Origin of the sequence: Brachybacterium sp. FME24 (genome assembly GCF_014897705.1) — a bacterium.
Classification (GTDB): Bacteria; Actinomycetota; Actinomycetes; order Actinomycetales; family Dermabacteraceae; genus Brachybacterium.
On the sequence record NZ_JABUXV010000009.1, the window covers coordinates 55,924 to 170,449 of the forward strand.

The following is a 114,526-nucleotide window of genomic DNA, read 5'->3' on the forward strand; positions in this document are numbered from 1 at the left end:
CCAGGGCGATCAGCAGGTGGCCGGTGTTCATGCGCGAGGACTGGTCCTGCCAGATGTCCACGGTGTTGACCGCGAAGGAGGCGCTGGTCAGGGCGGCTGAGAGGCCTTCGAGCAGGACAGCGATGCCGGAGCCCTTATGGCCGCCGAAGGGGAGCAGGGCACCGCCGTCGAGCACGGCGCCCGGGTCGGTGGTGGGGGTGCCGGCGGCATCCACCCCCCACCCGTCGGGAATCTCGGTGCCGTCGTTGCGGGCGGCGACGATCTTGCCGTAGGCACCGGCGGTGGTCGCGAGGTCCGCGACCAGCGGGCCTTCCCCGGCCGACGGGAGGCTGAGGGTCAGCGGGTTCGTGCCGAGCACCGGCTGGGAGCCGCCGAAGGGAGCGGCGACGGGCCCGGTGGTCGAGGAGAGGATCCCCGCGATGCCCTGCTGCGCCAGTTGGCTGGTCCAGAACTGACCCGCGCCGAAATGGCTCGATCCCTGGACGGCGACGGTCGCGATGCCATGGGTGCGGGCTGATTCGGTGGCGAGCTCGACGGCGCGCTGCATCGTGACCTGGCCGAAGGCGCAGCGACCATCGAGGACGGTGACCCCGCCGAACTTGCGCACGACAACCGGCTCAGAGGTCGGATCAATACCGCCAGCGGCGACGACCTCGAGATAGAGCGGGAGGCGGAGAAGTCCATGGGAGAAGATCCCGGCACGGTCGGCCGCGAGGAGTGAACGAGCAACCAGCTGGGCCGCATCGGTTCCCACTCCCCCGCGTGCGAGCAGGGAGGTGGCGAGGTCGTGCAGGGAGTCCACGCCGAAACGGGGTGACGTCATCGTCACGGTCCTTTCTATATGAAGTCCTCACAAAGTATAGAAGAGGAGGGATGAACACAAGGGGCGACCGGCGACGAAGGTCCGATGTCTAGGCGTTCCCCGCGTGTCAGGACCTCCGACCGGCGGCCTGCCGTCGGGTGGTCCAGAAGAGCCCCGTGGCGGCGAGGAGCATCAGCACGCCCATGGAGGCCAGTGCGAGGCGGTAGTCGTCCAGGCCCGCAGGACGGCCCGGCGCCAGCAGGTCGAGCATGATGCCGATCAGCAGCACGGCCAGGAGCGACGTCGAGTACCCGCCGATGTTCACCATGCCGGTGGCGGTGCCGATCGCCCGCTTGGGCACGCCGGTGCGGGCGAGGTCGAAGCCGACCGAGCAGGTCGCAGAGCCGACGGCGAGGGCGGTGATCAGCGGCAGCAGTTGCCAGGCGGTCAGTGGCCCCGGGACCAGCAGCGTGCCGATCCAGGCGAGGGAGAGGATCGTGCCCGCGATCCAGCCCAGCCGGGCCCGGTGCCGCGGGAAGCGGCCGGTGAACACGCCGATCAGGGGGCCGATGGCCACCATGATCACCACGTTCACGGTGAGCAGGGCGCCGATCTCGGTGGGGCCCAGTCCGTGGCCGTGCGTCATGTACGGCACGCCCCACATGAACAGGAACGAGTTCACGCTCAGCAGCGTCAGCGAGTGCAGGAAGAACCCGGACCACGCCGCGCGGGAGGTGAACACGTCTCGCAGCACCTGCAGCGGGTGCGTCGGCACCGGGGGAGCGGCATCGGGGTCGTCCGGCGGCTCGTCGCGCACGAAGGCGATCACCAGGACCACGCTGGCGATCAGCACCACGGCCAGCGATGACCACGCCGCGGTCCAGCCGACGCCCACCAGCAGCGCCAGGAACGGCACCGCTGCGACGGCCTGGCCGAACTGTCCGATCATGGTCGCGAGCTGCGTGAACACCGGCACCTGGCCGGTGGGGAACCAGGTGGCGATCAGGCGCACCACGCTGATCAGGGTGGCCGCGTCGCCGACCCCGGTGAGCAATCGCGCGGTCAGGGCTGTGGGGACGTCGGTCGCGAAGGCCAGGAGCACCTGGCCCGCCGCCATGGTCACCGCGCCGAGCACCATCATCCGGCGCGGGCCGATGCGGTCCAGCAGCAGACCGGCCGGGATCTGGGCCGCCGCGTAGGTGCCCAGCTGCACGACGCCGAACAGGCTCAGCACCGCCCCGTCGACTCCGAACCGCGCCGACGCCTCGACGCTGGCGACCCCGAAGGAGGCGCGCCCGGAGACGGCGCAGAGGTATGCGAAGACCCCGACCGCCCAGATCAGATGGGCGCGGGTCACGCGTGAGGGGGGAGCGGTCATGGGTTCGGGGTCACCGGGACGCCGGGAAGGGTTCGATGTCGTCCCCGCGGTCGACGCCGCGATCGAGGGCGCCGGTCTCCGGGGGCGCCGGCGAGGGGGCGTCGACGGCGGACCCGGTGGGCAGTGGCCTCCTGCGGTCGTCGAGGCCGTCCTGGTCGGGGTCGCTGAGGGTGCCGTTGCGCTTCAGGAACCAGGCGGCGATCAGCGGTGCGGTGATCGCGGAGACCAGCACAGCCGTGGCGACCTGCACGGTAGCCACGTCCACGTACTTCTCGAACCGTGGATCGGCCGAGGCGATGATGGCGGGGGTGACGATGGAGTTGCCGGCCGTGGTGCCGGCGACGAACCCGATGCCCGAGCGTCTGCCCCGGCGCAGCAGGAACCGATACGCGAGGTAGGCGGTGCCGCCGGTGAACGGGGTGACCAGCAGCCCTAGGACGATGCCGGTCAGGCCGCCGGTCAGGACCGCGCTGATGTCGATGCCGGTGCCCAGTCCGAAGGCGAAGAACGGGATCACGATGCTCGGGACCGGGCGCAGGATCTCGGTCCAGCGGTGGTCGATGTTGCCGATCACGATGCCCAGGACCAGGGGGATGATCGCGGCCGCGAACGCGTCCAGGGGGATCGAGCCGAGTCCGGCGGCGCCGATGAACAGCATGGTGAAGAAGGGGCCGTCGTTCACGGCGGAGGCGACGTAGGCGCCGCGGTCGGTCTTGGTGCCGTACTTGCCGGTGAAGGCCAGCCAGATTCCTCCGTTGGAGTTGTCGAAGGTGGCCAGCAGGGCCACGATCGATATCCCCAGGATGCCGTCCAGACCCACGAGGAAGCCGAGGCCGACCACGGCCAGGCCGGGGACGATGGTCTTGCCCAGCAGGAGTGCGCCGGTGGTGCCGGCCACGGGGCCGATGCTGCGCGGGGTGATCTGCATGCCGGTCGCGAAGATGACCAGGGCCATCAGCGGCATCGGGGTGGCGAACAGGGCGGTGGTGAAGCTGCCGAGCTCGAGGAAGGCGGGGGCGGTGGTGCCGACGACGGCGCCCAGGATCAGCGGGATCACCATGGTCCCGCCGGGGATCTTGTCCATGGCTCCGTAGAGCGGGGAGCGCAACGTGGAGAGGTCGGGGGAGGGGGTGGTTGTCACGGGGGTACTCCTTCTTGCCTCATTACGAGAAGGGGGAGGGGCGGTCGCCTCGCCGGGGCGAGCCCGTTCCGGGGGTCGGGCGGGAGCCGGGCCCAGAGGTGCCGGCTCCGAGGGAGTTTCAGGTGGCGGGCCGGGAAGACGGCCCGACGGACGCCTATAGGATCTATGGTCCATTCCTCGGCGTCAAGGCGCGACGGCCGACGTCTTGCCCCTCGAGAGCTCGCCCGGTGCTCGCTGCACGAGCGGGACGCACCCCAGGTGGAGGTGTGGCATCGAGGATGGCCTGATAGACGACCTCGACGCTCGGCGACGACGCCATGCGACGGTCTCGGGTGACCGCGACCTGCCGACCCTCCGCGAGCGTGCCCACCGGCACCACCACCATGTCGGTGGTGTCGGAGACGGCTGCGGCCAGCGCGTTCAGGACCCCGACGCCAAGCCCGGCCCGCGCCAGGTTGACCACCGTCTGGGGCTGCTCGGACTGCCATGACAACGGGATCTCGAGTCCCCAGGCCTGCAAGGCGCTGCCGGTGTCCGGATCAGCGGCGGCCCCGGGCTGGGCGACGGCGATCAGCGGGTGCTCGGCGAGGGCCGGTGGGGTGATCGCGCCGTGGGCGCCGTCGCAGGAGTCGAGGATCGGATGCCCGGGCGGCACGATCGCCACGAAGCGCTCGGTCCACAGGTGCACGCTCTGCAGATCGTCCGAGGGCGGGTCCGCAGCGAGCGAATGGATCGCGATGTGGAAGCGGCCCGACACGATCCCGGAGACCAGATCCGGGGTGGTGTGCTCGGTCAGCTCGATGCGCAGGAAGGGGTGGACGTCATGGACGGCGGCCATCACTCCTGGCAGGAAACCCGCGCTCACACTGGGGTGACAGCCGATCACCACGCGACCACGCGGGGTGCCGGAGTGCTTGTCGACGGCCTCGACTCCCCGCTCGAGCGCCGCGAGCACAGCGCGTGCGTGGGGGAGGAAGGCGGTACCGAGCTCCGTCGGCCTGATCGGGCGGTGACTGCGGTCGACGAGGAGGCCGCCGAGCGCGCGCTCGAGTGCTGCGACGTGCGTGCTGACGCGGGACTGTGCGCGGTGCAGGGCGCGCGCCGCGCCGGAGAAGCTTCCGTGGTCGATCACCGCCACGAAGGTCTCCAGCCAGTCCGTCTGCTCGACGCGGGGCATCGCGGCCTCCTCGGGTTGTCCAGGGATCCTGGCTGGTCACGATCGGATGTCGACGGGATCCGGGGGACCGGCATCCGTGCAGGTCACCCCATGAGTGTGACCTACCTTATCAATATCGCATATAGGATTTCCGGATCGCGGATCGCTCCCGAGACGTGCGCTGGTCCTGGCGTTGGTAGTTTTCGAGGCACTTCGACGCCGAGAGCTTCCTGATCTCGCCCCGAGCACACAGCTGTGCAGGTGGCCCCGCGTCGAGGTACCCCACCGTCCCAGACCCGCACGATGAAGTGGAGTCCGCCATGACGCGCACAACCCGAACCCGCAGCCTGCTGTCCGGAATCGCCGGCGCTGCAGCCCTCGCCCTCGTCGCCGCCGGATGCTCCGGTGGAGCCAGTGAAGGCGGCGCGGACGATACCGCCGTCCAGGGCTGCAACGACATCAACGCCGACTACCCGAGCGGCCCCATCGAGCTGGTCGTCCCCTGGGCCGCCGGCGGCGGCACCGACGGCGTGGCCCGCCTCATCGGTGAGCAGCTCTCCGGCCAGCTCGGCGGCAACGTCAACGTCGTCAACCGCACCGGCGGCTCCGGCGTCGTCGGCCACCAGGCCATGGTGGACGCGCAGCCCGACGGTCAGACCATCGGCCTGGTCACCGTGGAGATCGGCATGATGCACCACCAGGGACTGACGGACATCAGCGGCGAGGACCTCACCGCCATCTCGCAGATGAACGAGGACGGCGCCGGGATCACCGTCGCCGCCGACGCAGAATGGAGCACCGCCGAGGAGCTGCTGACCTACATCGAGGAGAACCCCGGCGAGGTGACCGCCTCCGGCACCGGCCAGGGCGGCATCTGGCACCTGGCCCTGCTGGGCATGCTCCTGGACAACGACCTGCCCGTCGACGCCGTGAACTTCGTGCCCTCCGAAGGTGCGGCCCCGGCCCTCCAGGAGCTCGTCGCGGGCGGCATCGACATGACCACCAACGCGCTCGGCGAGTCCAAGACCATGCTCGATTCCGACCGCGCCAAGGCACTCGGCGTCATGGGCACCGAGCGCGACCCGGCCTTCCCCGACGTCGAGACCCTCCAGGAGCAGCTCGGCTCGGACTACTCCATGTCCGTATGGCGCGGGATCGCCGGCCCGAAGGACATGGACGCCAGCGTCGTGGAGGAGCTCGAATGCCACCTCGGCCTGATCGCCGAATCCGAGGAGTTCAACACCTTCATGACGGACTCGGGCCTCGGCGTGAAGTACGCGGGCGCCGAGGACTTCCAGACCCTGATGCGTGAGGACGACGCACGCAAGGGCGAGGTCATGGAGGAAGCGGGACTCGCGAAGTGACCTCTTCCGGTACTGCGAGCGCGACGGGAGCGGTGCGCGGCAACCTCGTCATCGCGGCCGCCTCCGTCGTGGTCGGGGTGGTCGTGATCCCCTACGGCGCATCGATGCCGTACATCCGTGAGGGGATCCCGGGCCCCGGCCTGTTCCCGATGATGATCGGCGGCCTGCTGATCCTCTTCGGCATTCTGCTGGCCCTGACCAGCCTGCATGGCGCCCGCCGCGAACGCCGCCACCTCGCCGAGCTCGCCGCGGTCCACGCGGACGGCACGACGGGCCCTGAGCCCGGCATCGATGGTCCGACGGTGGCCGACGACCTTCCGGCCTCGGAGCCGCAGACGGCTGCGGCGCTGGCCTCCGACATCGGCTCCGACGGAATACGCCGATGGATCAACGGCGCCGTCCTCATGGGCGGGATCATCTTCTACGTGCTGTTCGCCGAGATCCTGGGCTTCCCGCTCACGATGGCCCTGCTGGTCTTCGCGATCGTGTGGTCCCTGCGCGCGAAATGGTGGGTCGCGCTTGCAACGGGTGTGTGCGCCTCGCTCGGTCTGTGGGCCATGTTCGAGCTGGCCCTGATGGTCCAGCTGCCCGACGGCATCCTGAAGGGGTTCTGACATGATCGAGAACTTCGGCAGTGCCCTGGTGCTGATCGCCGACCCCACGACGATCCTCGTGGTCGTCCTGGCCGGGGTGTTCGGCCTGGTCATCGGCTCTCTGCCGGGGATGACCGCCACCCTCGCGGTGGCGCTCCTGGTGCCGTTCACCTTTTTCCTGGACCCGGTGCCGGCGATCGCCGCCATCATCACCATGTCGGCGATGGCCATCTTCGCCGGGGACATCCCCAGCGCGCTGCTGCGCATCCCCGGTACCCCGTCCAGCGCGGCGTACACCGAGGATGCCTTCGCCCTGACGAGGAACGGTAAGGGGGCCCTCGGGCTCGGGGTCTCCCTGGTCTCCTCGGTGATCGGTGGCCTCTTCGGCTCCGTGATGCTGATCTTCGTCTCCCCGATCCTCGGGGAGTTCGCGCTGCGCTTCACCAGCTACGAGTACTTCTGGGTGGCCGTCCTCGGGCTCACCGCAGCGGTCATCGTGTCCAAGGGGGCGCAGCTCAAGGGTGGCATCGCCCTGATGGCGGGGCTGCTGGTCTCGACCGTCGGCCTCGACGTCACCCTGGGACATCCCCGCTTCACGTTCGGCGAGGAGCAGCTGTACCGGGGCGTGGATTTCATCGCGGCGATGATCGGCCTGTTCGGCCTCTCGGAGGTGCTGCGGGCCGTCACCTCGAAGAAGGGGCAGTCGCTGCCGATCCCGAAGGTCGACGGGGCCGGCGCGCTGCGCCCCACCTTCAGTGCGGTCTGGCGCAACAAGGGCCGGGTCGGATCCGGATCCCTCATCGGCGGCATCGTCGGCGCCCTGCCCGGTGCGGGCGCGGACATCGCGGCCTGGATCGCCTACGCGTTCACCCGTGCCACCAGTCGCATCCGTCCCGGGAAGGATTCTGCGGACGACCGACGGGTGGAGGCGATCTCCGGGGCCTCCAGCGCGAACAACGCGGGCGTCGCCTCGGCGTACGTCCCCACGCTCGCCTTCGGCATCCCCGGTGACACGATCACCGCGATCCTCGTCGGCGTGCTGCTGGTCAAGGGCATCACCCCGGGGCCGGACCTGTTCCTCTACCAGACGGACACCCTGTACGCGGTGTACATCATCTTCATCGTCGCGAACCTGCTGCTGCTGCCGCTGGGCTTCCTGCTGATCCGGGTCTCCGGATTCGTGCTGCGGATCCCACGGTCCGTGCTGATGGGGCTGATCGTGTCGATCTCGATCTGCGGCGCGTTCGCCATCAACAACGGGTACCTCGAGGTCGGCCTGATGGTCGTGTTCGGCATCCTCGGGTATCTCTTCGAGAAGGGCGGCATCCCGTTGGCCCCAGTCGTGCTGGGCATCGTGCTGGGCCCGATCATCGAGCGCACCTTCATGCAGTCGGTGATCAAGACGAACTGGAATCTCGCCGAGTTCTTCACCCGCCCGATCAGCGCCGTGCTGATCGTGATGGTGGTGCTGGCGATCGCCTCGGCTCCGCTGATGAGTTGGCTCGGCAAGCGGGCCGAGCGGGCCACGGCGCTGAAGGCCGCGCAGGACTCGGCCGGCAGGAGCTGACGACGACACGGACGCCGACGCGCCCGCCCGACCCCCACCTGAGCACCCCGCTTGAGCACCCCGCCCGGGCACCCCGCTTGAGTACCCCACAAGAGCACCCCGCTTGAGTACCCCGCTTGAGCACCCCGCCGCAATAGGCGGATAGGGGCCCCGATTCCGCCTACTACAGCGGGGTCGGGGCCCTTTGTCGTCCGCTCAGCGTCAACGGCTCAACGGCTCAACGGCTCAGCGGCTCAGCGGCTCAGCGGTTCGTCGCCTCGTCGCCTCGTCGCCTCGTCGGCTCGTCGGGTCGAGGGGTCGGCGATGGCGGGCGGGGTGGGTGCGAGTGCAGAGCTCAGGAGCGGGTGCGCAGGCTGGTCATGCCGCCGTCGATGGGCAGCAGCACCCCGGTGGTCGAGCGATTGCGCGGGGAGGCGAGGTAGCAGTGCGCCTCGGCGACCTCTTCGGGCTCCACCAGGCGACCGTGGGGCTGGCGGGCGTTGAGCGCGGCGCGCTCGGCCGCGGGATCATCGGCCTTCTCCAGCAGCCGGCCGATCCACGGGGTGTTGGCGGTGCCGGGGACGACCGCGTTGACGCGGATGCCCTCGGCGACCCAGTCCGCGGCCATGGCCAGGGTCATCGCCTGCACGGCGCCCTTGGATGCGGAGTACAGCACGCGCTCGGGCAGTCCCAGCATCGAGGCGATCGAGGCAGTGTTGACCACCGCGGCGCTGTTCGAGGCGCGCAGGTGGGGGAGGGCCGCCGTGGTCACGCGGGCCACGGAGGTCACGTTGACGTCCAGGACCCGCGCCCACTCGGCGTCGTCGTTGGCGTCGGCCTGTCCCTGGGCGCCGATCCCGGCGTTGTTGATCACGATGTCCAGGCCCCCGAGCTGCTCGGCGGCCTGATCGACCGCGGCCTTGACCGCCGCAGTATCGGTGACATCGACCTGGAACTGCAGGGCCCCCTCAGGGGCACCGGACGGATCGAGGTCCAGGGCCGCGGTGGCGGCGCCGCGGGCCTGCAGGGCGCGGATCGTGGCCGCGCCGATCCCGGCTCCGCCGCCGGTCACCAGGGCCTTCAGCCCGGCGAATTCTGGGTCTGTCACAGCGGTCATGGGGTGCTCCTCGTCGAGTGGTCGTGCGTGCAGGATAGGGGGATCGGGATCGGCGGAGACGGACTGCCCGAGGCCTCGGGAGCCGGCGGCACCGGGAGAGGAACCAACGGGCCTGCTCGGCCCTGCGTCGAGTGCATCGGTGCAGGTGAGCGCAGTGGCGCCGAGAGGTTGCCAATATCGGATAGAGGGTTCCCGGAACGCGGATCGCGCAGTGAGGGACCTGTGCCCGGCCCGCTGATAGCGTCCGAAGTACGTGATCCGGAACCACGGCTCCCGACCCCTTATGGACAATAACATCCGATGTCTGTGTCCCAGGGGCGCACCCCGTGAGGCACGATGCCGTGCCCGCGGCCGTGGAGTCCGGGGATCACCCCTGCCCCGACCCACCACGGAGGACCCACCGTGCGAGCACTCGTCCTGACCGACTTCCACCGTCTCGACGTCGTCGAGACGCAGCGCCCCGTGCCCGGCCCCGGGGAGGTGCTGCTGCGGCTGTGCGCCACCGGCATCTGCGGCTCCGACTTCCACGGCTTCACCGGGGACAACGGCCGCCGCGCACCGGGTCAGGTGATGGGCCACGAGTCCTCCGGAACCATCGCCGCCCTCGGCGAGGGAGTGGACGATGCGGCCCTCCCCATCGGGGCGCCCGCCACCTTCAACCCGGTGGTCGTCCCCCTCGATCAGCTCGAGGAGTACCGCGGTCGCGAGCAGCATGCACCCGGGAAGCACGTCATCGGCGTCGCCCAGCACATCCAGGCCTCCTTCGCCGACTACGTGGTGGTGCCCGCACGCAACGTGCTGCTGCTGGACCCCATGATGCCCCTGGAGCTCGGCGCCCTCGTCGAACCGCTCGCCGTCGCCGTCCACGCAGTTCGTCTGGGACGCCCCGCACCCGAGTCGAAGGTGCTGATCATCGGCGGCGGACCGATCGGCCAGAGCATCGTCATCGCCCTGAAGATGGCCGGCGTCGAGAACATCGCGCTGTCGGAGATGAACCCGCAGCGACGCGAGCTGGTGACCGCCCTGGGCGCGAAGGCGCTGGATCCGTCGGCCGGAACGACCGCGGACCTCGTCACCGAGACGCTGGGCGGCCCCGCCGATCTCACCCTCGACGCCGTCGGCCTCAGCCCCACCATGGCCGACGCGCTCAGCGCGACCGCGCTCGGCGGCCGCGTGGTGCTGGTCGGCATGGGATCCCCTCGCCTCGAGCTGCCGGCCTTCGCGATCAGCACCGAGGAGCGCACCGTCGTCGGCTCCTTCACCTACTCCGCCCAGGACTTCGCCGATGCCACCACCTGGATCGGCGCCCACGCCGCTGAGGCGGCCCCACTGGTCAGCTCGGAGGTGCCGCCGGAGAAGGCGCAGGAGGCCTTCGCCCTGCTCGCCGCCGGCCAGGGGCCCGCCGGGAAGATCCTCGTTCGCTTCGACCAGGAGGAGGTCAGCGCATGAGCGCCCATCAGCGCACCATCGCCCACGTCCGCGCCTACACCGTCACCGGCGGCGGCGCCGACTACCACGACCAGGGCGCCGACCACTGGATCGACGACCACATCGCCACCCCCATGTCCGGGTACCCCGAGTACGCGCAGTCCCGCCAATCCTTCGCGCTGAACGTGCTGGGCACGCTGATGGTCGAGATCGAGGCCGACGACGGCACCGTGGGCTTCGCCGTCTCCACCGGCGGCGAGCTCGGAGCCTGGATCGTCGAGAAGCACCTGGTCCGCTTCCTCGAGGGCGCGAAGGTCACGGACATCGAGCGGATCTGGGACCAGATGTACCGCTCCACCCTGTTCTACGGGCGTCGCGGCATCGTGCTGAACACCATCAGCGCCATCGACCTCGCCCTGTACGACCTGCTGGGACGTCTGCGCCAGGAACCGGTGTACTCCCTGCTCGGCGGCCCGGTGCGCGAGGAGCTCACGATGTACGCCACCGGCGCCCGACCCGACATCGCGCAGCAGCTCGGGTTCATCGGCGGCAAGATGCCGCTGCACCACGGCCCGGCCGACGGCGAGGAGGGCATGGAGAAGAACATCGCCCTGCTCGCGGACATGCGCGAGAGGGTCGGCGAGGACTTCTGGCTCATGTACGACTGCTGGATGTCGCTCGACGTCGACTACGCGACGCGACTCGCGCACCGCGCCCACGACTACGGCCTGCGCTGGCTCGAGGAGGCCTTGATCCCCGACGACTACTGGGGCTACCAGCAGCTGCGCACGAACGTCCCGAAGGGCATGCTGATCACCACCGGGGAGCACGAGGCGACCCGCTGGGGCTTCCGCCACCTGCTCGAGATGGGCGCGGCGGATATCATCCAGCCCGACGTGGGCTGGTGCGGCGGCATCACGGAGCTGCTGAAGATCTCCGCGCTCGCCGATGCCCACGGCGCGATGGTGGTGCCGCACGGTTCGTCGGTGTACTCCTACCACTTCGTCATCACCCGCACGAACAGCCCGTTCAGCGAATTCCTCATGATGCACCCGACCGCGGAGGAGATCGTGCCGATGTTCTCGCCGATGCTGATCGGGGAGCCGGTGCCCGAGAACGGGAAGATCCGGGTGCCGGACACCCCCGGCTTCGGCGTCGAGTTCAACCCCGAGATCCAGCGGCAGCGCCCGTACACCCACTGAGGGGTGCCGCTCGGCGTCGATCCACCGAGCGGGAAGACATCGGATGTATCGGCCTGCGGTCGGGACAGCAGGTGCCTCCCGCCGCCTGGCACAGTGGGGGCGGACAACGCCCCCCGGGACCTCACGGATGCCACCGACGTCCGCTCAGCACCATCCGCCCCTCGACGCGGTGGCCTCGGCCGCCGCACCCATCCCCGTGAAGGAGAAACCTATGGAACTGCGACGACTCGGCCCCCTGGGCCACGAAGTGCCCGCCCTGGTGCAGGACGGTGTGACCTACCGCCTCGACGACGTCACCGCCGACATCACCGGTGCCTTCCTGTCGGCCGACGGCATCGCGCGGGCCGCCGCCGCGCTGGAGGTCGGCGAGCTGCAGGTGTGGGAGGGGGCGGAATCCGAGCGCGTGGGTGCACCCATCGCCCGCCCCGAAGCCGTGATCTGCATCGGCCAGAACTACGCCGCGCACGCCGCAGAATCCGGCGCCGAGCCGCCCACCACCCCGATCGTGTTCTTCAAGCACCCCAACACCGTGGTGGGCCCGCACGACGAGGTCCCGATCCCGCCGCGCGCCACCAAGGTGGACTGGGAGGTCGAGCTCGGTGTGGTCATCGGGAAGCGCGCCTCCTACCTGAAGGACGAGCAGGAAGCGCTCGGCGTCATCGCCGGCTACGTGACCAGTCACGACGTCTCCGAGCGTGACTTCCAGATCGCCGAGTCCGGGGGCCAGTGGTCCAAGGGCAAGTGCGCCGAGAACTTCAACCCCGTGGGCCCGGCACTGGTGCCCGCCGCCGAGGTGGAGCAGCAGTCGTTGCGCCTGTGGTCCAGCGTGAACGGCGAGGCCCGTCAGGACTCCACCACCGCGGACATGATCTTCTCCGTCGCACAGCTGGTGCACCACCTCTCGCAGTACATGGTGCTCTCGCCCGGCGACCTCATCAATACCGGCACCCCGCAGGGCGTGGCTCTCTCCGGTCGCTTCCCGTACTTGGCTGACGGCGACGTCGTCGAGATCGGTATCGAGGGCCTCGGCGATCAGCGATCGGTCTTCGTCCAGCGCAGCTGAGACGCGCAGGCGCAGTACCGCCCCGACCAGCGTGACGGGCGGATTCCAGCGGTCCCCGCAGCACCCTGACTGTCAGGGAGTTGTGGGGACCGTTCTGCGGGCGCGTCAGGCAGGGGTCCGCGGTCGGGGAGGCCGAGGAGGAGTGGGGGCAGCGCACGTCATGGGCCGGGGCGCCCTCCGGGCGACCGTGGCAGATGGCAGTGGGGAGCTCCTCCGCTCCAGCCGGGTGATAACTGCCTCACATGCGAACCGGACGACGGTCCCGCGCGCTCGCACCGGTCAACCAGTTCCTACAGGATCGGCGATCGGCAGGCGACGACCGGGAAACCTCTGGTCTCCTCTCTGGAGCGATGCCATGATGGGCTGCGGGAGCCGATGGCACGTCCTGCACCCCAGGAGCGCGCGAGTGGCCTGCGAGTGTGCCTCGGTGCGTCGGCAGGGCGGCCCTCAGCACTAGTCAATATCCAATAGGATCTGTAGTCTCACCGCAGTGCCACGTCGTCGAGCAGGGAAGGAACCCGGCTCCGGCTCGTGGCGGCATCGGCGCCCTCCTTCGTGACGGCGCATCTCTCGGACGAAGGAGTACCCGCATGACCATCTCCACCGTGACCATCGTCGGCGCCGGCTACATGGGCGGCGGCATCGCCCAGGTCCTCGCCATCGCCGGCTTCGACGTGACCGTCGCCGACGTGAGCGTCGACAACGCGAACGCCTCCCTGGAGCGCCTCCAGAAGGAAGCCCGCGACTTCGAGGAGCAGGGCCTCTACGCCCCCGGCAGCGCCGACCTCGTCGCGAAGAACATCTCCGCAGGCAAGACCCTCGAGGACGCCGTCTCCGACGTCGACTTCATCGAGGAGGCCGTCTTCGAGCGGATCGACGTCAAGCGCGACGTGCTCGCCAAGATCTCCCAGCACGCCCGCCCCGACGCCATCATCGGCACGAACACCTCGACCATCCCGGTCAAGGAGCTCGAGAGCGCCGTGACGAACCCCGAGCGGTTCCTCACCGTGCACTTCTCCAACCCTGCTCCCTTCATCCCGGGCGTCGAGCTCGTGGCCGGCCAGGCCACCACCGACGAGGTCGTCGCCGCCGTGAAGGAACTGCTGGAGAAGTCCGGCAACCAGGGCGCCCAGGTCGCCGACACCCCTGGCATGGTGCTCAACCGCCTCCAGTACGCGCTGCTGAAGGAGGCGACCTCCGTCGTCGAGGAGGGCGTGGCCACCGCGGAGGACGTCGACACCATCGTGCGCACCACCTTCGGCTTCCGCCTGGGCTTCTTCGGCCCGTTCGCGATCGTCGATCAGGCCGGCCTGGACGTCTACGCCAGCAGCTTCGTGACCTTCGAGAATGCCTTCGGCGACCGCCTGGCCACCCCGAAGATCCTCGCCGACTCCGTCGCGGCGGATCGCAAGGGCGTCAAGAACGGCAAGGGACTGCTGGGCGACTACGACGAGGCCACCTCCGCCGAGCTGGTCGCCTATCGCAACAAGGCCTACGCGAAGATGTCTCAACTGCTCGCCGAGCTCGGCCCGGCCCCCAAGGCCACGCCGACGACCGACTGACCCGAACCGGAACGTCCCACCCACCCCCACCCTGTCGGGTTCGTCCCGTCGGCCGGGCACTGCTGCCCGGGGTCCGAGCTGAACGCTCGGGGCCCGCGCAGTCGCCCGGGTCCCGAGCGTTTCTGCGCGGGACGCCCGACCTGACGCGCTCCGGCACCACCCTCTGGAGTACTCCGTGGAAGAACTCGTTCTCGCGGAGCGGCCGGTCTGGCTGCTCCTGACGATCGCCGTGGTGGCGATCGCTCTCCTGCTCGTCCTCATCATCAAGACACGCCTGCATGCCTTCTTCTCGCTCCTGATCATCGCCGTGGCCACCGGCCTCGCGGCGGGCATCGGCGTCGGCGACGTCATCGACGTGGTCATAGACGGCTTCAGCAGCACCGTCGGCACCGTCGCCCTGCTGGTCGGCTTCGGCGCCGTCCTGGGCAGAATCATCGAGGTCACCGGCGGCGCCCAGGTGCTGGCCGACAAGATGCTCGACACCTTCGGGGAGAGTCGCGCACCGCTCGCCCTCGCCGTCGCCTCCCTGTTCTACGGTTTCCCGATCTTCCTGGACGCCGGCTTCATCGTGATGCTGCCGGTCATCTACACGGTCGCCCGTCGCCTCGGCGGCTCCTTCATGCTCTACGTGCTGCCCTCGCTCGCGTCGTTCATGATGATGCACGGGCTGCTCCCCCCGCACCCCGGACCCACCGCCGCGGCGACCGTGATGGGCGCCGACATCGGCCTCGTCATCCTCGTCGGCCTGCTCATCGGCCTTCCCACCTGGTACTTCGGTGGCTACCTGGTCGCGCGGGCCATCTCCAAGCGATACCCGAACACTCCCGTCCCGGCCCTGCTCGGCGAGCCGCGCAACGTCCCCGAAGAAGAGCGCCCCGCCTTCGGTGCGATCCTCCTCGTGCTGCTGCTTCCCCTGGTGCTGATCTTCTTCAACACGGCGTTCTCCACGCTCGAATCGCAGGGGACGGTCGGCACCGACAACGTGGCCTACCAGCTGTCCCGCCTCATCGGCGCGACCCCGGTGGCGCTCGCCCTGTCCGCCATGCTGGCGATGGTGCTGCTCTACGTGATCCCGCGCCGTCGACAGGGCCAGAAGGTCGGCGGGCTGCTCGAGGAGCTCGTCGACGACGCCCTCGCGCCTGTCTGCTCGATCATCCTGATCACCGGTGCGGGCGGTGCCTTCGGCGCCATCCTCACCGCGACCGGCATCGGCACCGAGGTCGCCGAGGGGCTCGACGCCCTCGGCCTGCCGCTCATCGTCGCCGCGTACATGGTCACCATGGCCATGCGTGTCGCCCAGGGTTCCGCGACCGTGGCGGCGACCACCGGCGCCTCGATCATGGCTCCGGCGATCCTCGCGGGCGACTTCGGAGCGATCGGCGTCTCCGCCATGGTCATCGCGATCGGCTGTGCCTCGATCGGCTGGTCGCACGTGAACGACTCCGGCTTCTGGCTGATCGGCAAGTTCTGTGGTTTCGACGCCGTGACCACCTTCAAGACCTGGTCGCTCGTGGGCACCTCCATCTCGCTGGTCGGTTTCGCGCTGTCGGCGGTGGTGTTCGTCATCTTCGCCTGAGGGCCGGGTGCGTGAGGGTCTGCTCCTCGCTCGCCGGGTGTGGGCGAGGATGCCTTGCGAGTAGGGGACTTATTCGTGGAACGGATGCCGTATACGGGTTCGTTCCACGAATAAGTCCCGTACTCCTCTCGCCAGCCCCTCGTGCACTGCCTCGGAGCCCTCCGCTCAGCCGTTCGCGGGTCTGACAAGCTCTGGTCAGCCCATTCCCTGCCCGTCTGGCACGCTCGCTCGCCCGCCCGCCCCGGAAAGGACCTCCACCATGGCCGACTCCCGCCGTCTGCTCGTCCTGGACGACGACCCCACCGGCTCGCAGTGCGTGGCACAGGTCGACGTCGCCTTCGACCTGGACCCTGCGATTCCGGCCGGCGTGCTCGCCGAGCCCGGGTCCACCTGCTTCGTGCTGACCAACACCCGGGCGCTGGACGAGGCCGAGGCGGTCGCCATGAACCGTCGCCTCCTCGCCGGAGTGCTCGCCGACCCGACGGCGCAGCAGGGCCTGCACGTCGTCTCCCGGTCGGACTCCACGCTGCGCGGCCACGTGATCGCCGAACCCCTCGCCATCGCCGACGAGCTCGGAGTCCACGGCGTCGACGTCGACGCGATCCTCTTCGCCCCGGCGATGCTCGAGGCGGGCCGGTACACGCAGGACGATGTGCATTACGCGGTCGTCGGCGGCGAGCCCCGGCGGGTTGAGGACACCGATTTCGCTCGCGACGCCACCTTCGGCTACTCGCACTCTGACCTGAGCGAATTCCTCCAGGAGCGCTCCGCGGGAGGGGTGCTCGCCGCGGACGTGCTCAGCATCGGCCTGGACGACATCCGCTCCGGGGGCGCTGCCCGCGTCCACGAGATCCTCTCCGGGGCCCGCGACCGCCGCTGGGTCGTCCTCAACGCCACCGAGTACTCCGACATGGAGGTCGTCGCCGAGGCCGTGGGCCGGCTCGAAGCCGACGGGCGCACCTTCATCACCCGCTGCGGCCCGTCCTTCGTGCGACCGCTCGCCGGGCAGAGCGGCGCCCACGTCGTCGACCCCACCTCGATCACCATCCCCGATGGGCACCTGGACCACGGGCTCGTGGTCGTCGGCTCGCACGTCGGCCTGACCACCACCCAGCTGCGCGCGGTCCAGCAGCGCGGAACCCTGGTGGAGGTCGAGCTCGACGTCCCCTCCCTGTTGGACGACCGACGCGAACAGCACCTCGACGAGGCCGCGAAGCGGGTGCGCGAAGCGCTGCAGGCCGCCGACTGCGTGCTCTACACCAGTCGCGACCTGGTGCGCACCGATGACCCGGCCGAGTCCCTCGCGATCGCCCGCAGCGTCTCGGACGCCGTGGTCGAGGTGGTTCGGCGGGTGCGCGCCGTCAAGCCCGCCTGGGTGGTCGCCAAGGGCGGCATCACCTCCCACGAGGTCGCCGCGAACGGCCTCGGCATCCGCCGGGCGCGCGTCGAGGGCCAGTTCTGGCCCGGCCAGGTCTCCCTGTTCTCCGCGCAGGAAGCGCCGGAGGAGGTCATGGGCATGCCCTACGTCGTCTTCCCCGGAAATGTGGGCGGCGAGCAGGCCCTCGCGGACGTCGTCGATCGCCTCACCGCCGCCGTCACCGCGCGCTGATCCCACCCCCCGCCGGCGTTCGGCCGGCCCTCTCGGAGGAGGACACCATGTCTCGCACCACCCCCACCATCGGCTGGATCGGCCTGGGTGCGATGGGCGCCCCGATGGTCCGGGCCGCAGCCTCCGCCGACTTCACCGTGCGGGCCTTCGACCTGAGCCCTGCCGCCCGGGAGGCCGTGGCCGATGCCGCCGCTCCCGTCACCTCCGCGGTCGATGCCGCGGCCGGAGCCGATGTCGTCGTGGTCATGGTCGCCACCCCCGCCCAGCTCGAGTCGGTGCTGTTCGGCGGCGGTGACGGGGGCGGCGGCATCGCCGCCGTGCTGACCGCGGAGACCACCGTGCTGATCATGTCGACCGTCGGCCCTGCCGCCCTCGAGGCGACCTGCGCCGCACTGGCCGACGTCACCACGCACGTGGTCGATGCCCCCGTCTCCGGGGGCGTGGCTCGCGCCGGCACCGGAGACCTGCTGATCATGGTGGGCGGCGCCGAGCAGGACGTCGCGGCGGTGCGCCCGCTGCTGGACGCACTCGCCGCGAACGCGCCGGTGGTGGGGGAGCGGCCAGGAGACGGCCAGCGCTTCAAGATCGTCAACCAGCTGCTGTGCGGCGTGCATATCGCCGCCGCCGGGGAGGCGCTCGCACTCGCCGGCTCCATGGGCCTGGATCTGGATCAGGTGCACGAGGTCCTGAACACCGGTGCGGCAGCCTCCTTCATGTTCGCCGACCGCGGCCGGCGCATGGTCGACGGCGACTTCGACGAGGTGCGCTCCGCGCTCAGCATCTTCGTGAAGGACATGGACCTGGTGGGTGAGGCCGCCCGCGAGGTGGGCCAGGAGGTGCCGCTGGCGACCTCCGCGCAGACGGTGTTCCAGCGTGGCAGCGCGCTCGGCCACGACCGACGCGACGACTCGATCGTCGTCGAGGTGCTGCGCGGGGAGCACTGACGGCGGCTCTGGCCAGTCTGCCGGCCGCGCTCCTCGTGCTGGTCAACCTCACCCAGCCGATGGAGAGCTCCGAGTGACGCCGCGGGTGTGACCGGCAGGGGAGGGTGCCCGATGGCCGTGCCAGAACGGTCGACGAGGCCGCCGATGCCGCTGATGCTGACCACGCGCCCGGGCCGGTGGTAGTTGCCGAATCGTGACGGGGCGGAGAGCCCTCGGGTGAGCGATGGTGCAATACTCTCTCACGATTGTCTTTGCACAACCGAAAGCACCCGTAATGACTCCCCGTGATGCTCTCCCGGTGGAGGCTGCCGCCTCCACGGAAGAGCGACCCTCCCGCGCACCGCTGTGGCGTGCCTTCCTGCGCCCGATGCCCCTCGCTGCCGGGATCGTGGTGGTGCTCAGCCTCCTCTCCGCGCTTCTCGCGCCGCAGCTCAGCGCGCTGTCCGGGAACGACCCGTTCACCTATCACCCGGATGCCCTCGGGCCGGACACCTCGCCCACGGGGTTCTTCGGAGGAGTCAGCACGGATCACTGGTTCGGGGTCGAGCCCGGCACCGGCCGCGATCTGTTCTCCCTGGTCATCTACGGGGCCAGGGTCTCGCTGCTGGTGGGTATCGCCTCGACCGTCCTGGCCACCATCATCGGGGTCGTGCTCGGCATCGTCGCCGGCGCCGTGGGCGGGATCGTCGAGAAGCTGGTGGACTTCGCCACCGACGTCACTCTCGGCTTCCCCTTCCTCATCTTCGCCATCGCCCTCAGCGCCCTGTTCCCGCTCGAGGCGCCCCGGGCCCTGCTGCTCACCGTGGTCATCGGGATGTTCGGCTGGCCCGGCATCGCCCGGGTGGTCGCCGCCGAGACTCGGGTGATCGTGCGTCAGCCGTACGTCGTCGCCTCCCGCGTGATGGGCGCGCGCTTCGGCCACGTCTTCCGTCACCAGGTGCTGCCGAACGTCGCCTCGACGGTGATCGTCTTCTCCTGCATCTCGCTGCCGAGCCGGATCAGCGCCGAGGCGACCCTGTCGTTCCTCGGCGTCGGTGTGCTGCCGCCCACGCCGTCCTGGGGTCGCTCCATCGGTGACGCGATCAGCTGGCTGCTCGTGGACCCGGCGTTCCTGCTGTTCCCCGCCGCGGCCCTGTTCCTGGTGACCTTCTCCTTCAACGTCCTCGGCGACACTCTGCGCGACGCGCTCGATCCCCGGGGAGCCCGCTGATGATCCCGTCCCTGCAGCGCCTCGCCCGCAGTCTCGGGGTGCTCCTCGTCGTCGTCGGCCTCACCTTCGCGATCTTCTACATCGCCCCGATCGACCCCGCCCTGCAGATGTGCGGTAAGCCCTGCTCCCCCGAGGACCTCGAGGCCGCCCGCGGCTTCATGGGCTTCGACAAGCCCTGGTGGGTGCAGCTGGGCACCTTCCTGGCTGCGATCGTCACCGGGCGCTCCTTCGGCTCGGCCGATGTCCTCGTCGAGTGCGCCGCCCCCTGCCTGGGCTACTCCTTCCAGCTGCACCAGAGCGTGACCGAGCTGCTCGCGGACCGTTTCCCGGTCTCCTTCTCGATCGCCATCGGTGCGGTGGCACTGCAGGCGGTGTTCGGCATCGCGGCCGGTGCGCTGGCCGCGCGCCGGCAGGGCGGGATGCTGGACCGGATCGTGACCGGGGTGTCGGTCGTCGCCGCCTCCGCACCCGCCTTCGTGGTGGGCCTGCTCGCGGTGGTGGTGTTCGCGCTGCGCCTGGACCTCCTGCCCAGCGGCGGGTACGAACCCTTCGCCGAGGGGCCGCTGGAGTGGGCGCGCCATCTCGTCCTGCCCTGGGCGACGCTCGCCTTCCTCAACGGCGCGATCTACGGCCGCCTCGTGCGGTCCTCGATGATCGAGCAGCTCGGCCTGGACTACGTGCGCACCTCCCGCGCCCTGGGCCTGTCCGAACGACGCATCGACGGCTACGCCCTGCGCAACCTGGCCCTGCCGCTGACCACTCTCATCGCCCTGGACATCGGGGCGCTGCTGGGCGGCACCGTGATCACCGAGCGGATCTTCGGCCAGCCCGGCCTCGGTGCCCTGCTGCTCGATGCCACCGCCACCGCGGACCTCCCGGTCATCGTCGGCACCACGCTGGTCGGCTCCCTGCTCATCGTGCTCGCGAACCTCGGCGCCGACCTCGCCCGCCCGCTGCTGGACCGGCGCCTCGCTCACGGCGGCCGCTCCCCGCGCCGCTCATCCGCCACCACCCCGCTCGATCAGACCCCTCAGGAGAATCCCTCATGACCTCGGCATCCTTCACGCGACGCGGGATCCTCGTCGCCACCCCGCTCGTGCTCGGCACCGGAATGCTCGCCGCGTGCTCGACCGACGGCTCAGGAGGCTCCTCCTCCGACGGCGGCGGGGAGAGCGGCGGCGCCCTGACCATCTTCTCGACCGGTGAGGAGATGAGCTTCGATCCCGCGACCAGCCAGAACCTCGCGATCACCACGCTGGGCCTGACCGCGCGGCGACTCACTGCCTGGAAGACCTCCGCCGGTGCGCCGACCGAGCTGATCCCCGACCTCGCGACGGACACCGGCACCGCGTCGGAGGACGGCCGGACCTGGACCTTCACGCTGCAGGAGGGGTTGCAGTTCGAGGACGGCACCCCGATCACCGCGGCGACCGTCAAGTACGGCCTGGAGCGCTCCTTCGCCGCCGAGCTCACCGGCGGCCTGACCTATCACAAGGTGCTGCTCGAGGGCGGCGAGGACTACGCCGGTCCGTTCTCCGACAAGCACCTGGACTCGATCGAGACGCCCGACGAGACGACGATCGTCCTCCATCTCAACCGTCCCTACGGCGACTTCGGCTGGATCGCCTCGACGCCCGCGTTCGCCCCGGTTCCGGAGGAATCCGGCGAGCCCGAGACCTATGCGACCGCGCCTGTCGCGAGCGGCCCCTACCGCCTGGAGTCCTACTCCCCGGGCAGCCAGGCCGTCCTCGTGCGCAATGAGAACTGGGACGCAGGCACCGACCAGGCCCGCGCCGGCGGCCCCGACTCTCTCGAGTTCGTGCTCGCCCAGGATGCGAGCGTCGTGGCGCAGTCGATCATCGCCGACCGCTCCGACTCGCAGAACGCCTTCCTGTCGACCTTCGTGCCCACCGCCCAGCTGGTCCAGGCGCAGAACGATCCGAACGTCGGCGACCGCCTGGTGACCTCCGGCCCGGGTGCGCTGGAGTACCTGGCGCTGAACACCGCCTCGGAGGCGCTCAAGGACGTGAAGGTCCGCCAGGCCATCCAGTACGCCGTGGACAAGCAGGCCTATCTCACCGCCAAGGGCGGCGAGATCTCCGGCGACTACGCGACGACCCTGATCACCCCGGGCATCGCAGGACGCGAGGAGTACTCGCTGTACTCCGACGATCCCGCCGGGGACGCCGACGAGGCGACAGCGCTGCTCCAGGAGGCCGGCGTCGAGGACCTGACGCTGCGACTGGTCATCACGGACGACCAGACCGGTGCCGCCGAAGCGATCCAGCAGGGTCTGGACCGTGCGGGCATCACCGTGACGATCCAGCCGCTGGACGAGAACGCGTACTCCTCGGAGGTCACCGCCGGCGACGGCACCGGGTACGACCTGGTGCTCAGCTCCTGGCAGCCCGACGTCCCCTCCCCGAACGCGAACCTCACCCCGCTGTTCGACTCGAGCCAGATCGGCAACGGCAACTACAACCTCGCGCGCTACGACAACCCCGATGTGGACGCGGCGATCCTCGAGGCCTCCTCGACGACCGACGCCGAGGAGGCGCACGCGAAGTGGGCCGCCGTGGATCAGCAGATCCTCGAGGACTCCCCGGTGGTGCCGTTGATCTTCTCGAAGAACTCCTTCATCCACGGTTCCGGCGTGGAGAACTTCGTGATCGGGGAGTTCCCCGCCTACCCGAACTACCTCACGGTGACGCTGGCACCATGAGCACGCCCGATGAGCTCCTCGTCCTGCATGACCTGCAGGTGGCGATCGCGGGCCGGGGAATCGTCTCCGGCCTGGATCTCTCCGTGCACGCCGGGCGGATCACCGCGCTGGTGGGCGAATCCGGATCAGGCAAGAGCATGACTGCTCTGGCCACGATCGGCCTCCAGCCGCGCGGCGCACACGTGCGCGGCAGCGCCCAGCTGGACGGGGAGGAGCTCGTCGGCCGCTCGGCCCTGGAGATGCGGCGGATCCGCTCCGGCAGGATCGGCATGATCTTCCAGGAGCCGGGGCAGTCGCTGTCCCCGGTGATGAAGGTGTCCACGGGATTCCGGCATGTCCTGGCGGTGCGGGAGGGCATCCGCTCCCGTCCGCGGGCGCTGGCGCGGGCCCGTGAGCTCCTGGTCTCCGTCGGCCTGCCCGATCCGGACCGCACCGCCGCCTCCTATCCGCATGAGCTCTCCGGCGGCGAGCTGCAGCGCGTGGTCATCGCGCTCGCGCTCAGCGGGGACCCGTCCCTGCTCATCGCCGATGAGCCCACCACCGCGCTCGACGTCACCGTGCAGCGCGGGATCCTCGACCTGCTCGTGAGGATCGTCCGCGATCGGCAGATCGGGGTTCTGCTCATCACCCATGACATGGGAGTGGTGGGCGAGATCGCCGATGAGGTGGTGGTCCTCAAGGACGGCGAAGCGGTCGAGACCGGGCCGGTCCGCCAGGTGCTCGCCGCGCCCGTGGCCCCGTACTCGCAGGCGCTGCTGGCTGCCGTGCCCCGCCTCGCAGAGAGCCTCGAACGGGCTCACGATGTGCGAGGCGGCGCCGCGCGGTCGGTCGACGCCGAACGGACCGACGTCGCCGTTGCCGAGGCACCGGATGCCGAGGACTCCGCCACCGCGACCTCGGAGCCTCCCGTCGTGCGCGTCGAGGAGCTCTCCGTGGAGTACCACCGGCGCAGCGGCTCGCACCTGGCGCTCGATCGCGTGGGCCTGGAGATCCGTCGCGGCGAGATCCACGGGCTGGTCGGGGAGTCCGGCTCCGGGAAGTCGACCTGGGGGAAGGCCCTGGCCGGCCTGGTCCCGGCGCAGGCTCGTACCCTCGAGCTCGACGGGGTCGATCCGCGCACGCTCGGCGCCACCCAGCGCCGCGCCGCCTACGCGAAGGTCGGTCTCGTCTTCCAGGACCCGGCCTCGTCGCTGAACCCGCGGCGCACCGTCGGCTGGAGCATCGGGGAACCGCTGCAGCTCGCGGGCGGCACCTCCGGCACGCAGATCGACCAGCGGGTCCGCAGGGCCCTCGAGATCGTCCGCCTGCCGGCCTCGTACGTCGGCCGGCTCCCGCACGAGCTCTCCGGAGGTCAGCGTCAACGCGTCTCGATCGCGCGCGCCCTGATCCTGGAGCCCGCGCTGCTCATCGCCGACGAACCGACCAGCGCTCTGGACGTCACCATCCAGGCGCACGTGATCGAGGTGCTGCGCGATGCGATCGAGGCGACCCGCTTCGCCTGCGTGTTCATCAGCCACGACCTGGCCGTGGTGGGTTCGCTCGCGGATCACGTGACCGTGCTGCGCGCCGGTCGCGCGGTCGAGCAGGGCACCGCGCGCGAGGTGCTCGGGAACCCGCAGCACGAGTACACCCGCGCGCTGCTCGCGAGCGTTCCCGACCCCGAGCGACGACTGCACGGCGGCGGGGCTGCGGCGTAGGGCCCGACCCGGAGCCCATTGCTCCCTTCTCGCGCCTCGCGGCGTTCCGGCGCGCATGGACGGGAACCGGCGCGGGGAGTCAGAGTTGCGGGACGGCCTCCCACGCGCGCGACGCCGATGAGCGCACCACGGCCTCGCACACCTCGGCCGCGGCGAGCCCGTCGGCCGCATTCGGCGCCAGCTGCGTGCCGAGGGCGACATCGGAGAGGAACTCCGCCGCCTCGATGGTCTTGAGGTCGTCGAAGCTCATGGGAATCCCGGGGCCGGGCTGGAAGCGCGCGTAGTCGCCATGGTCGGACCCGGCCAGCACCGTCGTGTAGCCGTGCTCGCTGCCGCCCTCGCCGAGCATCACCTCGAACTCGTTCATCCGGGTGAAGGACCAGCGGGCCGAGCCCTCGGTCCCGAAGATCTCCAGGGCATAGTCGCTGCGATGGCCGCGGGCCACGCGGGAGGACTCGAGAGTGGCATGGGCCCCGCCCGAGAGCCGCGAGAGCGCCGCGACCCAGTCCTCGTTCTCCACCGGGCCGCGCTCGCTGCCCACCTCGATGCCGCCGTGCCCCACTCCTGCCGACACCGGGATCGGGCGCTCCGGGATGAACACGTCGGAGGTCGCGGTGACCTCCTCGATGCGCTGGCCGCTCACGTACTCCACGAGGTCCGCGCCGTGCGAGAGCAGATCGCCGATCACGCCGCTGCCCGCCTTCTCGCGGTCGTAGCGCCAGGTCAGTGCGCCGTCGGGGGAGGAGGCGTAGTCGGCGATCAGCCAGCAGCGCACGTTCGTGATCCGGCCCAGGCGGCCCGAGGAGACCAGCTCGCGCAGATGCTGGACCGCCGGGGCATGGCGGTAGTTGAAGCCCACGGCGGTGGCCACCCCGGCAGCGGCCGCGGCGTCGTGGATCTCCCGGGACTGCGCCGCCGAGACCCCCATCGGCTTCTCGATCCAGAACGGCTTGCCGGCCTGCGCGGCCTTCACCGCGAAGTCGCGGTGCAGAAAGTTCGGCGAACAGATCGAGACGGCCTCGACCTCGGGATCGGCGAGGACCTCATCGATGCTCGCCACTGCGTGCTCGAAGCCGAACTGATCACGCGCGGCCTCCTGGTTCGCGGGGATCGGATCGGCCGCGACCACGAGCCGCGGGCGCAGCCCGAGCTCGGGGAAGCGGGAGGGGATCCGCTGGTAGGAGGTGGAGTGGAGGCGTCCCATCCAGCCGAGGCTGACGACGCCGATCCCGATGTCCTGCATGGTTCTCTCCTGAGGTCAGTCTGTAGGTGCCGACCGCACGCGTGGGGCCGGCATGGGGACAGCGCGGCCGATGGGGGCTGCGGTGACGTCGAACGGGGCTGATCGAGCGGGGCTGACCGGGCGGGCTCCGTCGTCGGGCCTCTGCTGTCAGTCCCCGCCGAACTCCGCGAGCAGACGCTCCCGCATCCGCACGTTGATCGCGTCGCCCTCTTCCTCCCAGCCGAACACGCACACGGACATCGGCCCGTCGTACTCGCGTTCGCGCAGGTAGGTGAAGGCGGCATCCCAGTCGATCTCGCCGTTGCCGATCTCGTTGTGCTGGTGGATGCGGGCATCGATGCCGGGCGGGTTCATGATGTAGCGGTTGCCCACGTTGGCCGTGTGGTCGAAGACGTCCGCGATGTGCAGATGCTTCAGGCGGTCCCCGGCGTAGTCCATCATCTCGCGCGGATCTCGCGCCCCCTCGCCCAGGTGGTACGCGTGCGGGAAGCAGAACTCGTAGTTCAGCCAGTCGCGGTCAACCCCGCGGATCACCTGCACGGCCTGGTCGTTCTCCTCGACGAAGTCGTAGGGGTGCGCCTCGATCGTGCACTCCAGGCCGTACTTCTCGAAGACGGGGATCAGCTCCTCCATGGACTTGTAGAACTGGTGCTCGGAGGCGAGCGATCGGTTCGGATCCCCGGAGAACTCGGTGGCGATCAGCGGCACCTCGAGGGCGTCGGCGATCTCCAGCATCCGGGTCCAGTTGCGTACCTGTGCCTGGCGCTCCTGCTCGTCGGGCGCGGCCCAGTCGAAGACAGGGTTGAAGGACCAGATCTTCACCCCGGTGTCCCGCATCGCCTGCGTGACCTCGGCGATCTGGTGACGGTCGACCTTGGGATAGTGGTGCCACTCGTGGAAGTCTGCGCGCGGGGACAGCTCGAGGTAGTTGAAGCCCAGCTCACGGGCCTTGTGCAGCTCCTCGGCGACCGAGAGCTGCGGGTGGTACATGGACGGGTCCAGCAGGATCTTCACCATGAGCGGGCCCTCCTCATTTCACGCCGAGGCCGCACTCGGCGAGGAACTCGCGAGTGGCGACGGCATTGGGCAGCGGCAGACCGGGCTCGCAGGGGTACAGGTCCTGCTCGCAGATCACGTACAGCTCCTTGTCCATCGTGGCCAGCTTCGCGACCAGGTCCTTCATGTCCGGCAACCCCTTCGGCGGGCACACCGAGGCACCCTTGGCGACGGCCTCCCCGAACGGCCAGTCCTTCTCGTGCGCCTCCCGGGTGAGGTCCGGGTCGAAGGCCTTGATGTGCACGTAGCCGATGCGGTCGGGGTACTCGTCGATCATCGCGATCGGGTCTCCGCCGCCGTAGACGATATGCCCGGTGTCCAGGCAGAAGCTCACCAGCTCGGGGTCGGTCGCCTCGAAGACCCGGGCGATCTCCTCGGGGGTCTCGATGTGGCTGTCCCCGTGGGGATGCAGCACCATCGTCAGCCCGTAGTCCTCCTTGAGCAGCTTCCCGAGCCGGTTCGCGTTCTGGACGTAGAGGCGCCAGGCGTCCCCGGTCAGTTCCCGGTCGTCGGTGAACTGCCAGGTCTTGTCATCTCGGTACAGCGGGGGCAGGTGCACCATGTACTCCGCGCCGACGGCCGCGTGAGTCTCGGCGATCGCTCGGAAGGTGCGCTCGGTCTCCGCCCAGGCCTCCTCCTGGTGCAGGATTCCCCAGCCGGTGCCGGCCACCACCTGGAAGCCGTACTCATCCATCACGGACTGCAGCTGCTTGGCGTCCTGAGGGAAATAGCCCCAGGGCCCTGTCTCCATCACGGAGAAGCCGGCCTCGGCCATCTCCGCGAGGGCGGTGCGCCACGGGATCTGCTTCTCGTCCTGCGGGAACCACACGCCCCACTGGTCGGGGCACACCCCGATGGTGAGCTTGTCGAACGGCGGCTCGGGGTTGCGAGAACGGTCGATGCGGGGGGCGTCGGTGGAGGTCAAGACGCAGCTCCTTCGAGGGGCATGGTGGGGGTGGCGGGGTGGCGGGGTGGTGGTGAGGGGGGGAGGGGCGAGAACGGGACTTATTCGTGGAACGATGCCGTATATCGGCTCGAGCTCACGAATAAGTCCCGTACTCCCCGGAGCGCGCCGTATCGCGCGCCCTGCACGGACGTCAGTCGTGGGTGGGGAAGCTCATCGAGGCTTCGACGGTCTCGTTCTGGGCGGGCCAGCGGGTGGTGACGGCCTTCTGCTTGGTGTAGAAGCTGAGGCCTTCGGGGCCGTGGGCGTGGTGCTCGCCGAACAGGGAGTCCTTCCAGCCGCCGAAGGAGTAGTAGCCCACGGGGGTCGGGATCGGGACGTTGATGCCGATCATGCCCACCTCTACCTCTTCCTGGTAGCGGCGTGCGTAGTGGCCGGAGTCGGTGAAGATCGCGGTGCCGTTGCCGAAGGGGGAGGAGTTCACCAGCTCGAGGGCCTCGTCGAAGTTGTCGACAGCCATGACCACGAGCAGCGGGCCGAACACCTCGTCGGTGTACGTGGCGTGGCTGGGGTCGAGGTCGGTGATGACCGTGGGGCCCACGAAGTTGCCGTTCTCGAACCCCTTCACGGTCAGGCCGCGGCCGTCGACGACGACGCGGCCGCCGGCCTGTTCGGCCTCGTCGGTCATGCGGATCACGCGGTCGCGGGCGTCCTGGGTGATGACGGGCGGCATGTCGGTGTTCTCGTCGTCGCCGGGGCCCACGACCAGCTTCTCGGCCTCGGCCTGGATGGCGGCGAGGAACTCCTCGTGGATGTCGCCGACGGTGACGGCGACCGGGACGGCCATGCAGCGCTCGCCGGCGGAGCCGAAGGCACCGGAGGCGACCTGGCCGGCGGCGAACTCGATGTTCGCATCCGGCATCACCACGGCGTGGTTGTTGGCGCCGCCGAGGGCCTGGACGCGCTTGCCGGCCGCGGAGGCGGTGGCGTGGACGTGCTTGGCGATCGGGGTGGAGCCCACGAAGGAGACGGCGGAGATGTCGTCGTGGGTGCATAGCGCGTCGACGGTCTCCTTGCCGCCGTGGATGACCTGGAAGACGCCGTCGGGCAGGCCGGCCTCCTGGTAGAGGCGGGCGACGATGTTCGAGGCCGAGGGGTCGCGCTCGGAGGGCTTGAGGAGGAAGGCGTTGCCGGTGGCCAGGGCGATGGGGTGCATCCAGAACGGGACCATGGCGGGGAAGTTGAAGGGGGTGATGCCGGCGACGACGCCGAGGGGCTGGCGCATGGTGTGGGCGTCGACGCCGGTGGAGACGTTCTCGGAGAAGCCGCCCTTGAGGTCCTGGGTGATGGAGGTGGCGAACTCGAGGGTCTCGATGCCGCGGGCGATCTCGCCCTTGGCATCGCCCACGGTCTTGCCGTGCTCCTGGGAGATGACGGTGGCGATCTCGTCGGTCGCGGCGATCATCAGTTCGCGCATGCGGTAGAAGATCTGGGTGCGCTTGGCCAGGGACACTTTGGCCCATTCGCGCTGGGCGACGGTGGCGATCTGCACGGCGCGGTCGACGGTGGCGGCATCGCCGAGGTGGAGGGTGCGGATCTGCTCACCGGTGGCGGGGTTCAGGATCGGCTGGGTGGAGCCGGTGCCGGCTTCTTCGCGGCCATCGATCCAATGCTTGACGTCATGTCCCATGGTGAATCTCCTTGCTGGTGGTGCGGTGAATGGTGTCCGGGGCCGGGCGTGGTGTCGAGGGGCGTCGAATCCAGTGGCGTCCTGTGTGCAGCGAGCGGCTGTACGGGGCTGGTTGCACGCTGGACGCCAGTGGATACGTGCCGGCCGGGTCGGGGGTGTCTGTGGCGGCCGGATCGGGGCCGACCGGGGCAGGGTGGTCAGAGGTAGTGGCGCTGCGGGGCCTTGTCCGCCTCGTACTCGGTCGAGGCCTGCTGCGTGGAGTCGAGGCGGGAGACCTGCGAGACGGGAACGTCCCACCAGCCGTTTCCGGGTGGGTTGGGCCCGTACAGGTTCGTATTGACCACGATCGCGGTGGCCTCGGTGGAGGCCTCGGCGCGACGGTAGGCCTCACGGAAGGCGGCGGTGTCGGACACCTCCTGCACCTCCAGGCCGTAGGAGCGGATGTTCGCCGGGATGTCGAAGGGCAGCTTCTCACCGTCCAGCATCCCGGTCTCTCCGTTGCGCATCCGGTACTTGGTGCCGAAGCGCTGCGAGCCGTGGGACTCCGAGAGGGAGCCGATCGAGGACCAGCCGTGGTTCTGCAGGATCACCAGGATGACCTTCACGCGCTCCGCGACGATCGTGGCGATCTCCTGAGGAGCCATCTGGAAGGTTCCATCGCCGATGATCGCGACGACTTCGCTGGTGGGGCTCGCCATCTTCGCGCCGAGCGAGGCCGGCAGCTCGTAGCCCATGCAGGAGTAGCCGTACTCCAGGTGGTACTGGATCGGGGAGCGGGCCTTCCACAGCGCCTGCAGGTCACCGGGCATGGACCCGGCGGCGTTGATGACGATGTCCTCATCGCCCATCATCTCGTTCAGCGCCCCGAAGATCTCCGTCTGCGCGGGGAGCTCCTGGTCATGGGGCTGGAAGCAGGGCTCGATGAGCTGCTCCCACTGCGCCCGCAGCTGCTGGGCGCGCTCACCGTGCGGGGCCGGGGCTCGGTACGTGCCGAGTGCCTCGCGCAGGGCGTCCAGTCCCGCGCGCGCATCGGTCACGACCATGGTCGCGGAATGCTTTGCGGCGTCGAAGGCCTTCACGTTGAGGTTCACGAACCGCGCCTCGGGGTTGCGGAAGGCGGTGTGGGAGGCGGTGGTGAAGTCCGTGTAGCGGGTGCCGACGCCGATGATCACGTCGGCCTCGGCGGCGAGATCGTTGGCGGCATTGTTGCCGGTGGAGCCGACGCCGCCGATCGCCAGCGGATGGTCGGCGCTGAGCGCTCCCTTTCCGGCCTGGGTGTCGAGCACCGGGATCCCGGTGGCATCGGCGAAGGTCGCGAGCGCCCCGCTCGCCTCGGAGTAGATGGCGCCGCCGCCGGCGATGACCACCGGCTTCCTCGCGGAGCGGATCACGTCGACCGCGCGGGCGAGGGCGGCGGGCTCGGGCACGGGGCGTGCCACATGCCAGGTGCGCTCGCGGAAGAACTCCAGTGGCCAGTCGAAGGCCTCGGCCTGGACATCCTGGGGGAGGGACAGGGTGACGGCGCCGGTCTCCGCGGGATCGGTGAGCACGCGCATGGCCTGCAGGGCCGCGGGGATCAGCTGCTCGGGCCGGGAGATGCGGTCGAAGTAGCGCGAGACGGGCCGGAAGGCGTCGTTGACCGAGACGTCCCCGGCGGTCTCGTCCTCGAGCTGCTGGAGGACCGGGTCGACGGTGCGGGTGGCGAAGATGTCGCTGGGCAGCAGCAGCACCGGGATCCGGTCCACGGTGGCCAGAGCCGCGCCGGTGATCATGTTCGTGGATCCCGGGCCGATCGACGCCGCACAGGCGAAGGCCTGCAGTCGGTTCGTCGTGCGCGCGTAGGCGACGGCCGAGTGCACCATGTTCTGCTCATTGCGCGCTTGGTAGTACGGCATCGGGTTCTCGCCGTCGGAAGGATCGGTGGCGTTCTGCAGCAGGGCCTGGCCGATGCCGGCCACGTTGCCGTGACCGAAGATCCCGAAGGTGCCGGGGATCAGGCGGTCGCGCACGCCGTCTCGCTCGGTGAACTGGGCGGCGAGGAACCGCACGAGTGCTTGGGCAACGGTGAGCCGGACGGTGCCGGCGGGGGTCGACGAGGGGACGCTCATGCTGCCTCCGTGAAGCGGGTTCCGCCGCATGGGCGGGCCCTGGGTGACACCATCTGTCGCTGGGACTCGACGGTGAGTTCAGATAGGTCAAGCATGCCGAGGTGCCGCCACTCTTGTCAAGAGTTTGTCAGGACAAGATGTGGGGCGTGTTGCGCGCGGCGGCCGGGCTGCATGGGAGGTCCACGGGCTCAGAGGGGTTCCGCTGCCGTCGGACGCTGTGCTAGCTTGCCTCCAAGTCAGTGACGAATACTTACTTCGACCGGACATGAAGTGCCTTTATGGTGGCTCGTGTATGACATAGGCTCCCTCGAGAGGGGTGCTCGTGTCCGGAATCCGACTCCCACCGGTCCCGGACCGGCCCCCGGCGTGTTGCAGAGATCTTCGCGCCGGCCTCAGGTTCCAAGGAGGGAACATGAGTCAGTCGCACCATACGGAGCGCACTCGCATCGGCGAGCTCGTCCGCACGACCGCCCCCGCCGGGCCGAAGCGATCCATCGGCCTGCTCGCCGTCGTCGCGTGCCTGGGCGGTTTCCTCTTCGGCTACGACACCGGCGTCATCTCCGGTGCCCTGCCCTACATGTACATGCCCAAGGAAGCCGGTGGCCTCGCCCTGACCTCCCTCGAGGAGGGGCTCGTCGGCGGCTTCCTGCTCGCCGGCTGCGCGTTCGGCGCGATCATCGGCGGCCGGCTGTCGGACCGCTACGGGCGCCGGCACAACATCCTGATCCTCGCCGTCGTGTTCTTCCTCGGGGCCCTGGCCTGCGCGCTCGCTCCGAGCCTGTGGGTCCTCTACCCCGCGCGCTTCGTGCTCGGCCTCGCCGTCGGCGGTGCCTCGACCACCGTGCCCGTCTACCTCTCGGAGTCGGCACCCAAGGAGCAGCGCGGCATGCTGGTCGCCGTCGACCAGCTGATGATCGTCACCGGACAGTTCATCGCCTTCGGGATGAACGCCCTGATCGCCTCGCTCCAGGGTGGGCCCGAGGCCGTCGTGGCCGGGGACCCCTCCGGCACCTATGAAGCCGGCGAGACCGTGTCCTGGAGTCTGCTCGCCGGGATCGGCGGGCTCACCGTCTCCGAGGGCAACGGGCACGCCTGGCGCTGGATGCTGGTGCTCTGCTCGATCCCCGCGATCGCCCTGTGGCTGGGCATCCGCATGATGCCCGAATCGGCCCGTTGGCACGTGGGTCGCGGGGAGCTGGTCCAGGCGATCGCGAACCTCAAGCGGGTACGCGTCGAGGGCAGGGACGACGTGGCCGTCGAGGTCGCCGAGATGGAGGCGAACCGCCGCGCCGAGGAGAAGCGCGAGAAGCTCAGCCTGAAGGCGGCGATCAAGGTGCCCTGGCTGAGATCGATCATCATCTTCGGCGGCATCTTCGCGATCCTCCAGCAGCTCACCGGCGTGAACACGATGATGTACTACGCCCCGAAGGTCCTCATGGCCGCCGGTTTCGACGCCCAGGCCTCCATCATCCTCAACGTCTTCACGGGCCTTGCCTCGGTGATCGGCTCGGCCGCGGGCCTGCTCGCGCTGCGGCGCTTCGGCAGGCGTCAGGTGCTGCTGGTGGGCCAGACCATCCTGACCCTGTCCCTGATCGCGATGACCGCGATCTTCCTGCTCGGCATCAACCCGTACCTCGGCGCCGACGGGGAGGTCTCCCCAGACATCCCGCCCTTCGTGCCCTATCTCGTGGTCGTGGTGATCGTGCTGTTCATGCTCGGCATGCAATCCGGCCCCGGCCCGGTCATGTGGGTGATGCTCTCGGAGATCTTCCCCAACGCGATCCGCGGCGCGGCCAACGGCTTCGCCGTCATGATCCTGTGGATCGCGAACCTCGCGGTCACCGTGACCTTCCCCGTGATGATGGACGGCATCGGCCCGGTGGCGACCTACGGGATCTTCGCGGCCATCAACATCTTCGCGGTGATCTGGTACTTCGTGCGCATCCCCGAGACCAAGAAGTTCTCCCTCGAGCGCATCGAGTGGGAGTTCCGCGAAGCCGGCGGCGTGATCCGCCTGCGCTGAGCCCGGAGGGGCGGCCGCCTGCACGGTGCCCGCCCCGCCCGCCCCGCCCGCCCCGCCCCGCCCCGCCGGCCCTGCCCGCCCGCCCGGCCCGCCCTGCCCCGCAGCCCGGACGCCACATCTTCGATTTTTGCCAGGTTCTCTGCCGTTCTCGGCCCGAAAGTGGCAGAGAACCTGGCATAACTCTTCCAAGCACCTCAGATCGACCTCGAAAGGACCTGACATGACCTCTGCACCTCTGTCCGTGGCCGTGATCGGCGCCGGCATGGCCGGCAAGACCCACGCCAACGCCTGGCGCCAGGCCGGGACCGTCTACGACCTGGGCCTGCCGCCGGTGCGGCTCGCCGCCATCGCCGACGCCCACCTGCCCTTCGCCGAGGACGCCGCCGCCCGCTACGGCTACGAGAAGGCCGTCGGGGATTGGCGCGACGTCGCCGAGGACGACTCGATCGACATCGTCTCGATCGTGGTCGGCAACGCGCTGCACCGCGAGATCGCCGAGGCCATGGCCGCCGCCGGCAAGCACGTGCTGTGCGAGAAGCCACTGGCCGGCACGCTCGAGGACGCCGAGGCGATGGCAGCCCTCGAGCAGAAGCACCCCGATCTGGTGCTCGCGACCGGATACACCTTCCGCCGCAACGCCGGCGTCGCCATGCTCGCGAAGCTCGCCGCCGAGGGGGCGCTCGGCCAGATCGCGCACCTCGACGGTCGCTACTGGTGCGACTACGGGGCCGACGAGAATGCGCCCATGGCCTGGCGGTACAAGGGGCCGATGGGCTCCGGCGCGCTCGGCGACGTCGGCTCCCACCTGGTCGATTCCGCCGAGCTGATCCTCGGCCCGGTGGTCGAGGTCTCCGGCGCGCAGCTCGTGCGGACCATCCCCGAGCGCCCTGTCGCCAGCGGAGCGGTCGCCGGTGGCCGCGGGGTCTCCGCCTCGGCGGATTCCCCGAAGGAGCCCGTGGAGAACGACGACGTCGCCACCTTCACCGCCCGCTTCGCCTCCGGGGCCGCCGGCACCTTCTCCGTCTCCCGCGTGGCCCACGGCCTGCCCAACTACAAAGCACTCACCGTGCTCGGCACCGGGGGAACCGCGAGCTGGTCCCTGGACCGCACCGGGGAGATCCAGATCGCCGACGCCTCCTCGCCCGCGGGGCTGGGCGGAATGCGCCAGGTCCTCGTGAACCCGGAGTTCCCCTACTTCGGGAACGGCTCCTCGATGGCCTTCGGCGGCGTCGGCCTGAACCAGATCGAGCAGTTCACCTACCAGGCACACGCCTTCCTGCAGCAGGTCGCCGGAGTGACCGGGGGCGCCCTGCCGCCGTGCGCGAGCTTCGCCGACGGCTACCGCCAGATGCGCGTGCTGGACGCCGTGGCCCGCTCGGCCGACGGCGGCGGCGCCGCGATCGAGATCTCCTGATCCGTCGGCCCGTCGGCCCGTCGGCCCGTCGGCCCGTCGGCCTGATCCCACCTCGACTCGTTTCCCGAGAGGAGACCCCCATGACGTTCACCTACGGTGCCTACACCGCCTGCCTGCAGGACCGCACCCTTCCCGAGGCCCTTGAGGTACTGCGCGGGATGGGGCTGACCGGAGCCGAGGTCAATACCGGCGGCTTCATCCCTTCCCCGCACGCCCCGGTCGACGCACTCCTGGCCAGCGAGCGCGCCCGACGCGACTACTTGCAGGTCTTCGCCGACGCCGATATGCAGCTCACGGGCCTGACGGCCTCGGGCAACCCGCTCTCGCCGTTGCCCACCGAGGGCCTCGGCCACGCCCATGACCTGCGCCGCACCATCGAGCTCGCCGGTCTGCTGGGCGTGCGCGACGTGGTGGCGATGTCGGGCACCCCGGGCACCGATCCGGGTGCCCGCTACCCGGCGTGGATCGTGAACCCCTGGAACGGCATCGACCTGGAGATCCTCGAGTACCAGTGGTCCGTCGCGGTGCCGTTCTGGAAGGAGATCGACGCCCTCGCCAGGGAGCGGGACGTGCAGGTCGCCCTCGAGATGCACCCGCGAAACCTCGTGTTCTCCCCGCCCAGCTTCGAGCGCTTCGTCGAGCTGGTGGAGCCCACGAACATCGGCGTGAACCTCGATCCCTCGCACCTGTTCTGGCAGCAGATGGAGCCGATCGACTGCATCGAGCGCCTGGGCTCGCACATCACCCACGTGCACGCGAAGGACACCGCGGTGCTGCCCGGTGCGGCCACCCGCGGTGTGCTGGATACCGACTTCGGTCCGGTTCCCGAGGATCCCGCGCAGCGCACCCCGACGGGGATGGGCCACTACTGCGCGACCTGGCCGGAGGATCCGGCCTGGCGTTTCGTCGCGATCGGGGAGGGCCACGACGTCGACTACTGGGCTCGATTCCTCGCGGCGCTTGCCGCTGTGGATCCCGATCTCGCCGTGAACATCGAGCATGAGGACGCCGCCTTCGATCGAGTCGAGGGCATCGCCCGCGGCGCCGAGACCCTCCTGGCCGCCGCCGCGAACTCCGGCGCCTGACGCGACCCCCGCCCGCCGGGCCGGCCCGTGCGTTTGGCGCCGGATGGTGCGTGACCTCGACGTATTAGCTATGGGCTCCGGCCCGGACAAGGAACAGAGCATGCCTCTCGTACGCATCACCCAGCAGGACGTCCGCACCCCCGAGCAGTCCCAGCAACTGGCGGACATCGTCCAGAGCGTCATGCTCGAGCTGTTCTCGGCCCCGCCCAGGGACCGCTACCAGATCGTGGAGACCCTCCCCGTCGGCTCGATCCTCGCCGAGGACACCGGGCTGGGGATCGAGCGCAGCGAAGGCGTGGTGATCATCCACGTCACCCAGCGGGGGCGCAGCACCGAGCAGAAGCAGGCGGTGTACGCCGCGCTCGCCGAGCGCCTCGCGGCCGCGGATCTCGTGCGCCCGGAGGACCTCATCGTCTCGGTGGTGCACAACGATCGCGAGGACTGGTCCTTCGGTCATGGACGGGCGCAGTTCCTCACCGGGGAGCTCTGAGGAAAGGGCCGACGGGGCCGACGGAGTGCGCGAGCGCCGGTCCGGCCCCGGCTCCCGAGCGAGTTCTGCACCCGGAGGACCGATCCCGTCGGCCGCATCGGTCGTGGCGCCACAAAACCCCGTTCGGGGCCGGCGGGCCCGACCAGGACGGGCCGGCCGGGCCGGGCCACACCGGCTCGACCGGGCCGGGCCACACCGGCTCGACCGGACCGGGACACACCGGCTCGGCCGGGCCACACCGGGCCCGCTGAGCCGGGCTGGGCCGGACCCGCCGAGGTCGGCGCCGCTCGTGCGGCACAGCCGCTGGCGGGCTCCCGTGGCAGCCTCCCGAACATGTCCGGGTTCATGTCTGGACAAATGAACAATGCAATGGCACGATAGGACAAGCGAGCGGTACGACCCGGCGAATCACCCCTGGTCACCGCCCAGATTTCAACGCAGAGAGGCCCTGAGATCATGGCAGCACCCGACCTCGACATCATCACCTTCGGTCGCAGCGGTGTCGACATCTATCCCTTGGAGATCGCCAAAGGACTGGAGGACATCAACAGCTTCGGCAAGTTCCTCGGCGGCAGCCCCACCAACGTCGCCGTCGCGGCGGCCCGGCTCGGGCACACCCCGGCCGTGATCACCGGCGTGGGCAACGATCCCTTCGGCCGCTACGTGGTCAAGGAGATGGAGCGCCTGGGCGTCTCCGGCCGCTTCGTCGTGCGCAACGACGAGCTGAACACCCCGATCACGTTGTGCGAGATCTTCCCGCCGGACGACTTCCCGCTGTACTTCTACCGCCGGCCCAGCGCCCCGGACCTGCAGGTCGCGCCCGAGCATCTGGACCTCGACGCGATCCGCAGCGTCCCGCTGTTCTGGTTCTCCGGCACCGGGCTCTCCGAGGAGCCGAGCCGCTCGGCCCACTTCGCGGCCCTCGAGGCCCGCGGACGCACCGCCCACACCGTCTTCGACCTCGACTACCGGCCCATGTTCTGGTCCTCCCCGGACGAGGCCCGCGAGCTCTACCGCGAGGCCCTCAAGCACACGACGGTCGCCGTCGGCAACAAGGAGGAGTGCGAGGTCGCCGTCGGCGAGACCGAACCCGAGCGCGCGGCCGATGCCCTGCTCGAGGCCGGTGTGGAGATCGCGATCGTCAAGCAGGGCCCCAAGGGCGTGCTCGGCAAGACCCGCGACGACCGCGTGGAGGTCGCCCCGAACCTCATCGAGGTCATCAACGGGCTCGGCGCCGGCGACAGCTTCGGCGGCTCCCTGGCCCATGGCCTGCTCGCCGGACAGGACCTCGAGACCATCCTGACCCGCTGCAACGCCGCGGGCGCGATCGTCACCAGCCGTCTGGAGTGCTCCACCGCGATGCCCACCGGCGAGGAGATCGACCTGCTGATCGGCGGCGGCGACCCCAACCACGGGCAGACGGTCGAGCAGATGCTCGGCGCGCTCCGCAATCGCGGTATCGACGCCCCCGCCACGGAGAAGACCGCATGAGCACCACCACGCAGACCACCGCCCAGTCCGCCTCTCAGTTCGTGAGCACGTACGACGAGGTCACGCGGGTTCGCCTGGAGGATCCGGGCCGGATCGCGCGGCTGGCGGCCTCCCGCAGCCGCCGCACCGTGGCGGATACCGACGGCACCATGATGGTGATCGCCGCGGACCATCCCGCCCGCGGCGCCCTCGGCGTGGGGAGCCGCCCGCAGGCGATGGCCAGCCGGCGCGAGCTGCTGGACCGGATGCGCGCGGCGCTCGCCGTGCCCGGCGTGGACGGTGTGCTCGGCACGGCAGACATCCTCGAGGACCTGCTGCTGCTCGGCGCGCTCGAGGACAAGATCGTGTTCGCCTCGATGAACCGCGGAGGGCTGCAGGGCAGCTCGTGGGAGATCGAGGACCGCTTCACCGCGTACGACGCCGCCGCCATCAAGCAGTCCGGCTTCGACGGCGGCAAGATGCTCACCCGCATCGACCTCGACGATGACCGCACCTCCTTCATCCTCGAAGCCAGCGCGCACGCCGTGACCGACCTGGCGCGGCACGAGCTGATCGCCATGGTCGAGCCGTTCATGTCGAGCCGCCCGGGCGGCGGGAAGGTCGTCAACGACCTCACTCCCGAGGGCGTCATCCGCTCCATCCATATCGCCCAGGGCCTGGGCGCGACCAGCGCCTACACCTGGCTGAAGTTGCCTGCGGTGAACGACATGGAGCGCGTCATGGACGCGACCACGCTGCCCACGCTGATCCTCGGCGGCGACCCGGCGAACGATGACCCGGACACCCTGCGCGCCACCTGGAAGCGGGCCCTGGACCGTCCCAACGTGCGCGGCCTCGTCGTGGGCCGCACCTTGCTGTACCCCGCCGACGACGACGTCACCGCCGCGGTGACCGCCTCCGTCGACATGCTCCGCTGACCGGCTTCTTCGAAGGGAGACCACCGATGTCCTCCACCTCCGACGCTCCGAACTCCTCCGACCTGCACCTGCCCGCGGGATCCACCGGCCGCGGCAACTACGAGACGATCATCGATCCCGGCGCCCGCGACGGCTGGGCCCACACCGGGCTGCGCGTGCTCGCGCTCGGCCCCGGGGAGAGCGAGATCTTCACGGCGAACAGCGTCGAGGCGATGATCGTGCCGCTGAACGGGGCCTGCGAGGTCTCCGTCGGCGGCGAGAACTACACGCTGCGCGGCCGCACCGACGTGTTCGCCTCCGCGACCGACGTGCTCTACGTGCCCGTCGGCTCCCTGCCCACCATCACCTCCGCAGGTGGCGGCCGCTTCGCCGTCGCCACGGCGGTCGCGACCGGCCCCCACCCGGTCGCGCTGATCCGCGCCGAGGACGTACCGGTGGAGATCCGCGGCGGCGGGAACATGACCCGGAAGGTGCGCAACTTCGGGGCCGTCGGCGCCTTCGACCACTGCGACAGCCTGATCGCCTGCGAGGTCATCACGCCGGGCGGGAACTGGTCCAGTTACCCCGCGCACAAGCACGACGAGACCACCGAGACCGAATCCGAGCTCGAGGAGATCTACTACTACGAGATCCAGGACGGTCCGAGCGGCCCCGGCTTCGGTTTCCACCAGACCACCTCGAGCGGCGAGGCGAAGCCCATCGACGTGCTCAGCGAGGTGCGCACGGGCGACGCCGTGCTGGTTCCCCACGGCTGGCACGGCCCCTGCGCGGCCGCCCCCGGGCACGACATGTACTACCTCAACGTCATGGCCGGTCCCGAGGCGGACCGCGCCTGGAACATCACCGACCACCCCGAGCAGACCTGGGTGCGCGGCACCTGGGCCGATGCCGGGATCGACCCCCGTCTCGAAGGAGAGCACCGATGAACGAGACCACCCTGCCCCGTGACATCCGCGTCGGCATCATCGGCGTCGGCCGTATGGGCGCCGACCACGTCGAACGGATCAGCCGCCGCATCAAGGGCGCTCGCATCAGCGTGATCAGCGACTACCTGCGCGAGACCGCCGAGAAGGTCGCCGCCACCGCGCCGGGCTCCCGCGTCGTGGACACCCCCGAGGAGGTCATCGCCGCGCAGGACGTCGACGCGATCCTCATCGCCAGCCCCGGTCAGTTCCACCGCGACCAGACCCTCGCCGCGATCGCCGCCGGCAAGCCGGTGCTGTGCGAGAAGCCGCTGGCCATGAACCCGCAGGACGCCTACGAGGTGGTGCGCGCGGAGGCCGCCTCGGGCAGCAACTACGTCTCGCTGGGCTTCATGCGCCGCTTCGACGCCGAGTACGCCGAGCTCAAGGACGCCCTGGACGCCGGCGAGCTGGGCACGCCCCTGCTGCTGAACTGCAAGCATCGCAACGCCACGGTGCTGCCCGGCTTCGACGACACGATGATGGTCTACGACTCGGCCGTCCACGAGATCGACGCGATCTCGTACTTCCTGCAGGAGCCGGTGGTCTCGGTGCAGACCGTCGTTCCCCGCAGCACCGAGCTCGCCCCCGAGGGCCTGCACGACCCGCTGCTGTTCGTGTTCCGCACCGAATCCGGCGTGGTCGTCACCGATGAGCTGTGGGTGAGCACGAACGCCGGTTACGAGGTGCGCACCGAGCTGGTCGGTTCGAAGGGCGCCTCGACCATCGGCCAGGGCATCGGCCGGGTCACCACCCAGCTCGAAGGTGGGCGCTGGGGCGGCGACGTGCCGCTGGATTTCCGGCCTCGCTTCATCGCCGCGTACGACGCCGAGGTCCAGGCCTGGATCAACGCCGTGGCCGACGGCAGCAACGTGGCTGCGCGCTCCGCGACCGCTTGGGACGGGTACGTGGGCGCCGCGATCTGCGAGGCGACGGAGCGCTCGCTCACCGCCGACGGGGATGTGCCGGTCACTCTGGAGGCGCGGCCGAGCTGAGCACAGCAGGACCGGACTCGGCGCCGAGCTGAGCTCTGGACGATCGGACTGATCGAGCGGCCGGCGGTCGCGCCGTATCCTGGCGCGGTCACGTCGGCCTGAACCGAGGAGGGTGCAGTGGACGTAGCCGAGGGGAATCGGGCGTTGAAGGTGGATCTGGTCGTGGACCGCGACCTCTCCATGCCGCTGTACCTGCAGCTGGCCAGCCAGATCGAGAAGGCCATCCAGGCCGGTGAGCTGCCTCCGGGCAGCCGCCTGGAGAACGAGCTCGATCTCGCGGGCCGGCTGAGGCTCTCACGGCCGACGGTGCGCCAGGGCATCCAGGAGCTCGTGGACAAGGGCATGCTGGTGCGCAAGCGCGGAGTGGGCACCCAGGTGGTGCAGGCGCCTGTGAACCGTCAGGTGGCGCTGACCTCGCTGTACGACGACCTGCGCAGCGCCGGGAAGGCTCCGCGCACGGAGATCATCGAGTACCGCATCGGGCGCCCCTCCTCCGAGGCGGTGGATCGCCTGCAGCTGGGATCCGGTGAGCAGGTGCTCGAGCTGCTGCGCGTGCGCTACGCCGACGACGAACCGCTCGCGGTCATGCGCAACACCCTGCCCGAGCGCATCGCCCCCTCCCGCGAGAGCCTCGCCAGCAACGGGCTGTACGCGTCCCTGCGCGAGGAGGGCGTGGTCTCCGTGCTCGCCCACGAACGCATCGGCGCCACAGTGGCCGACGAGGAGCATGCCGAGCTTCTCGATGAGGAGCAAGGTGCGGCCCTGCTGACCATGGAGCGCAAGTCCTTCGCGAACGACGGCAGCGTGGTCGAGTTCGGGTACCACGTCTATCGCGCGTCCCGGTACTCCTTCGAGGTCACCCTCGTCGACTCCTGAGCGGGTGCGCCGTCGGACCTCGGCCGCGCCGTCCGCCTCACCTCATGGGGCCAGCTTCCACAGCCCGCGGGACCGATGTCCGCGTCCGCACCGGTCCTGCGCGCCGTAGAGAGAGGAGGCGGAGCCTGACGGCTCAGCCCTTGGTGGCACCCGCGGTGAGTCCGCCGACGATGTACTTCTGGAGCACCATGTACAGCACCAGGATCGGGATCACGGCGATGAGGATCCCGGCCGCGAGCCCGGTGTAGTTGGTGGCGAACTGACCTTGGAAGTTCAGCAGGCCCAGCGGGATCGTCCGCCGGCTCTCGGAGCTCAGCAGCGACAGGGCCAGGAAGAGCTCGTTCCAGGTGGCCACACCGTCCAGGATCGCGACCGTCACCAGCGCCGGGACCGACAGCGGCACCACGATCCGGAAGAAGATCCGCACGTCGCCCGCACCGTCGATCCGCGCCGCCTCGAGCAGCTCGCCCGGGACCCGTCGGAAGAAGGATTGCAGGATCAGCACCTGCAGCGGGAGACCGAAGGCGATGTACGGCGGGATGATCCCGAGGATGCTGTCGGTCATCCCCACGCCCCGCAGCATGGTGAACAGCGGGACGATCGCGATGTAGATCGGAACCGTCATGCCGAGCACCACAGTGAACAGGATGACGTTCCGGAAGGGCATCACCAGTTTGGAGAGTGCGTAGGCGAGCAGCGAGGCCACGAACACTCCGAGGGGCACCTTCACCAGCAGCAGGATGGTGCTGTTGAGGTAGGCCGTGCCGAACTGCCCTGCCTCCCAGGCCTCCGGGAAGTTGGCCAGCGTGATCTCCTGCGGCCAGGAGACCGGGCCGTTGCTGAGGAAGTCGGACAGCGGTCGCAGCGCCGAGATGACCAGGAGGATCAAGGGCGAGATCCACAGCAGGGCGCCCACGGCGCTCCCGGCGGTCAGGGCGAACCCCTCGGCCCTCTTCCTGCGTCCTGAGGGGCGGGTGCGGGTGCCCGCGACGGAATCGGGGGCCGGGGGATGATGGGTGGTCCGGGCGGTCATGAGCTCTTCACCTGCGATCGGACGTAGGGGATTCCGGCGGCGACCGCGACGACAGTGATCACGACGGCGATCGCCGTGCCGTAGCCGGCGTTGAAGTACTGGAACACGTTCGCGTACATCCACGTGCCCATGACCTGCGTCGAGTAGCCGGGCCCGCCGTAGGTCATGGCGTAGACGAGGTCGAACACCTTGAACGACTCGATGAGGGACAGCGCCAGCACGATGTAGTGGGTGTCCCGCAGGCTGGGGAAGGTGATCCTCGTGAACTGCTTCCGGCGGTTCGCCCCGTCCATGGACGCCGCCTCGTACAGCTCGTCGGGGATCGACTGGAGCGCCGCCAGGTACAGGAGCATGGGGAAGCCGGTGCGCACCCAGACGGCCGGGATCATCACCGACCACAGGGCGGTGGAGTCCTGGCCGAGCCAACTCTGCTCGAGCCCGGACAGTCCGATCGTCCGCAGGACCGTGTTGATCGCTCCGTCGCTGGGGTCGTACAGCCATGCCCAGATCGACGCGATCGACACCAGGGGGAGCACCGCGGGCGCATAGAAGATCGTGCGGAAGATCGGCGAGGTGCGGCTCTTGCGGTTCAGCACCACGGCGAACAGCAGGCCCAGGGTCATGGGCAGCACGATCGTCACGATCGACCACAGGACGTTGTTCACCGCGGCGATGCCGACGACCTTGTCGTCGAACAGGGCGAGGTAGTTGTCGAGGCCGACGAAGTTCTGCTGATCGGACAGGCCGTCCCAGTCGGTGAGGCTGATCCAGAGCGCCTGCAGCGCCGGCCAGACCAGGAAGCCGAGGTAGAGCACGAGCGCTGGAGCGGCGAAGGCCAGGGGGAGGAGCCCCGGGCGTGCGCGTCCCGGTTGATCCGTGCGTCGGCGGGTGGAGCGGGCTGCGGTGCGGTCGAGGGTGTGGGCGCTCATCGCGTCTCCGTCCAGTCCGAAACGATCTGCTGCATGTCGCGAGCCGCCTGGGGCCCGTCCAGGGCCCCCTGCAGCACATCGCTCTGCACGGCGAAGTAGCTGTCGGCGACGGCTTTGGGGAAGGCCTGATCCTGGATCGTGTAGATCTCGCTCTGCTCGCGGATCTGCGCCCACTGGGCGCTGAGCGGGAACATCTCCGGATCAGGAGGGGCCTCGAGGGCGGCGGACTGGGTGTTCTGCAGGGATCGCTGAACGTCCGGCTGCACGAGGAAGTCGATCAGCGCCGCGGCATCGTCGGGGGCCCCGCAGGTCGAGGAGATCATCAGGCCCTCGATGAATCCCGAGTGGCGGACGGATTCGTGGCCCGTCGGCAGCAGAAAGGTGCCGAACTCCTCCCGCGGCTTCCCCGAGGGCACGATGTACTGCGATTCGATCCAGGGGCCGCTGATCGTGAACGCCGTGGTGCCCTGCACGAAGCTCTGCTCCGCATCGGCCGGTGCCACGCCGAGGGCGCCGTCGGTGATCCATCCTCGGTCGCTCCAGGCCCGGAAGAGGTCGAAGGACTCGACCACCGCCTGCTGGTCCCAGGACTCCTCGCCGCGCAGCAGCGCATCGTGCAGATCGGGCCCGGCGCACACCTCGAGCAGGTACTCGTACAGCCGCATGATGTGCCAGCCGTACTTCCCGCCGAACCCACCGGGGGTGACCCCGGAGGCGAGGATCAGCTCGTTGGCCGTCTCGAGCTCGTCGTAGGTGCTCGGGATCGTGGCGCCGGCCTCCTCGAAGACGCGTGCGTTGCACCAGGCACCGAGTGAGGCGACGTTGAGGGGGACCCCGTGGCGGGCGCCGTGGAAGGTCATGCCGTCGATGCCGGAGGTGCTCAGGGCGGAGTCCCACCCGTAGGTCCCGTAGTACTCCTCGAGGTCCTGCGTCAGATCCGCGTCGACGAAGGGCTGCCCGATCTGGCCGCCCCAGATCTGCCAGACGTCGGGGGCGTTGCCGCCGAGGATCCGGGTACGCAGCTTGTCGGGGAACTGCGCTGCACCGGAGCCGGGGACGGTGTCCACGGTGGTGGAGATGCCGGAGTCCGTCTCGAGCTGGGCCAGCTGCTCACGCAGGAGGGTGGCCGCGTCGATGTCCTCGTAGTTGAGCAGGGTCAGTCCGTCGGCGCCGGAGCTGGTGGCGATCCCGGTGGCGCACGAGGAGAGCGCGGCGAGGGCCGGGGCGGCGACGGCAGCGGTCAGGACGCCGCGACGGGTGGGCGACGGGTCGTCGCCGACGCCCCATCGGGTGGTGGGGGACATGGCGATCAGCTCCGGGTCCCGGCGAACCGGCGGAGCTTCGCGAAGAAGTCCTCGAGCAGGTAGCGCCCGTCGTACAGCTCGCACACCCGCACGGGCGCGCCCGTGCCCGGCAGGAGGCCGCCCTCGGGGCTGAAGGTGGGTGCGGGGACCGTGCGGAACAGACCGCCGCCCGGGTTCAGCATGAGGCCGATCGCCGGGGAGTCGCCGAGCGCGCGGTGCTCGATCGGGTCGCGATGCCACGTCGCGTTCCACTCCGTGAGCTGGCGGACGAGGTAGTCGCCGAGATCGCCGCAGGGCGCGACCTTCTCCTCGAGCTCGGCGTACCCGACCGAGGTCATGACGTAGGCGGTGCGCGGGACCTGCCAGATCCTGATTCCGGACCGGAACACGACGTTGGCCGAGGGCACGTCGTTGTGGAGGTTGAACTCCGGCCGTTCGCCGGGCTCATGGCCCCCGTAGCCGGGCCCGCCGATCCAGATCACGGTGGTGTCGGTCGCGGCGATGCTCGGGTCCAGGAGCAGGGCGGTCGCCATGTCGGTGAGGGGTCCGAGGAAGGCGATCTGGAGGGGCCCTTCGCCGGTGCGGTGGGCCTCCTCGATGATCAGCTGCGCGCCGGGGGAGTCTGCCGGAGCGGTCTCGTCGGTCAGCGGGACCGCTGAACCGTTCTCGACGCGCGTCTGCGTCATCCCCAGATGGGTCAGGAGCAGGTCGATCTCGTCGCGGCTGTCGAGCATGCTCGTGTCGGATCGGACGGTGCCGAAGTGCGCGGCGATGAGTCCGCGCACGTCGAGCGTCTCGGAGAGGAGAGCGTGGACGATGGCGAACTGGTCGTCGGCCTCGTTCTTGGCATCGGTGTTGATCAGGATCCGGCGGGTCCTGGGGGCGGTGCTCGTCATGGATCGTTCCTCCGTCGTCGGGTGGCGTGACGGCGAGGATCCGGCTCCCCGCGGTGCGGGGAGATCCGGCTCGTCGTCGAACGCGGATCGGGGTGGGGCGCCGGCCGGCCGCACGGTTGCGCGGCCGGCTCTGTCGGTCAGGGGGTCGACAGCCAGGCGTCGAGCTCCTGCAGTTTGAGGAACATGTCCTCGAACATCAGGCGGGTGTCCACCTGGGTGTAGACGCGCATGGGGCGCGCGTCCGGTCGTGCGGTGTACGAGCCGTCGTCCTCGAGCGCCGGGGTCGGTCGCACGAGGTGGCGGCTGGACGAGGTGTCGGCCTCGAAGTGGGAGCGCAGCGCCGTGAGGAGCACCAGCGGGGAGTCGCCGAGGGCGTAGGTCTCCGGTGCGCCGGGACCGGGGCGGTCTGCGTGGGTGATGACGGCCGTCTCGTCGTAGAGGTAGCGGCCGACGGGGCCGGTCGCCGCGACCCGTCGGCGCAGCTCGGCGTCGGAGACGAGGCACTGCCGGTACACGTCACGGGGGACCTGCCAGAGCACGAGCTCGGAGTCGGTGAAGACGACCTGCGCGGCACGCACGTCGATGAGCAGGTTGTACTCGATCGGCATCGCGTCGGGCGGGGGGAGGGCGAGGTCGTCGTGCTCGTTCCCGCCGATCCAGACCACGGTCAGCCGCTCGGAGATCCTCGGCTCCGTGAGCACGGCGGAGGCGAGATCGGTGAGCCCGCCGCCGGCGACGTAGTACAGCGGGGTGTCCGTATCGGTCCGCAGCGCTTCGGTGATGATCGCGTCGACCGCGGGGGACGGCTGCGGGGTGGCGCGATCGCCGAGCGGGAGGTTCGAGCCCTCGACGATGACCTCGGTGGAGGTGAGGCCGATCCGGGCGAACACGTCGTGGACGATCGCGACGGCCTGGGTCGCGGAGTCGGCGCCGGGATAGAACCCGTCGCCCTCGCGCAGGTGCGAGCCGATGACTGCCCGGATCTCGACGCCGGGGGAGAGCAGGTGGTGGATCAGTTGGTAGAGGTCGTCCGGATCGCCGGCGAAGTCGTTGTCGATGATCACGCGGGCTGCCGCGGCACCGGGAGAGGGCAGGTCCTGCCAGGGGCTCTCGCCGAGCGACCAGCTGCGGGAGACGGACGAGCGGTGCTCGTCGGTGGGGATGCGCGTCATGGACGTCCTCGTCATGTGCGGGGTGACGACGCCGGAGTCGTCAACCGGTTGACCAAAATGGGTTAACGATCACAGACAGTAACATGTGATCGGTAACTTGCCTAGGGGTCGGCGATCGACTCCGAAGGATTCGCCCCCGAAGGGAGCCCCGTGACGATTTCCCGCACCGGCAGCAGGCCGAGCATGGCCGATGTCGGACGGGCGGCCGGGGTGTCCGCGCAGACGGTCTCCCGCTACTTCTCCGGAGTCGGCTACGTCGGAGGGTCGACCCGCGAGAGGATCGCCGCCGCGGTCGCCGAGCTCGGCTACCGCCCGAACCGTGCTGCCGGCAGCTTGCGCGCACGGCACACCGGGATCATCGGGGTCCTGACGGTCGGGGAGCTCGTCCACGGCAGCGCGCAGATCCTGACCGGTCTCAGCCAGGCCGCCCGCCGGCTCGAGCAGACCCTGATGATCGCGCAGGTCGAGCTCGGGTACGAGGCAGAGGGATGGCAGGGTGAGGTGCGCCGGGCGGTGGACCACTTCCTCTCGGCACCGGTGGACGGGATCGTGGTCTCGACGTCGATCTCCGGGGTCGACGAGGCCCTCGACGCGGCGCGGGCGCATGTGCCCGTCGTGAACCTTTCGGAGCGCCCTCGGGTGCTCGACGGATCGGTCGGCACTCACTCCTTCACGGCCGGATACGAGGGCACCGGGTATCTGATCGGTCAGGGGCACACGGCGGTCATCCATCTCGCGGGCCCCGCGACGCGCCATGAGGCGATCGAGCGCGAGCGCGGATATCGGGAGGCGATGCGCGAATTCGGTCTCGAGGCGCTGGTCGTGGGTGAGGCGCGCGACTGGTCCTCGGCAACGGGCTTCGCGGCGGCTCAGCAGGTCGATGTCGACCGGTTCACGGGCGTCTTCGCCTCCAACGATGAGATCGCCCTCGGATTCCTGAGCGCCATGGAGCGCCGCGGGCGGAAGGCGCCGACGGACTTCTCGATCGTCGGCGTCGACGACATGCCCGCCGCCGCGTACTTCTCGCCGCCGTTGACCACGATGCGCCTCGACTTCCAAGGGGTCGGGCGAACAACCTTGCAGACGGTGTACGAGATGATCCGCACCGGCGAGAGCACTGCGCGACGCGTCATCGAACCTGAGCTGAGGATTCGGGAATCGGTGGCGGCCCCACGGGATCGGACCCGCTGAGCGACGCGCCCACGTACGGTCGCGAGGTGCTGAGGGAGGGTCGCTCAGCCCCGTTCGGAGGTCGAGATCTCGAGCCGGGACCAGCCGAACGGTCCGAGCTCTGCTGACGCCCCTGCGGAGGCGCCCGCCCGCACGCCCACCGCGCGCGGATTCGCGGAGAGGTTCGCGAGGAGCACCTCGCAGTGGCCATCCCTGCGCGCCCCGATGGCACGGATCAGCCCGTCGGCGCTCGCGGCGGAGAGCAGCTCACCGCCCTGCAGCGCTGTGAGGGCGGCGAGCGCATCGCGCACCGGGAGGTCGGCGCCGTCGGGCGTGCGCAGTCCGCGCGGCCCCCACTCCTCGAAGTACGTCAGGGACGCGACGCCGGGGATCGCGAGGGCGGCGGCGCTCGCGATCGTCCAGGCGGCGAGCTCGGGGCTCGCCTGGCGCGGGTCCTCGCTGCCGGTGCGCTGGGCGCCGTATCCCTCCGCCAGGTCGGCGCGATGTGGTCGCGGGGGAGGCGAGGTCGCGACATTGTTGAAGCGGGGTCGCAGGGTCACCGGGCCGATGTGCACCGGCAGGCCGGAGGCTCGTCCCGAGAGGTCCTGGGCGATCAGCCGCTGCATGGCGACCGCCTCGATCAGCTGGTCCGTCTCGTCGGTGTGGAACAGCGGCGTGCTGGCGACGACGAGGCCGTCCATCTCGCTGTGCCCCACGCGGTCCCACTCCCGGTTCAGCTCGGTGAAGTGCGACCGTGCCCCGCCGACGATGGGCGCCGTCGCAGGCAGCGCGGTACGCAATGCCGTGACCAGGGCGGGCTCCGAGACGTGCGAGACGGCCGACGTGATGCCGACCCAGCGCAGGGGCACGCCGGCGGTGAGGGCGCCCGCAGCCTCGGAGAGGAGCGTCGGGTCCACCCGGTCCGGGCTGACGAGCATGACGGAGAGGTCCTCGGCCCCGAGCTGCGCGCGCCGGAGAGCCGCCGGCCACGCGGGATCCGTGAGGTCGATCTCGACGTGGCGGTGGGAGGTGATCGGGTCGGGGGCGGAGGGGCCGGGTGACGGGGCGGTGGACGCTCCGACCGCGATCAGCGGGAACGGACCCCCGGGCGTGAGCTCCAGCGCCGTCACCGCCGGGGTCGCGTCGGGCAGCAGGTCGTCCTGCGGCGCCGGGGCTCCTGCGGTGAGGACGACCCGCTGGAGGATCCGCTCCCCGGTGGCGAGGACGTACGGGAACGGTTCGTCCAGCGACCGGTTGTACGTCTTGTACGAGGCGTCGGACCAGTTGCGCTGATCCTCCATCTCGAACACATCGCCCTCGAGGCCCAGGTGGAACGCGGTGCCGTGATCGGCCCAGCTCAGAGAGACGATGTTCCGAGCCGGCTGATGGGGGCTGATGGCCATCGGGAACCGCATCGGCAGTTCGGTGCCATCCGTGCGGCCGACGGCGAGTTCCGATCCGGCCAGGCGCGGCGGATGCAGCACCACCAGACCGGTGCGGTTCGTGAGGCTGTCGCGATCGATGTCAGCCGTGAACGTCACCGTGAGCCGATCTCCCTCCACCTCCACTCTCACCGTGCCGGTCAGGGAGATGCCTCGCTGCGCGATCCGGATGCCGACCGTGAGGGAGGAGTCGGTGGCGTCGGCGGTCACCTCGTGGGGAGATGCGGTCTGCCAGTCGCGGTCGCGTGCCACCGCGCGCACCCCGCGCAGCACGATCTTGCCGTCGCAGCGGATGTCGGCGAGCTCGTCGGCTCGTCGGTCCAGCGACCAGCGACCGGACCGCCAGCGCTCGCCGGAGGGGACGGGCCTCCACGCCGGGGACGGGATCATAGCGAGGTCATGCCGCCGTCGACGGCGAACAGGGATCCGGTCGCGAAAGCACTGTCTTCGCTCGCGAGGAAGACCATGATCCCCTCGACGTCCTCTGCCTGTCCGGCCCGGCCCAGCGGGATGCGGCCCACGATCGCGGAGCGCTCGGTGGGATCATCGGAGATGGTGGTGACCAGCGGCGTCTCGGTGTAGGCGGGAACGACGGTGTTCACGCGGATGCCGTCGGCGGCATAGGCGGCGGCGACGGTGCGGGTGAGTCCGTGGATGCCCGCTTTGGTGGTCGAGTAGGCGGTGAAGTCATTCCCCTCGCCCCGCAGACCGGTGGGGCTGCCGGTGAGGATGATCGAGCCGCCCCCGGTGGCCAGCAGCGAGCGCACGGCGTGCTTCACGGTGAGGAAGGTGCCGGTCAGGTTCACGTCCACGGTGCGCTGCCACACCGCGAGATCCAGCTCGGCGATCTTCGCGTCCTGCCCGAACAGCTGCACGCCGGCGTTCGCGACCACGACATCCGGAGACCAGCCTGCCGTGCTCAGCTCGGCGAAGCCGGCCTCGACCGCGACCTCGTCGGAGATGTCGACGGTGAGTGCGCGGGCGGTGCCCTCGCCGGTCTCCGCGGTGATGGACTCGACCGCCTGCTGGGCGGCGGCGCCGTCGCGGTCGGCGATCACGACGCGGGCGCCCTCGCGGGCGAAGCGGGAGGCCACGGCGAAGCCGATGCCGGAGGCGGCTCCGGTGACCAGGGCCGTGCGGGAGGCGAGACGGGTCATGGGGTCATCCGTTCATCAAGGGCGGAGCTGCTCTGCTTCGTGGCACGGGCATGGCGTCGGGGCAGATGCCCGGACGACGACGGCTCGTGACTGACCCAGTCTGCACAACCGGTTGACCAATTTCAAGGAGGGTGCCCTCGACGACGGGGCGGCAGACGTCGCCTGCGCATGTGGCGCCGCCATCCCCCGGCCTCTGCCACCGCCATCTTCCGGCGCATGTCACCGCCTCGGGTCGCTGTCGCCGTCTCCCCGCCCGGCGGCGCGCCCCCTGCCCGGCGGCGCAGCCTCCGGCCAGCGAGTTTTGTGGCCTCAGGACCGGTGTCGCCGTCCGCATCGGTCCTGAGGCCACAAAACTGTGCGGGCGGGCTCGGGTCGCCGGCTGGCCGGGCGGGTAGGCCGGCCCGGCCCGGCCCGGCCGGCTGGGCGGGCCCGGGCCGGCGGCGTGGGCGGGCTGGGGTCAGTCGTCGATCTCCAGGAGATCGGCGGCGCTCTCGAGGTTGTCGAGCTCGGAGCTCTCGCCGGTGTCCCGCTGCATCCGGTCGAGGTAGGGCTGCGCCCGGCCCACCTGGTGCTCCAGTGCGGTCACCGTGGTCAGGAAGTTCTCATTGGCCTGGGTGCGGAAGGCGTCGATCCCGTCCATCGTCGTGAACAGGTTGTCGAAGGCCTTCTGCAGGGTCTCGGGAGAGACGCCCGAGGTGGCGGCCTGCTCCTGGATCTTCTGGGTGTTGTCCGCGAGCATCTGCGAGGTGCGGTCGATGAGGGAGTCGGTGGTGCGGTTGACCGCGTCGATCTGGTCCAGCACCAGTTTCTGGTTCTCGAGCGCCTGAGCAGTGATCACCGCGGTGCGCAGCGCCGTGACGGTGGTGGTGCGAGCCCGATCCACGCCCTGGGCGAGCTGGGTGTTGTTGTCCTCGATGAGGCCCATCGCGAGGTAGGCCTGGACGGTGACGGCGATCTGGGTGGCCACGTCCTGGCGGCGCTGACGCACGGCGAACAGCACGTCGCGCTCGAGGGCGTCGGCCGAATTGGCCTTGCCCTCCGCGCGCAGTCCGTCGGCGCGGCGCACGGTGCGCTCGTCCAGCAGCGTCAGCAAGGACGAGGCCTTCTGCAGCGCGCCGAGGTCCTCCCAGAGGGAGCGGCGCTCCACGGACAGTTCGGCGTTGTCGCGCTGCAGCATCTCCTGGCCGCGCCCCAGTGCCGCGAGCACTTCGTCGAGCTGCTTCTGATTGGACTCGTAGCTGCGGAAGTAGCGCTTGGCAGTGTTCTTGCCGGGCAGGAACGACAGCGCCTTGGAGGCGAAAGTGTCCTCCTTGGGGGCGAGATCCTCCATCGTGGTGCGCAGCTGGGAGAGCGACTTCGAGACCGACTCCTGGGAGCCGCCGCTCTCCTTGGCATCTCGCAGCGACTGCTCCATGAATCGCGACGAGGTGCCGGTGGTGCGCTCGAAGGTACGGCGGGCGACGGCGCTGAGGGCGTCGACCTGCGCGGTGAACTCCTGGGAGTGCGGGTTCAGGGTGGAGATCTGCTCGACCCACTGATCGGCGCGGGCGGCGAGGTCCTGCCGCTGCTCTGCGGGGAGATCGGGGAGCATCGAGACGGCCTTGTCCGCGGGGACCTCGGCGACGGGCTCGGCAGGGGTGATCTCCGGTTCGGGCGTGGGCGGCTGGAGCTTGTCCATGGGGGGCCTCCTCGGGCGGTAGGGCTGATTGTCAGGTCGTCGAGCAGAGGGTCAGACGTCGATGATCGGGTTCAGGTGCTGGTCGGCGAAGCGGGTGCGGAGGAACTCGGCGTGCACCTCGAGGGAGTGGGAGACCCCGGCGACGAGGTCGCTCTCGATCCGTTCGACCCCTTCTGCGAGCACGGCGAGCTGCTGATCGATGTCCTCGAGGTTCGCCAGCGCTTCGCGTCGGGCGGAGCCGGCGAAGGTGGCCAGGAACCCGGTGATGTCCTCGACGGAGTCCAGCAGCTCGGGGATGTACCTCGTGGCGATGCCCTCCAGGAGGGTCACCTCGCTCTCGAAGGGGCGCTGCGCGCGCAGCGTCTCGGACTCGGCGAGGGCGTCGATCCGTCGCGCCAGGGAGTCGAGGTGCTCGAGGGTGAGGCCCACCGTCGGCTCCGAGGCGGTTCGGCGCAGCTCTGTGGTGCGGGCGCGGCTCCGAGCCGTCGCCCCCTGGATGTCCGCGAGCATCGCCGCGGTGGTCTCCGACTCCCCGGTCGAGGCGGTGACCTGGGGGGTCTGTGGAGACGTGAGGGCGCGCACTGCGGCTCCGCTGCCCCCTGCGGCGAGCACGCCGGCGCCGGCCGCGATCCCGAAGGCCGCGAGAGGGCCGACGATCGCGGTGCCGAGACCCAGCACCAGGCAGGCCACGGCCACCAGGCCGCCGGTGAGCAGGGGGACCCCGACGGAGAACAGGGCGGATCGCCCGGAGCGTCGGCGGCCGACGTCGGACGAGGTGGGGCCGTGCACCGTGCCCTCGAGCGGCTTCTGGACCGGCCCCCAGAGGCTGCGTCGCTCAGCGGTCGCCTTCCAGGGCAGATCGACGTCGCCGGGCGCGACGGGGTTGGGCGCGCCGGGGTCGGGGGACGTGGCGTCCCCGCTGGTCGGCCTCTGGGCCGACGGATCGTTCCCGTCTGTCACACGTACCCGCTGTTCCCTCGGAAGGCGGCGACGAGGTTCTCATCGGGCCGGGCGACCCGACCTCGGGTCGGGTCCGTGCGCCGTGCGATCGCCTCGTCATGGGCGTGACCGAAGGTTATCGCGATCGCCTGGATACCTCCCAGCGTCGGCTCAGCCGGTCACCTCGCGGCGGGCTCCACGGAGCCCGCGAGCGCTGCCAGAGAGCGGTCGAGGAACTCCGGCCCGACGGATGGCAGGCCACCGATCTCCTCAGCGACCTCCGGTGGGGTCGCGCTCCAGTCGTACGTGAGGCGCACCCGGGTGCCCTCGGGCACGGGCTCCAGGTCGTACCGCCAGGTCCAGCCGCCGCCCTCCAGGGTGCCGTTCGCGGAGTACTGCGCGGGCTCCCAGGCGACCGTGCGGCCCGGTTCGAAGGCGATCACGAGATTGTGCATCTCGTAGCGGCCGCCGGCGTTGACCTGGAACATCTCGATCCCGAAGACCTGCCCGGTCGCGGTGATCCGGGCCGGTTCTGACTCCAAGGAGCCCCTCACCCAGTCCGTGGGCTCCGTCAGATGGTGCTTGGAAGGGTCCGTGAGCAGGTCGAACACGACGTCGGGGAGCGCGTGGACGATCCGTTCGGCGATGAAGCGATCGGCGAACGTGGAGGGTTCCTGGTGGTCCTGGTGGTCCTGGTGAGTCGTCATGATGAGCTCCGTCCATAGAGTGCTGCGACCTCGGGGGAGTCGAGCCACTTCTCGTAGGTCCCGGACTGCGGCCATCCCTGCGGCACGTCCTGCCACTGCTCCTGGCGGCCCCAGGGGAGCACGTCCATCAGGGCGAAGGTGTGGGAGAGCTGCTCGGTGCCGCGACCGTCGGTGTGCCAGGTGCGGTAGACGGTGTCGCCGTCGCGCAGGAAGACGTTCATCGCGAAGCCGCCGCCGGCCGGGGCGCCGACGTCGGCGCCGAAGGGGCTGTTCGCTGTCGAGTACCACGTCATCTCATTGCCCACCTTCTCGCGGTAGGCGAGGGCCTCGTCGATCGGCCCCTGGGTGACCACGACGAAGCGGGCATCGTAGCGGCGCAGGAAGTCCAGGCGGGTGAACTGGTGGGTGTAGCTCGTGCAGCCGCCGCACTGCCACTCGGAGTCGGGGGACCACATGTGGTGGTACGTGATCAGTTGGGACTCGCCGTCGAACAGGTCGACGAGTCGCACGGGTCCGTCCTTCGACTCCAGGGTGTAGTCGGGCAGCGCGACCATGGGCAGCCGACGGCGCTGGGCGGCGATCGCGTCGAGCTCGCGGGTCGCGGCCTTCTCGCGCACGCGCAGCGCGTCGAGCTCGCGCCGCCAGGTCTCGGTCTCGACGACGGGTGGGTAGGTGGTCGGGTTCGCAGTCATGATGCTCCCTCGCGACGTCGGGATATGGTGCATGTGAACACCATCCACATTGGTGTGAACACCGTAAACTTCGAGGGGATGGGCGTCAAGAGTGTCGGAGAGATCGCGTTCCTACCATCACGGCGACCTGCGGGCCGCGCTGGTGACGGAGGCGCTCGAGATCGCCCGGACGGAACCGGCGGCGCTCTCGCTGCGCGAGGTGACCCGCCGCGCGGGGGTCTCCCCGGCTGCTGCGTACCGCCACTTCCGGGACCGCTCCGCCCTGATGGGCGCCCTGGCGACGGAGATCCAGCACCGCATGGTGTCGCGGATGCGGGCGCGCACCGCGGACCTCGAACCGGCCGACCCCGCGCGGGAGGCCCTGCTGCGACTGCGCGGCGTGGGCCTGGGGTACATCGACTTCGCCATCGAGGAGCCGGGCTGGTTCGAGCTCGCCTTCTTCGGGAGCGCCGAGGGCGCCGCCGTCGAGGAGGAGGCAGGATCGAGCCCCGAGCAGGTCCCTCCTTTCGCGGAGCTCCTCGCAGCGCTGGACGACTGCGTGGCGGCCGGTGCCCTGCCCGCGGAGCGCCGCGCCGGAGCGGAGTTCTCCTGCTGGTCCGCCGTGCACGGCTGCGCAGAACTGATGGTGCACGGCCCTCTACGCGGCGCCCCGCCCGCGGTGGTGCGCGAGGTCGCCCAGCGCGTGGTCGACGACATCATCACCGGGATCCGCTGAGCCGCGCCACCCAGTCGCGCTAGCGCTCAGCCGCTCCACCGTTCTGCCGTTCCACAGTTCTGTCGTCTTCTACCGCTCTGTCGCATCGGCTCCCCCTCCGCGGACGACGTCCTGCGCGCCCGGCGCGGGGATCTCCTCGTCGAAGGGGATCATCGGGCGGTTGATCCGGGAGTGCCCGAGGCGGATCAGGTCCTGGTCCACGCCACCCGGGGTGAGGGCCAGCAGCCAGTCCGCGGCCGCCTCGTACTGGTCCGGCTCGAGGTATCCCATCTTCACGGTGACCACGTCGAAGCCCGTCATCGACAGTCCCAGGCGTTCGAACATGCCGTGGGTCGCCCACTGCGAGCGCCGAGCCGTGATCACGACGCTCAGCCCCGTCGGCCGGTCGCCGTCGAGCACCCGCAGGGCGGCCGCGCGGCCCGTCGGGACCGACTCATCCAGTGCGGCCACCTCGACCCGCAGCGGGACCGGGCCGGGCTCGCGGGTGTCGATCCGTGCACCGATCTCGAGGTCCCCGCGGCCCCCGACCCCCAGTTCCCAGGCGGCATCTGTCGAGCTCGGGTCGACCAGCGAGACCATCAGCGCGCTGACCTGGCCGGCGCGGATCTCCTGGCGGGCGGCGAGGCGCGCCAGGGCGTGGGTGGTGTCGTCGGCGCCGCCCGCGCCCGGGTTGTCCCCGGAGTCGGAGATCCAGAACGGGCGAGCGGTCGAGGAGATCGCCCGGTCCAGGCACTGATCGAAGGTGCCGGTGGGCGCGACGAACTCGAAGTCGTGGCGCGCCTGCCAGACGGTGCGGGCGAGCTCGAGGGCGGCATCCTCGACGGCCTGGGCGTCGTCCCCGAAGGCGACGACCGCGGCCTGGCAGCGCGGTTGGTCCGCCCAGGCGAAGCCGATCCAGTAGGAGATGTCGGTGATCCCGGGGCGCTGCGTGATTCCCGGGATGCCGGCATAGATCGACTTCGCCGGTTCGATGCGGGTGGAGGTCTTCTCGCCGGGCAGCAGGATCGGCACGTGCAGGAGCGCCTTGTGCGGCAGGGCCCCGCCGTCGCGCACGCGAGAGGCCGCCTCGACGAGGTCGCGCAGTCCGCGCTCGCGGGTCTCCCAGGCGTCGATGTGCGGGGCGTGGCGGTAGCAGGTCATCAGGTCACAGGCCTCGAAGAGGGTGTGCGAGACGTTCCCGTGGAGGTCCATCGCGGTGCCGACCACGACGTCCGGCCCGATCGCGGCCCGGATCGCGGTGATCAGGTCGCCTTCGGCGTCCTCGAGGCCCACCACGCTCATCGCCCCGTGGATGTCGAAGAAGAAGCCGTCCAGCGGGGCCTGCGCGTGGGCGGCGGCGAGGCCTTCGACGATCTCCTGCTTCCAGCTCTCGTACACCTCGCGCACCAGCTGGCCACCGGGCAGGGCACGGGCGTGCAGGACGCCGACGTACTCCGCCGCCTCCCGCAGCACCTGCCCGGTGCTGGAGGCACCGGTGCCCGCAGAGCCCGGTGCGGCGGGCCCGGGGGCGGAGCCGGGATCGCCGGCGCCGCTGAAAAAGGGGTAGCGGTCCAGGATCGCCGCAGTGCCGCGGCGCACCTCGAAGTCGTCGGCTCCGGAGCGGTAGGGGGTGAAGGTCGAGGATTCGATCGCGATCCCGGCGATGCCGATGCGGGGAGCGGCGGCGGACTGATCGGATGGCGCGGACTGCGGTGCGGGCGCCGAGCTCGACGTGGGGTGTGCGGGCTGCGTCGTCGCAGACATGGGATGCTCCAGAGGCTTAAGCGGTTGATACTGGATTCGTCCATCCTTCCACCCCGACGCCCGTCCCGCCATGAACGCGCCGAGGCGCGCGAAGGAGCACCCCATGATCAGCTTCGATGACCGCCACGGACCGGCCGACGCCGCCCCGGCGAGCGACTATCCGGACCTCGCCGTTCCCGACTGGTACCGGGACGCGAAGCTCGGCGTGTTCGTGCATTGGGGTCTGTACTCGGTTCCCGCCTGGGCCGACGTGCTCGACCGCAGCGACGTCACCGCCCAGAACGCCTACGCTCGTCATCAGTACGCCGAGTGGTACGCGAACACGGTGCGCATCGACGGCAGTCCCACGCGGGAGCGGCATGAGCGGCTCCATGGCGTCGGGCACTCCTACGAGGACTTCGCCGAGGACTGGACCCCTGCCCCGGACGCCGTGGCGCAGATCGTGGGATGGGCCGAGCGGGCCGGCGCCCGCTACGTCGTCCCCACCACGAAGCACCACGACGGCTTCTGCCTGTGGGACTCGGCGACCACTCCGTTCACCGCGGCGCGGCGGGGGCCGGGCCGGGACCTGATCGCGCAGTTCTCCGACGCCGCGCGACAGGCAGGGTTGCGGCTGGGGCTCTACTACTCCGGAGCCCACGATTGGCATGCGAGTCAGTTCCCGCCGCTGACCTCGAACCAGGAGCTGTTCGCGCTGCGCCGCAACGACGACGCCTTCGCGGCCTTCGCCGCCGCCCAGCTGCGCGAACTCATCGACCGCTTCGCCCCGGATCTGCTGTGGAACGACATCGACTGGCCCGACGCCGGCAAGTACGACGGCCCCGACTCCCTCCAGAACCTCTTCCGCGACCACCTCGCGGCCGTGCCGGACGGCCTGGTCAACGACCGCTGGGGCGTGCCGGTCCACGGCGTGCTCACCCGTGAGTACCAGGACATCGAGGAGGTGCAGGACGAGGTCTTCGAATCCACCCGCGGCCTCGGCCTCTCCTTCGGCTACAACGCCGACGAATCCGCCCAGCACGCCCTGGACGGCCCGGCGCTGATCCGCCTGCTGGCCGACGTCGTCTCCAAGAACGGGAACCTGCTGATCAACGTCGGCCCGCGCGCCGACGGCAGCATCCCCGAGCTGCAGGCCCGAGCCCTTGCGGAGCTGGGGGAGTGGCTGGGTCGCCACGGCGACGCGATCTATCGGACGCGACCGTGGTTCCACCGGGCGGTAAGGGTGCTGCCCGAGGGCGTGCGCTTCACGCTCGGGCAGGCGGCCGACGGGGCAGGTGAGACAAATCGGGCTGAGGGTGCCGTGGCGCTGAACGTGCTCCTGCTCGACCCGGCCGCCGGCCCCGTGAGCCTCGACGAGCAGGTCTCGGCAGTGTTCCGAGAGATCGCACAGGTTCCCGGTGATGGTGATGGGCCCGAGGGTGACGAGGGTTCGGCCGCGACGCGTCCATCGATCGCCGAGGGGTCCGGGCAGCCCGGCGTCGCCCTCGTCGACGGCCGCGTCAGGCTGGCGCCAGGCCTGGGGGAGCAGGCCGTCGCTGTCCTGACCCTGCCGCTGCGCTGACGCGTATGCCTCGGGAACGACTTACGGGTGACGCCAGAGTGCGGAGATCGGCAGACCCCAGATGCGATCGGCCAGCTGGCGGCTCTCCGTGGAGAGCCCGAGCACGGCGCCCCCGAGGAATCGGTCACCCAGACGTTCCGCCAGGGCTCGAATCCCCCGGGAATGGTCGGCGCGAATAGTCGAAGAGGACTTCACCTCGAGGAGAAAGACTCGACCGTCAGGGAACTCGAGGACGACATCCACCTCAAGGCCATCCCGGTCGCGGAAGTGGAAGATCTCGTACTCCTCGGCGGACCAGCCTCTCTGTGCGAACAGTTGAGCCACCACGAAGGCTTCCAGCTGGGCCCCGAGCGCGGGGGCTGACGTCAGCTGAGCCAGCTGTGCGGGCTTCAACCGCGAGAGGCGTGCCGCGAGGCCGGCATCCGCCACAGCGACCTTGTGCCGACCGACCTCCCGCTTGGTGAGGTTCGCCCGCCACGGTGGGAGATCGTGCGTGAGATACAAGGTCGACAGAGCTGCGAGGTAGGCCGAGATCGATGACCGGGCGATCGACAGCTCGTCCGCGAGCCTCGCCTGAATCAGCTCGCCACCCTGGTTCGCAGCCACGAGTCGAAGAACCGCGGCGAGGCGATCGCTCGACAATCCCCGGGAGACGTCGCCGACGTCCCGAGTGAGCAGACGGTCCAGGTAGTTGTCGAACCAGACGCCGTGGTGTCGCTCCGGAAGCTTTTGGATCTCCGGGAATCCTCCTCGAACGATTGCGTCGATGTGCGCCTGGCGTGACCAGCCCTGCTCGGCTCCGTCCAAAGAACCCTTCGCCTGCCGCACCCACGCCGCGAAGTCCTCCTTCCGCCCCGCGATCTCACCCTGGCTCAGACCATGGAGATCGAGCGTCACGGCTCGGCCGGCGAGCGAATCCGGTGAACGGGAGAGCCTCAGCAGATCGGACGAGCCGGTGAGGAGGAACTGCCCGGGGCGGCGGTTCGCGTCGATTGCGGCCTTGATCGCGAGGAGCACGGAAGGGTCGCGCTGCACCTCGTCGATGATCAGCAGACCATCGTGCGCCTGACGGACGAATGCTCGCGGGTCCAGGCGCGCGGATTCCCGTACCTCGACGTCGTCGAAGCTCACCGACATGTGCCGCTGAGGCTCCGCGATCATCGAGGCGAGGGTGCTCTTCCCAACCTGACGCGCCCCCTGAATCACGACGGCAGGGAACGACCCGAGAAGATCCTCTGCCTGAGGCAGAAGGTGTCGGGTGATCAGTGGTGTCATAGATCAATGGTAGGCCAGGTCGACCGTTCGCGACGACCAGGTCGAACGTTTGCGACCTACTAGCCCGAACATTCGCGATCCATCGGTCGGACTTCTGCGGCCGGCCGTTCACAGGATGCCGTCCAACCGTGTTCGGGTCTTCCGAGTCCTGAGGTCCGTGGCCAGGGGGCTGTCGGGGTTCACTGATCGACGAGCAGCGCGGCGATCTCCGGGTGCCCGGCGATATAGCCGTCCAGGAGCTCTGCCCCCAGGGTCGGTGAGCTGACCAGGGGGTGGATCGAGAATCCCTGCCAGGCGGCCTCGCGAGAACCGGTCATTGCGGCCTCCAGGATCTTCCGCTCGGCCGCGCGCAGCGACGCCATCATGCCGAGCCTGCCCAGCTCCACCGGGGCGACCGGGTGCGGATGCACCCCTTCGCCGTCCACGGTGCACAGCACCTCGAGCACCGCGTCCGCCGGGAGCTCCGGCACGATGCGCTGTGAGGCCGGAGCATCCTGTCGCTCAGCACTGATGTTGCCGACGTCGAGGATCATCCGCTCGCTGCGTCCCGTGGCCAGCGCGGTCATCAGTCGAAGCGCGACCTCCTGGTAGCCGCCGCCGGCGACGTCCTCCTCGCGACGCTCCTCGTCGCGGGACTCTGCCATGTAGGTGGCCTCGCGCTCGTGGAGGGTCTGCCGCCAGAGGTCCGCGGGGGAGGAGCAGCAGGAGGAGTCGGTGTGCGGGGAGGTGGCGTCGCCTGCCATCGAGTCGGTCGCGGCCAGGTAGAAGTCACCCTGCTGCTTGGCGAGGAACTCGCCGCGGGTGGTCGCAGAGGCGGTGATCCGTTCGATCGCCGAGGCGGTATGCAGGTAGTAGTACAGGTACTCGTTGGGCAGGGCGCCGTCGGAGCGCACCCAATCCTTCCCGATCAGCCGCGCCTCCTCGATCTCCTCGAGGGCGGCGTCGTCGGCCAGGAGCTCGGGCAGGCGGTCGGTCCCGTCGACCGTCACCGAGCGCAGCCAGCCCAGATGGTTCAGGCCCACGTAGTCGACCTCGGCGCCGCGCTCACCGGCGACCAGGTCGACGCCCAGCAGGCGACCCACCCGGCGCACCAGCCCGATCGGGGTGTCGCAGATTCCCACCGCGCGGTTCCCGAGCACGGAGCGCATCGCCTCGGTGACGATCCCGGCGGGGTTGGTGAAGTTGATGACCCACGCCGCGGGGGCGAGGTCGGCGACGGCGCGGGCGATGTCGAGCGCGACCGGGATGGTGCGCAGCGCGTAGGCGAGGCCGCCCGGGCCGATGGTCTCCTGCCCGAGCAGGCCCAGGTTCAGGGCGACCCGCTCGTCGACGGTGCGCGCCTCGGCGCCGCCCACGCGCACGGCGCTGAACACGAAATCGGCGTCGGCGACGGCCTCGCGCAGATCGGTGCTCGCGGTGACCCGCGGGGCGTGCGTGATGCGGCCGTCGGCCTCGAGCCGGCGCCGCACCCCGTCGATGACCTCGGTGATCGTGCGCAGTCGGCCTGCGTCCACGTCCTGCAGGGCGATCTCGTCGACGCGCAGACCGGTGGCACCGGTGGCGACGGCCTCGTACACCAGCGGGACGCGGAAACCGCCCCCGCCCAGGATCGTCAGCTTCATGGCAGCAGGACCTCCAGGTCCTCGCCCTCGGGGAGGGTGAGTGCATCGGGATGGGACGGGCGATCGGTGATCAGGGCGGTGAAGCGCCCCAGGGAGGCGACCTCGAGGAACCCCGAACCGGGGAACTTCTCGTGGTCGGCGAGCAGGAAGCACGTGGTCGAGACCTCGAGCAGTCCGCGTTTGACGGGCACCTCGCTGGGGGTCGAATCCAGCACGGTGCCGTCGGGCCGGATCCCGGAGGTGCCGAGGAACGCCGCGTCGACGCGCACCTGCCGCAGAGCCGATTCGGTCAAGGTGCCCACCAGGGACTGGTAGTTCGGTCGCAGCAGCCCGCCGAGCACCACGATGTCGATGTTCGGGGCATCGGCGAGGGACTTCACCACGGCGAGCGACGCCGTGACCACGGTCAGGGAGCGGTCGGCGAGCAGGGGGCACATCGCGGCGACGGTGGTGCCGATGTCCAGGGCGATCACGTCCCCGTCGGCGATGCAGCCGACGGCCCGTTCGGCGATCTGCCGCTTGGCGGAGGAGGCGGAGGCCGCGACATCGGCGAAGGCGCGCACGTCGGCCTCGGGGCGGATGCTTCCCCGGACGTCGCAGGCACCGCCGCGCACCCGGCGCACCGCTCCGGAGGTCGACAGCAGGTCGAGGTCACGACGGATGGTGGCCTCGGAGACGGCGAAATCCGCACTCAGACGGCCGACGGTCGCCGAGCCGTATCGGCGCACGAGGGCGACGATGCTCTCATGGCGCTCCTCGCTCAGCATGGCGTCACCGTAGCACCGTTCACGCAACTTCGAGCACGAGCGAGCAGAAGAATGCATTCACGGGCATGATGTGTCATGCTGGTGGTCTGCGCCACAGCATCGCGGCTGTCGCCGCCCGCACCTCCAGGAGAACCTCATGCGTCGACGTACCTTTCTCGGCTCGAGCGCCGCTGTCGGGGGCCTCGGGCTCCTCGCGGCCTGCGCGCCCGGTTCCGACACCGACGGTGGCGGCGGGGACGCCGCTGCACCGGAGGCGAGCGACGTCGAGACCGACCCGGCGGCGATGGGCGAGGTCTCCCTGAAGGTCTGGGACCAGGAGGTCCGCGGCGCGCAGAACGATGCGATCACCGCACTCATCGAGGCTTTCGAGCAGGAGTATCCGAACATCACGGTCGAGCGGGTCTCGCAGTCCTTCGACGACCTGCAGCAGCAGACCGGTCTGGCCCTCTCCGGCAACGATGTTCCCGATGTCCTGCAGGTCAACAACGCCCGCGGCGACATGGGCGAGTTCGTCAAGGCCGGCCAGCTCACGGATCTGTCCGCGTACTCCGAGGCCTACGGCTGGGAGGACCGCTACTCCACCTCGGTGCTCGCGAAGTCCCGCTACTCGGCGGACGGCGTCACCTTCGGTGACGGACCCCTGTGGGGCCTCCCGCAGACGGGCGAGGTGTGCGGCATCTACTACAGCGCCGCGAAGCTCGAAGCCCTCGGAGCGCAGCCGCCCACCACGTGGGATGAGCTCTTCGCCCTCGTCGAGGCCGCCCAGGAGGCCGGCGAGCAGCCGCTGGTGCTCGGCAACCTCGAGCAGTGGCCGGCGCTGCACGTCTTCGGCCCGCTCCAGGCGAACTTCGTCTCCACCGAGGAGATCATCACCCTCGGCATGGGCAACGCCGGTGCGGACTGGACCGGCGACGCCAACGTGCAGGCCCTCACCCAGCTGGCCGACTGGGCCGGCAGCGGCGCCTTCGGCGACTCGCCCAACGGCCTCGCCTACGACACCGCCTGGGCGGAGTACACGGAAGGCACCGGGGTGCTGCTGATCGGCGGCTCCTGGCTCGGCCCCGACATGGAGGCCGTGATGGGGGACGACCTGCGGTTCATGGCCCCTCCCGCGGGCGCCGACGGCACGGTCGCCACCACCGGAGGCACCGGATTGCCCTTCGCGATCCCCGCCGAGGCCGCCAACGTCGACGCCGCCGCGGCCTACATCGACTACATCACCAGTGACGCGGCGATGGAGCTGATCGCCGAGAAGGGCGGCATGCCGGTGCTGCGCACCGCCGAACTGGCCCCGGAATCCGGCGTGAACAAGGACATCTACGAGGCATTCGACGCGGTCTCGACCGACGGCGTGCTGCTGCCCTACCTCGATTACGCGACCCCCTCGTTCGCCGACACCGCCGGGGCCGCTCTGCAGGAGGTCATCGGAGGCCAGGCCGAGCCGTCGGCCGCCGCCGAGACGCTGCAGGCGGACTACGGCGAGTTCACTGCGCAGGGCTGAGCCGCCGATGTCGAAGTCCCCACCCTCGGCGGTCGTGCGCTCGCGCGTGACCCCGTACCTGTTCATCCTGCCGGCGTTCCTGGTCTACGCCGCGTTCTCGCTGTACCCGCTGCTGCGCGCGGCGCAGTTCTCCCTCTACGAATGGCCCGGCTTCGGGCCCTCGACCTTCGTGGGCCTGCAGAACTACACCGACCTCATCGGGGACGAGAACTTCCGGGCGGCGATCGGCAATGCTCTGGTGCTGATCCTGTTCTACGCGGCGTTGCCGGTCGTGATCGGACTGGTCCTCGCGGCCATCTTCCGCCGCGGGCAGGTGCGGGGGATGGGCTTCTTCCGCTCGGTGATCTTCCTGCCGCAGGTCATCGCGCTGGTCGTGGTCGCCGTGGCGTGGAGGAACATCTATGCCCCGAACGGCCCGCTGAACCAGGCGCTGCGCGCGGTGGGGCTGGACGAGCTGGCCCGTGGCTGGCTGGGCGACCCCGGGGCGGCGCTGCCGGCGGTCGGGTTCATCGGGACCTGGCTCGAGATGGGGCTGGTGATGCTGCTCCTGCTGGCGGGGATGAGCCGCATCCCGGACGATCTCTTCGAGGCGGCCCGACTGGACGGCGCCGGCCCGGTGCGCGAGTTCTTCGCGATCACGCTGCCGTCGGTGCGCGGCGAGATCGTGGTGGCGCTGGTGCTCACGATCATCGCGGCCCTGAAGACCTTCGACCTCGTCTACATGACCACCTCCGGCGGGCCCGGCAACGCCACCACGGTGCCCAGCTACGAGGTGTACCACCGCGCGTTCCAGCTGCGTGAGGTGGGGTCCGCGAGCGCCGTCGCCATCGTGCTGACCGTGCTCGTCTTCGCGATCAACGTACTGGTCACCCGGATCGGGGAGCGGTCGCGATGAGAGTCTCCACCGCCGAGCGGACGATGAACTACGTCGTGCTGGGGCTGTTCGCCCTCTTCGCCCTCGCCCCGATCCTCACCATCCTCGCCACGGCCGTGTCTTCGCAGATCGGCCAGGCGCCCGGGCTCCACCTGGGCAACTTCCTCGAGGCCTGGGACGTGGGCGGTTTCGGCAGTTCCCTGGGCAACTCCCTCGTCGTCGCGGCGATCGTCGTGACCTCCGCGGTGACCCTGTCCGTCCTGTCGGGATACGCCTTCGGCACCATGCGGTTCCGCGGAGCGACGGTGCTGTTCTACGTGTTCCTGCTCGGGCTGATGATCCCGACCGAGGCCACGGTCATCCCCCTGTTCTTCGACCTGCGCTCCCTGGGGCTGACCGATACCTACGCGGCGATCGCCCTGCCCCAGATCGCGCAGTCCGTCGCCTTCGGGACCTTCTGGCTGCGTGCCCAGTTCCGGACCATGCCGGTGAGCCTGCTGGAGGCGGCCGCGCTCGACGGGGCGGGCCCGGTGCGCACGCTGCGCAGCGTGGTCGTTCCCGCTTCCGTCCCGGCCCTGACCACGCTGGTGGTCCTGGTGTTCATGTGGACCTGGAACGAGTTCCTCATCGCCCTGGTGATGACCCCCGGCGGCGGCCTGCGCACCGCCCCGTTGGGCCTGGCGAACTTCCAGGGCCAGTACACCGCCGAGATCGCGCTGCTCTCCGCCGGCGCCGTCATCGTCGCCCTCCCGATGGTGATCATGTTCCTGTTCCTGCAACGACACTTCATCCGCGGAATGCTCGAAGGAGCCGTCAAATGATGACCCCAGACCGCCCCACCCCCGACCACCCGACCCCGAACCACCTGTCTCCTGACCCTGCCGCAGGCACTGCCGCTGGCTCGGCATCGCAGGACGTCCCGCCACCGAGCGAGCGGACGGCGCCGACCCACGATCCGCACCTCACCCCCGAAGCCCGGGCCGCTCTGGACGGTGCGGCGGGCTGGGACCCGCTGGTCGGGTCACGGCGGGACGACGATCCGCCCCTGGACGTGCTGCTGTCCGGAACGGTGTTCTTCGACATCGTGTTCACGGGCCTGGACCGACTGCCGAACCCCGGCGAGGAGCTGTGGAGCAAGGGCATGGGCTCCAGCCCCGGCGGTATCGCGAACCTCGCCGTCGCCGCCTCACGGCTGGGCCTGCGCACCGGGCTCGTCGCCGGGTTCGGGGACGACGCCTACGCCGACTGGATGTGGCACACCATGGCGCACGAGGAGGGCATCGACCTCTCCGCCTCGCGCCGATTCCGCGACTTCCACTCCTCGCTGACCGCCTCGGTCGCCACCCAGGGGGACCGGGCGATGGTCACGCACGGCCACGAGCTGCCCGAGCCGCTGTCGGCCCTGATCGCGACGGCTCCGGCGGCGCGCGCCGCCGTCGTCGACCTGGCGGGGGAGACCACCTGGTGGGCGGACCTCGCCCGCCGCGGCTCCTTGATCTTCGCCGACATCGGGTACGACGGGACCGACCGCTGGGACCCCGCGGATCTGGCCCCGCTGGCCCACTGCCACGCCTTCACCCCCAACGCGGTGGAGGCGATGAAGTACACGCGCACCGACAGCCCGGACCGCGCCGTGCGAGCGCTCGCCGAGAGGGTGCCGCTCGCGGTGGTCACCGACGGCGCCTCCGGGTCCTACGCGATCGATGCCTCCACCGGGGAGGAGGCCTACTGCCCGGCCGTCCCCGTCACCCCCACGGACACCACCGGCGCCGGTGACGTGTTCGCCGCAGCCATGGTGCTGGGGACGCTGGCGGACTGGCCCCTGGCCGAACGGCTCAAGTTCGGCTCGCTGTGCTCGGCGCTCGCCGTCCAGCAGTTCGGCGGTTCCTTGGCAGCCCCCGGCTGGGGCGACATCACCGACTGGTGGCGCCACCTCAGCGACGCGGCCGACGGCGGGGACCTGCGCGCCGCCTACACCCGCGACGGGTACTGCTTCCTCGAGGAGGTCGTCCCTGATCACCCGGTCCAAGGTCGCCGCCGCGCCCAGGGCACCTTCGCCCTGCGCTCGGACGCCGGAAAGCACTGACCCGGCCACCACCGCCGCCGGGGCCGTGCGATGGTGCGCGGCTGCGGCAGCAGCCCTGACCCCCTCCTCGACGACCCCCAGAGCTCGCGCCGCACTGCCGCGGCGCCCTGCGAGAGACGAGTCCCCCATGTCCATGTCGCACTCCGACACCACATCGCACTCCGACACCACCACGAACCCCGCCCCCACCCGTGAGCGCCCCGACCACCTGACCCGGCGGCGCCTGCTGCAGGGATCGGCGGTGCTGGGCCTGGCCGCGGGTGCGACCGTCCTGGACATCCCCGCCCTGCCCCCGATGGAACAGGCCCTCGCCGACGGCACCGTCGACCTCGACATCCTGTACATCGGCGCCCACCCCGACGACGAGGCCTGGACCCTCGCCGCCTTCGGCCAGTGGAACGAATTCGAGGACCAGCTCGCCGGAGTCATCACCCTGACCCGCGGAGAGGGCGGCGGCAACGCCGTCGGCCTGCAGGAGGGGCCCGCCCTCGGACTCATCCGGGAGACCGAGGAGCGCGCCGCCGTCGGCTATGCGGGGATCGAGCACGTCTTCAACCTCGACGCCGTCGACTTCTACTACACCCTCTCCGCGCCGCTGACCTACGACGTCTGGGGCGGGGCCGAAGCCCTCAGCCGCGTGATCCGCGTGGTGCGGGCAACCCGTCCCGAGGTCATCGTCACCATGAACCCCTCGGCCGTCGAGGGGAACCACGGAAACCATCAGCAGGCGGCGATGTTCGCGGTCGAGGCGTACCTGCTGGCAGGCCGAGACGACGTCTTTCCCGAGCACTTCGACGAGGGCCTGCGCCCGTTCGCCCCGAGCCGGATCCTGCGCTCGGGGTCCAACGGCACCTCGGGCACCGGGCCCGACGCCGTCGCCGAGGGTTATGAACCCGCTGTGGCCAGCGATGTCGTCTTCGGGGCCTGGAACGGCACCGAGTCCGAGCTGCACGAGAAGAGGTGGAGCGCGGTGCGCGACGACGCGGTCCACACCTATCGCACCCAGGGCTGGCACGTGATCCCGCCCTCGCCCACCGACCCGGCGCAGATCCCCGCCACCTGGTTCACGCTCATCGACTCGCGCACCCCGCTGGCGGACCCCACCAGCTCCGACACCGCCGCTCTGGCCGGGGCGACCCTGCCTCTCGAGGGCGGCCTGCCGTTGGGCACGCGACTCGCGCTCGACTCCGACCGCTTCGCCCTTCTCCCCGGCGGAGACGTCGAGGTGACGGTGCGCGTGGGCGCACCCGGCCAGGCCTTGCCCGGCGTGCAGGTCGAGCTCGAGGCACCGCAGGGCTGGAGCGTCGGCCGCCTGCAGGGAATCGGCACCATCCCGGCGAAGCAGGAGCGCACCGCGACCTTCACCGTGACGGTCCCGGCCGACGCCGCCACCGGCGAACACGTGCTGCTGCGCGCGAAGGTCACCTCGCGCCAGGGCAGCGGTGAGAACGTGCTGCCGCTGCGCACCGCCGGCCCCGTCGAGTCGGGCCTCGCCGAGCGGCCGGAGATCGCAGCCTTCCTGGACTGGACCGCGGAGCTCGGCATGCAGCGGCTCGACGCCCTGGTCCCGACCCGGCGCTCCCTGGGCTCCGGCCGCGCCGAGATCTTCGAGGTCACCGCTCGCAATCACGCGGAGCAGGAGCAGGACGCCGAGGTGGTGCTGGAGCTGGCCGAGGGGATCACGGCCGATCCGCCGGAACTGCTGTTCGAGGCCGTGCCCGCCGGCGGCACCGCCTCCGCCGAGGTGAGGATCGAGAACACCGATCCCACCCTGCCCACCGCCAATCGCGCGCCGGACGGCGGGATCTACCCGCTCACGGCCACCACCACGGCCGACGGCACCGCCGCGACGATCACCCAGGGCCTGCACCTGGTGCCGCGACTGGTCGCCGCACGCACCGAGGGAGTCGAGGTCGACGCCGAGCGCGGGGCGGGCGAGTACCCCGGCGATGCTCTCGACATCGGCACCCTCTGGGAAGGTGACGACGTGAGCCCCGAGGATGCCTCCGGCTCCACCTGGGTCACCTACGACGACGACAACCTGTACGTGTTCGTGCAGGTCATCGACGATGTGCTCGGCGCCCTGCTGCCTCCGGAGGACAACAAGCAGCGCTTCCGCACCGACTCGATCGAGATCATGATCGACCCCCGCGGCACCTCGGACCACACCGCGAGCACCTTCATCCTCGGCGTCCTGCCCGGCACGGCGGTCGACGGCGGCATCGGCGGTCCGGTGGCCGGGCGCGACCACGACAACCGGCAGGGCCCGATCGCGCAGACGGCTCCCAGCGTGCAGATCGACGCGAGCATCTCCGACCCGTACGCGGGATACGTCGTGGAGGCGAAGATCCCCTTCGCCGAACTGCCCGACGGCCTCGACCCGGCGAGCATCGGCTTCAACGTCGTCGTCTACGACTCGGACACCCAGGACCGCACCGGGCAGTCCCGTATCGGCTGGTCCACGTTCCCCGGGGTCCAGGCGGACCCGTACCGGTGGGGAGTCCTCGAACTGCCCGACGTGCCCGGCGGCGACTCGGCCCCGGTCACGCCGCAGATCCCGGACTCTGCCGCCCGCTCCGTGGAATCGCCGGCCTCGATCCTCCAGGCGGCCGGCGACGACACCGGCCTCGGCGGCGCCCCGCTCCTCGGTGCGCGGGCGCTGAGACTGGACAGGGTCTCGCGCACCGACGCCGGAGTGTCAGCGCGAGTGCGCATCGCCGAAGCGGGCACCCTGCGCGTCTACCTGTGGGACGGCAGCACCCTTCTCGGGTCGCTGGATGCCCGGGAGGTCGGCAGCGGGCACGAATCGCTGGAGGTGCCCGTGACCGGCGAGGTCGGGCCGGATGCCTCCGTGCACCTGGCCGTCTCCCTCGAGAACGACGAGGGCACCGCCGCCGCGGCCGCCGTCGTGGAGTGAGTGGGGCCGTGGAGTGACGGCCGCCGACTCCGGGTAGAGGACGCCGACCGGCATGGGGACAACTCCCCGGGGACTTCTCCCCGGGGAGTCTGACCGGGGAGTTCACCCCATCGCGCTCCCGCCGGGATGCTCCTAGATTTCAGGTACTGGGTGCGGGCCTCACAAGGGGACGCGAGGACAGGGCACGGGATCGACCTGCTGCGTCGGTCGACCAGGGCGGTGGGGGCCGTCTGGTCGGCGCGGAACGTGGCATCACCGGTCCCGTGTCGGTCCTCCGGCATCGGGGGAGGGCAGGCGATCGTCCGTGAGGGGCGGGCAACGATCGTCGGGTCCGTGGCCAGTGGGAGCGGGATCCGGGCCGAGCGCCCGGACTCCCGTTCCCGAAGCCTGCTGCAGCCTGCGACGCGCGGGACGCCGGCACGGCTGCACGACGTGCGTCAGGTCCGGTCGGAGCGAGATGCCGTGCTCCCTGCGATGACGTCCGGTGCTCCGACTTTGGTCAGACGGCCCGGTCCATTCGATCGATGTGCGGCATGGGGCGGCCTTCCTAGCGTCGACCCCATGCCCGGAGATCCTCAGCTCGTCCGCAAGTCCGCCTCGCCGACGCCGGATGCGGAACGCCTGTTGGCTCCGGATCTGGCGCGAGGAGTGATGCTGCTGCTCATCGCGCTCGCCCACTCTCGGATGCTGCACGCGGGGGGCAGCGACCTCACCGCTCCCGCCGGTGGTGGACCGATCGACGTCGCCATCCAGTGGGTGCTGACGTCGACGGTCGACGCTCGGTCGGCGCCGCTGTTCGGCCTTCTCTTCGGGTACGGCCTCGTGCAGTTGACTCGGCGCCACTCGGGCCCCGACGGGGACTCGGCGCGGGCACGGCGGTTGATCCGCCGGCGCGGGGCCTGGTTGGTCGTGTTCGGTGCCGTGCACGTCGTCCTGCTCTACAGCGGCGACATCATCGGTTCCTACGGCCTGTTCGCCGTGGTTCTCGCCGGTGCCGTGTCCTGGTCCGGTCGTCGTCTCTGGGTAGTGGGCGTGGCTGCCCTGGCGATCAGCGCAGCCGCCTACAGCGTGCTCCAGATGATGGCAGGGGCCGGCGACGCATCGGCGGCGGTCGGATCGAACCTCCTCGAGAGCGCGCTGCTGCGGGCCACGGCGCTCCCGGTGCTGCCGATCGCCGCGCTGACCGTGGCGCCCGCGGCCCTGATCGGGATCTGGGCCGGCCGAATGCGACTGCTGGAACAGCCCGACCGCTACGGTCCGCTGCTGCGCCGTGCCGTGCTGATCGGGTTCCCGGTGTCGGTACTGGGGGCGCAGCCGGTTGCTCTGCAGGCCGCGGGAGTGTGGACGCCGGGAACGTCCGGTGTCGGGGTCATCGCCTTGGTGGTGTTCAGCGTGACCGGCATCGCGGGCGGGATCGCCTTCGCGGCGGCCATCGCCCTCGTCGCAACCCGGATCGGCGACCGTCGTGGCCGGGTGACATCCGCGCTGGTGGCCTGCGGTCGACGGTCGATGACCTTCTACATCGCCCAATCGCCGGTGTGGCTGGTGGCCACCGAACCGTCGCTGCTCGATCTGGGCGGCCGCCTGAGCGTCCTCACGGCCGTCGGGGTCGCCATCGGCACATGGGTGGCCACCGTCGTCATCGCCGACGCCCTGCAGCGCGCGGGGCGGCGTGGCCCGGCTGAAGCGCTCCTGCGACACCTGACCTATCGCAGCCGGTCGCGGCGTCCCGAACCCGCGTAGCCGGCGCAGGTGGACGTCGGGTCGATGGTCAGCCTCGCTGGGGCGTGCGCACGATGACGACGGGTCGAGCGGACCCGAGCATGTCACCGCATCGGGCGTTCTGCACCTGCACGACCTCCTGGGGATGCGAGATTCAGCTCCTCGGCGAAGTGGCACGCCGCTTGGGTGCCGTCATCCAGCGTCCGAAGTTCGGGCTCTTCGCGACGACAGATCTCCTCGGCGAACGGGCAGCGCGGATTGAAGCTGCATCCCGCTGGTGGATCGGACGGGTCCGCCACTTCGCCCCGAAGCGGCTCCTGGGTCAGCAGATTGCGCCGCGTCGGATCCGGCTCGGGGACGGAGTCCAGCAGGGCTCGGGTATAGGGGTGGCGAGGGCGGGAATACACGGTGCCCGTCTGTCCGATCTCCACGATCTTTCCGACGTACATCACCGCGACGCGATCACACATGTACCTCACGACGGCCAGGTCGTGAGAGATGAACAGGTAGGTCAGTCCGTGGTCCGCCTGCAGGTCCACGAGCAGTTCCAGGATCTGCGCTCGCACCGAGACATCCAGTGCGGACACGGCTTCGTCCGCGATCACCAGCCGCGGGTCCAGGCTCAGGGCGCGGGCGATCACGATGCGCTGACGCTCGCCTCCGGAGAATGCGTGGGGGTAGCGGTCCAGATAGTCAGCTCGCAGGCCGACGATCTGCAACAGGTCCACCACCTTCTCGTCGACCTTCCTGCGGTGCGCAGTGCGATTGTTGCGAAGCGGTTCAGCAATGATGTCCCGCACCGTCATCCGTGGATTCAGGGAGGAGAACGGGTCCTGGAAGATCATCCGAAGCTCGCGCCGGTAGGGACGAAGCGCCTTGCCCGGCAACGTCGCCAGGTCGACCTGGTCCCCGTCGGACCGGCGATAGTTCACCTGGCCGCCGGTCGGGGCGTAGGTGCGGATCAGGCTGCGTCCGACGGATGTCTTGCCGCAGCCGCTCTCGCCGACCAGGCCAAGGGTCTCGCCCTCGCTCATGTCGAAGCTGACGCCGTCGACGGCGCGGACCGTGGTGCTGTGGCGGCGGAACATGCCGGAGCGGCGCGTGAAATGCATCCTCAGGTCGCGGACTTCCAGCAGATTCTTCTGGTCCTCGAGTTCACTCATGTGACTCCTCCTGATCCTCCGCCAGCACGCAGCGAACGTCCCGGCGGGGAGCGATCGTCACCGTACGAGGCTCGCGCACGTCGCATTCGCCGGGGCGGACGTGGTCGCATCGTGGGTGGAACGGGCATCCGGGGGGGCGTGCTTGGGGGCCCGGCACCGTGCCTCGGATGGTCACCAGGCGATCGCTGCGGTCCTGCCCGATTCTGGGCACGGCAGCCAGCAGCGCCTGGGTGTACGGGTGCTGCGGGTCGTGAAAGATCTGCTCGACCGGTCCGCTCTCCACCACGGTTCCCAGATACATCACCACGACTTCGTCGGCGATCTGCGCGACCACACCCATGTCGTGGGTGACGAAGAGGACCGACATATCGAGCTCAGCCTGCAGGCTGGCGAGCAGTCGCAGGATCTGCGCCTGTGTCGTGACGTCCAGGGCGGTGGTGGGTTCGTCGGCGATGAGCAGTTTCGGCCGGCATACCAGAGCCATCGCGATCATTGCGCGTTGACGCATGCCGCCGGAGAGCTGGAAGGTGTAGGCATCGAACCTCTCCGCCGGCTTCGGCATGCCCACCTGGTCGAGAGCTTCGATGACGCGTTCCTTGGCCGCAGCCATATCCAGATCGGTATGGATGCGCACTGCCTCCATGATCTGGTTGCCGATCGTGTGCACGGGCGAGAGCGACGTCATCGGCTCCTGGAAGACCATGGAGATCTCGTTGCCGCGGATCCGGCGGATCTCTGATCCTTTCGGGTCCAGGGACGCGAGGTCCACGGGAGCGCTGCCGGTCTCCCCGTGCCAGAGCATCCGCCCGCCCGTGACCTTTCCAGGCTTGTCGACAACCTGGAGGATGGAACGACCTGTGACGCTCTTGCCGCATCCGCTCTCTCCAACAATGCATACAGTCTTGCGCCGCGGGAGCTCGAAGCTGACTCCATCGACCGCGCGGACCGTGCCATGGTCGGTCTCGAACTGAGTACGAAGGTCCTCTACCTTCAGCAGCGGGTCACTCGACTCTGGCATTGCGCGCCTCTCCACGTGAGTGCTCTCCGACCAGATCATCGAGGGAGAGTGCCGCCAGCCGAAGGGAGTCGTAGAGCTTCTCCGTGCCGGTCTCGTACAGGCAGAGCACAGTGCCCTCCTCGGTGATCGCGAGGTCGCTGTAGGCGGCAGGATCGGCGGTGAGGCGCACCCCCGAAGACCAGGACTCACCACCGTCCTGACTGCAACGGACCGTCAGGCTCTCGCGTCGGTCGCTGGCTGGATTGGAGAACAGCAGCACCCCCGAGGCAGTGGACAGCACGCTGCCCTGGCATGCCGGCTCCACCAGGGTCGGATGCCACCGGAGAGCGCCGAAGGATTCGCCCTCATCGTCCGAGTAGGCGTACCCGCGGCATCCTGTGTCGGCATGGTTCCGGACGTTGAAGTACACCTGCCCGTCCCGGAGCTGTGCGAGAGTTGATTCATTGGTTCCGTCCGGGAGCACACCTCCCAGCGCCCATGTCGCGCCGCCATCGTCGCTGTAGATCACGTGGGAGCGGAAGGGGTCGCGCCAGCGGTCCAAGTGCACCCCGACGGCATGGTCGCACGGGATGATCAGCCGTCCGGAATCCAGCTGCACACCGTGACCGGGTCCGGTGGCGTACCACGTCCAATCCCGGGCCTTGGTGGCGGCCGTGACGTCTTCGGGTTCGCTCCAGGTGAGCCCCTCATCGGTGCTCCGAGTGACCCAGACGGTGCGCTCTGCACGGCCCGCACAGATGTCGGTCTCGTTCCGGTCAGCAGGGTTCCGCGAGAACAGCAGCACGACGGCCCCTGTGCGACGGTCGACGACGGGTGCCGGATTGCCGTTGGTGAAACCGGGTTCGGCGTTCACGACCTGATCCGGCTCCCACGTGCGCCCACCATCGAGACTCCGACGGAGCAGCAGGTCGATCTGCCCGGCATCACCACCGCCGTCACGCCGTCCTTCGCAGAAGGCGAGCACGACGCCGGAGGTGGTGACTGCCAGAGCGGGAATGCGATAGGTGTGGAACTCACCTGTCCCTCGTTCCCACAAGTCGGTGGTGGATCGGATCTGATGGCTCATGAGTAGGTCCTCGCCTGTTGACGGTCAGTTGTACGGGTCGGCGGCATCACGCATGCCATCTCCGACGAAGTTGAGAGCGAGCACGGCCACGATGACGGCCACGCCGGGGAACATCAGCCAGGGCGTGGTGACCAGGCTGCGGACGCTCTGGGCCTCCTGGAGCAGTACGCCCCAGCTGACGACGGGAGCCTGCAGCCCGACGCCGAGGAAGCTCAACGAGGTCTCGGCCAGGATCATCCCGGGAACGGCGAGGGTGAGCGCCGCAATGATGTGGCTGCTGAACGACGGCAGCATGTGCCGCCGCATGATGCGCAGCGTCCTGGCGTTGTCCAGCCGTGCGGATTCGACGAAGTCCTCCTCGCGCAAGGCCAGGAATCTCCCACGGACTACGCGTGCGAGGTCCGTCCACCCGATGATCGAGAGGATGAGTGTGATCGCGAAGTAGCTGGTGATCGGTCCCCACGTCGTGGGAATCGAAGCTGCGAGCACCATCCACAGCGGGAGGCTGGGGATGCTCATGATGAACTCGATGAAGCGTTGGATGAGTGTGTCCGTCGCACCGCCGTAGTAGCCGGACAGGCCCCCGAAGAGAATGCCGAGGATCATCGACGCGGCCACGCCGACGAGTCCGATCGACATGGACACTCGTGTGCCGTGGACGATGCGACTGAACAAGTCCCGGCCGAGGGAATCGGTGCCCAGCAGGAACACCGGCTCCTCCGGATCGACGGGTCCGATGAGGTGCCGGTCCCACGGGATCAACCCCGCCAGCTTGTATTCCTCGCCCTTCACGAACAGGCCCAGTTCACGCACTGACGATTCGTCGACGGACATGGTGCGTCGACGGGACTCCTCGTCCTCCTCCACGGCGTAGCCGTTCGCGAATAATCCGACTCGAAAGCCGTCGCTCGTATCCACCAGGGAGATGACCTGCGGCGGAGCGTTCTGATACCCCTCGAACCTGCTTGCCGTTCCATGAGGTGCCACGAACTCGGCCAGGAGCGCGACAGCGTAGATGAGGATGAGGATGATCGCACTGATCGTCGCCACGCGGTGCCGACGGAATCGGCGCCAGACCAGGTGCCAATACCCGCGTGTTGCCGAGACCGGCTCGTTCGATGCGTGCTCGAGAGCTTCGTCGGCCCCCTGCAGCACCTCACCGGATTGCATGGACGTCATGCGATCACCGCTTTCCGTAGCGAATTCGAGGATCGAGCCGGGCCAGGAGGACGTCGGAGATGAGCGTCCCGACGACGGTGAGGACGCTGAGCAGGAGGAGGAAGCTCCCGGCGAGGTACATGTCCTGGCTCTCCAACGCACGGAGCATCACGGGGCCGGTGGTCGGAAGGTTCAGAACGACCGACACGATGATCTCGCCGGAGATCAGGGAGGGCAGCAACCAGCCGATCGTGGACACGATGGGACTGGCCGCGAGACGGGCCGGGTACTTCATCAGCAGTGATCCCTCGGTCAGACCTTTGGCTCGAGCGGTCGTGACGTAGGGGCGGTGGAGCTCGTCGAGGAGATTCGCTCGAACGATGCGCATCATTCCTGCTGTTCCTGCTGTCCCGATGATGACGATGGGTATCCACAGATTGCTGAGCAGGTCCAGGATTTTCCCCAGGTTCCAGCTGGACTCCGCGAATTCGGGGGAGAAGAGCGCCCCGACCGACTGGCCGAAGTAGCTGTAGGAGATATACATCAGCACGAGGGCGATGAGGAAGTTCGGAACCGCCAGCCCCAGGAATCCGATGAAGGTGAAGGTGTAGTCGGCCGGGGAATAGCGCTTGACGGCCGAGTACATGCCGACCGGGATCGCGACGGCCCACACGAAGGCCATCGAGGTCACGGACAGCAGCACGGTGAAACCGAAACGTTCCTTCAGGACGTCGGCGACGGGGGCGCTGTAGACGAAGGAGTGGCCGAAGTCCCCGTGGATGATGATTCCGGTGATCCAGCGCCAGTACTGCACCCAGATCGGCTCGTCCAAGCCGTACCGATTGCGGAGAGCTTCGAGCTGTGCGCGATCGACGTATTGACCTTCTGCTTCGAGCTTGGCAACGACGGTGTTCAGGTAATCACCGGGAGGAGCCTGGATGACCAGGAAGGTCAGAATCGAGATCGCCAGCAGGGTGGGGACCATGTACAGGAGTCTTCGGGCGATGTAGTGAACCATGATGTCATTCGGCCTGGAAGAACTGCTCCGGGTTGTAGGGCGCGGGATTGGGGTACGGGGTCCCTGACGGCATGCCATCCTCGGGCAGGTTGCGCATGCTGTTCTTGACCACGGCGAACTCACCGGCAGGCGTGGCGACTCCGAACTGGAGGAACTCTTCGGCCGCGATGTCGAGGATCTGTGTGAAGAGCTGTTCCTGCTCTTCGCCGTCGAAGGTGGTCTTCACCTGGTCCCACAGGTCGAACATCGGCCGGACGTTCTCCGGCGGAACCTCTCCGTCTGGGAGGCCCTGGTACCAGCGGGCCCATTGCACGCCGAACCCGGCCGTGGACTCGATGGGGACGTAGTTCCGGGGAACCAGGACAGCTGCGCGCCCTCCGAGACCGCTCTCCAGGATGGCATCGTGCTGGTTGCTCTCCCGGCGTTCGATGATGAGTTCGTGGGAAGCGGTGTTGACTTCCACGTCGATACCCACTGCAGCCCAGTAGTCCGTGAGGAGTTCGGCGAGATCGGTCCAGTTGAACACGTCGGAACGGGTGTCCAGCGTGATGACGATCGGGTTGCCGTCCGGGCCGAGGCGAATGTCGTTCGCGTCCCGTTCCGTGTATCCGGCATCGTCCAGGTGCTGGTTCGCGAGGTCGACGTCGTACTCGAGGAACTGCGTGGCGAGCTGTTCGTGATACAGCGCGGACTCCTCGAGTGGCCCGGCTTGCCACGGCTGCCCTTGCCCGTTGTAGACGAGGTCGATCACCTCTTGCCGGTTGATGGCGTGGGAGAGCCCGATCCGGAAGTCTTTGTTGTTGTAGATCTCCCGCTTGGTCTCGTCCGGATGCGTGAGGTTCAGCTGGATGAGGGCGATGTTCATGGAGTCGTAGGAGTAGTTCATCAACCAGTAGTCGCCCTCCTCCGCGCCCTCCGCGAGCACGGGGTAGTTCTCGCCCGTGGCGATATGGCGATGCTCCAGGTCGACTTCACCGTTGAGGGCGCGCAGGAGTGCGACTTCCGGGTCCTCGACCAGGTTGTACTGCACGTCGTCCAGATACGGCAGCTGTCGGCCCTCGGGATCGACCTTCCAGTAGTAGGGATTGCGCGTGGCGACCGCTTTCGTCCCGGAGTTGCCGGGAGTGGATATCACCCACGGTGTGAGGCGAGGCAGGTCAGGGTTGTACCGCCACTGCGCACGGTCCTCGAACAGGGCCACCCAGTCGGCCTGCCCACTCTCGGCGACCAGCGAGTCCAGGTCCTCGTTGTGGTCGGGGTGGAACTGGGACATGTAGTGCGCGGGATAGTTCACGATCTCCACGCCTTGTCCGAGCTGGGCCATGGAATGCAGGAAGAACGCCGATGTGGTCGGGAACTCGAAGGTGACCGTGTGATCATCGACCTTCTCGACCACCGCTCGCTCGCCGCCGCTGCCGAGCCAGGTGGGCACTCCAGGGGTGAGCGTCTCGTGGGAGAACACTGATTCGTACCAGAACATGATGTCGTCGGCATCGAATGGCTCGCCGTCGGACCAGCGGATGCCGGGGCGAAGAGTGAATGTGTAGAGGGTGCCGTCCTCATTCGCCTCGTACTCGGCGAGGTTGGGCAGGATCTCATCGGTTCCGGTGGCGCCGGTGTACTCCGGGATCCAGCGCACCAGACCCTCGTAACCGATCGCGTTGTAGGCGTTGTTGTCGTCCGGCCCCATGGCATATGTCCGCCAGGTTCCCCCGTAGGTACCCAGCTCATTGACCGGTTCGACGACCAGGGGATCCTTCGGAAGGCGTTCGGAGAGCTCAGGCAGCTCGCCGGCCTCGACCTGCTGCTGCAGCGACGGAGCTTCCAGTGCTCCGTCATCCGCGGCGGGTCCGGATCCGCCCGAGTCCGGATCAGTGCTGAAGAAGGTGCAACCGGACAGTGCTCCTCCGGTTGTTGCGGCCACGGTGCCGTACAGGAGTGACCGTCGCGTTACCTGAAACATCTGGAGACCTCCGCGCTTGAGCCCCAACCCGAAGGGTGTGTGCCGGGGCGACGTCATCGTCGGCGCCTAGCATGACATGGGATGTCCGGAGGTGCAAGAGTTCAGAACGCATAGCAAAAGCCCAGGTCGAGTCCCGCCCGGATGGACCCTTGTCGCGCGAATAGCAGTATGTCATAGTACGTCCCATGACTTGGGACGTGCCCATGGCGGAGAGAACCCGGACGGTCGCATGGTGCGAGAGCACCTGGGCCTGACTGGAGGTACCCGGCAGTGGCCGGAGCTGGTTGTGCCGAGCCGGAGCACTGGCGTCATGGGATCTCCGGCGAGGACGACGTGAAGCACGAAGAAGGAGGATTTTCGATGAGTTCACCCCTGGCTGGTGTCGTGATTCCGGTGTGCACACCGCTGATCGATGATGGGCAATCCGTCGACGAGGAATCGCTCAGGCGGCACCTGACTCGTCTGGCCGATGCAGGCGTCAGCGGGGCTTTCGTGCTCGGCACCTCCGGTGAGTTCGGGTTCCTCACCGATGGGCAGCGCAGGCAGGTGGTCGAGATTGCGGTCGACGAGGTCGGCGGCAGGCTGCCAGTGCTGATCGGCATTTCCGACACGGCGACGGCCCGTGCTGTAGCGCAAGCCGACATGTTGATTCCTCTGGGCGCGGATGCCGTGGTTGCGACGGCCCCCTTCTTCGCTGCCAGCGGGCCGATGGAGATCGCCGAACACTTCCGCGGAATCAGGCGGGCTGTCGGTGAGGTGCCGTTGTTCGCCTACGAGAACCCCGGACGGGTCAATGGTCATTCGATCCCAGCAGATCTTGCCATCGAGCTGGCGGCCGAGGGTGCCGTTCAAGGGGTCAAGGATTCCTCGGGGGACCAGCAGTACCTTGAGGCTCTACTGCGCGGGCGGGAACGACATGGCCTCAGTGCATTGAGCATTCTCTCCGGGTCGGAAGTTGATGCGGACCGGGCGATGCAGGCAGGTGCCGATGGGCTGGTTCCCGGACTGGGCAATGTCGACCCACACGGTTATGTTCGCCTGGTCGAGCTCGTGCAGGAGGGGGATGTGGAGAACGTGCGGCGTGAGCAGGAACGGCTCCGGCGCTTGTTCGGTATTGTCTCGATCGAGACCGGAGTGCCCATGGGGGACAGCTCTCGTGCCCTGGGGGCCTTCAAAGCCGCGATGAAAATGCTCGGAGCGATTGATCACGACCCCTGCGCTCCACCCTCGGTGAGGCTCGATGATGGGGATCGTCAACGCATCAAGCAGATACTCGTCGAGTACGGACCCGAGGCAGGCGCGTGAGAGACCACATGGCAGTACCAGGTGTTGCTCGGGACACGCTCCCGTCGAGGCAGCGCCAGGTGATGGATGCGATCAAGAGCTTCATCCTGGAGCGCGGGCTCGTCGCAGGTGATCCCATGCCGACCGAATCTGAGCTCATGGAACAGTTGGGCATCTCCCGCAATGCGCTGCGCGAGGCGATCAAGGCGCTGCAGGCTCTCGGATTCGTCGAGGTCCGCCACGGCTCGGGAACTTACGTCGGTGCGGTGCCGACTCGAGTGATGCAGGACGGACTCGCCTTCCGTCTGCAGCAGTCGATGCGCGGCAGTATGCGCGAGGTGCGGGGGCTGCTGCAGGTTCGGGAAGCTCTCGAGGTCGGACTGGCTTCCGAGGTGGTCCGGCACTACATCTCGAACAGCACAGATCAGTTGAGGGTGATCGTCGACGCGATGCGGGCGAAGGCGGCCGCAGGAGAGTATTTCCCCGACGAGGACCTTGCATTCCATGAGGCTCTCTATCGCCCGTTGGACAACGAGCTGGTCATGGATCTGCTCTGGGTGTTCTGGACGACCTTTCACGAGATCGATCCGCGCTTGCCGGGTCCGCACTACACGCCGGCTGACGCGTGTGCGTGGCACGAGGGTCTGCTCGAAGCACTCGAGCATGCCGACGTCGATCTCTACCGGTCGCGCATGCGGGGCCATTTCGACGGGGTGAGGATTCGCCTCTTCCGGGCTGAGCCCGTCGATCACGGCGAGGCATGACCCCTGGGGGGCCTCGGCGTCCAGCTCGATGCCGGCCGGCGGGTCTAGCCGTGTTTCCGCCCGGCGATGAGCTCACAGGACCGGGACGAGTCCGACGACGGGGTGCGCTGCGAGTAGTCCCCGGCCCGCCATTGCTGCTTCGGGGCTGATCACGGAGCTGGCGGCGCGGCGGCCGATGGGGGAACATAGGTGACCCCTTCGGGGCAGCACGGCACACAGATCCGACAGAGTTGACGGAGAGCAGCACCATGACCAGCAACGATCCTGCCAACAGCGACGCGGGCTTCACGATCGTCGGCCATCGCGGCGCGATGGCGCAGGTTCTCGAGAACACGATCGCGTCCTTCCGTGCGGCCGAGAACGCCGGTTGCCGGGAGCTCGAACTGGACGTGCGCCCCAGTGCCGACGGGCGCATCGTGATCTCGCATGACCGCACCCTGGATCGGGTGGTGGCGGGCGACGAGGGTCGCGGAATGGGCCCGGTGGACGAGCTGGAGTGGAGGGTGATCTGCCGGGTGGAACTGCGCGATGGTCACCGCGTGCACACCTTCGAGGAGGTCTTCGAGGCCACCACGGTGTTCCTGCAGGTGGAGATCAAGGACCCGGCTGTGGTGCCGCTGCTGGTCGACGCCGCGCGGCGCTTGCCCACCTTCGCCGAGCGGGTGCGTCTGACCAGCTTCGATGCGGACGCTCTCGTGCAGGCCCGCGACCAGCTGCCGCAGATCCCCCGCGGGCTCATCCTCGGTCGCCTGCCGGCGGAAGAAGTGCATCCCGAGGGGCTCGAGTCCGCTCTCCAGCGGACCGGCGCCGGCGCGCTCTACTGCGGATGGGAGGGTCTGACCCCCGAGCTCGTCGAGGCCCAGCACGCGGCGGGGCGACAGGTGCACGGCTGGCCGACCCGGAGCCCGGAGCACATGCAGCGCGCCCTCGCGCTCGGCCTCGACGGCACCACCGTCGATGATCCTGAGGCCGCGTTCGCGTGGTTCGAGCGCGCCCGCGCCGCGACGGCCTGATCAGCCGTCGAGCGTCCGCGCCCCGCGGAGAACGGCGGCGAACGTGGCGCCGAGGGATGCGCCCACCTTCGTCGGCTCCCCGAGGTACCCGTTGACCATTCCGCCATCGCGCAAAAGCATCAGCTGGCGGCCGACGGCGGGGGCGTCGGCCGCGCCTGCTTCCTGGGCGAGGCCGGTGAATTCCTCGAGCATCCAGGCGCGGTGGGTGGCGACCGTGACGCGCACAGGGTCCGCCGGGTCGGCGAACTCGGCGGCGGCGTTGAGGAAGGCGCAGCCGCGGAAGCCGGGGGAGCAGCTTGCTTCGCCGATCTGGGTGGCGAGGGTCTGCAGGGACCCTTCCGGATCGCCCTCTCGGCGCACGCTGCGCATCCACTCCTGCTCGTTCGCGGCCTGCTGCTCGAGATAGGCCACCACCAGATCGCTCTTGGAGCGGAAGTGGCGGTAGAACGTGACCTTGGTGATACCGACCTGCTCGATGATCCGATCCGCGCTCGTCGCGCGGATCCCCTGCGCGTAGAACAGCTCGTTCGCCGCGGTCAGGATGCTGTGTCGGGTATCGGATCCGGTGCGCCTGCGCGGTGCGGATACGGCGGTCTCGGCGTCCATCTGCTCCTCCGGTTCGGTCAGGGCGCTTGCGCTGACGTCGTGTCGAGTCTACTGTCGCCTATGTAGACGTACTAGTTACTCTACTACTGAACGGTTCAGCACGACGAGCACGCGGGGCATCGGCCTCGCCCCCGCCGCCCTGGGCACCCCTCATCCCGAAAGAAGATCGTCATGACCACCACCGCTGCGCCATCCACCGAAGCCACCACCACCGCAGGGTTCGGCGGGCGCCTGCTCCGCCTGTACCTCGGACGATTCGTCTTCGCCGTCCTCTGGGCGGGCCTGCTGTTCCTGGCCGCCCCCTCGGGCGGCTTCCTGCTGACCGCCCTGCTGGTCATCTATCCCCTCGTCGACGCTGCGGCCGTCGGATGGCAGCTGCGGTCCCCGCGCCGCGAGCCCGGCTCCCGGACCGCGGAGCAGATCAATGTGGCGGTCAGCGTGATCGTCGCCATCGCGCTCGGCGTCGCCGTGACCTTCTCCGCCGCCGCGGCCCTCGCGGTCTGGGGACTCTGGGCAATCGGCTCCGGCCTGCCGCAGCTCATCGCCGCGATCCGGAACCGACGCTCGGGCGGCCAAGTGCCGCAGATGCTCAGCGGCGGCATCTCCGTGCTCGCCGGCTCGGCCTTCTTCTCCCAGGGGCTCGCCGGCTCCGAGGCGATCGGCGGTGTGGGCGGCTACGCCATCCTGGGCGGAGTCTTCTTCCTGCTCTCCGCCATCCGCCTCGCCCTGCTGGTGCGGAAGTCCGCAGCATGAGCGCCGCGACAGGCGCCGAGCGCAGCCACAGCGGAGCCCCTCGTGACTACGACCTGATCGTGCTCGGCGGCGGAGCCGTCGGCGAGAACGTGGCCGACTACGCCGGCCGGCAGGGCCTGCGCACGGCCGTCATCGAGGCCGAGCTGGTCGGCGGGGAATGCTCCTACTGGGCCTGCATGCCCTCGAAGGCGCTCCTGCGCAGCGGGCATGCCCTGCGCGCGGCGCGGCGGGTGCCCGGAGCGCGTGAAGCGATCCAGGGCGAGCTCGACGTCCACGCGGTCCTGGATCGGCGCTCCTCCTTCACCTCCCACGGCTCCGACGCCGGCCAGGCCGCCTGGCTCGAGGGCGCGGGCATCGACCTGATCCGCGGCCACGGCCGACTGGTCGGGCCGGGGCGGGTCCAGGTGGGCGAGCGTGTCTACACGGCAGGGGCGATCGCCCTGGCCACCGGCTCGCTGCCCGTGCTCCCCGACATCCCGGGGCTCGCAGAGACCGACCCCTGGGGCACCCGGGAGGCGACCACGGCAGAGCACATCCCCTCGCGCCTCGCGATCATCGGCGGCGGCGTGGCCGGCACCGAGCTCGCGGTCGCCTACTCCTCCCTCGGAGCTCACGTGACCCTGCTGTCCCGCTCGCAGCTGCTGGCGGGAGAGGAGCCCTTCGTGCGCGAAGGTCTCGAGACGGCTCTCGTGCAGGAAGGCATCGATGTGCGCGTGGGCACTGTCCCGACACGCGTCGACCGCGACCACGACGGAGTCGTGCACCTCGACCTGGCGGACGGCACGACGATCGCGGCGGACGAGCTGCTGGTCGCCACCGGGCGCCGCCCCCGCACCGACGGGGTCGGGCTCGACGCCGTGGGCATCGATCCGGATGCCCGGCTGCGGGTGGACGAGTCGATGCTGGTCGACGGCACGGACTGGCTCTACGCCGTCGGTGACGTGAACGGCCGCGCGCTGCTCACCCACCAGGGCAAGTACCAGGCCCGCGTCGCCGGCGAGGCGATCGCCGCCCGGCACCTCGGGCAGCAGCTCGACACAGGGGAGTGGGGGCGCCATGCCGCCACGGCCGACTCCCGGGCCGTCCCGCACGTGGTGTTCACCGACCCCGAGGTTGCCCGCGTGGGCCTCACCGAGGCGGCGGCACGGGAGGCCGGACTGCCCGTCCGGACCGTCGAGCACGACCTGGGCGCGGTCGCCGGAGCGGCACTCCACGCCGAGGGATATACGGGCCGCGCCAAGCTCGTCGTCGACGAGACGAGGCAGGTGCTCCTCGGAGCGACCTTCCTCGGCCCGGACGTCGCCGAGCTGCTGCAGGCGGCGACGATCGCGGTCGTCGGCGAAGTGCCGATCAGCCGGCTCCGGCACGCCGTTCCCGCGTATCCCACGATCAGCGAGATCTGGCTGCGCCTGCTCGAGGCCTACGACCAGGCCGGCTGACAGTCAGGCAAGCGTGGCCACCCGAGAGTTGGCATCGCAGATTCCGCCTGCCCGGCCGGATCCGGGCAGGCGGAACCCTAGCCTTTGAAGGCCAGCAGCTAGGGCGTGTTGCTAAAGGCTGACAGGCGGCGCGCCCCCCCCGGCTGCCACCCGACCGTGCACCGGTCCCAACCAAGCAGGTGAGGTCCTGCTCGGATATCGAGAGGGCCACGACTCACGAGTCGTCACTGTGGGTGAGCGTTCGGCGGTCGTCCCATTGCTTGAGGTGAGCAAGGGGCACGTCCGGACGATCGTTTCTCGGTAACAGGATGGCGATGTTGCCACGCGAGGGCGCGTTCTCGATGTCACGTTCTCTGTACAGACTAGTTGTTACACTAGATCTATGGATTCACGTGATCAGTTGACGGAAGCGATGGCCGAGCTGCTGTGGGAGCGCGGCTACGCCGCGACGAGTCCCCGTGACGTGATGGCGCGCGCTGGAGTCGGCCAAGGCAGCATGTACCACCACTTCAGCGGGAAGCGCGAACTGGCCGTCGAGGCACTGGCAACGGTGACCGGGGACCTGACCAGTGCATCCTCGGTGCTGGACGGAGACGACTCGCCTCTGGAGTGCATGAAGCGTTACCTCTCGGTGCCGCGGCCGGGGACGCAGGGATGCAGGGTGGGCCGGATGACCCAGGACCCACAAGTCGTCAGGGACGCGGAACTGATGACGATCGTCGCGGATGCCTTCGACGTGATGCTGGACCGCTGGGAGCAGGCGATCGACGCTGCGATCGCCGCCGGAGAGCTACCAGAGAGCATCGTCCCGGCAGACCTCGCACGAACTCTCGCCGCGGTGATCCAAGGCGGCTACATACTCGCCCGTGCCAAGGGCGAGCAAGGTCCGATGGACGCTGCGATCCGAGGAGCCATCGGCCTACTCGACACCGCTCGCGCCACGGTAGGCACCACTATTGGCCATCCCGAGAAGGAGACACACTCATGACCGTTCGCATCGGAATCAACGGCTTCGGCCGCATCGGCCGTAGTTATCTGCGTGCGGCGCTGCGCAGTGACGCGGATGTCGAGGTCGTCGCGATCAACGACATCGCCGACGTCACCACGCTCGCCACGCTCCTGGAATGGGACTCCATCGCCGGGCATCTGGACGGCGTGCGGGTCGACGGTGACGCGATCGTCGTCGGCGATGCACGCATACGCGTCACCTCCGAGCGCGAGCCGGCGCGCATCCCCTGGGGTGAGGAGCACGTGGATGTCGTCATCGAGTCCACCGGCCGGTTCGCCGACGCAGCCAGCGCCCGACAGCACCTGGCCGCGGGAGCCCGCAAAGTCATCATCTCCGCACCCGCCGACGGCGACGTGCCCGCGCTGGTGCTCGGCGTCAACGACAAAGCCATTGACCTGACCGGAGACGTGTTCTCGAACGGATCGTGCACGACCAACTGCCTCGCCCCGATGGTCAAGGTGCTGCACGAGGCGTTCGGCATCGAGTCCGGGCTCATGACCACGATCCACGCCTACACGAGCGACCAGCGTCTCCATGACGCCCCCCACAGCGACCTCCGCCGCGCCCGCGCCGCGGCTCTGTCCACTATCCCGACCTCTTCCGGCGCCGGTCGCACAATCGGACGGATCGTCCCCGAACTCGACGGGAAGCTCACCGCCGTCTCGCTGCGCGTGCCCGTGCCGGTCGGGTCGATCACCGACCTCACCGCCAGGCTCACGCAGCCGGTGACCGTGGAGGAAGTCAATGCGGCCTTCCTCAGCGCAGCCGCTACGCCTGCGCTGTCGCCCTATCTTGCCTACTCGGAAGCGCCGCTCGTGTCTGCCGATATCGTCGGCAACCCCCGCTCGGCGATCTTCGACGCACCCCTCACCCAGGTCGTCGGCGATCAGGTCAAGGTCTTCGCCTGGTACGACAACGAATGGGGCTTCTCCAACCGCCTCGTGGAACTCTCCCAGCGGGTCATCGCGTAGAAGCGTGGATCGCCCCGAGTTTGTCACGGCGTGTTGCAGAGGCTGACGGGCGGCACGCGGGCGACGCTTGAGTGGTGTCGCGTACTGAGATCTCTGATGAGGCCTGGGCTGTGATCGGCCCGCTGCTTCCGGTTGCGAAGGCGACGGGTCGTCCGCCGGTAGATCGTCGCGCGGTGGTCGAGGCGACGGCGTGGTGTTACCGGACCGGCGCTCCGTGGCGGGATGTGCCGGAACGGTTCGGGAACTGGAACACGATCTACAAGAACTTCAACTGCTGGTCTGAGCAGGGCGTGTGGTCGCGAGTTCTGGAGAAGGTGCAGTCCCTCACGCATCAGCGTGGCGAACTGGACTGGGTGGCGTCGATCGACTCGACGATCGTGCGCGTGCATCAGCACGGCGCGACCCTTGCCCGGGACACAGGGGGCTCGGTCGAACTACAAGAAGTTCGGCACCGAGCCGCCTGACCACGCGATCGGCCGCTCCCGAGGCGGTCTGACGACCAAGAGCCACCTGGTGTGCGACGGCAGAGCCCGGGCATTGGCGTTCCTGCTGACGCCTGGGCAGGCGGCGGACACAAGCATGCTGATCGACACGCTCTCCGAGATCCGCGTCCCCGGCCGAACCGGCAGGCCGAGGTCACGGCTGGACCGGCTGCTGGCGGACAAGGGATACCCGTCGAAGGCGAACCGGGCCTGGCTACGCGAACGAGGGATCGCGACCACGATCCCTGAGCGCGACGACCAGATTGCCCACCGCCGCAAGCACCCGGGCCGGCCGATCGACTTCGGGTGGGAGCAGAAAGAACGCTACAAGGCCCGCAACGTCGTCGAACGCTGCTTCAACAAGCTCAAGAACTGGCGTGGCATCGCGATGCGCTCAGACAAGACCGCCCGCAACTACCACGCCGCACTCTGCCTCGCCGCGACCCTCCAATGGGTTTAGCAGCACGCCATAGGCCGCCTTCTTGGCCTCGAGGAATAACTCGACAGGCATGGGACCGGTGCGCGTTCAGGTGCCGGATTGACCTGACCTATGGCTCGGTTTCCAGTTGACGTCGCTAGTCGATGGTCTTCATGGAAGGCTCTTCGCATGCCACGCCCGTACCCTCCCGAGTTCCGTGCCCGTGCCATCGCTCTGGTCCGCGAGGGCCGCCAGGTCAAGCAGACCGCACTGGACCTGGGCATCCACGAGGTCACCCTCCACAACTGGCTGCGACAGGACGATATCGACCACGGCCGCCGGCCGGGACTAAGCAGTCAGGAATCTGCCGAGCTCCGCGCGGCGCGCGGCCGTGTCCGCCAGCTCGAGCAGGAGATCGCGATCCTCCGCCGGGCCGCGACGTGGCTCGACGAGGAGGGAGGAGTTGCCCCAAAAGGGCGCACCCGGTGATCGACCGACTCGTCGACGCCGGGGCACCCACAAGCACCTGCTGCCGCCTACTGGGCGTCTCCCGTCAGGGCTACTACCGGTACCGAAAGCGCCCGACCAGTGCCACTGAGCTGCGCCGCCGCTGGCTGACCGGCCTGATCCGGGAGATCCACGTCGCCTCCCGCGGCACCTACGGCTACCGCCGCATCCACGCCGAGCTCACCATCGGAATGAACATTCCGTGTTCCAGCCGGCTCATCTCCGTCCTCATGACTCGCGCCGGAATCGGTGGCCTTCCAGGCCCAGCCAGAATCAAGCGACTCAAGGGGGTCGCCACAGCGGACGACCTGGTCAACCGCAAGTTCCACCGTCTCGCGCTGAACGAGCTGTGGGTCACGGACATCACCGAGCATCCCACCCGGGAGGGCAAGATCTACTGCGCCGCCGTGCTGGATGCTTGCAGCCGCAAGATCATCGGCTGGGCTATCGACTCCAAACAGGACTCCACCCTGGTCGTGAACGCTCTGGGCATGGCAATCCGTGCACGTCAGCCAGGGACCGGAGGGATCGTTCATGCGGATCACGGAGTCCAGTTCACCTCCTGGGTCTTCACTCAGAAGATCCGTTCAGCGGGACTGCTGCCGTCGTTCGGGACCGTCGGCGATGGCCTCGACAATGCGATGATGGAGTCGTTCTGGTCGACGATGCAGATCGAGCTGCTGAACCGGAAGAAGTGGAAGACGCGCATCGAGCTCGCGAACGCGATCTTCGAGTACATCGAGGTGTTCTACAACCGTCGTCGCCGGCACTCCTCCCTCGAGTACGCGACACCCCACGATTACGACCTCGCCCGCACCCCGCGGGCACTCACCACCATCGGAAGCTAGCGACCAAGAGTGGAAACCTAACCGTAGGGCAGGTCAGATGCATTGGCTGAGGCCGGCGCCTGAGTGCCCCATCATCACGAGGGCACCCTGATCGACGGCAGTCTGCGGTCCCCGTCGCGGACGTGGTTCTCGCCAGCGTCGCCAGCGCACTCTGGTCGGCGTTTCACCAGCGTTGAGACACTGGTGCGGCCCTGCCTGCTCAGAGGGTTCGGCTTCGGTCGTGTCCTGCACGGCGGTTGAAGTCGCCAGTCAGCCGTGCGGTCTGGGAACGGGGGAGGAGCCGGGGGATAAGCGAGAGTATGCGGCCGGAGGTACCGCCGGGGAAGGATGCTGTTCGACCGCGGGAGTAGTCGTCGAGGATTCTGGTGGCGGCGTGGTGAGGCGAAACTGCCTTCGGGTCCATTGTGGCGGTTGTGTGGTCGAAGAATCCGGTGTCCGTCGCTCCTGGATAGGCTCCCATCACACGGATCTTGGTCCCGCGCAGCTCCTCGGCGTCGATCCTCTCGTCGAGGTCGAAGCTCCGCGAGTCAGTGGCCTGCCGTGCGCAGGGTGTAGATCCTGATCGGATACATGGTCGGCGATTCGCCAGGGAGCAGCGCCGTGCTCGCCCTGCTCGGGGCCGCGAGATGGTGGCTATGCCCCGGTGGCGGCGGTTTTGGCGGCCTCGATTGCCGACTCGAAGTCGGGGCTGGCGCCGAGCTGAGTGAGCCACACGTTCGCCGCGTTGTAGCAGGTGAAGGTTTCGATCCTTCCCTCACGCAGATACCAGAGGTCCGCCGCCGGAACGTCGATACGGTGACCGGTCGGGCCGATCTCGCCGAGAGGAGTCGGGAAGCCGCCGAGATGGGTTCCCTGAATCCGCAGCTCTACGGCGACGACATCGCCGATCGAGTGCACCGCAAGCAGCTCACGGTGGATGTCGGGAAAGGCGCTGGCGAGGCCGGCCAACGCCTGAGGAATTTGGTCCCCGCGGACGGTGAGCCCGTTCGGTATGTCGTTGAACGTCCCGTCCTCGGTGAACAGGGCGCGGAACCCTTCGCCGTCCAAGGCGTTTCCTTCCGCCAGCCGGTAGGCATTGCGGACGACCTCTTCGTTGCTCGTCATTCTGCTCTCCTCATGTCGTCGTCGACCCAGCGTCTGACGGAACAGCCATTGTGGACCGCGTCGTCCACAACGGTAGGAGTTATGGAACGGATCGTCAAGTACTGGTACCCTCGAGGAATGGCAAGACCGAGGGAGTTCGATGAGGCGGCGGTCCTGGACGCCGCCCGTGAGCAGTTCTGGCTCAAGGGCTACGCCGCAACGAGCATGGACGCGATCGCCGCCGCGACCGGCCTGGGCAAAGGCAGCCTGTACGGCGCATTCGGCGGCAAGCAGCAACTGTTCCTGAGGATCTTCGACGGTTACTGTGCGCGCCTCACGGATGCCGTGACGAGCGGGCTGACCGGACCGGACGAGCAGGCCTACGTTCGGCTGTGTGCCCACATCCGCGCCACAGCAGCCGCGGTCGCCGCCGATAGCAGGCATCGCGGATGCCTCCTTGCGAAGAGCGTGGCCGAGCTCTCCGAGCACGACCCCGAGATCACTGTCCGGTCCCGCCGCACCTTGGACGGCATAGCAGTGACCCTGGCCGACGACATTCGCGCAGCACAGCGTCATCGCGACCTTGACCCGGCGGCCGACGCAGACCGACTCGCCCTTCTCGTCGTAGCGGTCCTCCGGGGTATCGAGGCTCTCGGAAAAGCCGGGATCGGCGCCGACCTGGTGGAGGGCGTCGCCGAGACCGCCATCGCCCTCCTTCCCCGGGTGGACACGACGCGCGAGGCGGACGAAGCCCCCTGCCCCGATGCCATGGCCAGGAACGCCACGCACCCTTGACGGAATGCCAGCTCTAGCGGAGGTTCGTGCTCCAGCAAGAACTCCGGCTCCAGCTCGGGCGGCGGGTCCACCTGCGACAATTGATGCGATGCGATGCGATGCGATCCGGGCCGTCGGCATCGCCCCGATCGATTCACGCCGGTGGCCCCGGCTGCGGCACGAAGCTGGACCGCGACGGCGACGGCGTGGGCTGCGAGTAGAGCACTGTCCTGACCGGCGCTGTGCGGGCCTCCGTCATGGCTGCAGGCCGACCATCGCCGCGCTGTCCCTCCAGAGGGCATCTCGTGCCTCGTCGCTGCGGGCACGTTCGGAGGGGTCGCGCCAGGTGAGCTCATCGCGTCGGAGTGCCGCGTAGTACCGCCCGGTGGGTGGCTGCGCTGTGCGCAGCGCGATCGCGCTGAGAGCGCCACCGGCCGCCTCCTTGCTGTTGAAGCGCGGCACGAGACGATGCAGGAGGGCGCCGAATGTTCGCCATGCGATGCGACCGATCGCCGGCGCGTTGCGCAGCAGACCCGTTCCGGGTGTGGGGCCCGGATCGTAGGCCAGGACGTCGAGGTTCTTCGCGTCCGCTTCCGGGAGGCTCCTGAGCGCACGGACCGTGAGGATGTTGCACAGCTTCGAGGACGAATAGGCGCGCCCGGCCGCCTCGCGCGTTCCGGCATCTGCCTCGGGGTCGCGATCAGGATGAGCGAGCAGCTCGGCGTCGGCGTGACGCGGTGGCGCGACCATTGCTCCCTCCGCTGGGTCGTGAGTGCCACTGGTGGTCAGCACGACCACGGCATCACGGGCGAGCCGGGGCAGCAGCAGCCTGACGAGGAGGTAGTGGGCGAGGTGGTTGACGGCGAAGGCCGTCTCGAACCCGTCGTGCGTGCGCCCGTCGGCATTGGCCGGATTGACGCCCGCATTGAGCACCAGGGCATCGATCTCGCTGGCGCCGAGTCTCTCGATCACGGCGTCGGCGAAGGCTCGCACACTCGCCAGGCTGGCGAGATCCAGCCCGAGTGCTTCTGCTCCGGTCGGGGCAGAGCCGCGTGCGCCGAGCAGCAGTCGCGTGCCCTCAGCGGCAAGGAGCCGGCGCGCGGCCAGCTCTCCGAAACCGGAGGTCCCGCCGGTCATCACGATCGTTCTCATCAGAAGGCATCTCCCTGGCGAATAACATGAGTGCTGACTCCGGTAATATAGTGAGTGTCGACTCGACTTAGCAAGTGGTCGGGCCCGCCGCGCGGTAGCCTGAGCGACCGGGACAGGAGGTGCGAGCGATGAGGGATGGCGCTCAGAAGTCGGTGGCGGGGCCTGCGGGCAGCGCTGCCCCTCCGCGCTCGCTGCGAGCCGATGCGCGTCGCAACCGAGAACGTGTGCTCGCCGCTGCCGACGCTGTCTTCGCCGAACTCGGTCCGGCCGCCTCGACCGAGGAGGTGGCCAGGAGATCCGGAGTCTCGATCGGCACGGTGTTTCGACACTTCCCCACCAAGGACGCGCTGATCGAGGCGGTCGTGGTGGGTCGCCTGACGACGTTGGCGCTCGAGGCCGAGCAGCTGCGCGATGCGACGGACGCTGAATCTGCATTTGTGGCCTTCGCTCGCCGCTGGATCGACCTTTCTGCGTCCAAACATCGGTTCGCTGTCGCGCTGGCTCACTCGGGGGCCGACGTCGCCACGATTCGCAGCGCGAACCCGGAGGTCGGCCGGAGAGTGCACGACGCCGTGGCGGCACTGCTCACTCATGCCCAGCGTGCCGGCAGCATCCGTCAGGACCTGACGGCGGCGGATGTCATCGCGATCCTGGCCGGCGCATCGCACGCACAGGAGCACATCGGGCCGGACCCACGGCAACGAGCGCACCTGCTTTCGGTGACGATCGACGGCCTGCGCCCACGCTGACGGGCCCCGGGATCCACCCTGAGCTGCGCGGAGGCCGAGCTCATGCGGCCGCACCGCTCGCAACTCCTGGTGCAGCGTCTGATCCGCCCCGAGGAGATCGCGAACATGGTTGTCTACCTCGGCCCGCCGCTGGACTCGGCCGCCACCGGCGGCGCGCTGCGCGTGGACGGCGGGTACACGGACGCGATCCTGCCCTGAGCACCCGGCACGGCGCGGCCGACGGGACCCCACGGGCCCCCTCGGCCGGTTCAGTCAGGCCCGTAAACCGGTCTGCTCGTGCGGTGCGTGCGACCCCGCGTGCACCGCGCGCGGGATCCCCAGTGCGGAGGTGACGGCCGCCGCGACGGTGAAGGGGATCATGCCCAGCGCGAGCATGGCCGTGCCGGTCCCGCCGCCGAAAGTGAGCACCTCGTGGGTGAGGACCAGCTGGGCTCCGGTCTGGAACGCGGTGTGGAAGCCGACGGACATCCAGATCGAGCCGGTGAGCAGGCGGAGCCAGCCGAACCCGATTCCCATCACGAGGAACAAGGAGAGGTCGACCGGGTTCCAGCTCTGCCGCAGGATCGCCCCGAACAGCATGAACAGCAGCGCCTGGGCGATGATGACCCACCATTCTCGGGCGACCGTTCCGAGGGCGTGCGTGACGTAGCCGCGGAACACCGCTTCCTCGGGGACAGCCTCGGCGACCAGCACCGCGAGGAGGAGCAGGAGCACGGTCCGAGCCAGATCGGGCCCCGGCACGGTGACGCTCAGCGGGGCACCGAGCAGCCCGAGCACGCCGAACGTCGCCGCAGCCGGGATGGCCCACAGCAGCGCACCCCACACGGCGAGCCGCCATCCGGTGCGCGGACTCGTCAGGCCGGCGTCACGCATCCGCCGACCATCCGCGCCGCGGACCAGGCACAGGATCACAGCGACCGTCAGGGCGCTCAGCGCGAATCCGGCGGCGATCCGGAGCGTGAGCGTCGTCGGGTCCGAAAGGTCGCGAGTGTCAGGCAGCAGTGCTGGCAGGGCGGCCAGTCCTGCGCCGAGCGGGAGCATCACGAGCGAGATCCGCCACGCGGCCGAGACCAGCACCCGAGGCCGCGGGGCGCTGGACTCGTCGATCTGTTGCACGGGAGCGGCCACCTTCCGGTCGTGCCGAGCTCGAGTGGGGCGGCTCGCTGCGGTGCGACCGATCAGCACCGCAGCGACGCTGAAGAGCCTACCGATCGCCCAGCCCACCGCGCCTCCTCCGGAGGGAGGCGAGAGGGCACCATGTATGGACTGCCACGACACGACGAGCGAGGAGACACCATGACGGACCACCTCTTGACGATCGATGCCCTGCTCGCGCTGGAGCACCGCGGGTGGGAGGCCCTCACCCGGCATGCGGGCGGCAGCTTCTACGGCGAGTTGATGACCGCCGATGCGCTGATGATCCTCGTCAACGGCATGGTGCTGGACCGGGAGACGATCGCGGCGACCCTGAACCAGTCTCCGGCCTGGAGCAGCTTCTCCCTGGAGGATGCGCGCCTGGTCCCGACGGGGGAGGCGAGCGCCGCGCTGGTCTACCGGGCCACCGCCTCCCGGGACGGACAGGACGAGCCCTTCGTCGCCCTGATGTCGAGCCACTACACGCTGGCGGGCGGCAGGCCCGCGCTCACTCTCTACCAGCAGACCACCGTGACCCACTGAGGGACGCGTCTGCACCGCGCGGGTGTGCAAGGGGCGAGGAAGCGTTGCGCCGTTGAGTTAGTCCTCCAGCAAGGACTCGGGGTCGAGCTCCGGGCGAGGTTCCACCTACTACGAGAACTGCGGTCCGGGCCGCCGACGCCGCCCCGATCCACGCCGGGAACCCCGGGTACGGCAAGAAGCTGGACCGCGACGGCGACGGCGTGGGCTGCGAGTAGCCCGGCCCTGCGGCGTCAACGCCTGAGCATCACCAGCACCGCGTCGACCAGCTCGGTGGACTGTCCGTCGTGGCCGGTGGTGGGGCGGGGGCGCTCCTCCGCCGTCTCGACCGTCCACCGGTCCGAGGGCAGGGCGAGCTCGGCGGCATTCTCGCGTGCGGTGAGCATGTTCGGCCCCCGGTGCGATGACTCGGCAGGGCCCTGAGCGTGGGCGATGACGACCAGGCGCCCTCCGGGGCGCACGGCCGACGCCGCCGCGCGGAGGATCCCCGCGCGGTCGAGCGCGACGTTCGACTGGAAGAACGACGCCGTCACCAGGTCCACCGACTCCGGCTCGGGCTGCCAAGCGGTGAGGTCCGTCGCCGTGAAGGTGGCGCCTTCGAGTCCACGTGCCGCGGCTTCCTCGCGGGCGCGGCCCACCGCGGTGGAGGAGATGTCCAGGCCATGCGCCTGCCAGCCCTGCTCGGCCAGCCACAGCACGTCCCCGCCCTCCCCGCAGCCCAGATCGATCACGGCGCCGGGCGTGAGCTCACCGACCACCGCGGCCATGGTGGCGTTGACCCGGCCGGACCACACGCGCTCGGTGTCGCCGTAGCGCTTCTCCCAGTACTCGGTGGGGGAGAGGTGGGCGTTGGGGTCCACGGGTGCGTGGTCGTGGGCAGTGCCGTGCTGGTGGGGTGCTGTCATGCGGCGAGCCTGGCAGATGCCACGGTGCAGTGACGACGCTCTTGCAGACCGCGCATGCGTGAGCCGGCCAATCTTGCCGGGGACGCCGCGTCGGTAGATCGCTGTCACAGCCTGCGGGTTCAGCCGGGTCTGCGCTGCTCCGGGAGCCGATCAAGGGTCACCCTCAAGGATACGAACGCCTCTGACCAGCGCTGAGGAGGTGGACGCCGCCAGTCCGGAGACTGAAAAAGGCGTGCTCGGGTTCCTGCGCGCTGCCGCGATTGCCGGGGTGCTCCTCGGGTACTTGACGTTTGTCGTCATGGACCCCCGAAGGCGGCGATGTGCTCCACGGCGTGCTCGAGGGCGCCCCTCGGGGTCATCCCTGACCGGCTGCCTTGGCTTGTTCCCGCACCGCACTGTCGAGAGTGGAAGCTGAAGAGAGAGCGCGGTTTGGGATAAGTAGTGGGACCTTCTGTCAAGGGGAGGGTGCGGCGCGAGCCGCTCGGTGATCGGGCCGCTGTTCGCCCCGGTTGACGTTCTCTGAGCTTAGGCAGCTGCGCGTGCGTCGAGATACAGCTCTACCGGCGCCTGACGGTCCAACTTCCACAGGATCTGGATCGGTTTCGAGCCCTCGCAGCTCTGGAACTGTGCGGTGCCCAAGCACGTGTACGGCTCGGAGCCGATATCACCGGTCTTTGCACGCCGTACGAACAGCACCACATGAGACCCTTGCTTGCCGTGGCGCTGATACCGCAGCCCCGTGGGACTCGAGGCGCTGGTGGTGCTCTGCGACTCCCAGTGGAAGAGCTCTTGGTTGATCGCGTAGTCGTGGTAAAGCGTCGTCGGCGAGTAATCAGCCTCAGACTTCTTGAGCGTCACGAGAAGCGCGTCCGTCTTCAACGAAGGCATCCACTTGACGCCCTCACGAATCGCTCCGGGAGCACCAGCATCGAGAGTGCCTAGGCCCAGCCCAGCGAGTAGCTCCTCTCGGGAGTACTGCGCATGGGATCTCAGCGGGGAGACTCCCAGAGCGCCGGGGAGAGGCTGGGGGAGCGTGCGGACGGTGGCCTCGCGGTAGTCGAGGATCTGGGTCACCTCCTTCACGAGTTCTGGCAGGCTCCGAAGCCGCTCGAGGCCGGCTCGGATTCCGCCGCCATGTCCGGACGGCCAGAACGTGAAGTAGAGCATCGCAGCGGTGAGATCCGAGTCGAGGTTCGCCGGAAGTTCGGGGGCTGTGAGGAGCTCCCTGTACCGGTCGACGCGGTCCTGGTCATCGACATGCGCCAAGTTGCTAACCCTCTTGAACAGAGCGGTGGCCTCAGGGTCCGCGAGACGTGCGGCGTCCGCGGGGAAGGCCCAATCCACCAGTGCTTTCCATGACGCCGGCCGCTTCTCACCGCGGTAGGTGCGATCGCTGGCGCCGTATACGTCTGCCATGCCTCGCTCCGCATCGGTGAGGTAAGAACCCAGCGCGTAGCGACTTGGATCCGTCCCTGTGGGCAGGTGCTGCCGGACGTCGGCAATCAGGTCCTTTGTGGCCAGGCGCAGCTGCTGCTTCACGTTGTGCAGAACGATGTCTCCGGAGACCTCGTCGAAGACGATCTGCGACCCGGGCGGAAGGAACGGGAACTTGTCCCGGATGCTCTTCTCTAGCCGATTGCGGGAGAGGCCAGTGAGTGCTCGATACTTGAGGTCGAAGCGGAAGTTCTCATTCTGGAGGCCGACGAAGTCGAGCACCGTGAGGACTGCTTTGCCTTCGGTACGGCGTAGGCCGCGCCCGAGTTGCTGCAGGAAAATCGTTGCTGACTGAGTCGGACGCAGCATGAGGACCGTATCGATCATGGGGATGTCGAGGCCCTCGTTGAATATGTCTACCGCAAAGATGCACGCGAGTTTGCCGTCGCGAAGCCGCTGTAACCCTTCGCGCCTTTCCCCACTTCGCGACTCACCAGAGAGGGCGAGTGAGGGGATCCCGGCGGCGTTGAAGACCTCTGCCATGTAGTGCGCATGGTCCACGCTTACGCAGAATCCGAGGGCCTTCATTCGGGAGGGATCGGTGACCTTGTCGGCGACGGTCTTCAGTACGATGCGAGCACGCGCGTCATTGCCCGTGTAGAGGGCAGAGAGCTGGCTGAGGTCGTAGCGCCCTCGTGTGAAGCGGATGCCCTGCAGGTCACTGCCATCGGCGACCCCGAAGTAGTGGAAGGGCACGAGCAGATCGGCCTTCAGCGCGTCCCACAGTCGAAGCTCGCTGGCTATGCGTCCGTCGAAGTAGAAGTCGGCGACGTTCACTCCGTCCGATCGCTCGGGTGTTGCAGTCAGGCCAAGGAGTTCACGCGGTGTGAAGTGGTCGAGTAACCGTCGGTATGTCGTGGCTTCGGCATGGTGGAACTCGTCGACAACGACTACGTCGAAGTGCGACGGATCCCAGCGCTCCATCTCGGCCTCCCGCGAGATCGACTGGACGGAGGCGAATACGTGGCGCCCCCGAGACGGGCGTGCTCCGCCAACGAGTAACTCACCGAACGCTCCGTCCTTGAGGACCTCGCGATAGGTGCGTAGGGCTTGCTCCAGAATCTCTTGGCGGTGGGCGATGAACAGCAGGCTCGGTCGCGGTCCATCCTGGGCGAGCCGCTTGTAGTCCAACGCCGCGATGACCGTTTTACCTGTGCCCGTGGCGGCGACGAGCAGGTTCCGATGCTGGTCGTGGGTTTCCCGCTCGGACTGCAGATCATCAAGCATGATCTGCTGATGCGGGTACGGGCGGACATCGAGGAGGCTGACGTTGACTTCTCCGTCGCCGCGCCGTGCCCCATTCTTCGCAAGCATCTGGTCGAGGTACTCGGCATCAGTGTCCGGGTCATACGGTGCAAACGCCGAGTCGTCCCAATAGGTCGCGAAGGTTGTGGAAAACTTGTCGAGCAACGTTGGGGTCGCATGCTTGGACAGTCGAACGTTCCACTCCAGGCCATCGACCAGCGCTGCGCGGCTCATGTTCGAGCTGCCGACGTAGGCGGTGGGGAAACCGCTCTTGCGGTGGAACATCCACGCCTTCGCATGGAGGTGTGTGGACTGCGAGTCATAGTTGACCCGAACTTCAGCGCCAAGTTCCCGAACGAAGTAGTCGAGTGCGCGGCGGTCAGTGGCACCGATGTACGTCGTGGTCAGCACTCGTATGGAGACGCCACGCTCAGCGGCAACGCGCAATGCATCCTCGAGAACCCGGATGCCGCTCCATTGCACGAAGGCACACAGCAGATCGATGTGGTCGGCACTCGCCATCTCGAGGCGAAGCTCGGAGCCGAGCTGCGGATCACTGCGAGAGTTCGTGAACAGTGCGACATCAGTCAGAGGTGTCGAAGGCCGACGTGGAGGCGGCGACATAGGTGCTGTGACGGAGGTGAGGAGCTGCGGACCAGACGCCACCGTTTCGGAGTGCACTGCGTCAGGGATCGCATGTAGTAGACGGTTCGCAGTCTCGATCTGCTCCTCCACCGGTAGCGAGGAGAGCGTTCTGGAAATGACCGCGCTCAAGTGTTGCGTGAGGACGTGTGGAGCATCCGCGGCATCGACGTCAGCGAAGGTCCGATCATGCGACTCTTGGGTCTGACCACCGAGGGCCGCGGAGAGCCCTGTCGTCACCAGAAGCTCATAGAGTCCGGGATCCAGAGCGTGAGTTCCACTCATCGATTCCCCAATTGCTGCGGCGCGCCGAGGACGAAGGCATCCTGGATGATTGGCACATCTGCTGGCGACCAGTCCAGCGTGGCCAACTCTTCAGGCGCGAACCACCCCATCTGGTCGTGATCCGTGCTGGCCGTCGGCGCATCGAATAGCAGCTCTGCCCAGTAGCACGCTAGATCGATGAGTGCTGAGCCCACCGGGGTCGTATGTCGCCCGGCCAGATCACCGACGTGCACCTCGATGCCCAACTCTTCGGCGAGCTCACGGTGCAGCGCCCCCGTCGGCTGCTCACCGGGCTCGACCTTGCCCCCGGGGAACTCCCACAGGCCGCCGGCGCTGCGCTCAGGGCTGCGGCGTGCAGCGAAGACGAGACCATCACGGACGATGACCGCTCCCACGACGTGGATTGGTGGTTGCGATGACATGCGGCTCCCTCTTACTGGTCCCGGCTGGTCAGCCCATCGTAAGAGCGACAGGAGACACGTGGCGCTGAAATCCGTACAACGTGCCTGGCTGGGGAAACTCGTCGCCGTCCCAATGTCGCAATTACCGTTCATCCTGCGCGAGGTTCTGAATATGGCCGCTGCGTTCTCCCCGCAGCTATTCCGTCTGTCGGCCCACCGTGCCACCATCTGTTCATGAAGCCGCCGAAGCTCGTCGCCATGTCCAACTATGAGACCGAGAACCGCGCGATCGCCTACGTCATCGCCTACGAACGCGCGGCTGGCCGCGCCGCAGTCGACACCCACCACATCCCAGGCAGTCTCGTCGATGTCGAGAGCGTCGACGACGTTACGGGCGAGAAGCGGTTGATCGAGATCAAGGCCTTCGGCGGCACCGGCTGCGTTGACTTCCTCTGGCTCGAGCCGAACCAGGTCGAGGCGCTCGAGCAGGTCCAAGGCTTCCACCACTACTTCGTCACCAACGTCCGCTCCGCCGATCCGGCGGAGATGCTGGTCCTCGGCCTCGCTGAACGATGCCGACGAGCCCTCCCGCGAGTTCGCCGGGACGTCGACCCCCGCCTGGTGGAGCGCGAGATGATCGCCGACCAGCTCCTCGCCGCGCTCCCGCCGACCGAGCCCAGTGCGGACGACGACGCCTACGCCGCCGGGCTCCGCGACCTGCTCGCGTAGCACCGCGCGACCCGCACGGTGCCGTTGACGGAAGAGTGACCGTCGCGGGCAGCGGCGCCCCGGCAGGCAGCGACTCTCAGCCCAGATACGCCTCGGCGAGCAGCTCGGTGGACCGCAGCCGCTGCTCCACCTGCGGGCCCTGGTGGGCGATGATGAGTTCGTCGGCGCCGGTCTGCTCGGCGAACTCGGTGACCTTGTCCCGGACCACGTCGGGGGTGCCGACGGCGCTGTAGGTCGCCATCTGGTGCAGGTGCCGAGCCTGGGGTGCGGCGAGCAGCTCATCGGCCTGCTCGTCGGTGTACTCGGTGCCCGGCTGGAGCAGCAGCGCCACCCGGCTGCGCATCATCTCGTGCTGCTGGCGCTCGGCGTCGGCCTGGTCGTCGGCGGCGATGACGTTGTAGCCGGCGATGACGTGGGGCTTCTCGAGCTGCTCGGACGGCTGGAAGTCGCGGCGGTACAGCGCGATGGCCTCGTGCAGGGCGCCGGGGGAGAAGTGCGAGGCGAAGGCGTACGGGAGGCCGAGGTTGGCGGCTAGGCCGGCGCCGAACAGCGAGGAGCCGAGGATGTACAGCGGGACGTCGGTGCCCTTTCCCGGATAGGCGTTCACGCCCGGGATCCGGGACTGGCCGCGCAGGTAGGCCTGCAGCTCCATGACGTCCTCGGGGAAGGTGTCGGCCTTGGCGCCGCTGCGGCGCAGTGCCCGCATCGTGTTCTGGTCGGTGCCCGGCGCCCGGCCCAGTCCCAGGTCGATCCGCCCGGGGTGGAGCGTCTCGAGGGTGCCGAACTGCTCGGCGATCACCAGCGGGGCGTGGTTGGGCAGCATGATGCCGCCCGCTCCGAGTCGAATGGTCTTGGTGTGGTTAGCGACGTGGGCGATCAGCACCGAGGTGGCTGAGGACGCGATCGACCGCATGTTGTGGTGCTCGGCGTACCAGACCCGCTCGTACCCGGTCTCCTCCGCTTTCTGGGCCAGAGCGACCGTGCCCTCCAGTGCCTGCGCCACGGTCTGGTCGCGGGCGGCGGTGGCGAGGTCGAGGATCGAGAGCGGGACAGGCATGAAGCACCTTTCAACGGGAGGCGGCGCCGGACGGCGCCGCACCTTCGGTGGCAACGCCCACGGCGTCGTTTCTCTTCCCGGTTTCGTGGCGGGTCAGCAGAACCCTGCACCGCCCCTGAGACGCCACGTCGCGAGACGGCGCCCTCTCGCCCTTCGGCTCAGCGTCACGGACCCGCATGATGGCCGAGAGTGCCGGGAGAAGTTCACTCAGAGGTTCACTCGAAGGAGCACACGGTGACTGCTTCCTCGTGAGAGACGCCCCCAGGGCCACCGCGCCACACCACTATGCGGGACTCAACTCAGTTGTGGGCTACGCGTAGCGTGGCTCTGCCGAGTGAGCCCTGAGCAGCAGCAGATCGAGATGGGCGCGGGCTCCGAGGTGTCGATCCTGTTGCAACTGGCATCACTCCTGCATCGAGCCAACAAGTTGATGGTTCAATTCCAGTGACAGTCGGCGCGAGGTCGGCATAGCTCGCCCGCGTTCGGGGCCTGACTCTTGGAGAATTGAATGACTCTGACTGCTTTGGTTGGTCGGGCCCCGTCAGCGCGACGCCACCTTCGCAGCCGTGCCGGTGGCCTCGCCTTGGCCGCTGTGGTGATGGGCGCCTTGGCTGCATGCGGATCTACGGATGCTAAGGACACGGCGGGCGCTACGGGCGCTGCAGATGCCGCCGATGAAACGGTGGCAGAGGTCGATGTGCCCGACCTCACCGGCGTGTGGGAATCGACCGAGGACAGTGCCTTTGCGCAGCAGGCGGTCATTGCTGGGTCGGCGTTCACCGTCAACTGGGTGCCGCAGGACGGGAGCGAGGACTCGCGGCTCTATTGGGCTGGGTCGTTCGATGCGCCGACCGCGGAGGGGGCGTACACGTGGACGTCCACGAACGATCATGGCCAGACGGACCTCGAGCTCCTGGCATCCGGCGACGACACCAAGGACTTCCTCTACGAGGACGGGGAGATCAGTTACGAGGCGTCGGCGCTCGGTGAGAGCGGTACGGTGACGCTCGAACAGACGTCGGAGACGGTTCCTGCTGGCGCCGAGACCTCCGCGGCCCCGGCCGAAGTCGCTGGCCACGTAGAGGTGACCGAATCCGGGATGGCTGCGAGTGATGGCTACGCCTGGGTGACCGCGATGGTCGAGTACGAAAGTTTGACTGGCGAGTTCGCGACCGTCCTCTTCAACGTCTACGACGAGGGGGACAATCTCATCGCCTCTGCCGAGCATGTCGAGGAACTCAGCACGGAAGGCACAACCTTCCCGATGGGCACGCAGGTCGAGGTCCCGTCCGGCGAAACCGCGTCACGCGTTGAAGCCACCGTGAGCGTGAGTGACCACGGAAGCCGCATCGAGGCCATGCCGGTGGTCGACCCGATCGAAGCTCCTGCGAGCAGCCCGGAGTTCAAGATCGAGAACGCGACCGGAGATGATTGGTCGGATCCTCGCATCCAGATCGTCTGTCTCAATGACGCGGGAGAGATCGTTGGCGGGGGATCGGAGTTCCCGAACACGGTTCCGGCCGGGGGCGAGCTCCTGCTGTCGGACCTGGGCTTGATCATCAGCGAGGACGCAACTACCTGTGAGGCGTACGTGCAGCTGTCGTCGTCGATGTAACGGGCCTGGAGGGCCGAGGAGAGATGCCTCGGAACATGCGAGCAGTCGGCGTAGTGCGATGCGCTCCCGGTGGACCGGCTTCCTCGTCTGAAGCAGTCGGGTGATGTCTGGAAGACTGGGACGCGCACCTGGCGTCGCTGCTCAGCGACACCCTGACGAACTGAGGTCGATGATGTCCATGCAGTACCGCACCCCCTCCCGCCTGGGTCGCCCGCTGTCCGCGATCGGCCAGGGCTGCTGGCAGATCGGCGCCGATTGGGGCGATGTCTCCGACGAGTCCGCGAACGCCGTGCTGGATGCCGCGCTCGAGGCGGGCGTGACCTTCTTCGACACCGCGGACGTGTACGGCGATGGTCGCAGCGAGCGCCTGGTCGGGGTGATGAGCGAGCGCGCCGCTGCCGTGACGGGGGCGGCCGCGCCGCTGTTCGTCGCCACCAAGGCGTCCCGTCGGGCGGATCCCTTCGCCCCGGAGTCCTTCACCGAGGAGAATCTGCGGTCCTGGGTGGAGCGCTCGCGGCAGAACCTCGCCACCGACACCCTGGACCTCGTGCAGCTGCACTGCCCGCCGCCCGCGATCTATCGCGAGAACCGGGTGTTCGACGTGCTCGACGCGCTGGCCGACGAGAAGAAGATCGCCGCCTGGGGCGTCAGCGTCGAGACCTGCGAGGAGGCACTGATCAGCCTCGAGCGCGAGCACCTCGCCTCGATCCAGATCGTGCTGAACCCGTTCCGTCTCAAGCCCTTCGACAAGGTCGTGCCCCTGGCCCGCGAGAAGGGCGTCGCGATCATCGCGCGCGTCCCCCTGGCCTCCGGCCTGCTCACCGGAAAGTTCTCGGCGTCGACCACGTTCGCGGCCAACGACCACCGCAGCTTCAACCGTCACGGCGAGGCGTTCGACCAGGGTGAGACCTTCGCAGGCGTCGACTACGAGACCGGCCTGCAGGCCGTCGCCCGTCTCGAACAGGCACTGGACGGCGCGATGGCGCTGCCCGAGGCGACGCTGCGCTGGATCCTCGACCAGGACGGCGTGACCAGCGCGATCCCCGGCGCGAGCAGCGCTACGCAGGCGCAGCGCAATGCCGCCGCCGGCAGCGAGCCGACTGCGGAGCAGCGTCAGGTGCTGGACCGCTTCGACACGGCGATCCGCGAGACGTACGACGCGCTGCTGCGGGAGTCCATCCACCCGCGCTGGTGAGCCGTGGGACGCGGGGAAGCATCCGGTCCTCTCCCGCGTTCCTGCCTGGACGTAGCAATCCACCCAGGAGGGGACTTCCCATGATCGATCTGGATCTGGCCGGCAGGACAGTATTCGTCAGAGGCTCCACGCAGGGCATCGGCCTCGCCATCGCCCGGCGGCTCGCGGAGGCGGGTGCCCGCGTCGCCGTGAACGGCCGCACCGCCGAGCGGGTCCAGGAGGCGGTCGCCGCGCTGACAGGGGCAGGGGTCGCGGCGGAGCAGCTCATCGCCGCTCCCGGGGACGTCACCACGGATGAGGGCCTGGAGGCCGCTCTCGGCGCGACCGGGGACGTGGACGTGCTGGTCAACAACCTCGGCGTCTTCGGTGCCGCGCCGGCACTGGAGATCAGCGAGGCGGAATGGCAGCGCTACTGGGAGGTCAACGTGCTCTCCGCGGTGCGGCTGATCCGCGCGGTGCTGCCGCGCATGAAGGAGGCCGGCTGGGGCCGGATCCTGAACATCGCCAGCGACTCCGCGATCGTCACCCCGGCGGAGATGATCCATTACGGGGTCTCCAAGACGGCGCTGCTGGCCGTCTCCCGCGGCTTCGCCAAGGACGCCGCCGGTACCGGGGTGACGGTGAACTCCGTGATCGCGGGCCCCACCTACACCGAGGGCGTGCAGGACTTCGTCTACCAGCTGGTGGATCCGAAGCTGACCTGGGAGCAGGCGGAGGCCGAGTTCATGCGGCTGCACCGCCCGCAGTCCCTGGTGCAGCGCCTGATCCGCCCCGAGGAGATCGCGAACATGGTCGTCTACCTGTCCTCGCCGCTGGCCTCGGCCACCACGGGCGGGGCGCTGCGCGTGGACGGCGGGTACACGGACGCGATCCTGCCCTGAGGAGTGAGGGGGCCGCTCAGCGCCGCCTCAGCACGAGCACCGCGTCGACGTGCTCCCCGGGTGCGCCGTCGGGGCTGACGGCGGGGCGCCGACGCTCCTCGGCGACCTCCACCGCCCAGTCCTCGACGGGCCGGGCGAGCTGCTCCGCCTCCGTGCGCACGTCGATCATGCGCTCGATCAGGTGCGCGGGGGGATGGTCGGCCCACGACGGTGGCGCCGCATGGGAGATGGTCACCAGGTGCCCGCCGGGGCGGATCGCGGAGGCGGCACGGCGCAGGATCTCCCTCCGCTCCAGTGCCACCTCGGACTGGAAGAACGACGCGGTCACGAGGTCGACGCTGTCCGGCTCCGGCTGCCAGGCATCGAGATCGGTCGCGGCGAAGGTCGCTTGCTCGAGGCCGCGCTCGGCGGCTTCGGCTCGGCCACGGCCGACGGCTGTCTCGGAGATGTCCAGTCCGCGGGCCTGCCAGCCGTGCTCGGCGAGCCACAGCACGTCCCCGCCCTCCCCGCAGCCCAGGTCGATCGAGGTGCCGGGCTCGAACTCGCCGACCACGTCGGCGAGCGTGGCGTTGACTTTCCCGGACCAGATGCGCTCCAGGCCCGAGTAGCGCTGCTCCCAGTGCTCGACGGGGGAGAGGGAAGGTTCCGCGGCGCGATACTCGGCGGTGTCACCGTGCTGGTGCTCGACGGCGTGCTGGGGGTGTCCGGTCATGGGGAGAGACTGGCAGATCGGCCGCCGCCGCGACAGGAATCTTGCGCACGGAGCCGCCCCGACGGGCCCCGCCTTGCGTTTCGCGCCGCTCCGGTAGATCGGCGTCACGTCCAGCGGTTCTGCCCGGTCACGGCCGACCGGGTGTCACCGCGGGTGGGGGATCGAGACGAGGGCGGGCTCCGCGAAGACGACCACACGCAGGAGCCGCGCCGGGTAGGTGGACGCCGCCACCCCGACCTTGCGCAAGCGGGTGACGGACTTCCTCCTGACCCGACAGCCTCAGCTCTTCGTGCTTCGCCTCCCGAACGCCCACGCCAGCACCAGCGCCACCATGATCCCGTTCAGCGGGGCGATGCCCACGCCCAGCTCGTTCGAGCCCCAGGCGACCAGGCACCCCAGCGCATATGGCACGAGCGCCTGCCACCGCACCTTCTCCGTGAGCGTGGACAGCGCCGGCTGCCCACTGCGCCAGCGGGCGATCCAGTCGCCGATCAGCACTCCGCCCAGCGGCGGGATGAGGACGCCCAGCAGGCTCAGATAACCGATGATGTGGCTCTCGACGCCGGTCAGGGCGAGCAGGGTGCCGATCGCGACGCCGCCGATGATGAAGGGGCCCTTGCGGGTCGAGCTCGCCATCTCCGCGCCGGCCACCCCGAAGGCGTAGGCGGCGTCGGCATTGGACTTCCACAGATTCCCGAACAGGAAGAACAAGCCCCAGCCGATCATCCCCATGCCCAGCAGCAACGTCGTGAAGTCCCCTTCGCCGAAGGCGAGGGCGGCGACCGCGCCGAAGAACACCATGAGCCCGTTGCCGATCGCGAACCCGACCGCGCAGGCGATCACGGCGTCGCGGCCGCGCCTGGCGAAGCGGGTCCAGTTCGCGGCCTGGGTGCCGGCGGAGGCGAAGGTCCCCACGACGGTGGTCACCGCCGCGGCCCAGGTCATGGTGGTGGCCGGGGCGATGTCGAACAGACCGCCGATCCCGCCGACCTCCGTGAGGGCCATCCCGGTGATCCAGAACGCGAGGACCAGGATCAGAGGCGTCGAGATGAGGGAGACCCAGTACATGCCCTCGTAGCCGTACAGGGCGGTGAGCATCATCAGCACCGAGACGGCGATCATCACGAGCGCGGGCGCCCAGGCGCTCTCCCAGCCGAAGGCCAGCGCCGTCATCTGGCCGATCGTGCCGACGGCCACGCCGTACCAGCCCACCTGCGTCCCGCCCAGCAGGAGGGAGACGACCTTGGAGCCGGCGGTGCCGAAGGTGTATCGGGACATGACCACGGTGGTCAGGCCCGTCCGTGCACCCAGGAAGCCGATCGCAGCGACGTAAGCGCCCAGCACGACGGAGCCCACCAGGAGCACGGCGAGGAACTCGGCGAAGGGGAATGCCGCGCCGATGCTCGCGCCCGCCATGAGGGTGGGGGCGAAGATGGTGAAGCCGATCAGGACGACGCTGATGGAGAGCACGCCGCGCCGCGCGGAGCGGGGGACCGGCGTGAGCGGGTAGTCGGGGTCGACGGGTGGGTCGGCCTCGTCGACGTCGGAGACGGGCGTGGTCATCGAGTCAGCTCCTCGGTCTCGACGCCGATGTCCTCGCTCCAGATCTCGGGGCGCTCGGCGATCATCCGCTCCATCAGGGCGATGCACTCGGGATCGTCGAGGACGTCGAGCTTGACGCCGCGGTCCAGAAGCAGCGACTCGGCCATCTCGAAGGTGCGGTTCTCGCCGATCACGATTCTGGGGATCTCGTACAGCAGGGCAGTCCCGGAGCACATGATGCACGGGGAGAGAGTCGTGTAGAGCACGCACTCGCGGTAGACGCTCGCGGGCTGCCGGCCCGCCTTCTCGATCGCGTCGGTCTCGCCATGGAGGATCGCGGAGCCCTTCTGCACGCGCTGGTTGTGCCCGGCGGCGAGCACCTCGCCGTCATGGACGAGCACCGCACCGATCGGCACCCCGCCCTCGTCCCAGCTGAGGCGGGCCTGCTCGATGGCGAGGTCGAGGAACCGGCGGTCGTCCTCGGGGGTGGGGGTCCAGGTCATGGGATGCGCGCTCCTGCATTCGACGGGATGGTCGCCCGGCATCGTAGAACCGATGGAGGCCTGCCGCGCTCTCGGGCCCGGCGGCGAGATCGCACCGAGACCTGTCCGGATCCTTCCGTGAGTCGCGGAACGGATGATGATTGAGTCGTCCCATGACCCACATCACACGACGACGTGTCCTCGGTGCCATGACCGCCCTTCCGATCGTGCTCGCTCCCGCCGCAGCTGGCGCAGTGGGCAACGGACCGGAGTGGGGCGGCAACGGCAACATCACCACCGCCCATCTGTCCACCTACGACGATGTCGCCTCGTTCCTGCAGGACCAGGCCGCGAAGCACACGGCGATGGAGCTGACGGTCATCGGTCAGTCCCTCAAGGGGCGGGACCTCTACCTCGCGTCATGGATCAGCGATCCCAACAACCCGACGGTCCTCTACCTCACGCAGCAGCACGGCAACGAGCAGCTCACCACCGAGGGAGCGCTCGAGTTCATCAGGCACCTCGGCACGGGGCGCACCCGCGACGTGCTCGACGGCGTCAACATCCTCGTGGTCCCGATGCTCAATCCGGACGGCGCGATGGGGGACGTCGACTTCTCGCTCGAGGACTACATCGCCCACGGCGACCGTCACCTGACCCGCTACAACGCGGCCGAGGTCGACCTCAACCGCGACCACATCGACCGGCTCCAGCCCGAGACGCAGGCCCTGCACGACAACGTGCTGGGCGCCTTCGACATCGACTACATGATCGACCTGCACCACCAGGGCGCCTACAGCGCGATCGGGGAGGACTGGGTCTCCGGCTCGATCCTCTACCCGACCACCCCCAGCGCCGCGCCCGATCTCGTCGACCGCTCCAAGCAGCTCGGCGCCGTCGTCTATCACTCCGTCGAGGCCAAGGGCTGGGGCCTGCTCGGCAAGTACGACGGTGGATCGGCCGAGACCATCAGCCGCAACGGGCTGGCGGTGGAGTACGACATCGCGACGCTGCTGTTCGAGATGCGCGGCATGTCCGACCACTCCCGGGAGTCCGCCGTGCTGGGAGCCCGCAGCAGCGGCTACCTGATCCGGCAGACCGTGGTCACGCTCGAAGCGACCGCGCGGGCCATCGCCGACGGGTCCATCGAGACGGCCGACGCCTCGTTCTGGGACACGCTTCCCACACAGACCACCTACAACCCCGACGAGTGATCGACCGGCAGAGCTGAGGCGGAGCCGGAACGTCACAGGTCGCCCAGAGGGGGCACTCTTCGGCGCCGCAGAACCTGCCGCCCGCTGACTGCGGCACCTGGCGGGTGCGGGTCTCAGACCGCGGCGTCGGCCGTGTCGTCGGAGGTGACGTCGTGCGCGGTCGCGCCCAGCAGGTGCTCGCCGCCGATCGGTGTGCTCACCCAGTCCTCGATCGTCCAGCCCTGGTCGGGATGGCCGGTGAGGGTGACCATGCCTGTGTTGTACAGCGGCCGCTCCTCGAGGGAGGCGGCGCCGAGCCCGCCGACCACGGCGGCGAACACGCGGATCGCCGCGCCGTGGCTGACCACCGCGACGGTCGCTTCCTCGGGGTAGAGCCCGGCGATGTGCTTCAGCGCGCCGGTCCACCGCTGCCAGAACTGCGTCCCGTTCTCCCCGCCCGGCAGCCCCTCGGCGAACTCGCCGGCGCTCCAGCGGGCGTGGTTCTCCTGGTACGCCTCGACGGCCGCCTGGTCACGGCGCATCTGGTAATCACCGGCGCGGATCTCCTCGAGCCCCTCCGTGAGCCGCGGGCTGATGTCCAGGGCGGCGGCCAGCGGTGCCGCGGTCTCGTGGGTGCGCAGCAGACGGGAGACGTGCAGCCCGGAGAGGGTCTCGTGCTGCAGCGCCTCGGGGATCGCCTGGGCCTGGGTGTGGCCGAGCGGAGTCAGCCCGGGCCCGGGGTAGGCGGCGTCGAGGATGCCCTCGACGTTGCTGGGAGTCTGGCCGTGACGGATGAGGAGAAGACGCATGCCAGCACTGTACGGTCCGCTCCTGCACCCCGGGTGAGCACCGCGGGACCTCCCGGTGCAGGTCAGGGTCGATCCAAGGGTCAGGGGCGGCGGCGGAGAACGAGCATTGCGACCACGGCGACCACTCCCGCGCCCACCGCCAGGGCGCCGGCGCCCGCCAGGATCGCGAGGCCCACGGTGACGGGCCGGCTCGAGAAGGGCGCCGACGGGTCCAGCCGGGGCACGGACTGATCGGTGAGGTCCGCGGGCTCGCCCAGTTCCTGCGTGAGTCGCACCCGATCGCCCAGGCCGCCGTCGATGAGCAGCGCGCACCTGGTGGACGAGTACTCCCCGTCCGCCCGCACCAGCAGGCTTTCGCCGTTCTCGAGCGGCGGAGGTGTGCATCACCGCAGGATAGTGTCGGGCCCACCTGCACTGCTCGGAAGGAGCGCGTCATGCGTCGCAGCATCGTCAACGACCCGGAGGACCTGGTCCCTGAAGCCCTCGAGGGCCTCGTGCTCAGCCACCCGCGGCTGCTCGAGCTGGAGGCGGAGCACCGCTTCATCACCCGCAAGGAGCCGGCCCGCGACAAGGTCGGCCTGGTCTCCGGCGGCGGTTCGGGCCACGAGCCGCTGCACGCCGGCTTCGTGGGCACCGGGATGCTCGACGTCGCAGTCGCCGGCGCCGTGTTCGCCAGCCCCACCGCCCTGCAGGTCCTGGCGGCCACCAAGGCGGCCGACGCAGGCCGCGGCGTGGTCCAGATCGTCAAGAACTACACCGGCGACGTGCTGAACTTCCGCATCGCCGGCGAGATCAGCGGCGACGACGCCATCGACACCGAGATCGTGCTGGTCGACGACGACATCGCCACCGACAGCGGGGAGGACGGCCCCGGCCGCCGCGGCACCGCCGCCACCGTGATCGTGGAGAAGGTGTGCGGCGCGGCCGCCGAGGAGGGCGCCGGCCTCGCCGACGTCGCCGCGATCGGACGCCGGGTCGCGACGTCGGCCCGCACCATGTCCCTGGCCCTCGCCGCCGGCACCCACCCGGGCGACGACCGCCCCCAGTTCGACCTCGGCGACGACGAGATCGAGCTCGGCGTGGGCATCCATGGGGAACGAGCCGCGAAGCGCGCATCCTTCACCGACGCGAACGGACTCACCGACCTGCTGCTCGAGCCGCTGCTGTCCGAGCTCGACCTGAGCCGCGGCGACGAGGTGCTCGCGATCGTCAACGGCCTGGGCTCCACGTACCCGCTCGAGCTGCAGCTCGTCGCCCGCGCCCTGCATCACCGCCTCGGCGACGCGGGCATCGAGATCGGCCGGTCCCTCGTCGGCCCCTACGTGACCAGCCTGGACATGCACGGCGTCTCGATCACCCTGATGCCGTTGGACGACGAGCTGCGCCGACTCTGGGACGCCCCCGTCCGCACCCCGGCCCTGACCTGGTAAGGAGCACGCCATGACCGAACAGACCTCCAGCCCCGCCCTCCCCGCCGGCTTCGGCCGCGCCTTCGTCCTCACCCTGCGCGAGGCCTTCGTCGGCGCCGCGGACGATCTCGGCGACCTCGACCGCCGCGCCGGTGACGGCGACTTCGGCACCAACGTGCGCACCGCGATGAAGCACCTCGATGCGAACCTCGAGGCCGATCCGCCCACCAGCTATCGCGAATGGCTGACCGCGCTGTACATGGCATGGCTCGGCGTGGGCGGCACCAGCGGCCCCCTCTTCGGCATGTTCTTCCGCGACCTCGCGAAGGCCGGGGACGAGGCAGGTCGCAGTGTGCCCACCGCGGCGCAGTTCGGCGATGCGCTCGCCGCCGGCCAGGCCACCGTGCAGCGCTACGGCGAGGCGAAGATCGGCGACAAGACGATGATCGACTCCCTCGACCCAGCCATCGCCGCCCTGCGTGCGGCCCTCGAGGCGGATGCGGAGACCAGCGCCGTCGAGGCACTCTTCGAGGCGGAGGACGCCGCAGTCGCCGCGGCCACCGCCACGGCGCAGACCACTGCGCGCCGTGGCCGCGCGAGCTACGTCGGCGACGCCTCCCGGGGCGTCATCGACCCCGGCGCCGCCGCCATGGCCCTCGTGATCGGCTCGGCCCGCGCCGGCGCCGACGGCTCGGGCGCCGTCGACCTCTCCTGGGTCGCCTGACAGGGCCCCGCCCGGCCCCGAGGTGCCCGAAGAACAGGGCGCCCCGGGGGCGGAGCGTGCGAGGGCAGGGCGCGCGGCGAGCCGTCGGCCGGAGTGCGCGGTGGACCGTCGCGACCTGAGCTGAACGACGCTGGTAGTTTCGCTGTTCATGGCTGATCTCGCCGCTCTGTTCCCCTCCCTCGGCACCGCCACCTGGCTGCTCGTGGTGGTGGGTGCTTTCGTCGTCGGCCTGTCCAAGACCGCGATGCCCGGTGGGGGCACCATCGCCGTGGGCCTGTTCGCCCTGGCGCTGCCCGCCAAGGAGTCCACGGCCGCCCTGCTGCTCCTGCTCATGGTGGGCGATGCGACTGCGCTGTGGGTATACCGGCGCGAGCCCGACGTGCGCACGCTGGTGCGCCTCATCCCCAGCGTGCTGATCGGCGTCGTGCTCGGCACGATCTTCTTCGCGACCGTCGGCGGCGACACCGTGCGCACCACCATCGGCGTGATCCTGCTGATCCTCATCGCGGTGACCGTCTGGCGCCGGCGCACGGCCCGGGTCGCGACGGCCGCGCGGGCCGGCGAGCCGGAGCCGGAGGAGACTCCGTCGGGACCGGGCGTCGCCGTGGGCCGCGCCGGGTACGGGGTGCTGGGCGGGTTCACGACCATGGTCGCCAATGCCGGCGGGCCCGTGATGTCGATGTACTTCTACGCGATGCGCATGCCGGTGCTGACCTTCCTGGGCACCTCCGCCTGGTTCTTCGCCATCGTCAACGTGATCAAGCTGCCGTTCTCCGCGGGCCTCGGCCTGATCACCCGCGACACCCTGGTCATGGACGCGATGCTGGTGCCCCTCGTGCTGATCGGTGCGTACTGCGGGGCGAAGATCGCACGGCGGATCCCGCAGGGCGTCTTCGAGCGCGTCGTGCTCGTGCTCACCGTCGCCTCGGCGATCGGGCTGCTGGTGATCTGACCCGGGGGCCTCCGGACGGCCCGGTCAGCAGAGGCCCGTCAGGACGGGTCGAACCCGCGATCGGGAGGGGTGCTCGTGCCATCGGGCGCCGGCTCCATCATCGCCGCCCGGGTCGCGATGTCCTCGAAGATCTCCAGCAGTTCCGGGGGGTCGATCACCTCGAGCGGCACCCGCAGCCAGATCAGATGCATCGCGAGCCACTGCAGATCATCGACGCCCGCCCGCAGGATGCAGGCATCCTCCCCGTCGGGCGTGAGCGATGCGGCGCGGGCGGAGACCTTGGCGGCGATCGCGTCGTACGGCGCCAGCAGGCGCACGGTCACCTCCCGGGGGTAGGCCCCGTGGGTGATCGAATCGCGCACCGTGCGTTCGATGTCCGGAGTGGGTCGCGGCGTGATCGCGAAGGTGCTCGGGCTGACCGCGTGCATGCGGTCCAGACGGAACGTGCGCCAGTCCTCCCGGTCCAGATCCCAGGCGAACAGATACCAGTGCCCCTCGATGGACAGCACCCGGTACGGCTCGAGGCGTCGCTCGAAGCGTTCGCCATCGCCCCGCTGGTAGTCGACGCGCACCCGCATGCCGTCCCGCACGGCCGTGGCCAGAGCCAGCAGCACCTCGGAGCGGGCGGCCGGGACGGGCCGGGCCACCACGCCCATCGCGCCGGTGACGGCGGAGACCTCCGAGCGCACGTCCGGAGGCAGGATCCGGTCCAGTGCCGCGAGCGCGCGCAGGGCCTCGACGTCCAGACCCTCGATGCCCGAGGTCGCCGTCAGGCGCAGACCCACGGCGACCGCGACCGCCTCGTGCGGGCCGAGCAGCAGCGGGGGCAGCTCCCGGCCCGCACCCAGCTGATAGCCCCCGCCGTGGCCGGCCGAGGTCAGGACCGGGTAGCCCATCTCGCGCAGACGGTCCACGTCGCGTCGCACCGTCCGCACCGTCACCGTGAGCTCATCGGCCAGCTCTGGCCCGGTCCACACCGTGCGCGACTGCAGCAGGGCGAGCAGCCGCAGGGCTCTCCTCGTCACGTCGCTCATGGGGACAGTCTGACCGACTTCGCGGACAGGAGCTGTCCGCTTCAGGATCGAACATGGAACCTGTCCAGCCAGGCGGGGTTCCCCGCATCGAGAGAATCGAGAGCACGATGCCGTTCCTGACCGCAGACGTCACCGGCGAGCGCGACAGCCTCGCCACCTTCGCCGCACAGCAGATCGACCAGGTCGCGACCACCCTTCACGGGCTCACCCGCGAACAGATCATCCAGACTCCCAGCGCGTCGGGCATGAGCCTCGGCGCCCTCGCCCGGCACGTGATCCTCATTTCCGAAGGCTCGGCGATGCGTATCGCCGCCGCCCCGGAGATGGGACCCGAACCCGAACGCACCCCGGCCCAGTTCCAGGCGGAGGGCACCATCGCCGCGGGCGCGGTGCGGGAGGAGGACACCCCCGAGTCCCTCATCGCCGAGCTCCACCGAACAGGTGAGCAGCTGGCCGCGGCGATCCGAGCCGCGGATCCGGAGACCGAGGGCCCCTACCCGGACCAGCCCTGGTTCGAGGGCCGCAAGATCTGGACCGTGCGCTGGTACGCCCTGCACCAGATCGAGGAGAACGCCCGCCACGCCGGACACGCCGACATCCTCCGCGAGAGCATCGACGCCAAGGGCGCCTATGAGGTCAATGCCCTCGCCGCCGGGGAGCAGTGGCCGCCCGCGGGCTGGTGAGAAGGTTCCGGTCCCGAGCACGAACCCGACGATCCACCGCCGCGCGATCACCAACAGGCGCGATCACCAACGCAGGGAGAGCACGATGCCGTTCTTGACCGCCGACGTCACCACCGAGCGCGAGGGCCTCGCCGTCTTCGCGCAGCAGCAGATCCGCCAGGTCGCCACCACCTTGCAGGGGTTGGACCGTGAACGGCTCACCGCGACCCCGAGCGCCTCGAGCTTCAGCCTGGGTGCCCTCGCCCGCCATGTGCTCGACGTCGTCGACGGGATCGCCCAGCAGATCGAGGCCGTGATGGCGGCCGCTGCCACCTCTGGCGCGGCGGGCTCGGCGTCGAACGCCGCCGAAGACAATGCCG

At 69.3% G+C, this 114,526-nt stretch carries 101 protein-coding genes and 2 pseudogenes (2 of these 103 running past the window's edge); 58 read left to right on the top strand and 45 right to left on the bottom strand.

The window, feature by feature from the left end:
- From INT51_RS11620 to INT51_RS11635, 4 genes are all read right to left on the bottom strand, one after another.
- Positions 1-823: the 5' portion of an Ldh family oxidoreductase gene (locus INT51_RS11620; RefSeq protein WP_193105473.1), read on the bottom strand. Its footprint begins 242 nt before the window's first position; 823 of the gene's 1,065 nt are visible here — the first part of the coding sequence; its start codon is at positions 821-823; its stop codon lies off the left edge, out of view.
- A gap of 106 nt (positions 824-929) precedes the next feature.
- Positions 930-2,180, bottom strand: coding sequence for a nitrate/nitrite transporter (locus INT51_RS11625; protein ID WP_193105474.1), 1,251 nt, complete (start codon positions 2,178-2,180; stop codon positions 930-932).
- A gap of 10 nt (positions 2,181-2,190) precedes the next feature.
- Positions 2,191-3,321, bottom strand: a complete 1,131-nt coding sequence (locus INT51_RS11630) for a 2-keto-3-deoxygluconate permease (RefSeq protein WP_304502171.1) — start codon at positions 3,319-3,321, stop codon at positions 2,191-2,193.
- Between the two features lie 163 nt (positions 3,322-3,484).
- The gene (locus INT51_RS11635) at positions 3,485-4,498 is read right to left on the bottom strand and encodes a LysR family transcriptional regulator (RefSeq protein WP_193105475.1); all 1,014 of its coding nucleotides are present in this window, start codon (positions 4,496-4,498) and stop codon (positions 3,485-3,487) included.
- A gap of 299 nt (positions 4,499-4,797) precedes the next feature.
- Here INT51_RS11635 and INT51_RS11640 point away from each other — a divergent pair, with 299 nt between their 5' ends.
- Genes INT51_RS11640 through INT51_RS11650 form a run of 3 tightly spaced genes read left to right on the top strand, consistent with a single transcriptional unit; the run spans position 4,798 to position 8,001 of the window.
- Positions 4,798-5,841, top strand: a complete 1,044-nt coding sequence (locus INT51_RS11640) for a tripartite tricarboxylate transporter substrate binding protein (RefSeq protein ID WP_193105476.1) — start codon at positions 4,798-4,800, stop codon at positions 5,839-5,841.
- The gene (locus tag INT51_RS11645; RefSeq protein ID WP_193105477.1) at positions 5,838-6,455 is read left to right on the top strand and encodes a tripartite tricarboxylate transporter TctB family protein; all 618 of its coding nucleotides are present in this window, start codon (positions 5,838-5,840) and stop codon (positions 6,453-6,455) included. Before INT51_RS11640 ends, INT51_RS11645 begins: the two co-directional genes overlap by 4 nt.
- A 1-nt stretch (position 6,456) precedes the next feature.
- A complete protein-coding gene (locus tag INT51_RS11650; RefSeq protein ID WP_193105478.1) occupies positions 6,457-8,001 on the top strand; it encodes a tripartite tricarboxylate transporter permease in 1,545 nt (514 codons plus the stop codon).
- Positions 8,002-8,335: 334 nt separating this feature from the next.
- Here INT51_RS11650 and INT51_RS11655 read toward each other — a convergent pair whose 3' ends face one another.
- A complete protein-coding gene (locus INT51_RS11655) occupies positions 8,336-9,097 on the bottom strand; it encodes an SDR family NAD(P)-dependent oxidoreductase (RefSeq protein ID WP_193105479.1) in 762 nt (253 codons plus the stop codon).
- A 402-nt stretch (positions 9,098-9,499) separates the two neighbouring features.
- On the opposite strand from INT51_RS11655, the gene INT51_RS11660 reads away from it, so the two are divergent.
- The 11 genes from INT51_RS11660 to INT51_RS11710 all read left to right on the top strand — a co-directional run bounded on the left by INT51_RS11660 (position 9,500) and on the right by INT51_RS11710 (position 24,110).
- Positions 9,500-10,546, top strand: a complete 1,047-nt coding sequence (locus tag INT51_RS11660; protein ID WP_193105480.1) for a zinc-binding dehydrogenase — start codon at positions 9,500-9,502, stop codon at positions 10,544-10,546.
- Positions 10,543-11,727: an L-rhamnonate dehydratase gene (gene rhmD, locus INT51_RS11665; protein WP_193105481.1), complete on the top strand. Its 1,185-nt coding sequence runs from the start codon at positions 10,543-10,545 to the stop codon at positions 11,725-11,727. The genes INT51_RS11660 and rhmD overlap by 4 nt, the downstream gene beginning before the upstream one ends.
- 211 nt (positions 11,728-11,938) lie before the next feature.
- Positions 11,939-12,790, top strand: a complete 852-nt coding sequence (locus INT51_RS11670) for a fumarylacetoacetate hydrolase family protein (RefSeq protein WP_193105482.1) — start codon at positions 11,939-11,941, stop codon at positions 12,788-12,790.
- Between the two features lie 590 nt (positions 12,791-13,380).
- The gene (locus tag INT51_RS11675; RefSeq protein ID WP_193105483.1) at positions 13,381-14,352 is read left to right on the top strand and encodes a 3-hydroxyacyl-CoA dehydrogenase family protein; all 972 of its coding nucleotides are present in this window, start codon (positions 13,381-13,383) and stop codon (positions 14,350-14,352) included.
- Between the two features lie 175 nt (positions 14,353-14,527).
- A complete protein-coding gene (locus INT51_RS11680) occupies positions 14,528-15,928 on the top strand; it encodes a GntP family permease (RefSeq protein ID WP_193105484.1) in 1,401 nt (466 codons plus the stop codon).
- A 259-nt stretch (positions 15,929-16,187) separates the two neighbouring features.
- On the top strand, positions 16,188-17,537 hold the full coding sequence (locus INT51_RS11685; protein ID WP_193105485.1) for a four-carbon acid sugar kinase family protein: 1,350 nt from the start codon (positions 16,188-16,190) through the stop codon (positions 17,535-17,537).
- 47 nt (positions 17,538-17,584) lie between these two features.
- Positions 17,585-18,481, top strand: a complete 897-nt coding sequence (locus INT51_RS11690) for an NAD(P)-dependent oxidoreductase (RefSeq protein ID WP_193105486.1) — start codon at positions 17,585-17,587, stop codon at positions 18,479-18,481.
- A gap of 274 nt (positions 18,482-18,755) precedes the next feature.
- Complete coding sequence (locus INT51_RS11695; protein WP_226832278.1) at positions 18,756-19,691, top strand: ABC transporter permease; 936 nt, start codon at positions 18,756-18,758, stop codon at positions 19,689-19,691.
- Positions 19,691-20,740 carry an ABC transporter permease gene (locus INT51_RS11700; protein ID WP_193105488.1) on the top strand — a complete coding sequence of 350 codons (1,050 nt, stop codon included), beginning with the start codon at positions 19,691-19,693 and terminating at the stop codon, positions 20,738-20,740. Before INT51_RS11695 ends, INT51_RS11700 begins: the two co-directional genes overlap by 1 nt.
- On the top strand, positions 20,737-22,413 hold the full coding sequence (locus tag INT51_RS11705) for an ABC transporter substrate-binding protein (RefSeq protein ID WP_193105489.1): 1,677 nt from the start codon (positions 20,737-20,739) through the stop codon (positions 22,411-22,413). The genes INT51_RS11700 and INT51_RS11705 overlap by 4 nt, the downstream gene beginning before the upstream one ends.
- Complete coding sequence (locus INT51_RS11710) at positions 22,410-24,110, top strand: ABC transporter ATP-binding protein (RefSeq protein WP_193105490.1); 1,701 nt, start codon at positions 22,410-22,412, stop codon at positions 24,108-24,110. Before INT51_RS11705 ends, INT51_RS11710 begins: the two co-directional genes overlap by 4 nt.
- 79 nt (positions 24,111-24,189) lie before the next feature.
- On the opposite strand, the gene INT51_RS11715 is transcribed toward INT51_RS11710, so the two are convergent.
- The 5 genes from INT51_RS11715 to iolD form a co-directional block, all read right to left on the bottom strand.
- Positions 24,190-25,353: a Gfo/Idh/MocA family protein gene (locus tag INT51_RS11715; RefSeq protein WP_193105491.1), complete on the bottom strand. Its 1,164-nt coding sequence runs from the start codon at positions 25,351-25,353 to the stop codon at positions 24,190-24,192.
- Positions 25,354-25,500: 147 nt separating this feature from the next.
- Entirely contained in the window at positions 25,501-26,370 is an 870-nt protein-coding gene (locus INT51_RS11720) for a sugar phosphate isomerase/epimerase (protein ID WP_193105492.1), read from the bottom strand.
- Positions 26,371-26,383: 13 nt separating this feature from the next.
- Complete coding sequence (locus INT51_RS11725) at positions 26,384-27,334, bottom strand: TIM barrel protein (protein WP_226832279.1); 951 nt, start codon at positions 27,332-27,334, stop codon at positions 26,384-26,386.
- Positions 27,335-27,506: 172 nt separating this feature from the next.
- Entirely contained in the window at positions 27,507-29,003 is a 1,497-nt protein-coding gene (locus INT51_RS11730; RefSeq protein ID WP_193105493.1) for a CoA-acylating methylmalonate-semialdehyde dehydrogenase, read from the bottom strand.
- 197 nt (positions 29,004-29,200) lie between these two features.
- On the bottom strand, positions 29,201-31,111 hold the full coding sequence (iolD, locus tag INT51_RS11735) for a 3D-(3,5/4)-trihydroxycyclohexane-1,2-dione acylhydrolase (decyclizing) (RefSeq protein WP_193105494.1): 1,911 nt from the start codon (positions 31,109-31,111) through the stop codon (positions 29,201-29,203).
- Positions 31,112-31,523: 412 nt separating this feature from the next.
- On the opposite strand from iolD, the gene INT51_RS11740 reads away from it, so the two are divergent.
- The 9 genes from INT51_RS11740 to INT51_RS11780 all read left to right on the top strand — a co-directional run bounded on the left by INT51_RS11740 (position 31,524) and on the right by INT51_RS11780 (position 41,364).
- Positions 31,524-33,134, top strand: coding sequence for an MFS transporter (locus INT51_RS11740; protein ID WP_193105495.1), 1,611 nt, complete (start codon positions 31,524-31,526; stop codon positions 33,132-33,134).
- A gap of 220 nt (positions 33,135-33,354) precedes the next feature.
- Positions 33,355-34,548: a Gfo/Idh/MocA family protein gene (locus INT51_RS11745; RefSeq protein WP_193105496.1), complete on the top strand. Its 1,194-nt coding sequence runs from the start codon at positions 33,355-33,357 to the stop codon at positions 34,546-34,548.
- Positions 34,549-34,628: 80 nt separating this feature from the next.
- Entirely contained in the window at positions 34,629-35,633 is a 1,005-nt protein-coding gene (locus INT51_RS11750; RefSeq protein WP_193105497.1) for a sugar phosphate isomerase/epimerase, read from the top strand.
- 100 nt (positions 35,634-35,733) lie between these two features.
- A complete protein-coding gene (locus INT51_RS11755; RefSeq protein WP_193105498.1) occupies positions 35,734-36,123 on the top strand; it encodes a tautomerase family protein in 390 nt (129 codons plus the stop codon).
- Positions 36,124-36,579: 456 nt separating this feature from the next.
- A complete protein-coding gene (iolC, locus tag INT51_RS11760; protein WP_193105499.1) occupies positions 36,580-37,614 on the top strand; it encodes a 5-dehydro-2-deoxygluconokinase in 1,035 nt (344 codons plus the stop codon).
- Positions 37,611-38,531 carry a deoxyribose-phosphate aldolase gene (locus tag INT51_RS11765; protein ID WP_193105500.1) on the top strand — a complete coding sequence of 307 codons (921 nt, stop codon included), beginning with the start codon at positions 37,611-37,613 and terminating at the stop codon, positions 38,529-38,531. The genes iolC and INT51_RS11765 overlap by 4 nt, the downstream gene beginning before the upstream one ends.
- Before the next feature lie 26 nt (positions 38,532-38,557).
- Positions 38,558-39,457, top strand: coding sequence for a 5-deoxy-glucuronate isomerase (iolB, locus tag INT51_RS11770; RefSeq protein ID WP_193105501.1), 900 nt, complete (start codon positions 38,558-38,560; stop codon positions 39,455-39,457).
- Positions 39,454-40,488 (top strand): Gfo/Idh/MocA family protein, encoded by a 1,035-nt coding sequence (locus INT51_RS11775; RefSeq protein ID WP_193105502.1) that lies wholly within the window; start codon positions 39,454-39,456, stop codon positions 40,486-40,488. Before iolB ends, INT51_RS11775 begins: the two co-directional genes overlap by 4 nt.
- A gap of 117 nt (positions 40,489-40,605) precedes the next feature.
- Entirely contained in the window at positions 40,606-41,364 is a 759-nt protein-coding gene (locus INT51_RS11780; protein ID WP_370540802.1) for a GntR family transcriptional regulator, read from the top strand.
- Between the two features lie 133 nt (positions 41,365-41,497).
- Here the strand turns inward: INT51_RS11780 and INT51_RS11785 are convergent, their stop codons facing one another.
- The 5 genes from INT51_RS11785 to INT51_RS11805 all read right to left on the bottom strand — a co-directional run bounded on the left by INT51_RS11785 (position 41,498) and on the right by INT51_RS11805 (position 46,698).
- A complete protein-coding gene (locus INT51_RS11785) occupies positions 41,498-42,397 on the bottom strand; it encodes a carbohydrate ABC transporter permease (protein ID WP_193105503.1) in 900 nt (299 codons plus the stop codon).
- Entirely contained in the window at positions 42,394-43,326 is a 933-nt protein-coding gene (locus INT51_RS11790) for a carbohydrate ABC transporter permease (protein ID WP_193105504.1), read from the bottom strand. Before INT51_RS11790 ends, INT51_RS11785 begins: the two co-directional genes overlap by 4 nt.
- On the bottom strand, positions 43,323-44,630 hold the full coding sequence (locus tag INT51_RS11795; RefSeq protein ID WP_193105505.1) for an ABC transporter substrate-binding protein: 1,308 nt from the start codon (positions 44,628-44,630) through the stop codon (positions 43,323-43,325). Before INT51_RS11795 ends, INT51_RS11790 begins: the two co-directional genes overlap by 4 nt.
- 5 nt (positions 44,631-44,635) lie before the next feature.
- Entirely contained in the window at positions 44,636-45,526 is an 891-nt protein-coding gene (locus tag INT51_RS11800; RefSeq protein ID WP_193105506.1) for a nucleoside hydrolase, read from the bottom strand.
- 137 nt (positions 45,527-45,663) lie between these two features.
- Positions 45,664-46,698 (bottom strand): nucleoside hydrolase, encoded by a 1,035-nt coding sequence (locus INT51_RS11805; protein ID WP_193105507.1) that lies wholly within the window; start codon positions 46,696-46,698, stop codon positions 45,664-45,666.
- 150 nt (positions 46,699-46,848) lie between these two features.
- Between INT51_RS11805 and INT51_RS11810 the strand changes: the two genes are divergently transcribed.
- Complete coding sequence (locus tag INT51_RS11810) at positions 46,849-47,889, top strand: LacI family DNA-binding transcriptional regulator (RefSeq protein WP_193105508.1); 1,041 nt, start codon at positions 46,849-46,851, stop codon at positions 47,887-47,889.
- Positions 47,890-47,933: 44 nt separating this feature from the next.
- On the opposite strand, the gene INT51_RS11815 is transcribed toward INT51_RS11810, so the two are convergent.
- The 6 genes from INT51_RS11815 to INT51_RS11840 form a co-directional block, all read right to left on the bottom strand.
- Positions 47,934-49,700: a hypothetical protein gene (locus INT51_RS11815; RefSeq protein ID WP_193105509.1), complete on the bottom strand. Its 1,767-nt coding sequence runs from the start codon at positions 49,698-49,700 to the stop codon at positions 47,934-47,936.
- The gene (locus INT51_RS11820; protein WP_193105510.1) at positions 49,697-50,467 is read right to left on the bottom strand and encodes an SDR family NAD(P)-dependent oxidoreductase; all 771 of its coding nucleotides are present in this window, start codon (positions 50,465-50,467) and stop codon (positions 49,697-49,699) included. The genes INT51_RS11815 and INT51_RS11820 overlap by 4 nt, the downstream gene beginning before the upstream one ends.
- 457 nt (positions 50,468-50,924) lie before the next feature.
- A complete protein-coding gene (locus INT51_RS11825; protein WP_193105511.1) occupies positions 50,925-52,145 on the bottom strand; it encodes a toxic anion resistance protein in 1,221 nt (406 codons plus the stop codon).
- A gap of 51 nt (positions 52,146-52,196) precedes the next feature.
- A complete protein-coding gene (locus INT51_RS11830; RefSeq protein ID WP_193105512.1) occupies positions 52,197-53,105 on the bottom strand; it encodes a hypothetical protein in 909 nt (302 codons plus the stop codon).
- Positions 53,106-53,263: 158 nt separating this feature from the next.
- Positions 53,264-53,791, bottom strand: coding sequence for an SRPBCC family protein (locus INT51_RS11835; protein WP_193105513.1), 528 nt, complete (start codon positions 53,789-53,791; stop codon positions 53,264-53,266).
- A complete protein-coding gene (locus INT51_RS11840; protein ID WP_193105514.1) occupies positions 53,788-54,483 on the bottom strand; it encodes a DUF899 family protein in 696 nt (231 codons plus the stop codon). The genes INT51_RS11835 and INT51_RS11840 overlap by 4 nt, the downstream gene beginning before the upstream one ends.
- 91 nt (positions 54,484-54,574) lie before the next feature.
- Between INT51_RS11840 and INT51_RS11845 the strand changes: the two genes are divergently transcribed.
- Positions 54,575-55,198 carry a TetR/AcrR family transcriptional regulator gene (locus INT51_RS11845; RefSeq protein WP_193105515.1) on the top strand — a complete coding sequence of 208 codons (624 nt, stop codon included), beginning with the start codon at positions 54,575-54,577 and terminating at the stop codon, positions 55,196-55,198.
- A 69-nt stretch (positions 55,199-55,267) separates the two neighbouring features.
- On the opposite strand, the gene INT51_RS11850 is transcribed toward INT51_RS11845, so the two are convergent.
- Positions 55,268-56,941 carry a M81 family metallopeptidase gene (locus tag INT51_RS11850; RefSeq protein WP_193105516.1) on the bottom strand — a complete coding sequence of 558 codons (1,674 nt, stop codon included), beginning with the start codon at positions 56,939-56,941 and terminating at the stop codon, positions 55,268-55,270.
- Between the two features lie 103 nt (positions 56,942-57,044).
- On the opposite strand from INT51_RS11850, the gene INT51_RS11855 reads away from it, so the two are divergent.
- Positions 57,045-58,502 carry an alpha-L-fucosidase gene (locus INT51_RS11855; RefSeq protein WP_193105517.1) on the top strand — a complete coding sequence of 486 codons (1,458 nt, stop codon included), beginning with the start codon at positions 57,045-57,047 and terminating at the stop codon, positions 58,500-58,502.
- Positions 58,503-58,523: 21 nt separating this feature from the next.
- Here INT51_RS11855 and INT51_RS11860 read toward each other — a convergent pair whose 3' ends face one another.
- The 3 genes from INT51_RS11860 to INT51_RS11870 all read right to left on the bottom strand — a co-directional run bounded on the left by INT51_RS11860 (position 58,524) and on the right by INT51_RS11870 (position 62,166).
- Positions 58,524-59,777: an ATP-binding protein gene (locus tag INT51_RS11860; RefSeq protein WP_193105518.1), complete on the bottom strand. Its 1,254-nt coding sequence runs from the start codon at positions 59,775-59,777 to the stop codon at positions 58,524-58,526.
- A gap of 179 nt (positions 59,778-59,956) precedes the next feature.
- Positions 59,957-61,399 (bottom strand): 6-phospho-beta-glucosidase, encoded by a 1,443-nt coding sequence (locus INT51_RS11865; protein ID WP_193105519.1) that lies wholly within the window; start codon positions 61,397-61,399, stop codon positions 59,957-59,959.
- The gene (locus tag INT51_RS11870; protein WP_193105520.1) at positions 61,396-62,166 is read right to left on the bottom strand and encodes a DeoR/GlpR family DNA-binding transcription regulator; all 771 of its coding nucleotides are present in this window, start codon (positions 62,164-62,166) and stop codon (positions 61,396-61,398) included. Before INT51_RS11870 ends, INT51_RS11865 begins: the two co-directional genes overlap by 4 nt.
- Before the next feature lie 136 nt (positions 62,167-62,302).
- Between INT51_RS11870 and INT51_RS11875 the strand changes: the two genes are divergently transcribed.
- From INT51_RS11875 to INT51_RS11900, 6 genes are all read left to right on the top strand, one after another.
- Positions 62,303-63,667 carry an ABC transporter substrate-binding protein gene (locus INT51_RS11875; protein ID WP_193105521.1) on the top strand — a complete coding sequence of 455 codons (1,365 nt, stop codon included), beginning with the start codon at positions 62,303-62,305 and terminating at the stop codon, positions 63,665-63,667.
- A gap of 7 nt (positions 63,668-63,674) precedes the next feature.
- Complete coding sequence (locus tag INT51_RS11880; RefSeq protein ID WP_193105522.1) at positions 63,675-64,562, top strand: carbohydrate ABC transporter permease; 888 nt, start codon at positions 63,675-63,677, stop codon at positions 64,560-64,562.
- Positions 64,559-65,362 (top strand): carbohydrate ABC transporter permease, encoded by an 804-nt coding sequence (locus INT51_RS11885; protein ID WP_193105523.1) that lies wholly within the window; start codon positions 64,559-64,561, stop codon positions 65,360-65,362. The genes INT51_RS11880 and INT51_RS11885 overlap by 4 nt, the downstream gene beginning before the upstream one ends.
- On the top strand, positions 65,359-66,627 hold the full coding sequence (locus tag INT51_RS11890; protein WP_370540803.1) for a carbohydrate kinase family protein: 1,269 nt from the start codon (positions 65,359-65,361) through the stop codon (positions 66,625-66,627). The genes INT51_RS11885 and INT51_RS11890 overlap by 4 nt, the downstream gene beginning before the upstream one ends.
- 127 nt (positions 66,628-66,754) lie before the next feature.
- Positions 66,755-69,544 (top strand): sugar-binding protein, encoded by a 2,790-nt coding sequence (locus INT51_RS11895; protein WP_193105524.1) that lies wholly within the window; start codon positions 66,755-66,757, stop codon positions 69,542-69,544.
- A gap of 561 nt (positions 69,545-70,105) precedes the next feature.
- Positions 70,106-71,287, top strand: a complete 1,182-nt coding sequence (locus INT51_RS11900) for a DUF418 domain-containing protein (protein WP_193105525.1) — start codon at positions 70,106-70,108, stop codon at positions 71,285-71,287.
- An 83-nt stretch (positions 71,288-71,370) separates the two neighbouring features.
- On the opposite strand, the gene INT51_RS11905 is transcribed toward INT51_RS11900, so the two are convergent.
- Genes INT51_RS11905 through INT51_RS11930 form a run of 6 tightly spaced genes read right to left on the bottom strand, consistent with a single transcriptional unit; the run spans position 71,371 to position 78,613 of the window.
- Entirely contained in the window at positions 71,371-72,429 is a 1,059-nt protein-coding gene (locus INT51_RS11905) for an ABC transporter ATP-binding protein (protein ID WP_193105526.1), read from the bottom strand.
- Positions 72,422-73,447, bottom strand: coding sequence for an ABC transporter ATP-binding protein (locus INT51_RS11910; RefSeq protein WP_226832280.1), 1,026 nt, complete (start codon positions 73,445-73,447; stop codon positions 72,422-72,424). Before INT51_RS11910 ends, INT51_RS11905 begins: the two co-directional genes overlap by 8 nt.
- Positions 73,431-74,513 (bottom strand): exo-alpha-sialidase, encoded by a 1,083-nt coding sequence (locus tag INT51_RS11915; protein WP_193105528.1) that lies wholly within the window; start codon positions 74,511-74,513, stop codon positions 73,431-73,433. Before INT51_RS11915 ends, INT51_RS11910 begins: the two co-directional genes overlap by 17 nt.
- 24 nt (positions 74,514-74,537) lie before the next feature.
- Positions 74,538-75,692, bottom strand: coding sequence for an ABC transporter permease (locus tag INT51_RS11920; protein ID WP_193105529.1), 1,155 nt, complete (start codon positions 75,690-75,692; stop codon positions 74,538-74,540).
- Between the two features lie 4 nt (positions 75,693-75,696).
- Entirely contained in the window at positions 75,697-76,689 is a 993-nt protein-coding gene (locus tag INT51_RS11925; protein WP_193105530.1) for an ABC transporter permease, read from the bottom strand.
- 4 nt (positions 76,690-76,693) lie between these two features.
- Entirely contained in the window at positions 76,694-78,613 is a 1,920-nt protein-coding gene (locus INT51_RS11930) for an ABC transporter substrate-binding protein (protein WP_193105531.1), read from the bottom strand.
- A 399-nt stretch (positions 78,614-79,012) separates the two neighbouring features.
- Here INT51_RS11930 and INT51_RS11935 point away from each other — a divergent pair, with 399 nt between their 5' ends.
- The 3 genes from INT51_RS11935 to INT51_RS11945 all read left to right on the top strand — a co-directional run bounded on the left by INT51_RS11935 (position 79,013) and on the right by INT51_RS11945 (position 81,713).
- The gene (locus INT51_RS11935; RefSeq protein WP_193105532.1) at positions 79,013-79,957 is read left to right on the top strand and encodes a dihydrodipicolinate synthase family protein; all 945 of its coding nucleotides are present in this window, start codon (positions 79,013-79,015) and stop codon (positions 79,955-79,957) included.
- Between the two features lie 8 nt (positions 79,958-79,965).
- Positions 79,966-80,700 (top strand): FadR/GntR family transcriptional regulator, encoded by a 735-nt coding sequence (locus INT51_RS11940; protein WP_193105533.1) that lies wholly within the window; start codon positions 79,966-79,968, stop codon positions 80,698-80,700.
- Positions 80,701-80,948: 248 nt separating this feature from the next.
- On the top strand, positions 80,949-81,713 hold the full coding sequence (locus INT51_RS11945) for a glycerophosphodiester phosphodiesterase (protein ID WP_193105534.1): 765 nt from the start codon (positions 80,949-80,951) through the stop codon (positions 81,711-81,713).
- Here the strand turns inward: INT51_RS11945 and INT51_RS11950 are convergent, their stop codons facing one another.
- The gene (locus INT51_RS11950) at positions 81,714-82,319 is read right to left on the bottom strand and encodes a TetR/AcrR family transcriptional regulator (RefSeq protein ID WP_193105535.1); all 606 of its coding nucleotides are present in this window, start codon (positions 82,317-82,319) and stop codon (positions 81,714-81,716) included. It lies immediately after the preceding gene.
- Between the two features lie 171 nt (positions 82,320-82,490).
- Between INT51_RS11950 and INT51_RS11955 the strand changes: the two genes are divergently transcribed.
- The 6 genes and pseudogenes from INT51_RS11955 to INT51_RS11980 all read left to right on the top strand — a co-directional run bounded on the left by INT51_RS11955 (position 82,491) and on the right by INT51_RS11980 (position 88,746).
- A complete protein-coding gene (locus tag INT51_RS11955; protein WP_193105536.1) occupies positions 82,491-83,072 on the top strand; it encodes a hypothetical protein in 582 nt (193 codons plus the stop codon).
- Positions 83,069-84,511 carry an NAD(P)/FAD-dependent oxidoreductase gene (locus tag INT51_RS11960; RefSeq protein WP_193105537.1) on the top strand — a complete coding sequence of 481 codons (1,443 nt, stop codon included), beginning with the start codon at positions 83,069-83,071 and terminating at the stop codon, positions 84,509-84,511. Before INT51_RS11955 ends, INT51_RS11960 begins: the two co-directional genes overlap by 4 nt.
- Before the next feature lie 382 nt (positions 84,512-84,893).
- Complete coding sequence (locus tag INT51_RS11965; protein WP_193105538.1) at positions 84,894-85,499, top strand: TetR/AcrR family transcriptional regulator; 606 nt, start codon at positions 84,894-84,896, stop codon at positions 85,497-85,499.
- A complete protein-coding gene (gene gap, locus INT51_RS11970) occupies positions 85,496-86,491 on the top strand; it encodes a type I glyceraldehyde-3-phosphate dehydrogenase (protein WP_193105539.1) in 996 nt (331 codons plus the stop codon). The genes INT51_RS11965 and gap overlap by 4 nt, the downstream gene beginning before the upstream one ends.
- Before the next feature lie 71 nt (positions 86,492-86,562).
- A pseudogene (locus tag INT51_RS11975) lies at positions 86,563-87,433 on the top strand (IS5 family transposase).
- A 147-nt stretch (positions 87,434-87,580) separates the two neighbouring features.
- Positions 87,581-88,746, top strand: a protein-coding gene (locus tag INT51_RS11980) for an IS3-like element ISAar24 family transposase (RefSeq protein ID WP_193105541.1) whose coding sequence is annotated in 2 segments (ribosomal slippage) — positions 87,581-87,857 and positions 87,857-88,746 — 1,167 coding nt in all. Because the reading frame shifts where the segments join, the coding sequence is not laid out codon by codon here.
- A 633-nt stretch (positions 88,747-89,379) separates the two neighbouring features.
- Here the strand turns inward: INT51_RS11980 and INT51_RS11985 are convergent.
- A complete protein-coding gene (locus INT51_RS11985; RefSeq protein WP_193105542.1) occupies positions 89,380-89,850 on the bottom strand; it encodes an ester cyclase in 471 nt (156 codons plus the stop codon).
- 81 nt (positions 89,851-89,931) lie between these two features.
- Here INT51_RS11985 and INT51_RS11990 point away from each other — a divergent pair, with 81 nt between their 5' ends.
- A complete protein-coding gene (locus INT51_RS11990) occupies positions 89,932-90,624 on the top strand; it encodes a TetR/AcrR family transcriptional regulator (RefSeq protein WP_226832281.1) in 693 nt (230 codons plus the stop codon).
- 98 nt (positions 90,625-90,722) lie between these two features.
- A complete protein-coding gene (locus tag INT51_RS22850; protein WP_226832282.1) occupies positions 90,723-90,824 on the top strand; it encodes an excalibur calcium-binding domain-containing protein in 102 nt (33 codons plus the stop codon).
- 34 nt (positions 90,825-90,858) lie between these two features.
- On the opposite strand, the gene INT51_RS12000 is transcribed toward INT51_RS22850, so the two are convergent.
- The gene (locus INT51_RS12000) at positions 90,859-91,755 is read right to left on the bottom strand and encodes an SDR family NAD(P)-dependent oxidoreductase (protein WP_193105543.1); all 897 of its coding nucleotides are present in this window, start codon (positions 91,753-91,755) and stop codon (positions 90,859-90,861) included.
- A 128-nt stretch (positions 91,756-91,883) separates the two neighbouring features.
- On the opposite strand from INT51_RS12000, the gene INT51_RS12005 reads away from it, so the two are divergent.
- Positions 91,884-92,504: a TetR/AcrR family transcriptional regulator gene (locus INT51_RS12005; RefSeq protein ID WP_193105544.1), complete on the top strand. Its 621-nt coding sequence runs from the start codon at positions 91,884-91,886 to the stop codon at positions 92,502-92,504.
- Between the two features lie 42 nt (positions 92,505-92,546).
- The gene (locus tag INT51_RS12010; protein WP_370540804.1) at positions 92,547-92,702 is read left to right on the top strand and encodes an SDR family oxidoreductase; all 156 of its coding nucleotides are present in this window, start codon (positions 92,547-92,549) and stop codon (positions 92,700-92,702) included.
- A 54-nt stretch (positions 92,703-92,756) separates the two neighbouring features.
- On the opposite strand, the gene INT51_RS12015 is transcribed toward INT51_RS12010, so the two are convergent.
- Positions 92,757-93,620, bottom strand: a complete 864-nt coding sequence (locus INT51_RS12015) for a CPBP family intramembrane glutamic endopeptidase (RefSeq protein ID WP_193105545.1) — start codon at positions 93,618-93,620, stop codon at positions 92,757-92,759.
- Between the two features lie 180 nt (positions 93,621-93,800).
- On the opposite strand from INT51_RS12015, the gene INT51_RS12020 reads away from it, so the two are divergent.
- Both INT51_RS12020 and INT51_RS22545 read left to right on the top strand, forming a co-directional pair.
- Complete coding sequence (locus tag INT51_RS12020) at positions 93,801-94,181, top strand: nuclear transport factor 2 family protein (protein WP_193105546.1); 381 nt, start codon at positions 93,801-93,803, stop codon at positions 94,179-94,181.
- Between the two features lie 128 nt (positions 94,182-94,309).
- Positions 94,310-94,396: pseudogene (locus INT51_RS22545) on the top strand (excalibur calcium-binding domain-containing protein); the annotation flags it as partial.
- Between the two features lie 15 nt (positions 94,397-94,411).
- Here the strand turns inward: INT51_RS22545 and INT51_RS12030 are convergent.
- From INT51_RS12030 to INT51_RS12040, 3 genes are all read right to left on the bottom strand, one after another.
- Positions 94,412-95,083 (bottom strand): bifunctional 2-polyprenyl-6-hydroxyphenol methylase/3-demethylubiquinol 3-O-methyltransferase UbiG, encoded by a 672-nt coding sequence (locus INT51_RS12030; RefSeq protein ID WP_193105547.1) that lies wholly within the window; start codon positions 95,081-95,083, stop codon positions 94,412-94,414.
- Between the two features lie 525 nt (positions 95,084-95,608).
- Positions 95,609-98,749: a DEAD/DEAH box helicase gene (locus tag INT51_RS12035; protein WP_193105548.1), complete on the bottom strand. Its 3,141-nt coding sequence runs from the start codon at positions 98,747-98,749 to the stop codon at positions 95,609-95,611.
- The gene (locus INT51_RS12040; protein ID WP_193105549.1) at positions 98,746-99,171 is read right to left on the bottom strand and encodes a (deoxy)nucleoside triphosphate pyrophosphohydrolase; all 426 of its coding nucleotides are present in this window, start codon (positions 99,169-99,171) and stop codon (positions 98,746-98,748) included. The genes INT51_RS12035 and INT51_RS12040 overlap by 4 nt, the downstream gene beginning before the upstream one ends.
- Before the next feature lie 58 nt (positions 99,172-99,229).
- On the opposite strand from INT51_RS12040, the gene INT51_RS12045 reads away from it, so the two are divergent.
- Together INT51_RS12045 and INT51_RS12050 are read left to right on the top strand one after the other, a co-directional pair.
- The gene (locus INT51_RS12045) at positions 99,230-99,388 is read left to right on the top strand and encodes a hypothetical protein (protein WP_193105550.1); all 159 of its coding nucleotides are present in this window, start codon (positions 99,230-99,232) and stop codon (positions 99,386-99,388) included.
- Positions 99,385-99,879, top strand: a complete 495-nt coding sequence (locus tag INT51_RS12050) for a protein NO VEIN domain-containing protein (protein ID WP_193105551.1) — start codon at positions 99,385-99,387, stop codon at positions 99,877-99,879. Before INT51_RS12045 ends, INT51_RS12050 begins: the two co-directional genes overlap by 4 nt.
- A 76-nt stretch (positions 99,880-99,955) precedes the next feature.
- On the opposite strand, the gene INT51_RS12055 is transcribed toward INT51_RS12050, so the two are convergent.
- Positions 99,956-100,936, bottom strand: a complete 981-nt coding sequence (locus INT51_RS12055) for an LLM class flavin-dependent oxidoreductase (RefSeq protein WP_193105552.1) — start codon at positions 100,934-100,936, stop codon at positions 99,956-99,958.
- 508 nt (positions 100,937-101,444) lie between these two features.
- On the opposite strand from INT51_RS12055, the gene INT51_RS12060 reads away from it, so the two are divergent.
- The 3 genes from INT51_RS12060 (at position 101,445) to INT51_RS12070 (ending at position 104,627) form a co-directional block, all read left to right on the top strand.
- Positions 101,445-102,551 (top strand): hypothetical protein, encoded by a 1,107-nt coding sequence (locus INT51_RS12060; RefSeq protein WP_193105553.1) that lies wholly within the window; start codon positions 101,445-101,447, stop codon positions 102,549-102,551.
- Positions 102,552-102,729: 178 nt separating this feature from the next.
- A complete protein-coding gene (locus tag INT51_RS12065; protein WP_193105554.1) occupies positions 102,730-103,746 on the top strand; it encodes an aldo/keto reductase in 1,017 nt (338 codons plus the stop codon).
- Positions 103,747-103,829: 83 nt separating this feature from the next.
- The gene (locus INT51_RS12070; protein WP_193105618.1) at positions 103,830-104,627 is read left to right on the top strand and encodes an SDR family NAD(P)-dependent oxidoreductase; all 798 of its coding nucleotides are present in this window, start codon (positions 103,830-103,832) and stop codon (positions 104,625-104,627) included.
- A gap of 16 nt (positions 104,628-104,643) precedes the next feature.
- Here the strand turns inward: INT51_RS12070 and INT51_RS12075 are convergent, their stop codons facing one another.
- The 3 genes from INT51_RS12075 to INT51_RS12085 form a co-directional block, all read right to left on the bottom strand.
- Positions 104,644-105,339 carry a bifunctional 2-polyprenyl-6-hydroxyphenol methylase/3-demethylubiquinol 3-O-methyltransferase UbiG gene (locus tag INT51_RS12075; protein WP_193105555.1) on the bottom strand — a complete coding sequence of 232 codons (696 nt, stop codon included), beginning with the start codon at positions 105,337-105,339 and terminating at the stop codon, positions 104,644-104,646.
- Positions 105,340-105,618: 279 nt separating this feature from the next.
- Positions 105,619-106,902 (bottom strand): cytosine permease, encoded by a 1,284-nt coding sequence (gene codB, locus INT51_RS12080; RefSeq protein ID WP_193105556.1) that lies wholly within the window; start codon positions 106,900-106,902, stop codon positions 105,619-105,621.
- Positions 106,899-107,384 carry a nucleoside deaminase gene (locus tag INT51_RS12085; RefSeq protein WP_193105557.1) on the bottom strand — a complete coding sequence of 162 codons (486 nt, stop codon included), beginning with the start codon at positions 107,382-107,384 and terminating at the stop codon, positions 106,899-106,901. Before INT51_RS12085 ends, codB begins: the two co-directional genes overlap by 4 nt.
- A 152-nt stretch (positions 107,385-107,536) precedes the next feature.
- Here INT51_RS12085 and INT51_RS12090 point away from each other — a divergent pair, with 152 nt between their 5' ends.
- The gene (locus INT51_RS12090) at positions 107,537-108,577 is read left to right on the top strand and encodes a M14 family zinc carboxypeptidase (protein WP_226832285.1); all 1,041 of its coding nucleotides are present in this window, start codon (positions 107,537-107,539) and stop codon (positions 108,575-108,577) included.
- Positions 108,578-108,690: 113 nt separating this feature from the next.
- Here the strand turns inward: INT51_RS12090 and INT51_RS12095 are convergent, their stop codons facing one another.
- Together INT51_RS12095 and INT51_RS12100 are read right to left on the bottom strand one after the other, a co-directional pair.
- Entirely contained in the window at positions 108,691-109,365 is a 675-nt protein-coding gene (locus INT51_RS12095; RefSeq protein ID WP_193105558.1) for a histidine phosphatase family protein, read from the bottom strand.
- Between the two features lie 80 nt (positions 109,366-109,445).
- On the bottom strand, positions 109,446-109,709 hold the full coding sequence (locus INT51_RS12100; protein ID WP_193105559.1) for a hypothetical protein: 264 nt from the start codon (positions 109,707-109,709) through the stop codon (positions 109,446-109,448).
- Positions 109,710-109,799: 90 nt separating this feature from the next.
- Here INT51_RS12100 and INT51_RS12105 point away from each other — a divergent pair, with 90 nt between their 5' ends.
- From INT51_RS12105 to INT51_RS12115, 3 genes are all read left to right on the top strand, one after another.
- Positions 109,800-110,795 (top strand): dihydroxyacetone kinase subunit DhaK, encoded by a 996-nt coding sequence (locus tag INT51_RS12105; RefSeq protein WP_193105560.1) that lies wholly within the window; start codon positions 109,800-109,802, stop codon positions 110,793-110,795.
- Positions 110,796-110,805: 10 nt separating this feature from the next.
- On the top strand, positions 110,806-111,498 hold the full coding sequence (locus INT51_RS12110; protein WP_193105561.1) for a DAK2 domain-containing protein: 693 nt from the start codon (positions 110,806-110,808) through the stop codon (positions 111,496-111,498).
- Positions 111,499-111,646: 148 nt separating this feature from the next.
- Entirely contained in the window at positions 111,647-112,450 is an 804-nt protein-coding gene (locus tag INT51_RS12115) for a sulfite exporter TauE/SafE family protein (RefSeq protein ID WP_193105562.1), read from the top strand.
- A 38-nt stretch (positions 112,451-112,488) separates the two neighbouring features.
- On the opposite strand, the gene INT51_RS12120 is transcribed toward INT51_RS12115, so the two are convergent.
- Positions 112,489-113,484 (bottom strand): YafY family protein, encoded by a 996-nt coding sequence (locus tag INT51_RS12120; RefSeq protein WP_193105563.1) that lies wholly within the window; start codon positions 113,482-113,484, stop codon positions 112,489-112,491.
- A gap of 53 nt (positions 113,485-113,537) precedes the next feature.
- Here INT51_RS12120 and INT51_RS12125 point away from each other — a divergent pair, with 53 nt between their 5' ends.
- Positions 113,538-114,167 carry a DUF664 domain-containing protein gene (locus INT51_RS12125; protein WP_226832286.1) on the top strand — a complete coding sequence of 210 codons (630 nt, stop codon included), beginning with the start codon at positions 113,538-113,540 and terminating at the stop codon, positions 114,165-114,167.
- Between the two features lie 85 nt (positions 114,168-114,252).
- A protein-coding gene (locus tag INT51_RS12130) for a DUF664 domain-containing protein (RefSeq protein WP_193105564.1) crosses the window boundary here: on the top strand, positions 114,253-114,526 show its beginning. The gene runs 323 nt beyond the window's last position; only the first 274 of its 597 coding nucleotides appear in the window; it begins with the start codon at positions 114,253-114,255; its stop codon lies off the right edge, out of view.

Coding starts and splice junctions, on each gene's coding strand:
- INT51_RS12005 (WP_193105544.1), top strand. CDS start 91,884: ATGAGGGATGGCGCTCAGAAGTCGGTGGCGGGGCCTGCGGGCAGCGCT.
- INT51_RS11750 (WP_193105497.1), top strand. CDS start 34,629: ATGACGTTCACCTACGGTGCCTACACCGCCTGCCTGCAGGACCGCACC.
- rhmD (WP_193105481.1), top strand. CDS start 10,543: ATGAGCGCCCATCAGCGCACCATCGCCCACGTCCGCGCCTACACCGTC.
- INT51_RS11925 (WP_193105530.1), bottom strand. CDS start 76,689: ATGGTTCACTACATCGCCCGAAGACTCCTGTACATGGTCCCCACCCTG.
- INT51_RS11910 (WP_226832280.1), bottom strand. CDS start 73,447: ATGCCAGAGTCGAGTGACCCGCTGCTGAAGGTAGAGGACCTTCGTACT.
- INT51_RS12030 (WP_193105547.1), bottom strand. CDS start 95,083: ATGACAGCACCCCACCAGCACGGCACTGCCCACGACCACGCACCCGTG.
- INT51_RS12040 (WP_193105549.1), bottom strand. CDS start 99,171: ATGTCATCGCAACCACCAATCCACGTCGTGGGAGCGGTCATCGTCCGT.
- INT51_RS11755 (WP_193105498.1), top strand. CDS start 35,734: ATGCCTCTCGTACGCATCACCCAGCAGGACGTCCGCACCCCCGAGCAG.
- INT51_RS11865 (WP_193105519.1), bottom strand. CDS start 61,399: ATGAAGCTGACGATCCTGGGCGGGGGCGGTTTCCGCGTCCCGCTGGTG.
- INT51_RS12020 (WP_193105546.1), top strand. CDS start 93,801: ATGACGGACCACCTCTTGACGATCGATGCCCTGCTCGCGCTGGAGCAC.
- INT51_RS11785 (WP_193105503.1), bottom strand. CDS start 42,397: ATGACCGCCCGGACCACCCATCATCCCCCGGCCCCCGATTCCGTCGCG.
- INT51_RS12060 (WP_193105553.1), top strand. CDS start 101,445: ATGACTCTGACTGCTTTGGTTGGTCGGGCCCCGTCAGCGCGACGCCAC.
- INT51_RS12110 (WP_193105561.1), top strand. CDS start 110,806: ATGACCGAACAGACCTCCAGCCCCGCCCTCCCCGCCGGCTTCGGCCGC.
- INT51_RS11625 (WP_193105474.1), bottom strand. CDS start 2,180: ATGACCGCTCCCCCCTCACGCGTGACCCGCGCCCATCTGATCTGGGCG.
- INT51_RS11650 (WP_193105478.1), top strand. CDS start 6,457: ATGATCGAGAACTTCGGCAGTGCCCTGGTGCTGATCGCCGACCCCACG.
- INT51_RS11745 (WP_193105496.1), top strand. CDS start 33,355: ATGACCTCTGCACCTCTGTCCGTGGCCGTGATCGGCGCCGGCATGGCC.
- INT51_RS11720 (WP_193105492.1), bottom strand. CDS start 26,370: ATGGTGAAGATCCTGCTGGACCCGTCCATGTACCACCCGCAGCTCTCG.
- INT51_RS11710 (WP_193105490.1), top strand. CDS start 22,410: ATGAGCACGCCCGATGAGCTCCTCGTCCTGCATGACCTGCAGGTGGCG.
- INT51_RS11985 (WP_193105542.1), bottom strand. CDS start 89,850: ATGACGAGCAACGAAGAGGTCGTCCGCAATGCCTACCGGCTGGCGGAA.
- INT51_RS11895 (WP_193105524.1), top strand. CDS start 66,755: ATGTCCATGTCGCACTCCGACACCACATCGCACTCCGACACCACCACG.
- INT51_RS12090 (WP_226832285.1), top strand. CDS start 107,537: ATGACCCACATCACACGACGACGTGTCCTCGGTGCCATGACCGCCCTT.
- INT51_RS11695 (WP_226832278.1), top strand. CDS start 18,756: ATGACTCCCCGTGATGCTCTCCCGGTGGAGGCTGCCGCCTCCACGGAA.
- INT51_RS11765 (WP_193105500.1), top strand. CDS start 37,611: ATGAGCACCACCACGCAGACCACCGCCCAGTCCGCCTCTCAGTTCGTG.
- INT51_RS11855 (WP_193105517.1), top strand. CDS start 57,045: ATGATCAGCTTCGATGACCGCCACGGACCGGCCGACGCCGCCCCGGCG.
- INT51_RS11675 (WP_193105483.1), top strand. CDS start 13,381: ATGACCATCTCCACCGTGACCATCGTCGGCGCCGGCTACATGGGCGGC.
- INT51_RS11825 (WP_193105511.1), bottom strand. CDS start 52,145: ATGGACAAGCTCCAGCCGCCCACGCCCGAACCGGAGATCACCCCTGCC.
- INT51_RS12035 (WP_193105548.1), bottom strand. CDS start 98,749: ATGAGTGGAACTCACGCTCTGGATCCCGGACTCTATGAGCTTCTGGTG.
- INT51_RS11860 (WP_193105518.1), bottom strand. CDS start 59,777: ATGACACCACTGATCACCCGACACCTTCTGCCTCAGGCAGAGGATCTT.
- INT51_RS11965 (WP_193105538.1), top strand. CDS start 84,894: ATGGATTCACGTGATCAGTTGACGGAAGCGATGGCCGAGCTGCTGTGG.
- INT51_RS12125 (WP_226832286.1), top strand. CDS start 113,538: ATGGAACCTGTCCAGCCAGGCGGGGTTCCCCGCATCGAGAGAATCGAG.
- INT51_RS11640 (WP_193105476.1), top strand. CDS start 4,798: ATGACGCGCACAACCCGAACCCGCAGCCTGCTGTCCGGAATCGCCGGC.
- iolD (WP_193105494.1), bottom strand. CDS start 31,111: ATGAGCGTCCCCTCGTCGACCCCCGCCGGCACCGTCCGGCTCACCGTT.
- INT51_RS11805 (WP_193105507.1), bottom strand. CDS start 46,698: ATGACGCGCATCCCCACCGACGAGCACCGCTCGTCCGTCTCCCGCAGC.
- INT51_RS12095 (WP_193105558.1), bottom strand. CDS start 109,365: ATGCGTCTTCTCCTCATCCGTCACGGCCAGACTCCCAGCAACGTCGAG.
- INT51_RS11790 (WP_193105504.1), bottom strand. CDS start 43,326: ATGAGCGCCCACACCCTCGACCGCACCGCAGCCCGCTCCACCCGCCGA.
- INT51_RS11835 (WP_193105513.1), bottom strand. CDS start 53,791: ATGACGACTCACCAGGACCACCAGGACCACCAGGAACCCTCCACGTTC.
- INT51_RS11670 (WP_193105482.1), top strand. CDS start 11,939: ATGGAACTGCGACGACTCGGCCCCCTGGGCCACGAAGTGCCCGCCCTG.
- INT51_RS11730 (WP_193105493.1), bottom strand. CDS start 29,003: ATGGGACATGACGTCAAGCATTGGATCGATGGCCGCGAAGAAGCCGGC.
- INT51_RS11875 (WP_193105521.1), top strand. CDS start 62,303: ATGCGTCGACGTACCTTTCTCGGCTCGAGCGCCGCTGTCGGGGGCCTC.
- INT51_RS11890 (WP_370540803.1), top strand. CDS start 65,359: ATGATGACCCCAGACCGCCCCACCCCCGACCACCCGACCCCGAACCAC.
- gap (WP_193105539.1), top strand. CDS start 85,496: ATGACCGTTCGCATCGGAATCAACGGCTTCGGCCGCATCGGCCGTAGT.
- INT51_RS11960 (WP_193105537.1), top strand. CDS start 83,069: ATGAGCGCCGCGACAGGCGCCGAGCGCAGCCACAGCGGAGCCCCTCGT.
- INT51_RS11990 (WP_226832281.1), top strand. CDS start 89,932: ATGGAACGGATCGTCAAGTACTGGTACCCTCGAGGAATGGCAAGACCG.
- INT51_RS11690 (WP_193105486.1), top strand. CDS start 17,585: ATGTCTCGCACCACCCCCACCATCGGCTGGATCGGCCTGGGTGCGATG.
- INT51_RS12065 (WP_193105554.1), top strand. CDS start 102,730: ATGCAGTACCGCACCCCCTCCCGCCTGGGTCGCCCGCTGTCCGCGATC.
- INT51_RS12050 (WP_193105551.1), top strand. CDS start 99,385: ATGAAGCCGCCGAAGCTCGTCGCCATGTCCAACTATGAGACCGAGAAC.
- codB (WP_193105556.1), bottom strand. CDS start 106,902: ATGACCACGCCCGTCTCCGACGTCGACGAGGCCGACCCACCCGTCGAC.
- INT51_RS12000 (WP_193105543.1), bottom strand. CDS start 91,755: ATGAGAACGATCGTGATGACCGGCGGGACCTCCGGTTTCGGAGAGCTG.
- INT51_RS11840 (WP_193105514.1), bottom strand. CDS start 54,483: ATGACTGCGAACCCGACCACCTACCCACCCGTCGTCGAGACCGAGACC.
- INT51_RS11915 (WP_193105528.1), bottom strand. CDS start 74,513: ATGAGCCATCAGATCCGATCCACCACCGACTTGTGGGAACGAGGGACA.
- INT51_RS11940 (WP_193105533.1), top strand. CDS start 79,966: ATGGCAGTACCAGGTGTTGCTCGGGACACGCTCCCGTCGAGGCAGCGC.
- INT51_RS11685 (WP_193105485.1), top strand. CDS start 16,188: ATGGCCGACTCCCGCCGTCTGCTCGTCCTGGACGACGACCCCACCGGC.
- INT51_RS11815 (WP_193105509.1), bottom strand. CDS start 49,700: ATGATCCCGTCCCCGGCGTGGAGGCCCGTCCCCTCCGGCGAGCGCTGG.
- INT51_RS12105 (WP_193105560.1), top strand. CDS start 109,800: ATGCGTCGCAGCATCGTCAACGACCCGGAGGACCTGGTCCCTGAAGCC.
- INT51_RS12085 (WP_193105557.1), bottom strand. CDS start 107,384: ATGACCTGGACCCCCACCCCCGAGGACGACCGCCGGTTCCTCGACCTC.
- INT51_RS11655 (WP_193105479.1), bottom strand. CDS start 9,097: ATGACCGCTGTGACAGACCCAGAATTCGCCGGGCTGAAGGCCCTGGTG.
- INT51_RS11850 (WP_193105516.1), bottom strand. CDS start 56,941: ATGTCTGCGACGACGCAGCCCGCACACCCCACGTCGAGCTCGGCGCCC.
- INT51_RS11740 (WP_193105495.1), top strand. CDS start 31,524: ATGAGTCAGTCGCACCATACGGAGCGCACTCGCATCGGCGAGCTCGTC.
- INT51_RS11935 (WP_193105532.1), top strand. CDS start 79,013: ATGAGTTCACCCCTGGCTGGTGTCGTGATTCCGGTGTGCACACCGCTG.
- INT51_RS11870 (WP_193105520.1), bottom strand. CDS start 62,166: ATGCTGAGCGAGGAGCGCCATGAGAGCATCGTCGCCCTCGTGCGCCGA.
- INT51_RS12010 (WP_370540804.1), top strand. CDS start 92,547: ATGCGGCCGCACCGCTCGCAACTCCTGGTGCAGCGTCTGATCCGCCCC.
- INT51_RS11715 (WP_193105491.1), bottom strand. CDS start 25,353: ATGCAGGACATCGGGATCGGCGTCGTCAGCCTCGGCTGGATGGGACGC.
- INT51_RS12075 (WP_193105555.1), bottom strand. CDS start 105,339: ATGACCGGACACCCCCAGCACGCCGTCGAGCACCAGCACGGTGACACC.
- INT51_RS11795 (WP_193105505.1), bottom strand. CDS start 44,630: ATGTCCCCCACCACCCGATGGGGCGTCGGCGACGACCCGTCGCCCACC.
- INT51_RS11945 (WP_193105534.1), top strand. CDS start 80,949: ATGACCAGCAACGATCCTGCCAACAGCGACGCGGGCTTCACGATCGTC.
- iolC (WP_193105499.1), top strand. CDS start 36,580: ATGGCAGCACCCGACCTCGACATCATCACCTTCGGTCGCAGCGGTGTC.
- INT51_RS22850 (WP_226832282.1), top strand. CDS start 90,723: ATGCGATCCGGGCCGTCGGCATCGCCCCGATCGATTCACGCCGGTGGC.
- INT51_RS11705 (WP_193105489.1), top strand. CDS start 20,737: ATGACCTCGGCATCCTTCACGCGACGCGGGATCCTCGTCGCCACCCCG.
- INT51_RS11880 (WP_193105522.1), top strand. CDS start 63,675: ATGTCGAAGTCCCCACCCTCGGCGGTCGTGCGCTCGCGCGTGACCCCG.
- INT51_RS11820 (WP_193105510.1), bottom strand. CDS start 50,467: ATGACCCGTCTCGCCTCCCGCACGGCCCTGGTCACCGGAGCCGCCTCC.
- INT51_RS11700 (WP_193105488.1), top strand. CDS start 19,691: ATGATCCCGTCCCTGCAGCGCCTCGCCCGCAGTCTCGGGGTGCTCCTC.
- INT51_RS11775 (WP_193105502.1), top strand. CDS start 39,454: ATGAACGAGACCACCCTGCCCCGTGACATCCGCGTCGGCATCATCGGC.
- INT51_RS11800 (WP_193105506.1), bottom strand. CDS start 45,526: ATGACGAGCACCGCCCCCAGGACCCGCCGGATCCTGATCAACACCGAT.
- INT51_RS12115 (WP_193105562.1), top strand. CDS start 111,647: ATGGCTGATCTCGCCGCTCTGTTCCCCTCCCTCGGCACCGCCACCTGG.
- INT51_RS12055 (WP_193105552.1), bottom strand. CDS start 100,936: ATGCCTGTCCCGCTCTCGATCCTCGACCTCGCCACCGCCGCCCGCGAC.
- INT51_RS12120 (WP_193105563.1), bottom strand. CDS start 113,484: ATGAGCGACGTGACGAGGAGAGCCCTGCGGCTGCTCGCCCTGCTGCAG.
- INT51_RS11885 (WP_193105523.1), top strand. CDS start 64,559: ATGAGAGTCTCCACCGCCGAGCGGACGATGAACTACGTCGTGCTGGGG.
- INT51_RS11635 (WP_193105475.1), bottom strand. CDS start 4,498: ATGCCCCGCGTCGAGCAGACGGACTGGCTGGAGACCTTCGTGGCGGTG.
- INT51_RS11950 (WP_193105535.1), bottom strand. CDS start 82,319: ATGGACGCCGAGACCGCCGTATCCGCACCGCGCAGGCGCACCGGATCC.
- INT51_RS11920 (WP_193105529.1), bottom strand. CDS start 75,692: ATGACGTCCATGCAATCCGGTGAGGTGCTGCAGGGGGCCGACGAAGCT.
- INT51_RS11905 (WP_193105526.1), bottom strand. CDS start 72,429: ATGAGTGAACTCGAGGACCAGAAGAATCTGCTGGAAGTCCGCGACCTG.
- INT51_RS11955 (WP_193105536.1), top strand. CDS start 82,491: ATGACCACCACCGCTGCGCCATCCACCGAAGCCACCACCACCGCAGGG.
- INT51_RS11900 (WP_193105525.1), top strand. CDS start 70,106: ATGCCCGGAGATCCTCAGCTCGTCCGCAAGTCCGCCTCGCCGACGCCG.
- iolB (WP_193105501.1), top strand. CDS start 38,558: ATGTCCTCCACCTCCGACGCTCCGAACTCCTCCGACCTGCACCTGCCC.